The 115343-nt window shown below is 66.8% G+C and carries 106 protein-coding genes and 1 pseudogene (1 of these 107 only partly in view); 35 read left to right on the top strand and 72 right to left on the bottom strand.

The features are described 5' to 3' along the window. The 4 genes from ACIP5Y_RS37270 to ACIP5Y_RS37255 all read left to right on the top strand — a co-directional run. A protein-coding gene (locus ACIP5Y_RS37270; protein ID WP_400357165.1) for a family 2A encapsulin nanocompartment cargo protein cysteine desulfurase crosses the window boundary here: on the top strand, nt 1-1125 show its 3' portion. The gene continues 663 nt to the left of window position 1, outside the view; 1125 of the gene's 1788 nt are visible here — the last part of the coding sequence; its start codon lies beyond the left edge, outside the window; it ends in the stop codon at nt 1123-1125. A 95-nt stretch (nt 1126-1220) separates the two neighbouring features. Next, nucleotides 1221-1436, top strand: a complete 216-nt coding sequence (locus ACIP5Y_RS37265; protein WP_400357164.1) for a hypothetical protein — start codon at nt 1221-1223, stop codon at nt 1434-1436. A 52-nt stretch (nt 1437-1488) separates the two neighbouring features. Then, on the top strand, nt 1489-2949 hold the full coding sequence (locus tag ACIP5Y_RS37260) for an AMP-binding protein (RefSeq protein ID WP_400357162.1): 1461 nt from the start codon (nt 1489-1491) through the stop codon (nt 2947-2949). A gap of 84 nt (nt 2950-3033) precedes the next feature. Further along, a complete protein-coding gene (locus ACIP5Y_RS37255) occupies nt 3034-3489 on the top strand; it encodes an SRPBCC family protein (protein ID WP_400357160.1) in 456 nt (151 codons plus the stop codon). 34 nt (nt 3490-3523) lie between these two features. On the opposite strand, the gene ACIP5Y_RS37250 is transcribed toward ACIP5Y_RS37255, so the two are convergent. Beyond that, nucleotides 3524-4852 carry a DoxX family protein gene (locus ACIP5Y_RS37250; RefSeq protein ID WP_400357158.1) on the bottom strand — a complete coding sequence of 443 codons (1329 nt, stop codon included), beginning with the start codon at nt 4850-4852 and terminating at the stop codon, nt 3524-3526. A 170-nt stretch (nt 4853-5022) separates the two neighbouring features. Between ACIP5Y_RS37250 and ACIP5Y_RS37245 the strand changes: the two genes are divergently transcribed. Then, nucleotides 5023-5451 carry a hypothetical protein gene (locus ACIP5Y_RS37245; RefSeq protein WP_400357156.1) on the top strand — a complete coding sequence of 143 codons (429 nt, stop codon included), beginning with the start codon at nt 5023-5025 and terminating at the stop codon, nt 5449-5451. A 232-nt stretch (nt 5452-5683) separates the two neighbouring features. Next, on the top strand, nt 5684-6100 hold the full coding sequence (locus ACIP5Y_RS37240) for a DUF222 domain-containing protein (protein WP_400357155.1): 417 nt from the start codon (nt 5684-5686) through the stop codon (nt 6098-6100). A gap of 28 nt (nt 6101-6128) precedes the next feature. Here the strand turns inward: ACIP5Y_RS37240 and ACIP5Y_RS37235 are convergent, their stop codons facing one another. Further along, a complete protein-coding gene (locus tag ACIP5Y_RS37235; protein WP_400357153.1) occupies nt 6129-6524 on the bottom strand; it encodes a hypothetical protein in 396 nt (131 codons plus the stop codon). 225 nt (nt 6525-6749) lie between these two features. Between ACIP5Y_RS37235 and ACIP5Y_RS37230 the strand changes: the two genes are divergently transcribed. The 3 genes from ACIP5Y_RS37230 to ACIP5Y_RS37220 all read left to right on the top strand — a co-directional run bounded on the left by ACIP5Y_RS37230 (nt 6750) and on the right by ACIP5Y_RS37220 (nt 8747). Continuing rightward, nucleotides 6750-7169: a TIGR03618 family F420-dependent PPOX class oxidoreductase gene (locus ACIP5Y_RS37230; RefSeq protein WP_400357152.1), complete on the top strand. Its 420-nt coding sequence runs from the start codon at nt 6750-6752 to the stop codon at nt 7167-7169. A gap of 368 nt (nt 7170-7537) precedes the next feature. Continuing rightward, the gene (locus tag ACIP5Y_RS37225; RefSeq protein WP_400357150.1) at nt 7538-7981 is read left to right on the top strand and encodes a DinB family protein; all 444 of its coding nucleotides are present in this window, start codon (nt 7538-7540) and stop codon (nt 7979-7981) included. Nucleotides 7982-8102: 121 nt separating this feature from the next. Continuing rightward, nucleotides 8103-8747, top strand: coding sequence for a hypothetical protein (locus ACIP5Y_RS37220; RefSeq protein WP_400357149.1), 645 nt, complete (start codon nt 8103-8105; stop codon nt 8745-8747). A gap of 25 nt (nt 8748-8772) precedes the next feature. Here the strand turns inward: ACIP5Y_RS37220 and ACIP5Y_RS37215 are convergent, their stop codons facing one another. Continuing rightward, nucleotides 8773-10317 (bottom strand): acyl-CoA carboxylase subunit beta, encoded by a 1545-nt coding sequence (locus ACIP5Y_RS37215; RefSeq protein ID WP_400357147.1) that lies wholly within the window; start codon nt 10315-10317, stop codon nt 8773-8775. 105 nt (nt 10318-10422) lie between these two features. On the opposite strand from ACIP5Y_RS37215, the gene ACIP5Y_RS37210 reads away from it, so the two are divergent. Next, nucleotides 10423-12081 (top strand): hypothetical protein, encoded by a 1659-nt coding sequence (locus ACIP5Y_RS37210; protein WP_400357145.1) that lies wholly within the window; start codon nt 10423-10425, stop codon nt 12079-12081. A gap of 20 nt (nt 12082-12101) precedes the next feature. Here ACIP5Y_RS37210 and ACIP5Y_RS37205 read toward each other — a convergent pair whose 3' ends face one another. Together ACIP5Y_RS37205 and ACIP5Y_RS37200 are read right to left on the bottom strand one after the other, a co-directional pair. Then, nucleotides 12102-13421, bottom strand: a complete 1320-nt coding sequence (locus tag ACIP5Y_RS37205; protein WP_400357143.1) for a family 1 glycosylhydrolase — start codon at nt 13419-13421, stop codon at nt 12102-12104. A gap of 110 nt (nt 13422-13531) precedes the next feature. After that, on the bottom strand, nt 13532-14386 hold the full coding sequence (locus ACIP5Y_RS37200; RefSeq protein ID WP_400357141.1) for a phytanoyl-CoA dioxygenase family protein: 855 nt from the start codon (nt 14384-14386) through the stop codon (nt 13532-13534). 53 nt (nt 14387-14439) lie between these two features. Between ACIP5Y_RS37200 and ACIP5Y_RS37195 the strand changes: the two genes are divergently transcribed. After that, on the top strand, nt 14440-15018 hold the full coding sequence (locus tag ACIP5Y_RS37195) for a TetR/AcrR family transcriptional regulator (RefSeq protein ID WP_400357140.1): 579 nt from the start codon (nt 14440-14442) through the stop codon (nt 15016-15018). A 244-nt stretch (nt 15019-15262) separates the two neighbouring features. Here the strand turns inward: ACIP5Y_RS37195 and ACIP5Y_RS37190 are convergent, their stop codons facing one another. Next, the gene (locus ACIP5Y_RS37190) at nt 15263-16924 is read right to left on the bottom strand and encodes a flavin monoamine oxidase family protein (protein ID WP_400357139.1); all 1662 of its coding nucleotides are present in this window, start codon (nt 16922-16924) and stop codon (nt 15263-15265) included. 258 nt (nt 16925-17182) lie between these two features. Here ACIP5Y_RS37190 and ACIP5Y_RS37185 point away from each other — a divergent pair, with 258 nt between their 5' ends. Further along, nucleotides 17183-18157: a hypothetical protein gene (locus ACIP5Y_RS37185; protein ID WP_400357137.1), complete on the top strand. Its 975-nt coding sequence runs from the start codon at nt 17183-17185 to the stop codon at nt 18155-18157. Here ACIP5Y_RS37185 and ACIP5Y_RS37180 read toward each other — a convergent pair. The 4 genes from ACIP5Y_RS37180 to ACIP5Y_RS37165 all read right to left on the bottom strand — a co-directional run bounded on the left by ACIP5Y_RS37180 (nt 18096) and on the right by ACIP5Y_RS37165 (nt 20581). Beyond that, entirely contained in the window at nt 18096-19493 is a 1398-nt protein-coding gene (locus ACIP5Y_RS37180; RefSeq protein WP_400357135.1) for a cytochrome P450, read from the bottom strand. The two genes, ACIP5Y_RS37185 and ACIP5Y_RS37180, sit on opposite strands and share 62 nt — an antisense overlap. Nucleotides 19494-19506: 13 nt before the next feature. Then, entirely contained in the window at nt 19507-19653 is a 147-nt protein-coding gene (locus tag ACIP5Y_RS37175) for a hypothetical protein (RefSeq protein ID WP_400358045.1), read from the bottom strand. Further along, nucleotides 19653-19757, bottom strand: coding sequence for a hypothetical protein (locus tag ACIP5Y_RS37170; RefSeq protein WP_400358043.1), 105 nt, complete (start codon nt 19755-19757; stop codon nt 19653-19655). The genes ACIP5Y_RS37175 and ACIP5Y_RS37170 overlap by 1 nt, the downstream gene beginning before the upstream one ends. 200 nt (nt 19758-19957) lie before the next feature. Next, a complete protein-coding gene (locus ACIP5Y_RS37165) occupies nt 19958-20581 on the bottom strand; it encodes a cupin domain-containing protein (protein WP_400357133.1) in 624 nt (207 codons plus the stop codon). Between the two features lie 113 nt (nt 20582-20694). On the opposite strand from ACIP5Y_RS37165, the gene ACIP5Y_RS37160 reads away from it, so the two are divergent. After that, nucleotides 20695-21354 carry a TetR/AcrR family transcriptional regulator gene (locus tag ACIP5Y_RS37160; RefSeq protein ID WP_400357131.1) on the top strand — a complete coding sequence of 220 codons (660 nt, stop codon included), beginning with the start codon at nt 20695-20697 and terminating at the stop codon, nt 21352-21354. Nucleotides 21355-21597: 243 nt separating this feature from the next. Here the strand turns inward: ACIP5Y_RS37160 and ACIP5Y_RS37155 are convergent, their stop codons facing one another. The 3 genes from ACIP5Y_RS37155 to ACIP5Y_RS37145 all read right to left on the bottom strand — a co-directional run bounded on the left by ACIP5Y_RS37155 (nt 21598) and on the right by ACIP5Y_RS37145 (nt 23724). Then, complete coding sequence (locus tag ACIP5Y_RS37155; RefSeq protein WP_400357129.1) at nt 21598-22305, bottom strand: hypothetical protein; 708 nt, start codon at nt 22303-22305, stop codon at nt 21598-21600. Between the two features lie 338 nt (nt 22306-22643). After that, complete coding sequence (locus ACIP5Y_RS37150; RefSeq protein WP_400357127.1) at nt 22644-23102, bottom strand: cupin domain-containing protein; 459 nt, start codon at nt 23100-23102, stop codon at nt 22644-22646. Nucleotides 23103-23154: 52 nt separating this feature from the next. Then, nucleotides 23155-23724: a TetR/AcrR family transcriptional regulator gene (locus ACIP5Y_RS37145; protein WP_400357125.1), complete on the bottom strand. Its 570-nt coding sequence runs from the start codon at nt 23722-23724 to the stop codon at nt 23155-23157. A gap of 147 nt (nt 23725-23871) precedes the next feature. On the opposite strand from ACIP5Y_RS37145, the gene ACIP5Y_RS37140 reads away from it, so the two are divergent. Further along, on the top strand, nt 23872-25155 hold the full coding sequence (locus tag ACIP5Y_RS37140; RefSeq protein WP_400357123.1) for an APC family permease: 1284 nt from the start codon (nt 23872-23874) through the stop codon (nt 25153-25155). A gap of 14 nt (nt 25156-25169) precedes the next feature. Here the strand turns inward: ACIP5Y_RS37140 and ACIP5Y_RS37135 are convergent, their stop codons facing one another. Then, the gene (locus ACIP5Y_RS37135) at nt 25170-25451 is read right to left on the bottom strand and encodes a hypothetical protein (protein WP_397012780.1); all 282 of its coding nucleotides are present in this window, start codon (nt 25449-25451) and stop codon (nt 25170-25172) included. 275 nt (nt 25452-25726) lie between these two features. Here ACIP5Y_RS37135 and ACIP5Y_RS37130 point away from each other — a divergent pair, with 275 nt between their 5' ends. Continuing rightward, nucleotides 25727-26116, top strand: coding sequence for a VOC family protein (locus ACIP5Y_RS37130; RefSeq protein WP_400357120.1), 390 nt, complete (start codon nt 25727-25729; stop codon nt 26114-26116). Nucleotides 26117-26489: 373 nt separating this feature from the next. Further along, nucleotides 26490-26852 carry a hypothetical protein gene (locus ACIP5Y_RS37125; RefSeq protein ID WP_400357118.1) on the top strand — a complete coding sequence of 121 codons (363 nt, stop codon included), beginning with the start codon at nt 26490-26492 and terminating at the stop codon, nt 26850-26852. A gap of 78 nt (nt 26853-26930) precedes the next feature. Here ACIP5Y_RS37125 and ACIP5Y_RS37120 read toward each other — a convergent pair whose 3' ends face one another. Beyond that, on the bottom strand, nt 26931-28010 hold the full coding sequence (locus ACIP5Y_RS37120) for an aldo/keto reductase (RefSeq protein ID WP_400357116.1): 1080 nt from the start codon (nt 28008-28010) through the stop codon (nt 26931-26933). Between the two features lie 117 nt (nt 28011-28127). Between ACIP5Y_RS37120 and ACIP5Y_RS37115 the strand changes: the two genes are divergently transcribed. Continuing rightward, nucleotides 28128-28955, top strand: coding sequence for a helix-turn-helix transcriptional regulator (locus ACIP5Y_RS37115; RefSeq protein ID WP_400357114.1), 828 nt, complete (start codon nt 28128-28130; stop codon nt 28953-28955). A 56-nt stretch (nt 28956-29011) separates the two neighbouring features. Here the strand turns inward: ACIP5Y_RS37115 and ACIP5Y_RS37110 are convergent, their stop codons facing one another. After that, nucleotides 29012-30166, bottom strand: coding sequence for an MFS transporter (locus tag ACIP5Y_RS37110; RefSeq protein WP_400357112.1), 1155 nt, complete (start codon nt 30164-30166; stop codon nt 29012-29014). A gap of 112 nt (nt 30167-30278) precedes the next feature. On the opposite strand from ACIP5Y_RS37110, the gene ACIP5Y_RS37105 reads away from it, so the two are divergent. After that, nucleotides 30279-31127: a helix-turn-helix transcriptional regulator gene (locus tag ACIP5Y_RS37105; RefSeq protein ID WP_400357110.1), complete on the top strand. Its 849-nt coding sequence runs from the start codon at nt 30279-30281 to the stop codon at nt 31125-31127. Here ACIP5Y_RS37105 and ACIP5Y_RS37100 read toward each other — a convergent pair. The 3 genes from ACIP5Y_RS37100 to ACIP5Y_RS37090 all read right to left on the bottom strand — a co-directional run bounded on the left by ACIP5Y_RS37100 (nt 31102) and on the right by ACIP5Y_RS37090 (nt 32809). Then, a complete protein-coding gene (locus tag ACIP5Y_RS37100; RefSeq protein ID WP_400357109.1) occupies nt 31102-31488 on the bottom strand; it encodes a hypothetical protein in 387 nt (128 codons plus the stop codon). The genes ACIP5Y_RS37105 and ACIP5Y_RS37100 overlap by 26 nt on opposite strands. 107 nt (nt 31489-31595) lie before the next feature. Beyond that, on the bottom strand, nt 31596-32381 hold the full coding sequence (locus ACIP5Y_RS37095) for an alpha/beta fold hydrolase (protein ID WP_400357107.1): 786 nt from the start codon (nt 32379-32381) through the stop codon (nt 31596-31598). Between the two features lie 32 nt (nt 32382-32413). Further along, nucleotides 32414-32809, bottom strand: coding sequence for a hypothetical protein (locus ACIP5Y_RS37090; RefSeq protein ID WP_400357105.1), 396 nt, complete (start codon nt 32807-32809; stop codon nt 32414-32416). Nucleotides 32810-32936: 127 nt separating this feature from the next. On the opposite strand from ACIP5Y_RS37090, the gene ACIP5Y_RS37085 reads away from it, so the two are divergent. Beyond that, nucleotides 32937-33800, top strand: a complete 864-nt coding sequence (locus tag ACIP5Y_RS37085; RefSeq protein WP_400357104.1) for a MerR family transcriptional regulator — start codon at nt 32937-32939, stop codon at nt 33798-33800. Between the two features lie 3 nt (nt 33801-33803). On the opposite strand, the gene ACIP5Y_RS37080 is transcribed toward ACIP5Y_RS37085, so the two are convergent. The 3 genes from ACIP5Y_RS37080 to ACIP5Y_RS37070 form a co-directional block, all read right to left on the bottom strand. Further along, nucleotides 33804-34916, bottom strand: coding sequence for an ABC transporter substrate-binding protein (locus ACIP5Y_RS37080; protein ID WP_400357103.1), 1113 nt, complete (start codon nt 34914-34916; stop codon nt 33804-33806). An 81-nt stretch (nt 34917-34997) separates the two neighbouring features. Further along, nucleotides 34998-35507: a YbhB/YbcL family Raf kinase inhibitor-like protein gene (locus ACIP5Y_RS37075; protein ID WP_400358041.1), complete on the bottom strand. Its 510-nt coding sequence runs from the start codon at nt 35505-35507 to the stop codon at nt 34998-35000. Nucleotides 35508-35820: 313 nt separating this feature from the next. Then, nucleotides 35821-36738, bottom strand: coding sequence for a LysR family transcriptional regulator (locus tag ACIP5Y_RS37070; RefSeq protein WP_400357102.1), 918 nt, complete (start codon nt 36736-36738; stop codon nt 35821-35823). A gap of 70 nt (nt 36739-36808) precedes the next feature. Between ACIP5Y_RS37070 and ACIP5Y_RS37065 the strand changes: the two genes are divergently transcribed. Beyond that, nucleotides 36809-37453, top strand: a complete 645-nt coding sequence (locus ACIP5Y_RS37065) for a hypothetical protein (protein WP_400357100.1) — start codon at nt 36809-36811, stop codon at nt 37451-37453. Here the strand turns inward: ACIP5Y_RS37065 and ACIP5Y_RS37060 are convergent. Continuing rightward, nucleotides 37447-39036: an ArnT family glycosyltransferase gene (locus ACIP5Y_RS37060; RefSeq protein ID WP_400357099.1), complete on the bottom strand. Its 1590-nt coding sequence runs from the start codon at nt 39034-39036 to the stop codon at nt 37447-37449. The two genes, ACIP5Y_RS37065 and ACIP5Y_RS37060, sit on opposite strands and share 7 nt — an antisense overlap. A 736-nt stretch (nt 39037-39772) precedes the next feature. On the opposite strand from ACIP5Y_RS37060, the gene ACIP5Y_RS37055 reads away from it, so the two are divergent. Both ACIP5Y_RS37055 and ACIP5Y_RS37050 read left to right on the top strand, forming a co-directional pair. Next, nucleotides 39773-40078, top strand: a complete 306-nt coding sequence (locus tag ACIP5Y_RS37055; protein ID WP_400357097.1) for a hypothetical protein — start codon at nt 39773-39775, stop codon at nt 40076-40078. Between the two features lie 152 nt (nt 40079-40230). Continuing rightward, nucleotides 40231-40620, top strand: a pseudogene (locus tag ACIP5Y_RS37050) (class I SAM-dependent methyltransferase); the annotation flags it as partial. A gap of 84 nt (nt 40621-40704) precedes the next feature. On the opposite strand, the gene ACIP5Y_RS37045 reads toward ACIP5Y_RS37050, so the two are convergent. After that, the gene (locus tag ACIP5Y_RS37045; protein WP_400357095.1) at nt 40705-41475 is read right to left on the bottom strand and encodes an alpha/beta fold hydrolase; all 771 of its coding nucleotides are present in this window, start codon (nt 41473-41475) and stop codon (nt 40705-40707) included. Nucleotides 41476-41621: 146 nt separating this feature from the next. On the opposite strand from ACIP5Y_RS37045, the gene ACIP5Y_RS37040 reads away from it, so the two are divergent. The 3 genes from ACIP5Y_RS37040 (at nt 41622) to ACIP5Y_RS37030 (ending at nt 43861) form a co-directional block, all read left to right on the top strand. Further along, a complete protein-coding gene (locus ACIP5Y_RS37040; protein ID WP_400358040.1) occupies nt 41622-42470 on the top strand; it encodes a helix-turn-helix transcriptional regulator in 849 nt (282 codons plus the stop codon). A gap of 89 nt (nt 42471-42559) precedes the next feature. After that, on the top strand, nt 42560-42868 hold the full coding sequence (locus ACIP5Y_RS37035) for a putative quinol monooxygenase (protein ID WP_400358039.1): 309 nt from the start codon (nt 42560-42562) through the stop codon (nt 42866-42868). A gap of 117 nt (nt 42869-42985) precedes the next feature. Then, a complete protein-coding gene (locus tag ACIP5Y_RS37030) occupies nt 42986-43861 on the top strand; it encodes a sigma-70 family RNA polymerase sigma factor (protein ID WP_400357093.1) in 876 nt (291 codons plus the stop codon). A gap of 60 nt (nt 43862-43921) precedes the next feature. Here ACIP5Y_RS37030 and ACIP5Y_RS37025 read toward each other — a convergent pair whose 3' ends face one another. The 5 genes from ACIP5Y_RS37025 to ACIP5Y_RS37005 all read right to left on the bottom strand — a co-directional run bounded on the left by ACIP5Y_RS37025 (nt 43922) and on the right by ACIP5Y_RS37005 (nt 48726). After that, nucleotides 43922-44713: a helix-turn-helix domain-containing protein gene (locus tag ACIP5Y_RS37025; RefSeq protein WP_400357091.1), complete on the bottom strand. Its 792-nt coding sequence runs from the start codon at nt 44711-44713 to the stop codon at nt 43922-43924. 202 nt (nt 44714-44915) lie between these two features. Then, nucleotides 44916-45053, bottom strand: a complete 138-nt coding sequence (locus tag ACIP5Y_RS37020; protein WP_400357089.1) for a hypothetical protein — start codon at nt 45051-45053, stop codon at nt 44916-44918. A 110-nt stretch (nt 45054-45163) separates the two neighbouring features. Next, nucleotides 45164-45289, bottom strand: coding sequence for a hypothetical protein (locus tag ACIP5Y_RS37015; RefSeq protein ID WP_400357087.1), 126 nt, complete (start codon nt 45287-45289; stop codon nt 45164-45166). Between the two features lie 68 nt (nt 45290-45357). Beyond that, a complete protein-coding gene (locus tag ACIP5Y_RS37010) occupies nt 45358-47286 on the bottom strand; it encodes a primary-amine oxidase (protein WP_400357085.1) in 1929 nt (642 codons plus the stop codon). Between the two features lie 27 nt (nt 47287-47313). Further along, nucleotides 47314-48726: an APC family permease gene (locus ACIP5Y_RS37005; protein WP_400357084.1), complete on the bottom strand. Its 1413-nt coding sequence runs from the start codon at nt 48724-48726 to the stop codon at nt 47314-47316. 113 nt (nt 48727-48839) lie between these two features. On the opposite strand from ACIP5Y_RS37005, the gene ACIP5Y_RS37000 reads away from it, so the two are divergent. Continuing rightward, nucleotides 48840-49469: a TetR/AcrR family transcriptional regulator gene (locus ACIP5Y_RS37000; RefSeq protein ID WP_400357083.1), complete on the top strand. Its 630-nt coding sequence runs from the start codon at nt 48840-48842 to the stop codon at nt 49467-49469. Then, nucleotides 49466-50635: a P1 family peptidase gene (locus ACIP5Y_RS36995; protein ID WP_400357082.1), complete on the top strand. Its 1170-nt coding sequence runs from the start codon at nt 49466-49468 to the stop codon at nt 50633-50635. The genes ACIP5Y_RS37000 and ACIP5Y_RS36995 overlap by 4 nt, the downstream gene beginning before the upstream one ends. Before the next feature lie 12 nt (nt 50636-50647). Here ACIP5Y_RS36995 and ACIP5Y_RS36990 read toward each other — a convergent pair whose 3' ends face one another. The 20 genes from ACIP5Y_RS36990 to ACIP5Y_RS36895 form a co-directional block, all read right to left on the bottom strand. Next, nucleotides 50648-51313, bottom strand: a complete 666-nt coding sequence (locus ACIP5Y_RS36990) for a Crp/Fnr family transcriptional regulator (RefSeq protein ID WP_400357081.1) — start codon at nt 51311-51313, stop codon at nt 50648-50650. Next, entirely contained in the window at nt 51310-52944 is a 1635-nt protein-coding gene (locus tag ACIP5Y_RS36985) for an adenylate/guanylate cyclase domain-containing protein (RefSeq protein ID WP_400357080.1), read from the bottom strand. The genes ACIP5Y_RS36990 and ACIP5Y_RS36985 overlap by 4 nt, the downstream gene beginning before the upstream one ends. A 149-nt stretch (nt 52945-53093) precedes the next feature. After that, nucleotides 53094-53384, bottom strand: a complete 291-nt coding sequence (locus ACIP5Y_RS36980) for a hypothetical protein (RefSeq protein WP_400357079.1) — start codon at nt 53382-53384, stop codon at nt 53094-53096. A 181-nt stretch (nt 53385-53565) separates the two neighbouring features. After that, nucleotides 53566-55008 carry a hypothetical protein gene (locus ACIP5Y_RS36975; RefSeq protein WP_400357078.1) on the bottom strand — a complete coding sequence of 481 codons (1443 nt, stop codon included), beginning with the start codon at nt 55006-55008 and terminating at the stop codon, nt 53566-53568. A gap of 129 nt (nt 55009-55137) precedes the next feature. After that, nucleotides 55138-55332 (bottom strand): DUF397 domain-containing protein, encoded by a 195-nt coding sequence (locus tag ACIP5Y_RS36970; RefSeq protein ID WP_400357077.1) that lies wholly within the window; start codon nt 55330-55332, stop codon nt 55138-55140. Further along, the gene (locus ACIP5Y_RS36965; protein WP_400357076.1) at nt 55329-56228 is read right to left on the bottom strand and encodes a helix-turn-helix domain-containing protein; all 900 of its coding nucleotides are present in this window, start codon (nt 56226-56228) and stop codon (nt 55329-55331) included. The genes ACIP5Y_RS36970 and ACIP5Y_RS36965 overlap by 4 nt, the downstream gene beginning before the upstream one ends. Before the next feature lie 612 nt (nt 56229-56840). Beyond that, a complete protein-coding gene (locus ACIP5Y_RS36960; protein WP_400357075.1) occupies nt 56841-58274 on the bottom strand; it encodes an FGGY-family carbohydrate kinase in 1434 nt (477 codons plus the stop codon). Nucleotides 58275-58325: 51 nt separating this feature from the next. Further along, a complete protein-coding gene (locus tag ACIP5Y_RS36955; protein WP_400357074.1) occupies nt 58326-58688 on the bottom strand; it encodes a hypothetical protein in 363 nt (120 codons plus the stop codon). 130 nt (nt 58689-58818) lie between these two features. Further along, on the bottom strand, nt 58819-60258 hold the full coding sequence (locus ACIP5Y_RS36950) for an aldehyde dehydrogenase family protein (protein ID WP_400357073.1): 1440 nt from the start codon (nt 60256-60258) through the stop codon (nt 58819-58821). A 13-nt stretch (nt 60259-60271) separates the two neighbouring features. Further along, nucleotides 60272-62326, bottom strand: a complete 2055-nt coding sequence (locus ACIP5Y_RS36945; RefSeq protein WP_400357072.1) for a GMC family oxidoreductase N-terminal domain-containing protein — start codon at nt 62324-62326, stop codon at nt 60272-60274. Nucleotides 62327-62378: 52 nt separating this feature from the next. Further along, entirely contained in the window at nt 62379-62978 is a 600-nt protein-coding gene (locus ACIP5Y_RS36940) for a beta/gamma crystallin domain-containing protein (protein ID WP_400357071.1), read from the bottom strand. A 146-nt stretch (nt 62979-63124) separates the two neighbouring features. Further along, nucleotides 63125-63763 carry a TetR/AcrR family transcriptional regulator gene (locus ACIP5Y_RS36935; RefSeq protein WP_400357070.1) on the bottom strand — a complete coding sequence of 213 codons (639 nt, stop codon included), beginning with the start codon at nt 63761-63763 and terminating at the stop codon, nt 63125-63127. Next, the gene (locus tag ACIP5Y_RS36930; protein WP_400357069.1) at nt 63747-64175 is read right to left on the bottom strand and encodes an AMP-binding protein; all 429 of its coding nucleotides are present in this window, start codon (nt 64173-64175) and stop codon (nt 63747-63749) included. Before ACIP5Y_RS36930 ends, ACIP5Y_RS36935 begins: the two co-directional genes overlap by 17 nt. Nucleotides 64176-64544: 369 nt before the next feature. Beyond that, the gene (locus ACIP5Y_RS36925) at nt 64545-65474 is read right to left on the bottom strand and encodes a hypothetical protein (RefSeq protein ID WP_400357068.1); all 930 of its coding nucleotides are present in this window, start codon (nt 65472-65474) and stop codon (nt 64545-64547) included. Between the two features lie 106 nt (nt 65475-65580). Further along, nucleotides 65581-67632 carry a M3 family metallopeptidase gene (locus ACIP5Y_RS36920; RefSeq protein WP_400357067.1) on the bottom strand — a complete coding sequence of 684 codons (2052 nt, stop codon included), beginning with the start codon at nt 67630-67632 and terminating at the stop codon, nt 65581-65583. 10 nt (nt 67633-67642) lie between these two features. After that, nucleotides 67643-68611, bottom strand: coding sequence for a glycine betaine ABC transporter substrate-binding protein (locus ACIP5Y_RS36915; RefSeq protein WP_400357066.1), 969 nt, complete (start codon nt 68609-68611; stop codon nt 67643-67645). Then, nucleotides 68608-69345 (bottom strand): ABC transporter permease, encoded by a 738-nt coding sequence (locus tag ACIP5Y_RS36910; RefSeq protein WP_400357065.1) that lies wholly within the window; start codon nt 69343-69345, stop codon nt 68608-68610. Before ACIP5Y_RS36910 ends, ACIP5Y_RS36915 begins: the two co-directional genes overlap by 4 nt. Further along, nucleotides 69342-70604: an ATP-binding cassette domain-containing protein gene (locus tag ACIP5Y_RS36905; protein WP_400357064.1), complete on the bottom strand. Its 1263-nt coding sequence runs from the start codon at nt 70602-70604 to the stop codon at nt 69342-69344. The genes ACIP5Y_RS36910 and ACIP5Y_RS36905 overlap by 4 nt, the downstream gene beginning before the upstream one ends. Then, complete coding sequence (locus tag ACIP5Y_RS36900; RefSeq protein WP_400357063.1) at nt 70601-71245, bottom strand: ABC transporter permease; 645 nt, start codon at nt 71243-71245, stop codon at nt 70601-70603. The genes ACIP5Y_RS36905 and ACIP5Y_RS36900 overlap by 4 nt, the downstream gene beginning before the upstream one ends. 3 nt (nt 71246-71248) lie before the next feature. After that, nucleotides 71249-71473 carry a hypothetical protein gene (locus ACIP5Y_RS36895; RefSeq protein WP_400357062.1) on the bottom strand — a complete coding sequence of 75 codons (225 nt, stop codon included), beginning with the start codon at nt 71471-71473 and terminating at the stop codon, nt 71249-71251. Between the two features lie 77 nt (nt 71474-71550). Here ACIP5Y_RS36895 and ACIP5Y_RS36890 point away from each other — a divergent pair, with 77 nt between their 5' ends. The 5 genes from ACIP5Y_RS36890 to ACIP5Y_RS36870 all read left to right on the top strand — a co-directional run bounded on the left by ACIP5Y_RS36890 (nt 71551) and on the right by ACIP5Y_RS36870 (nt 74652). Further along, the gene (locus tag ACIP5Y_RS36890) at nt 71551-72504 is read left to right on the top strand and encodes a hypothetical protein (RefSeq protein WP_400357061.1); all 954 of its coding nucleotides are present in this window, start codon (nt 71551-71553) and stop codon (nt 72502-72504) included. 149 nt (nt 72505-72653) lie between these two features. Beyond that, nucleotides 72654-73481, top strand: a complete 828-nt coding sequence (locus tag ACIP5Y_RS36885) for a S1/P1 nuclease (protein ID WP_400357060.1) — start codon at nt 72654-72656, stop codon at nt 73479-73481. Nucleotides 73482-73526: 45 nt separating this feature from the next. Further along, entirely contained in the window at nt 73527-73868 is a 342-nt protein-coding gene (locus tag ACIP5Y_RS36880) for an ArsR/SmtB family transcription factor (RefSeq protein ID WP_400357059.1), read from the top strand. 3 nt (nt 73869-73871) lie between these two features. Continuing rightward, complete coding sequence (locus ACIP5Y_RS36875; RefSeq protein WP_400357058.1) at nt 73872-74378, top strand: SRPBCC family protein; 507 nt, start codon at nt 73872-73874, stop codon at nt 74376-74378. Beyond that, nucleotides 74272-74652 (top strand): dihydrofolate reductase family protein, encoded by a 381-nt coding sequence (locus ACIP5Y_RS36870; protein ID WP_400357057.1) that lies wholly within the window; start codon nt 74272-74274, stop codon nt 74650-74652. The genes ACIP5Y_RS36875 and ACIP5Y_RS36870 overlap by 107 nt, the downstream gene beginning before the upstream one ends. A gap of 2 nt (nt 74653-74654) precedes the next feature. On the opposite strand, the gene ACIP5Y_RS36865 is transcribed toward ACIP5Y_RS36870, so the two are convergent. The 21 genes from ACIP5Y_RS36865 to ACIP5Y_RS36765 form a co-directional block, all read right to left on the bottom strand. Further along, nucleotides 74655-75476, bottom strand: a complete 822-nt coding sequence (locus tag ACIP5Y_RS36865) for an ABC transporter permease (RefSeq protein WP_400357056.1) — start codon at nt 75474-75476, stop codon at nt 74655-74657. After that, complete coding sequence (locus ACIP5Y_RS36860) at nt 75473-76438, bottom strand: ATP-binding cassette domain-containing protein (protein ID WP_400357055.1); 966 nt, start codon at nt 76436-76438, stop codon at nt 75473-75475. Before ACIP5Y_RS36860 ends, ACIP5Y_RS36865 begins: the two co-directional genes overlap by 4 nt. Continuing rightward, nucleotides 76435-76614 (bottom strand): hypothetical protein, encoded by a 180-nt coding sequence (locus tag ACIP5Y_RS36855; protein WP_400357054.1) that lies wholly within the window; start codon nt 76612-76614, stop codon nt 76435-76437. Before ACIP5Y_RS36855 ends, ACIP5Y_RS36860 begins: the two co-directional genes overlap by 4 nt. Nucleotides 76615-76618: 4 nt before the next feature. After that, on the bottom strand, nt 76619-77707 hold the full coding sequence (locus tag ACIP5Y_RS36850) for a hypothetical protein (protein ID WP_400357053.1): 1089 nt from the start codon (nt 77705-77707) through the stop codon (nt 76619-76621). A 175-nt stretch (nt 77708-77882) separates the two neighbouring features. Next, nucleotides 77883-78626: a 3-oxoacyl-ACP reductase FabG gene (gene fabG, locus ACIP5Y_RS36845; RefSeq protein ID WP_400357052.1), complete on the bottom strand. Its 744-nt coding sequence runs from the start codon at nt 78624-78626 to the stop codon at nt 77883-77885. After that, a complete protein-coding gene (locus ACIP5Y_RS36840) occupies nt 78623-79159 on the bottom strand; it encodes a hypothetical protein (protein WP_400357051.1) in 537 nt (178 codons plus the stop codon). The genes fabG and ACIP5Y_RS36840 overlap by 4 nt, the downstream gene beginning before the upstream one ends. 4 nt (nt 79160-79163) lie before the next feature. Next, entirely contained in the window at nt 79164-81551 is a 2388-nt protein-coding gene (locus ACIP5Y_RS36835) for an FtsX-like permease family protein (protein WP_400357050.1), read from the bottom strand. After that, entirely contained in the window at nt 81548-82297 is a 750-nt protein-coding gene (locus ACIP5Y_RS36830) for an ABC transporter ATP-binding protein (protein WP_397013034.1), read from the bottom strand. Before ACIP5Y_RS36830 ends, ACIP5Y_RS36835 begins: the two co-directional genes overlap by 4 nt. A gap of 121 nt (nt 82298-82418) precedes the next feature. After that, nucleotides 82419-84023, bottom strand: coding sequence for a thiamine pyrophosphate-dependent enzyme (locus tag ACIP5Y_RS36825; protein WP_400357049.1), 1605 nt, complete (start codon nt 84021-84023; stop codon nt 82419-82421). 11 nt (nt 84024-84034) lie between these two features. Then, the gene (locus ACIP5Y_RS36820) at nt 84035-84487 is read right to left on the bottom strand and encodes a MaoC/PaaZ C-terminal domain-containing protein (protein WP_400357048.1); all 453 of its coding nucleotides are present in this window, start codon (nt 84485-84487) and stop codon (nt 84035-84037) included. Continuing rightward, complete coding sequence (locus ACIP5Y_RS36815) at nt 84484-85101, bottom strand: GNAT family N-acetyltransferase (RefSeq protein ID WP_400357047.1); 618 nt, start codon at nt 85099-85101, stop codon at nt 84484-84486. The genes ACIP5Y_RS36820 and ACIP5Y_RS36815 overlap by 4 nt, the downstream gene beginning before the upstream one ends. 5 nt (nt 85102-85106) lie before the next feature. After that, on the bottom strand, nt 85107-85712 hold the full coding sequence (locus tag ACIP5Y_RS36810; protein ID WP_400357046.1) for a hypothetical protein: 606 nt from the start codon (nt 85710-85712) through the stop codon (nt 85107-85109). Beyond that, the gene (locus ACIP5Y_RS36805) at nt 85709-85969 is read right to left on the bottom strand and encodes an acyl carrier protein (protein ID WP_400357045.1); all 261 of its coding nucleotides are present in this window, start codon (nt 85967-85969) and stop codon (nt 85709-85711) included. Before ACIP5Y_RS36805 ends, ACIP5Y_RS36810 begins: the two co-directional genes overlap by 4 nt. Before the next feature lie 5 nt (nt 85970-85974). Next, complete coding sequence (locus ACIP5Y_RS36800) at nt 85975-87006, bottom strand: beta-ketoacyl synthase N-terminal-like domain-containing protein (RefSeq protein WP_400357044.1); 1032 nt, start codon at nt 87004-87006, stop codon at nt 85975-85977. After that, nucleotides 86988-88343: a class I adenylate-forming enzyme family protein gene (locus ACIP5Y_RS36795; RefSeq protein ID WP_400357043.1), complete on the bottom strand. Its 1356-nt coding sequence runs from the start codon at nt 88341-88343 to the stop codon at nt 86988-86990. Before ACIP5Y_RS36795 ends, ACIP5Y_RS36800 begins: the two co-directional genes overlap by 19 nt. Beyond that, nucleotides 88336-88800 carry a hypothetical protein gene (locus tag ACIP5Y_RS36790; protein WP_400357042.1) on the bottom strand — a complete coding sequence of 155 codons (465 nt, stop codon included), beginning with the start codon at nt 88798-88800 and terminating at the stop codon, nt 88336-88338. Before ACIP5Y_RS36790 ends, ACIP5Y_RS36795 begins: the two co-directional genes overlap by 8 nt. Then, a complete protein-coding gene (locus ACIP5Y_RS36785; RefSeq protein WP_400357041.1) occupies nt 88787-90055 on the bottom strand; it encodes an aldehyde dehydrogenase family protein in 1269 nt (422 codons plus the stop codon). Before ACIP5Y_RS36785 ends, ACIP5Y_RS36790 begins: the two co-directional genes overlap by 14 nt. Further along, nucleotides 90052-90522, bottom strand: a complete 471-nt coding sequence (locus tag ACIP5Y_RS36780; RefSeq protein WP_400357040.1) for a hypothetical protein — start codon at nt 90520-90522, stop codon at nt 90052-90054. Before ACIP5Y_RS36780 ends, ACIP5Y_RS36785 begins: the two co-directional genes overlap by 4 nt. Before the next feature lie 12 nt (nt 90523-90534). Further along, nucleotides 90535-91323: an SDR family NAD(P)-dependent oxidoreductase gene (locus ACIP5Y_RS36775; RefSeq protein WP_400357039.1), complete on the bottom strand. Its 789-nt coding sequence runs from the start codon at nt 91321-91323 to the stop codon at nt 90535-90537. After that, nucleotides 91320-93923: a hypothetical protein gene (locus ACIP5Y_RS36770; RefSeq protein ID WP_400357038.1), complete on the bottom strand. Its 2604-nt coding sequence runs from the start codon at nt 93921-93923 to the stop codon at nt 91320-91322. Before ACIP5Y_RS36770 ends, ACIP5Y_RS36775 begins: the two co-directional genes overlap by 4 nt. A gap of 7 nt (nt 93924-93930) precedes the next feature. Further along, nucleotides 93931-94488, bottom strand: coding sequence for a flavoprotein (locus ACIP5Y_RS36765; RefSeq protein WP_400357037.1), 558 nt, complete (start codon nt 94486-94488; stop codon nt 93931-93933). 613 nt (nt 94489-95101) lie between these two features. Between ACIP5Y_RS36765 and ACIP5Y_RS36760 the strand changes: the two genes are divergently transcribed. Beyond that, a complete protein-coding gene (locus ACIP5Y_RS36760; RefSeq protein WP_400357036.1) occupies nt 95102-96208 on the top strand; it encodes a hypothetical protein in 1107 nt (368 codons plus the stop codon). 33 nt (nt 96209-96241) lie between these two features. Here ACIP5Y_RS36760 and ACIP5Y_RS36755 read toward each other — a convergent pair whose 3' ends face one another. After that, nucleotides 96242-97372, bottom strand: coding sequence for a transcriptional regulator (locus tag ACIP5Y_RS36755; RefSeq protein ID WP_400357035.1), 1131 nt, complete (start codon nt 97370-97372; stop codon nt 96242-96244). A 52-nt stretch (nt 97373-97424) separates the two neighbouring features. Between ACIP5Y_RS36755 and ACIP5Y_RS36750 the strand changes: the two genes are divergently transcribed. Then, nucleotides 97425-98288: a thioesterase II family protein gene (locus ACIP5Y_RS36750; RefSeq protein WP_400357034.1), complete on the top strand. Its 864-nt coding sequence runs from the start codon at nt 97425-97427 to the stop codon at nt 98286-98288. 18 nt (nt 98289-98306) lie between these two features. Then, entirely contained in the window at nt 98307-99161 is an 855-nt protein-coding gene (locus ACIP5Y_RS36745; RefSeq protein ID WP_400357033.1) for a class I SAM-dependent methyltransferase, read from the top strand. A 44-nt stretch (nt 99162-99205) separates the two neighbouring features. On the opposite strand, the gene ACIP5Y_RS36740 is transcribed toward ACIP5Y_RS36745, so the two are convergent. Continuing rightward, nucleotides 99206-115339, bottom strand: a complete 16134-nt coding sequence (locus tag ACIP5Y_RS36740; RefSeq protein ID WP_400357032.1) for an SDR family NAD(P)-dependent oxidoreductase — start codon at nt 115337-115339, stop codon at nt 99206-99208. Nucleotides 115340-115343: the final 4 nt, after the last annotated feature.

Below are 115343 nucleotides of genomic sequence, written 5' to 3'. Positions count from 1 at the left end.
ACGCAGAAGCCGCGCGCGGTGATCGACCGCATCAGCTACTTCTACGAGCACGAGAACTCCAATATCCACCGTGCGGCACACGAATTGGCGGCGCGATCCACTGATGCGTACGAGCACGCGCGCGAGGCGGTGGCCCGCTTCCTCGGGGCCTCCTCGGCGGAGGAGATCATCTTCGTGCGCGGCGCGACCGAGGGCATCAATCTCATCGCGCAGACCTGGGGGCGCAAGCACATCGGCGCGGGTGACGAGATCCTGATCTCGCACCTCGAACACCACGCGAACATCGTGCCGTGGCAGCTGCTCGCCGCCGAAACCGGTGCGGTACTGCGGGTGATCCCGGTCGACGAGACCGGTCAGCTGCGCATGGACGAGTACACCCGGCTGCTGTCGGATAGAACGAAACTCGTTTCGGTGACCCATGTTTCGAATGCGCTGGGCACGATCACCCCGATCCGCGAGGTGGTCGCCCAGGCGCGCCGAGCAGGCGCAGTAACCCTCGTCGATGGCGCCCAGTCCGTCCCCCACACCAGAATCGACGTCCGCTCCCTCGACGCCGACTTCTTCGTCTTCTCCGGCCACAAACTCTTCGGCCCCACCGGCATAGGCGCCGTCTACGGCAAATCCGAAGTCCTCCAAGACGTTCCCCCCTGGCAGGGCGGCGGCAACATGATCAGCGACGTAACCCTCGAACGCTCCCTCTTCCAACCCCCGCCCGGCCGCTTCGAAGCCGGCACCGGCAACATCGCCGACGCCGTAGGCCTTGGCGCAGCCATCGAATACGTCGAAACCCTGGGCATCGACAACATCGCCCACTACGAACACGCCCTCCTCGAATACGCCACCCCGCGTCTGGCCGCCATCCCAGGCGTCCGCCTCATAGGCACCGCCACAGACAAGGCCAGCGTCCTCTCCTTCGTCCTGGCGGGCCATCAGCCCCTAGAGGTCGGAAAAGCCTTGAACGAGAAGGGCATAGCAGTCCGTGCAGGCCACCACTGCGCCCAGCCCATCCTCCGCCACTTCGGCCTGGAAGCCACAGTCCGCCCCTCCTTCGCCTTCTACAACACCTGCGAGGAGATCGACCGCATGCTCACCGCGATCGAACAACTCTCCCGCGCCCGTACGTGAGCCGGCTGTCCTAGGCGAGCACGAGGGGGCGGGGGTCAGGTCGCCGGGCGGTCGAGCAGGGCGGTGAGTTCGGCGCGGGTGGTGGGCCAGGGGTCGTGGCGGATCGGGGTGGGGCGGGGCTGGATCTCGCCGCGACACTCGCCCGGCACCCCGAAGCCGCCGTGGCCACCAAACGCCTGCTGCCGGCGACCGCCGCAGTCGATCTCGCGACCGCCATCGACTTCGAAGCCATGGCACAGGCCGCCGCATTCCACCGCGGCGAATTCGCGTCTTCCTTCGATTCCGGGCGCACGAAGCGGATCGCTGACTGATCCTGAATACATTGCTGTACAACCAATTTCATCCGGCGAAGGGCGAGGGACAATGGCCGCGATCCGATGTGGGCAGACCATCCGCGACTACGACGAGCTGGGAATTCGAGCCGCCCGGGTGGCCACCGGGCTCGCCGAACACGGTGTGCGCGCCAGCGACCGGGTAGCGATCTACCTGCACAACGACATCCCGTTCGTCGAGGCGAGCATCGGCGCGGCGATCCTCGGCGCGATTCCGGTTCCGGTGAACTGGCATTGGAAGGGCGCGGAACTGTCCTACCTGCTCGACGACAGCGACAGCCGCGTGATCTTCGCCCATTCGGACCTTGTTCCGATCGCCGAATCCGTGGCCGACGAGCGCCCGCTGATCGAAGTGGGGCACGACGCAGCGCCACCGACCGGACGCCACCGCGCCTACGAGGACTGGCTCGCCGCGCACGAGCCGTGGTCCCGGCCGCCCATGCGGGCGCCACAATCCATGATCTACACCTCGGGAACCACCGGGCGACCCAAGGGAATCGTGCGTGCGGCCACCACCCCGGAGCAAAGCCGGGCCGGCGCCGGACTCCTATACGAAACCTTCGGCCTCGCACCGGGAATGCGCACCCTGGTCCCCGCACCCATCTACCACACCGCACCGAATGTGCACTGCCTGGCCAGCGCCACGTCGGGCATCGACCTGACGATCATGCCGAAATTCGATCCGGAGGACATGCTGCGCCTGATCGAAGCCCACCAGATCGACCATTTCCAAGCCGTACCGACCATGTTCGTCCGGCTGCTACAACTCCCCGAGGAGGTCCGCGCCCGCTACGACCTGTCCTCGTTGAAGACGATCGTGCACGCCGCCGCGCCCTGCCCGCCGGAGATCAAGCGCCGCGTCATCGATTGGCTGGGCCCGATCGTGCGCGAATATTACGGCGGTTCCGAAACCGGCGGCTGCGTCGCCTGCGACAGCCACGAATGGCTGGCCCACCCCGGAACGGTCGGCCGCCCGATCACCGACGCCGACGTCCGCATCCACTCCGACACCGGAGAATTGTTGCCCACCGGCACATCCGGTCGCGTCTACCTCCGCCCGCCCACCGGCTGGTCGAACTTCACCTACCACGGCAACCCCGACAAGCGCGCGGCCATGGAACGCGACGGCTACCTCGACATCGGAGACATCGGCTACCTCGACGCCGACGGCTACCTCTACCTCAACGACCGCAGCACCGACATGATCATCTCCGGCGGCGTCAATATCTACCCCGCCGAAATCGAAGCCTGCATCCTGGATCTCCCCGGCGTCCGCGACGTCGCCGTCTTCGGCATTCCCGACCCCGATCTCGGCGAATCCATCGCCGCCCACGTCGAAGCCACCGGCCTCACCGCCGACGACATCCGCAACCACGTGCGCGCGAATCTGGCCGGCTACAAGGTCCCGAAGATCGTCGTCTTCGACAACAATCTCCCCCGCGAGGACACCGGCAAACTCTTCAAACGCAAGATCCGCGCCCAATACAACTGACGGTCCGGCCTGCGTATTCGACGCGGCCCGAGTCGATCCCGAGACAGCTGATCACCCCACCGAAAGCCCTGTTAGCGTACGAGCATGCAGGGAAGTGTGACAGTTCGAATGGCCGCGCCCGCCGAGAAGATCTGGGAGCTCGTCAGCGATATCACGAACACTGGCAAGTTCAGCCCGGAGACCTTCGCTGCCGAGTGGCTCGGTGGCGCAACCGGACCCGCCGTCGGGGTGAAGTTCCGTGGGCACGTCAACCGCAACGGCTGGGGGCTCGAGTACTGGACCGTATGCCGGATCATCGCATCCGACCCGGGCCGCGAATTCGCCTTCACCGTGCTGGGTCCCGGCGGCACGCAGGTGAACACCTGGCGTTACCGCTTCGAACCGGTCGAGGGCGGCACCGATGTCACCGAATCCTATGAGCTACACCCGATCCTGCCGCTACGCCTGTATTGGATGATCGCGGGACGACTGCGAGGCAAGACCAATACCGAAGGCATGCAGAAGACGCTCGAGCGAATCAAAGCCGTCGTGGAAGGCTGACCGCCGTAAAGGCGAATGAAGTCCTGCCGACGGCTCAACGGTTGTAGGGCTGCTCCTGGACCCAGCTGAAGCCGCGGCCCGTCAGCGGGAACGAGTTCGGGTCCTGCCGCGTGAACGAGGCGTGGATGCGATGGCCCGAGTAGTCGTCGGCATCGATGATGAGGCGGCCGGGGCCGGGCCACCAGTACGTGAGGCGAACGCGGACCGGGGTTTCCGCATAGGTGCCCAGCGTGATGCGGTTGTGCAGGTCGATGAAATGACGCCGCGGGTCGATGGTGCCGCCGTACTCCTCGAACGAGTCGTCCATGTGCTGGATGGTGAGCACCACCGGATCCGTGACATGAAACGGGCGGTCGACAACGACTCGGCGCCAACGTAATTCGTCGGTCAGCAGGGGATCGCGCGCATAGCCCTCCGAGGAGAAGGCGGCCACCTGATAGATGCCGTACAACTCGGGTGTGTGGTTGTGCCACTGCCGCCAGTTCTGGGCGCCGGTCACACCGAGCAGGATCAGACCCACGACGAGCTGGGCCACCAGCGCGATTCGGTTGGCTTTCGCAGTGCCGAACAGCGGAACCGGCCGGAACGCGGGAGCAGCCCTGTCGGAGAACAGAACCGACAGCAGCCGCCGCGCATGGGGTGCGAGGAGGAACAGGCTCAGCAGCAGGAACTGCGAGGACACAGTCTTCAGGCGAATGTCGTAGGTCATGTTCAACAGGAAGACCTGCATCATATCCACCGCGCACAACAGTGCGCCTGCCGCAGTGGCGCGCGGAATCAACAGCAATACTCCCGCCAGCAGTTCCGCGGCCCCGAGCATGATCTCGTACGGCTGCGACACGCTGACCTGCGACCACAGCACGCCCTCCGGACTGAAGTTGCCGTACGGCTCCACCAGCCGATTCAACACGAACGGCATCTGAGTCGGAATTGCCTTCGCCATCCCGAAATAGAACATGGCGATCGCGAGCACGAACCGCAGATACAACCGCGACCAGGCGAACAAGCGGGTGTAATACGTCCGCCGCCGATCCAGCACCGACCACACCACCGTGGCCACCGACGCGATCACCAACAGCAGAAACAGCGCGGTCCACTGAAACGCGCTGTCACTGCCGACCTGCGTACTGACCACGCGCAGCCCCAGCACATTGGTCGCGGTCCACTCGATCGCCGGGCGCGCCACCCGCAGCACCGAAGTCCAGCCCGCATGAATCCCGACACCCGCGAGCAGAATCGGAATCAAGCCGAACACGCCCGCCAGCCCGAACAAACCGAAATAGCAAACGCCGAACCGAAACCCTATGCGAGTCAACGGATGCCAATGTCCCTCGGCAGATCCCCCATCCTCGGTCTCGGCCATAGGATTCCCTCCCCCTCGGAACACTGCGCCGCGAGACTAAGCGCGCAGCCTTAACGAGTACCGGGTAGTTCGCTTAACGACCCGGCCGCCGATGAGCGCCTCGAGTTGAGATGCCCCCAAAACCTGGAAACTGGTTGCCGAGTGGAAACCTACTCACGTACGGTCGGCTGATGGACGACGCACAGAATCCACAGCGGGCACTGGACATCGCCGCCGCCGCGACTCGCCAAGCGCAGGAAGCCGCCTCGCTACCCAGGTGGGCACCCATGCTGGCCGGTGTGTTGACAGGATTGTTTCTTGTACTGATGGACGCCACGCTCTGGTTGAACCTGGGTGTAGCGCTCAGATCGATCGCCGGGATCGCCACGATCGTGACGGGCATCGCGCTGTACAAGGTGGTGTCATGGATGCGTGCGACCCGGCGTGCACGAGGCGTCCTGCCTCTCACACCGCCGCAGTGGCAGAGCAACGCCGTATGGGGGGTGTTCCTGCTCGCACCAGCAGGAATGCTGATCGACGTGATCGTGGGTGCGTGGACCTGGTACGCCGAGTCGGGACGACACACCGCATCCCGGAAGATGCGGCCACGACAGAGCTGAACGAACCGTTCACCCCCGCGTCGACTGAAACCTGTCGCCCGAATTCCGGGCGAACTCCTACCACCTATCGGCCAGTCGACTGACGAAACATGCTGCTACTCAACATATCCGGCAATGCCACACGGCGCGCCAGCAGGTCGGCAACAGCCCACCCACAAGCGATGCCGACTCGGGAGCGCCCGACAATCCGAATTGTCGAACATATGTTCTATCGTGAGGTAGGCTGCTTCGCGTGAACATACATTCGACCGCGCTGGCGCCGGATGCTCCAGCACCGGGATGGCCGGAACTCGCCGATGTCGATTTGCTGCGCACCCTCGTCGAAACCGAACGCCGTCGAAGGCGACTGGATGCCGCCATGCGCGCGGCCGTCGCCGAAGCCGAACGCCGCGGCCTGGCCGCGGACACCGGCTATCGCGACACCGTGGAGCTATTGACCGACCTGCTGCGGATCAGTACCCACGAAGCGCGCCGACGAATCGAGTACACGGCTCCGCCGGCCGGCTCGCGTTCCAGGAAGGTGTGGCGGGTGCTGTGGCGGCAGCAAGTTGAGCCCCAGCCGGTTGCCGTGACCCCCGTTCGAAGCGGCCACGCGGCACGACCGAAAGTTCAACGACCCGAGCTCATCTCGGCCGGACGTACACACTGATCCGCCGAAGCGCCTTCATACGGGGTTGTCAGGATGCACGCCACGGTTCGCAGGTGAGACCTGCCGGTGGTACCGAGCCGTCGACCCCGGACGTCGCGTCGTAGGACAGCAACTTGATCGTGGTGTTGTCCTTGTCGAATGCCGCAAAGAGGATTGCTCCCGCGGTATCCCATTCGGCAGTCGTCGCCCCGTCATGCATCCACTGCACCGTGGAGATGAGCGAATCGGCCTGGTGCCCGTTCGGAGTTCCCATGGCGGCCATGACTTCCCCCTTGCCCTGCCCGAGGTAAAGGCCGCACCAGGTGGTCAGTGGATCGGCGGCAGCGTGCCCGGTGACGACGCAGGGCCCCGCGATGAGGGCCAGCTGGATCGCACCGACGAGAGCCGCGCGGTGTGCGTACTTGGTGAATCGATGGATTGTCATATCCCGCCCCTTCTATCGGCGCCCGCGAACGTGTCATCGCGGGCGCAGAGCAGATGCTGCCGCATAGGGCCGACAAGATCCGCGAGTGCCCGGCCGGAGGCCATCGGGATGACACCCCTCTCGCTTGAGTAGACTATTGTCAGCGATGAGTTTCGAAGACCTGCCGTGTCGATATTGACGAGGGCATCCGCGCCTCGCATCACATCCATTGCGAAGAAGGACAATATGAAACTCGACGATGCCGCACGCCAACTCATCGGGTCCACGCCCGCGACGCTGGTCACGCTCAATCGCGACGGTAGCCCGCAGGTGAGCCTGGTCTGGATGGCGGTGCGGCGCAACGCCGCCGGGGACGATGAGCTGGTGACTGCGCACCTGGCGGAACACCAGAAGGTTCGCAACGTCCGGCGCGATGCCCGCGTCGCCGTGACCTTCGTAGCACCCGACCGCACCACGCTTCAGCCCGCGTACCTGTCGATCAAGGGCACAGCGCACATCGAGGAGGGCGGCGCACCCGAACTACTCGACGAAATCGCCACATCCCTCCTGGGCCCCGGCACCGGTTTCCCGCCGCCCGGCTCGCCGGCAGGCTATCTGACCCACATCACGATCGAGAAAATCGGCGGCGTCGGCCCCTGGGCCTAGGCCCACAACCCCACCCCGTCGTCTGAGGACCGGATCGCGTCCAGCCGATCCGGTCCTGATGCGTGGGCATCCCGCGCCCGACCGAGTCGAGATCACATGCAGAACACCGGACCCGGGTGTGTGAGCACGTACGAGACGGCGAGGGCGGCGGTGATCCCCGCGGCTCCGGTCCGGTGCGAATGAGGGAAGTTACTCGATCCGACTCCTCGGTAATACCCGTTGCCACGCAATAGAAGTCGACGAGTTGCGGATGATTTCGGTGCGGCCATATCCTTCGCCCGGAGGCTACACAGATCCGAACCGACCGAAGGATCGAATAGACAATGACCTGGTCGCGACCACGAATCACCATCGGCGATGAACGCCGGATGCTCGAGGACATGCTCGACCGCAACCGGGCCGAGTTGGGCAACACGCTTCGCGGCCTGTCGGAGGAGGATGCTCGCCGGCGCCTCGTCGCGTCCCTGACCACGCCGATCGGACTGGTCAAGCATGCTGCAGTCGCCCAACGGATCTGGTTTCAGCGTGTGCTGGCGGGACTGCCCGAGAGCGAATGCGACGGTGGCACGACGCCCGGCGATGCCAGCTTCGTCGTCGGCGAGAACGAAACCGTGGCTGACGTGATCGCCGAATTCGACCGTGGCAGCGAGCGTTCCCGTGTGATCGCCGCCGACTTCGACCTCGACGAAGTCCGGACCCACCCCCTCCTCGGCGAGGTGAGCCTGCGATTCATCTATCTGTTCCTGATCGAGGACTTCGCACGTCATGCGGGTCACGGCGATATCCTGCGCGAGCAGATCGAACATCCGTAACCGTTGCGCCACACGACGTTCAGACCGGCTGGTAGGTATGCACGCAGATCGGGTGAAGTCTGGCCGATCGCCAAGCGATAGCGCACAATTGAGGTTCCGTCGGACTCGAGTGGGGATTGGCATGAAGGCGCACATGGGTCTCGCGGTTGCCGTGCTGGCTATCGGGCTGGTCGCGGGGTGTTCGAAGCATCCGGCGAACACTGTGGCTCAGCAGGTTTCGCCGGTGCCGGCCAAGCAGCAGTCCGGTGTTGCCGTCGGCCCGGGACCGGTGCAGTACACCGTGCAGGCGCAGCCCGCTCCGGGGAGTTGCCATTACCGCAAGACCTCGGACGGACAGCCGCTGCCCGACCCGGCGTGCACTCCGGGCGCGACGAACCCCAAGGTGACTACCGCGGATCTGGCAACCACGATCTGTAAGTCCGGTTACACCCTGTCGATTCGGCCCACCGAAGCAATCACGGGACCGGAGAAGAAGGCGAACATCAAGTCCTACGACTACACCGGCAACCCCGCCGACGCCGAGTACGACCATCTCGTTTCGCTCGAACTCGGTGGCGATCCGAACGATCCGCGCAACCTGTGGGTGGAGCCGCCTTCACCGGGCCACAAACCCGGTGAAGGAGTGAACAATCCGAAGGACGGCGTCGAAAGCAAACTGCACAGCCTGGTCTGCTCAGGCAAGGTACCGCTCGGTGACGCGCAGGTCGCCATTGCGACCGACTGGACCACGGCCCTCGCGGTCGTCGGCCATCCCGACGGCAAGTAAGGATCACTACAGACGCCGGTCGTGTCTACAGCGGCATGAGGTGGTGCTTGCGCGGACCGTGGTCAACGGTCTTGTCGCGGAGTAGACGTAGGGCTTTGCGGATTTCCAGTCGGGTGTGGGCCGGTTCGATCACCGCGTCGATATAGCCACGTTCGGCAGCTGTCCACGGCGTGGCCACGGTGGCGTTGTAGAAGTCGATCAGCTGCTGGCGCAGGGCGGGGCGCTCGGTGTCGGAAACGGTTGCGAGCCGGCGGCGTTGGGTCAGGCCGACGGCGGCTTCGGCGCCGATGACGGCGATGCGCGCGGTCGGCCAGGCGAGGTTGATGTCGCCGCCGAGTTGTTTGGATCCCATGACGGCGTAGCCGCCGCCGTAGGCTTTGCGCACGATGACGGTGACGATCGGAACGGTGGCTTCGACAACGGCATAGAAGAATCGGCCGCCGCGTTTGATGACGCCGATCTTCTCCTCTTCGACGCCCGGCAATACGCCCGGGGTATCGACGACGAAGATCAGCGGGAGTCCGAACGCGTCGCAGAGCCGGATGAAATGCGCTGCCTTGTCGGAGCCGCGGGCATCGATCGATCCGCTGGCCATGAGCGGCTGGTTGGCGATCACGCCGACGCCGCGACCGTCGACCCGCGCGAACCCGGTGATGATATTGCGGGCAGCGGCATCGCCGACCTCGTGGAAATCGCCGTCGTCGAAGATCCGCAGGAGGATCTCGTACATGTCATAGCCGGCTCGATCACGGTCGGGGATCAGGGTATTCAATTCCCGGTCGCTGTCGGTGATGTCGGGTTCGAGTCCCGGATTCACTACCGGAGGCCGGTCGAAGCAGTTGGACGGCATGAAGCTCAGATACTTTCGCGCCCAATCGAAGGCCGCGCGTTCATCGATGGCGATGTGGTGGATATTGCCGTTGTGGGCTTGATTGAACGCGCCACCGAGTTCTTCGAGGGTGACCTCTTCACCGGTGGTTTCACGGATGACATCCGGCCCGGTGACGAACATGTACGCGGACTCCGTCGCAATCAGCACATCGGTATTGATCGGTGAATAGACCGCGCCCGCAGCGCATTTGCCGAGCATCAACGACACTTGCGGGACCGCCCCGGACATTCGCAGTTGCCGGCGGCTCAGCGCCGCGTACCAAGAGAGTGAGGTCACCGCGTCCTGTACCCGGGCGCCGCCGGAGTCGTTGATCGCGACGAACGGGCACCCGACATCGGCCGCCAGGTCCATGGCCGCGGCGACCTTCCGGCCGAACATCTCCCCGATCGAGCCGCCGTACACCGTCTGATCGTGCGAAATCACCACCACCGTACGACCGTCGATCGTGCCCCGGCCGGTGACCACACCGTCACCATAGAGCGCATCGGCCCGCCCGGGTTCCCGCACGAGCGCACCGACTTCGATGAAACTGCCTGGATCCAAGAGCATTTCGATGCGCTGACGCGGGCTGGGAATGTTCTTCGCGGCACGTTTGGCAACGGCCACGACTCCCATCGGCTCGTGTGCCTCTTCCAACTTCTCTTGCAGCAGAGCACGTTTCGCGCCGGTTGTCTCCACGAATGAGTCCTCCCTCGAACCGGGCTACCGGTTTCATCTTCAAGCGCAGACCCTAGCCGGAATAGACGAGTACACAACTATGTGCACTGCAATAAACTCAATGTCGTGTCGTCTACAGCAATGCACCGCAGCGCAACGAGTTACCAGGCACGAGCCGGCCGCGCCCTCGAGGAACACACCAAAGCGATGATCGTCGCCGCTGCTGAGCAGGTGATGATGGACAGCATCACCACACCTCGTCCGGGCAGCTCGATCGAACGACTCACGCTCGCCGATGTGTGCGGCAGTGCCCGCGGATACATGCGCCGCGACGGCACCGAAGGCCCGATTCCGAAGGCCACCATGTGGAAACACTTCAAAACCTTCGAGGCCCTCGCCACCGCGGTCATCGAGAACCTGACCGCCGACAATCGACCGGTCCCGGATCAGATCGCAGCGCTCGCCGCACGAGGCGAACACGCCGGCACTCGGCCCGACGGAGTCGATGCGCAACGATTGGAGGCGCGGTTCTCGGCCCGGCATTACGACATCGCTCGCCTGGAAGAACAGTTCGACCACGCCTCGACCCGTAATGACCGCTCCGACATGCTGTTCTGGGCCGCCGAGCTGGCCGAACGCCACCTGCAACACCGGCGCCGCGGAGATCGGCAACACGTGGTCGCGGCCCGCGACTGGGCACGCCGCGGGATCACCCTGGTCGATCCGACGGCACGCCTGGATTGCATGATGGGGATACGCTGCACCCGCGCGGCCGCAGCCGCCGAGATGACCCTGTGCAGGAAGCCCGATTACGAGCCCACCGGGCTGAGCCGGATCCGATCCATCAAAGAAACCGAGATGGCGTTCGCCGATGCCCTCGGCTGGCAGTTACACCACGAACTGGCCCGATTCCACGCCGAACATGCCCGCGCCCTGAGCGAAGAAGATCCCGAACGCGAAATGCGATCACATCACGCGATCGCCACCATGCTGATCGAGCTGTGCGGACCGACGCCGAGCATCGCCCGGGAACCGCAGGACACCCTGCGAGCAAAAGAACTCGCCGATGTCATCCTCGGACTGCGCCGAATGCATATGGCCTACGCAACCCATCCCGAACACCAGCAGCTGTACACCACGATCTTCGGCGCAGATATAGCTGACCGGACACGACAGTTGTTGTCCTGCTTCCCAGAAACCACCAGAGAACGTCGCCGCCACGAAGACAATATCCGGGCGCTACTTCGCCTCGACGACTGCACCCGCCAACGCAACTCGACCGTCGAAAACTACGAACAAGCAGCCATCGACCTGCTCCGAACCGCGGAATACGGCACGATCCGCGACATCCTGGTCGCGCGCTACCTGACCGCGAAAGCGCAATCCCTTGCCCAACTCGACAAAAACCCGAACCAGCCTGCCGAGCGCACGGACACCGGCCGAACCGACGGCTCTCTTGTGCATCCCCACCCCGCGGCAATGATCCAAGCCGCCATCCAGTTCTACGACCACACCACCACTGCCAGCCCGCGCGGCGCCGTCGGCATTCTTCGCACCATGGCCGCCAGCGCCAGCGCCGAACTGAAGCATTCGAACCCGTCGCGAGCCGCAACCGGCGCCGCAACCACGCCGGCGATCAGCGAGTTCGACACCATCGCCAAAGCGATCAACGACCTGGTGCTGATCACGATCAGTCGTCGAAACAGATTCTCCGACAATGAGATCGAACAGCTCATCGACATGATCGACCCCATGTATTACTACATCACCTCGGGTCGGAACTGAACAACCATCGGCCGTCATCCTCAGGGTGCGGTGACCGGGGTATCGCAGCTGGCAGGCGGATCGACCAGCCGGCAGTCGGTGGGTGGGCGGGCCGGTTGGTAGTCGGCCGGTACGCCGTTGTGAGCGATGATGTCGCGGTAGGTGTCGACCGCATCGGTGGGAATGCGCTTCAGGGTCGGATCGGTCAGGACATTGACCGTGTAGAGGCCGAATCTCGGTGTGTAGGAGCCCCATTCGTAGTTGTCGGTGAGACTCCAGTAGTTGTAGCCGATGACGTTCATACCGTCGGCCTTCGCACGTTCCAGCCAGTAGACGGTGTCTCGAAGATGCTCGGAGCGGGTGTACCCGTCCGCGCGGGGCTGCCCGTTCTCGGTGGGGATCCCGTTCTCCACGATCCACAATGGCTTGCCGGGGAAGAGCTTCGAATAATGTTGGAGCGCATAGTAAATACCCTCCGGATAGACAGGAAGATCCCACATACCCGCGGATGCCGAGGCCGAATCGCCAGCGGTGTTCGCGGCAGCTTCCGGCAATTCGTAACCGAAGTAGTAATCGATCCCGATGAAATCGAGCTTGCCACCGATGAGCGCCATCAACGGCCCGTTGACCTGCGACTCTGCCCCGGCAACGTAACCGACATTGCTGGTCACCAGCGCATTGGGCTGCACCTGATGGATGTAGTCATAGATGCTGTTGTGCGCCAGCGCCACCTCCCCCAACATCTGACCGGCATCGGTCTGATTCAGGTTCACCTCGTGCATGATGTAGGCAACCGGCTCATTGATGGTCACCCAGATCGGATTGCGGCCCGCATACCGATCGACAACCTTCCGCATATTGGTGAGCCAGTCCTCTACCATCCCCGGATTACGCCAGCCACCCCGATCGGCCTCCCACCCCGGATATACCCAGTGATCCAGCGTCAGCATGGGCCGCATCCCCGCCGCCACGATGGCGCCGATCACGTCGTCATAGAACGCGAAAGCGGCCGGATCCCATACTCCCGGTTGCGGTTCCAGTCGAGCCCACTCCACGCCGATCCGAAACACCTTGACGCCCAGACCTCGAGTCAGGGCGATATCCGACCGGTACCGCGCCCGGAAATCGACCGCATCACCGAGCCGGTCCCAGCCAGGAGTGGCTTCGATATAGCGGGTCCAATTGCTATCGGGTGACTGGCCTTCGGATTGAAACCCGGAAGCCGCCACGCCCCAGAGGAAATCGTCCCCCAGCACGCTGCTGCTGCTGTCCGGAGCGGTACCGGCATCCCCCGGAACTTGCAGCAGAGCAGCGGCCATGACCAGCACAGCCACGACGACACAACGAAATAGAGTGCGCATCGGCACTTCCCCGGGGCCAGTGCTCGAAATGAGCGAACGCGGTTACTGACTCCTGGATAGCTGTGCTTTATCTCGGGAAGGTGCCGGGGCGATAGTTGTTTGGCTCCGGGTCAGAGCGGTTGTGCGCCGGGCTCGAGCAGTCGTTTGGGGTGCATGCCGTCGACCTGGCCGATGAACGGCGGGTGGATGCTGTAGCCGAGCATGCGGCGGATGTCCTCGGAGACCGCGCGCACGGTGTCGCGGGTGGTCGAGAGAGTGAAGGCTTCCTGGGGCCGCAGCCATGGCTCGCAGTACTGGGCGGTTACGGCCAGGCGCGGGTTCGGGGAGTGGTTGGCGCCACCGCCGTGCCAGAGGGTGCCGAGGAAGAACACGCAGGAGCCGGCTTTCATGACCACTGGTTCGCGTTCGGATTCCTGGGGTATGCGTTGGCCCCACTCGTGGCTGCCGGGGACGATATCGGTGGCGCCGTTGTCGGCGGTGAAATCGTCTATCGCCCAGATGGTGGCCGCTCCCAAGGCTTTTCGTGGGCGTGGCAGGGGATAGAAGCCGTCGTCGGTGTGGAACATCTGCGCCTGCTCGCCGGGCAGGATGTTGATCACCTGCAGCATGGAGAGCAGATAGTTCGGCATGAACAGTCGATCCAGCAGCGCGAGCACGCGTGGGTGGTCGGCGATCCGGTCGCAGGTGCGGGTCTTGTTCAGCACGCTGTACACGCGCTGCGTGGTGTGTCCCTCGAATCCGTTGCGGCCGTGCCGATCCAGCAGGGGCGCAACGGATTCCCTGATGTCGCCGAGCTGTTCGGGGGTGAGCAGATCGGGCAGGATCACATACCCGTCGCGCAGCACCGCGGCCAGATCCGCGTCTGCGGTGGCCGGGTCGACGGCCGCGCCGCTGCTGGTGGTCCGGCGATAGGTTCCGGCCAGATCGCCGGCCAAATTCACCAGCGACGATGCTTCAGTGCCCATGCGGGGACTCCTCGAGATCAATAACATAACTGAGTTCTGTTATGATTCCGACTATGGCACGCGCCCCGATCGGACGTCAACAACTCCTCGATGCCGCCCGCGACGAACTTGTCCGCGGCAATGGCGTCATGGAACTCGCCGCGCTGACCCGCCGCGCCGGCTTGAGCACCGGCGCCCTCTACCACCACTTCGGCTCCAAAAGTGGTCTGCTGGTTGCGATTTACGACGCCTTCTACGACGGACTGGCCCACGCCATCGCCGATACCCACCTACCCGCCGGCGCCGACTGGGGCGTCCGCGAGCACGAACGCACCCGCCTCTTCGTCACCTACCACTTCGCCGACCCGCTCGCGCCAATACTGCTCAACCGCACCGCCCCCGACCCACAGCTCACCGAACTGGAAGCCGTCTACATCCAGAACATGAGCGACAACGCCGCCGACAACATCCGCCGCGGCCAAACCCTCGGCCAGCTCCCCGCCGACCTCGATCCCGACAGCGCCGGCGCCTACGTCATCGGCGGCCTGCGCCACGGCATTGCCCAGCAACTCCGCACCACCCCCTCCCCCACTCCCGACCAAGCCACCGAACACCTCTGGCGCCTCACCGCCGCCGCCCTCGGAACCGCCTGACCCCCAACGTAACTCCGCTACTTCGCCGACTCACGCTCCTCAGCGATCCGCCGCCGAATCTCATCCCAGGACAGCGGCAGCTCCTCCACCGGCGCCCTGAAGAACACAAACGTCGCTTCCCGCATCACCTTTCGCTTCCGCGCCACCGTCGACTTGTGCGGCTCGGCCCCCGCATAGGCATAAGTCGCCGCCTCGTCCTCCCGAGCCGAGTAACTCCCTCGCCGGGTCTTGGAGTCCGACCGCGTCAGCGACCGAGGTCGGAGAGGATTTCGGTGGCGGCTCGGGCGCCGGATTCCGCGCCGCCGTTCATGTAGCCGGCCGAGTCGAGGGAGGTGTGTTCGCCGGCTAGGTGGATGTTGCCCTGGCGGGTTCCTTCGTAGCCGGCGAAGCGGTGACAGTAGCCGATCGGGTAGGCGCTGTAGGCGCCGTTGGCGAAGGGGTTGAGGTGCCAGGCGGAGAGGGTGGCTCGGCCGTTCCATAAGACGGCTACGCCGGGAACTACTCGTTCGAATTGGGGCATGACGGATTCGACGTAGGCGCGTATCGAGGGGTCGTCGGCGGTGAGGAAGGGGGCGGGTGGCTGGAAGCGCCAGGCGCCCAGGCCGCCGCCGTATTGGAGGGCGATGCCTTGTGTTCCGGGCTGGCCTGCGGTGGCGTCCCAGATTTGCTGGTAGCCGATGTCGGTGAAGCTCATTCCGGTGGACTCGCCTGGCCAGGGGCCGCGGCCCACCCAGGGGCGGGCGGTGAATTGCATGTTGAGTTTGGTGCAGGAACCCATGGGGAGGGCTTCGATTGCACCTCGCATGCGGTCGTCGAAACCTGCTGCGCTGTAGTCGATTCGCTTGAGGACACCGACGGGGAGGGTGAGGATGGTGTGGTCGGCTTGGAGGGTGCGGCGGGTGCCGGCCTCGTCGAAGGTGAGGGTTTGGGTGCCGTCGGCGTTGCGGGTGATCGCTTCGAGGCGGTAGTTGTGTTGCAGGGCGCCGGGCGGCAGTTCGGCGGCGATCGCTTGCGGCAGTCGCTGATTGCCGCCCTCGATCTGGTATCGCTCGTCGGAGGCGCCCCACACGCTGGGCTGGGCGGGGGTCTCTTGCGCGCCCATCAGTTCGACTATGTTCAGGGCGGTTTGCATCTCGGTCGGTAGACCGTATTCGACGACGTACGCGTCGTCGAGGAAGCGGGCGATCCAGTTCGAATAGCCGCCGGGGACTCTGGTGGCGATCCATTCGGTCAGCGTCATGTTGCTCAACGCCACCCCGGCGGGGTTGGAGTCGTTCCAGGTGGGAGATTGCGGAACGGCCGCCAGATCGGCCTGCAGTGCGGCGAATACCGGCTGGAAGTCCGTGGCGTACTTCTCCTCGGAGACGTAGCCGCCCTCGAAATACAGGACGTCCGAACTGCCGGGCGGCGCGGCCGCGGCTGCGTCGACCAGCGGCAGGCCCATGCGCTTGCAGAGATCCAGGATCGCGGTGTGGTCGGAATCGATTGCCTCGCCGCCGTATTCGCTGACCTGGCCGCCCTCCCAGTAGCGAGCCTCGGAGTACATCCGGCCGCCGACCCGATCGGAGGCCTCGTAGACGGTGGCGGGGATGCCCTTGTCGGCCAGGGTCAGTGCGGCGTTGAGTCCGGCGATGCCCGCGCCCACGATCACCACTCGCGGTACGTCCCCGGGGGCCGCCGCTGCCGGGCGGGGTCCGCCTGCCCGCGCGACCAGCGCCGCGCCGGCAAGTACGGCTCCGGCCCGGAAGAGACTGCGGCGGTTCAGGATAGGCGTCCGATCGGCCGCGCGAGCGAAATGATCGGTGCGCGCGGCGCGGTAGTCGGCCAGCGGCATCCTGGTTCGCGCGGCTCCGGCGTAGTCGGCCGTCGTGCGCTGTGCCATTCGGAACATCGGTGTGCGAGGCATGCGCCTCCTTCAATGGTGATGTGCGAGAACAACTTGCGGATCAAGATCGAGAGCACTGATGAAAGCTCACACGGGCACCTGACCGCAACCATCTCGGGCAACGGATTTCGTCGCAGATTGCCCGCCAATGCCGAAGTAACCACGCACTCAGCGACTTCTGACAACAGAATCCGCACATAACAAGCATGTAAATAATCCCCTCGCGCCGATCGTGGATCATTGATGCCGCTACACCTGTCGAGCCTGCGGAGATCTGCCATGACGACTACCGGCGATCAGGAACTGTGGTGTCCGATGCGGAGCTCGGTGCATCCGATGATGGAGTCCATCGAAGCGGACAGCATGCTGTGGCTCGAAGGGCACGGTGTGATGCCGGCGGATCGGGTTGCGGCATTCCGGTCGGGTGCTCCGGGTACGTTGGGGTCCTTCACCTATCCGCGGGGCACGCGGGAGGGGACGCAGCTGGCGTCGGATTTCATTACGTGGCTGTTCGCTTTCGACGATCTCTACTGCGACGCGAACCGGATCGGAAGTGACCCGGTCGAGTTCAGCGAGCTCATCGGCGACATGATCGAGGTACTCGAAGCGCCGGGTTCGGCGGACTCGCATGAGCTTCCTGTCGCCCGAGCCCTGCATGATCTGGACCGGCGGGTCGAGGCGATGGGCTCAGCCGTCCAGTGGCGGCGCTGGGCGGACGATACCGAGAAATACCTCCTCGCCAAGCTGTGGGAGGCGGGCCGGCGCTCCGCGAAATCGCTGCCGCCGCTTGCCTCGTACGTGCATATGCGCCGGCTCGGAGGGGCAAATGTCGCCTGCCTCATGCTGACCGATATCAGCCTGGGCTGCGAGGTCCCGGCCGAGGTGATGTGCAGTCCGAACATGAGCGAATTGGTGAAGGCCGCTGCCGATCTCGCCGACCTCGACAACGATCTGCTGTCCTACGCCAGAGAAAGCGGGCCCGACGAGGAGTTTCCGATCAATGGGGTGACCTCGGCGGCCCTGCACGGCGCCCGCGACACGGCCGCTGCCATCGCATGCGTGCTGGAGTTCAGAGATGACCGGATGCGTACGTTGCTGGATATGTCGGCGCACTTCGCGGAGCCGCTCGGCAGTCCGGCCGCCGAGTTCAGCCGTGGGGTCTGTGATTGGGTCGTCGGGCATATCGAATGGATCATGAAGTCTGGTCGGTATTCTCGGCTGCCGGCCGCGTCCTATCCGGCGGCTGGGGAGTAATCGACGCGCGTGCGGTGACGCGCATGTTCAGCTGTCTGGGCTGAAGTGTCGCGGACCGGGCCGGTCGGCTGTCGTTGCCGGAGACCGCGTGCAGGCGCCAGCGAGCGGCCAGGGTCGCCAAGGTCAGCGTCAACTCGGTCATCGCGAAGTCCTCGCCGATACATTTGCGAGCGCCGCCCGCGAACGCCAGAAAACTGCCGCGCGCAGATGCTTTCGCGACATCCGACAGCCATCGGTCCGGATCGAAGCGCTCGGGTTCGGGATAGAGATCGGCGCGGTGATGAACCGTGAAGGCGCTGTACATCACCGTAGTGCCGGCAGCGAGCGAATGGCCTCCGAGTTCGGTCTGCTCGCTGACCGTGCGGGTGACGAACCAGACCGGTGGCCGCAGGCGCAAGGTCTCCGTCATGATCCGGCGGGTCAGAGGCAGCCGGGGAAGATCCTCGAAGCAGGCAGATCGTCCCGCCAGCACCGAATCGACCTCGGCGTGAAGCTGATCCGCAATGGGCGGATTCTGATCGAGCAGGCTGAAGGCCCACGCCAGCGCCGTGCCGGTGGTTTCGGTACCGGCCACGAAGAACGTGATCACGTGATCGCTGATTTCGAGATCGCTGAGCCCTCCCCCGTCCTCGTCCTGGGCGGCAACCAACGCCGACAGCAGATCTCCATGGTCGACTCCTTCGGAGCGCCTGGCAGTGATGATCTCGGCCAGCGCGGCGCGCAGATCGGTGATCGCACGCTCGTAGGCGCGATTGCCCGGCGTCGGCAATCGCAGCAGCGGAGCCGGCAGCACCGTGCGCGTCATCAACGCGCGCACAACATGATCGACATCGCGCAGCATCCGCGACAACACCGGCCGCGGCACGGAATGGGCGAACAACGTCGCGGCGGTCACCGTCGAGGTGAGCGCATGCATCTGCGCCTTCACATCGATCACCTGACCGTCACGCCAGGATTCGGCGATCTCGGTGATCTGCCGGCTCATCACCGACGCGTAATCGGCAGTGCGCGAAGGATGGAACGCCGGCTGCACCAACCGCCGATGCCGCCGATGCATGCCGTGCGGGCAAGTGACCAACCCGTCGCCGAGCAACTCCCTGACGCGGTCGAGCAGAGGTCCGCCCTTGTCGAAGATCCGGTCGTGCCGCAGGAGTTCCTGGGTCAGGTCCGGATCGCAGACCGCCACCGCCGTGACCGGCCCGAGCCCGATCCGGACCAGGTCACCATGCGCGGGCAGCGAACTCAGAAAACGAAGCGGGTCACGCAGCAGCGAAACCACATGGCCGAACAATGGCAATCGATGCGGAGCGACCGCGATCGACGACGAGAAGGTCATGACTGCTCCATGTTCAGGTACACCACGAGCTCGCGAGGCAGGCCGTGTGTGTCGTGCAGGTAGCGATAGTGCGTACCAGTCGTTCCAAACCGAGACCGGTGTCGATATTGGGCCGGCGCAATGGTTCGAGTCTCCCGTCCGGATGCCGGACGTATCGCATCATGACGTGATTCCACACCTCCACCCACCTGTCGGCAACAACTCCCAACCCCACCGCAAGCTCTGCGGGCCGCCGTAGTCACCGAGCGACCACGAGCCGAGCATCTCGAAGACGGTCAGGTGGGTATCGTCGCCGATCTCATCGAGATCGGTGGTGCGCAAACATCAATGAGCGAATTACCTTGCACGAGTTCATGACCGCGCTCGCGGAAGAACTCGAGGAACGTGTGAACGGTTTGATCTGTGGTCATCACGGCGGTTACTCCATCGAGGTGAAATCGACCGGAGCACCACCGATTATCGAGTCACGCCGCTTTCAAGGCGTCCAGCATCCGGCCGTACTCCGGATACTCGGCGAGCAGGAACTTCTCGCGGCCACGCCATCGCCCAATCGCGGCCAGCGGCGTGATCAGGAGCTTGAACAGCCAACGCGGCAGCGGCGGGAAGTAGAGGCCACACCGATCCAGCACAACGGCATTGAGGAGCAGATGCCCCGGCCGCTTGCCGGGCACCGGAAGGTATCCGTCCCGCGAGAGCAGGAACTTGATCCGCAAGCCGTACTCGACGACCGCACCCGGCGTCCCAACGACTTTCACGATGGCAGCGGTATCGGCGGCCTGATTTCGCACCCCGTGTACATGATCGAGTGCCGCGGTCACCGGCACGCCGGCGACCAGTCGGTTCCACTGCCCGTCCAACCAGACCTCACAGTCACCATCGACGAGTTCGAAGATCTCCTCGTACGGATGCGCGTGCCGCGGAATCAGCGTTCCCGGCGCCAACTCGAGCAGCATCACGACTTGATCGTCGGATCCCTCGGCCGCCGTTTCGACAAAGGTGAGTGTCTCGCCGGTATTCGGATCAACGATTGTGCGACCGGTCGGTTCGGGCTTCGAGTCCTGCTCGGACTCGGCATGAGAGTCGGTCATCGCGGCAACCTCCGCTGAGTGTTCTGAGAATGATGCCAATCTCTTCTAGACTTGTATCTAAGTACATCTCTAGAAGCGCTTCTAGTCAATATCGAGGGAGCACCGGACACGCGATGACTGTCGACGAAGACGGCTCGACCAGCGAAGACACCCGCGCCTCACGAGCGCGAGCCACACGGCAACGAGTGATCACCGCCGCCTACGAGCTGATGTCCGACCGCGGATACCCCCAGACGACGATGGCCGACATCGCGGCCCGCGCCGGCGTGGCGGTACAAACCGTGTACTTCGGCTTCGGCAACAAACCCGGCCTACTCTGCGCAGCCTTCCAATACGCAGTCCGAGGCGACCACCAGCCGGTCCCTCCCCACAAACGCCAGTGGTTCGAAACATTCACCTCCGAGCCCGACTTCGCCTTCGCACTGACCACGGTCGTCGAAGAAACCACCAGCATCCTCGAACGCGTAGCCCCCCTCACCGCAGCCATGCGAACCCTCGCCGACGACCCCAATATCACCGAGTTCCAGCAACAAAGCGACAGACTCCGCGAAGACGGATACCGACTCACCATCGAGTTGCTCGCCGCGAAACGCCCCCTCCGCACCGGCGTAGACATCGACGAGGCCACCACGGTCCTCCTGCTGATCCTCGGCCCCGACGCCTACCGCTCCATGGTCATCGACCACCACTGGAACCGAAGCCGATGGATCACCTGGACCGCACAGATGATCCGCGAATCCCTCTTCCAACCAATCGAACCATCAAGACAATAACGACATATGGAGTAGGACAAACCAAACTTCCTGTCGCACATACCTCGACCACCACTACCAGGACCGGATCTGCTGCGGCCGAGGATTGCACGCCGAAGACCAACGGGCCGAGAGGTTGTCCCGGGCCGCTGGTCTTCAGTGGAAGATGCGATACGACGTAATGTTTATTCTTCGTCGAGGGTACGAAGAACCGCTTCGGGTTTCGTCTAGCGAGTCCAGTCTGCGATCGGTTCTTCCGCACGGTCAACCCCCTATGGACACAGAAATTCCGAGCTTTTCGTACAGGTCGTGGCTCATCATCGCCAGCACCCCACCAGCCACCAGCGTTGCGACCACCGTCGATAGGACAATCGGGCGCAGTTTTCTCCGTTCACCAGAAGTGTTGCGGCGCAGAAGCGTAACGTGGATCGCAAACAAGGCGACAGCGAAGACGATCGCTGCGATGAGCGACCGGAAGATCAGTTGCGGAGTCAGGAATTCGTAGAAGTAGTGATTGATGGTGCCTTCCGAACCGTTCCCGCAGAATAAGCGCAGGGATACCGTCGCCACGATCGTGGTTGCAAACGCGGCGGCGATCCAGCACACGGCGGTTCCGGCAACCAGGAGAACGAAACCGATAACCGAGACTTTGATCGCCGATGCCCGGCGCGCACGCAACAGGATGATTGCCGGAAGTCCGGCAATCAGCGCTCCGGCCAGCCCGGCGGTCAATGGAATCGGCAGGTCGTAGATCCGGTACGCGAGGATCGCACCGGCTATCGGAGCCATGCCCAGGGAATCCGCGAATCTGTACGCGAAGAACGCTTCCAGGCAACCGCCGAGCACCACCCCGAGAAACGCTAGTGCGAAACCCGCCGCGATCCACCGCCCGATACCTGATGCGCCCCTGCCGAATTCACTCCCCGCCATCGGCACTTTCACTTGACCAGGCTCGTACACAGGATCTTTCACCCGGTCAATCTAGAGCACACTCACCCCCGCCGCCCGCTCCTGAGCACGTTCGAGCCCCGGGTGGCGATGCCTGCGCCGCGCATCAGCCATTTGAAGGATCGGGTTGCCGGGCTTGGGAGTAGGCCAGCCAGTTGTATTCGCCGGTCGCGGCGGTGCGGAGTCGGGGTTCCGTGAGATCGGATCCGGTCGGCCGCTGATTCTGCTGCACGGCTTCATGGGATCACTTTGCGCATGCTGGTACGGGGCGCGGTGCCGGGTCGCGCGATCGTGGCCGGGCAGGGGTTGGCGAAGGTGAGTGGGCCTCAGGGCGGGGCGAGGCGGCCTGATTCGGCCGCGTCTCAGCCCTGATATTCCTCGTCGGTGACGTGTTCCTGCCACTCGGTCGGGCCGTCGGTGACGGCGATGTGGGTCATGAAGGCGTCGGGGGTCGCGCCGTGCCAATGCTCTTGTCCGGGATGGCAGATGATCGTGTCGCCTGCCCGGATGAGCTGCCGCTCGCCGCCACGGGATTGGACGAAGCCGACACCGGCGGTGACGTGCAGGACCTGGCCGGCCGGATGACGGTGCCAGGCGCTGTGCGCGCCGGGGGTGAACAAGACGTTGCGTACCTCGGTGTTTCGCGTGGCGCCGATCTGCGGCCAGAGCCAGACGTCGCCGGCGAACTTGTCGTCGGGGCCTTTGGTTATCGGTCCGGGGTCGCGGTTGATCGTCATGGCGGTGTCGCCGGTCAGTGGTTCGGCAGGGACAAGGTGCTGTCCATTGCCGGATGTCCGGTCGGCCGTTTCATTCTCGGGCATATCACTCCTGAATAGCGGCGGGAGAGAAGGTTTCGCATTCGGCAATCCAGGCTCAGGCCGGGCGCGCGTGGCCGGTGAGGAGGCCGATGGCCCCGGCGATCGCGCGGCTATAGGCCTCGGGTGAGTTCGAGGCGCGCGCCAGCACATACCCGCCCTGGACCACGGCGACGAGCATGGCCGCGGTGGCCGCCGGATCCAGCGCGGCGTCGAACTCCCCGTCGCGGCGGCCGTCTGCGAGCATCCCCGTCAGCCGGTCGGTGAGCCAGTCGAAGGTCCGCTCGACCGGCTCCCGCAGCTGCGGATCGCCCATGACATCGGGATCCTGCGTGAGCCGGCCCACCGGGCACCCTGCCAGGACGCGCCGTTCCAGTCGCAGGTAGGAGCTGATCCGCTCCAGTGCCGTTCCGGGCCTGCCGAACTCGGCCTCCGCGCGGTCCCGCATGTCGGCGGCGCTGCGGTCGATCGCGGCCCGCGCGAGGTCGGATTTCCCGCGGAAGTGGTGATACATGCTCCCCTGGCCTGCTCCGGAGCGTTGCTGGATCGCCTTCGGGCTCGTGCCCACATAGCCACGCTCCCAAAGCAATTCGCGGGCCGTTTCGATCAGTCGCTCCCTGGCATCCACATGATCACTGTACAAACTAGTAGGTACAGAAGCTAGATCCATCCGTGTTTGCTTCCGGCTCCCGAGGCCGGGTGGTGCGCCGCATCGGTGGAAGCGAGCGGGTTCAGCGGATAGGGTCACGCCGTCGCTGACGTGAGAAGCTATGCGGTGGCAAACAATACGGCGTCCGGTCCGATCGCCGATCAGTTGAATCGACGTCTCGGCACCGGAGATGCGGTCGTGGTCGGGCTCGGCGCGATGATCGGGGCGGGGATCTTCGCCTCGCTCGGTCCGGCCGCGCGGGCGGCGGGGTCGGGGTTGCTGGTGGGACTGGTGGTCGCGGGGGTCATCGCCTACTGCAACGCAACGTCGTCCGCGCGGCTGGCCGCCCGCTATCCGGCGTCCGGTGGCACGTATGTCTATGGCCGTGAGCGGCTCGGCGAGTTCTGGGGTTATCTGGCCGGCTGGAGTTTCATCGCCGGAAAGAGCGCGTCCTGTGCGGCGATGGCCCTGACGGTCGGCACATACATCTGGCCGGGGCATACGCATGCGGTCGCGGTCGCGGCGGTGACAGCTCTGACGGTGGTGAACTACGGCGGAATTCAGAAGTCCGCGTGGCTGACCCGGGTGATCGTGGTGGTCGTCCTGGCGGTGCTGGCGGCGGTGGTCACGGCAGCGTTCACCAGTGGACAGGTCGATTCGGCACGGCTCGAGATCGGTGGCGACATCACTGTCACCGGCGTGCTGCAGGCAGCGGGGCTGCTGTTTTTCGCGTTCGCCGGATATGCGCGGATCGCGACACTCGGGGAAGAAGTACGGGATCCCGCGCGCACGATCCCGCGCGCTGTCCCGTTGGCGCTGGGCATCACACTGGCCGTCTACGCGACCGTCGCGGTGGCTGCCCTGCTGGTGCTGGGACCACAGCGACTCGGTACAGCTGCCGCCCCGCTGTCGGAGCTGGTTGGGGCCTCCGGTCACGGATGGCTGGCGCCGGTCGTTCGAATCGGCGCGGCGGTAGCGGCATTGGGATCGCTGCTGGCGCTGGTCCTCGGCGTCTCACGCACCACGCTCGCCATGGCACGAGATCGGCATCTGCCTGCGGTACTCGCCGCGGTGCATCCACGATTCGACATCCCGCATCGCGCCGAGATCGCAGTAGGCGTGCTGGTGGCAATCGCCGCCGCCACAACGGATCTGCGCGCCGCGATCGGTTTCTCTTCTTTCGGAGTCCTGCTCTACTACGCGATCGCCAACGCCGCCGCATGGACTCTCACCCCCGCCGAGCACCGGCCACCCCGAGCCATCCCCATTATCGGATTGATCGGCTGCCTGGCACTGGCATTCACCCTGCCGCGGGCATCCGTGCTCACCGGCACAATGGTGATCGCATTCGGTGCCGTCGTCTACGTAGTGCGCCGCACCTTCAGGACCGATCAGCCCGTGCGGCAATGAAATACAGCTATGCGTCAGTCTTCGCGGAAGCGCTCGACTCGATGCGATAGTCGTTCACTGAAGGTCTCCGCCCAGGCGACCGATTCCGACTGCTCGGCAGTGTCGATCGCGCGGCGCGCCGACTTCGAGGCAAGAGTCGCACGCCGTCGCGATACGCCCGATCTGGACTGCATCGCCGCCAGCCGTACCACCCATGAGGCATAAGCCTGCACACTCATCCCCGCACACTCGGCCGCGTCCTCGAGGACGAGCCACTCGTACTCGTCGACAGTGACCACAATGTCCCTGGTTGCCATAGCAGCCAACCGTAGTCCTGAATGCCGATCAATGTTGCGCTGATCAGCTGTTTTTCCGAAAAGTGAGAATCGCGAAACGAATCCCCCGGCCTGTCACAGCGGTAATTCGGGATTGCGGGACTCGCCGATTGCCTTGTACCGTTGGATTGTCCCAGACAGTATTACGCTCAAGGGGATCCCGGAGACCCTGCGAGCGCTCGAGGCCTACGCCGAATCGCGTCAGTGAGAGCGAAAATGGCTGTGTGATACGGCCTTCCATGCGTAGTGTCGCATGCATGTCTTGCCGGATAAGTGAACTGGTCATCAACTGCGCCGACCCGCAGCGGCTGGCCGACTTCTGGTGCGAAGTCCTCGGTTATGTCGAACTCGGCTGGGAGCACGACGCTTTGGAGATCGGGCCGCCCGAGGTCGGCTTCGGCGGTCCGCAGCCCACCCTGGTGTTCAGTCCCAGCACCGACCCGAAGCGCGGGACGCTGCCGCTGCACTTCGATGTGAACGCCGACGACCGCGATCAAGATGCGGAACTGGAACGGCTGCTCGCCGCCGGCGCGCGGAAAGTCGATGTCGGACAGCCCGATGACGCGTCGTGGCATGTGCTGGCCGACCCGGAAGGGAACGAATTCTGCCTGCTCCGACGCCGACTCGAACCGCTGCCCGAGAAGTAGACGATTGCGGCGAATGCCTCATTCCGCGATCTCGATGACGAACACCGAGTTCCCGTCAGGATCGGTGAACCGCGCCTTACGGCCGGCCGAATTCATCGGTCGGCGTGCACATGGGAGCGCAACCCTTCGAGGAGAATCCCCAGTTCGTGACCGCTGAGCTCGAGCAGTTCCTCGGCTGACCACGCGGGCCGGTTGCCGTGATCGAGCCGGAGGTTTGCCATTCGACACGGCGGGTGTCAACCCACAGCAACAAGGGGCAGCCGATCGATAGCCCTCGGTGTGCTTCAGTTTCTAGGGTTAGGTCGGCATAACTACCGTTTTGTCCTAAATGAGCGTTTCGACCGAATGCACCACTCACGATGAAGGGGTTCGAATGAGAAGGTCGTCGAGCGTCACCGCGCAGATTGCCGCCGTTGCCATTTCCGGCTTCGGCCTCGCGGCCATTGCGGGAGCGGGGACCGCGCAAGCCGCACCGCAGGACTGTGCCGTCAGCAAGGGGCTGTTCGACGCCTCGGCCGTCTGCCAACCCGACGGTGGCAGCAACTATGTCCTGCATCTCGACTGCGTCGGGTTCTACGCCAGTGGGCCGTTCCCGCTCTACTCCATCGGGCAGTACAAGGTCCTGAGCTACCCGTTCACACCCTCGGGTCAGCGCACGACGGCGGCGTGCACCGGGATGGGTCCCGGCGTCGTCGCCATCGCCACCAACGCCTTCGTGGAGATCTATAACCCGTAGTGAGGTTGGCAGCACGGGCCGCTCGGATCTCTGCCATGGCTGAGATCCGAGCGGCACCGCCGATGTCTTCCGCATTGTTCAACGAGCGGTGAAACGACCGCCGGTGTCGAGGTTCATCTCGCCGCGGGTCAGGGTGCGGGCGAAGTCGCCGGCGAGAAAGGCATGCGGGTAATCGAGTTCGATCGCACTGGCTTCGTCGAGGCGGGACAGCTGCGCGGCAGTGAGGTCGATTTCCAAGGCGCCGAGATTATCTTCCAGTTGCGCCGGTGTGCGGGCGCCGATGATCGGCGCCGTCACGCCCGGTCGCTGCAAGGCCCACGCCAGGCCGACTCGAGCGGGTGTGTGGCCCAGCTCTTCGGCGACCTCGGTCACGACGTCGACGATGGCGAAGTTGCGTTCGGAGAGCGTGCCATTGGCGATGGTGAGGCTCTTGCGTGTGCCGTCGCCGGATGCGGCGTTCGTCGTGGTCAGGTCGGCGCGGCTGTATTTGCCGGTGAGCACTCCACCTGCCAGCGGCGAATACGGGAGCACGCCCAACCCCAACTCGCGGGCCATGGGGATGAGATCCCGTTCTCCGGTGCGCTCGATCAGGCTGTATTCGATCTGCAGCGCGACCAGCGGCGACCAGCCGCGCAGGTCCGCGATCGTCTGCATGCGCGATACCTGCCAGGCCGGGGTGTTGGAGATCGCCACGTACAGAACCTTGCCCTGCCGGACCAGATCATCCATGCCGCGCAGGATCTCCTCGACCGGCGTCGTGAAATCCCACACGTGCAGGTAGAGCAGATCGATGTAGTCCGTATTCAGTTGCCGCAGACTGTTTTCCACCGAGGCGAACAGGTTCTTGCGCTGCGGACCGCCGGAATTCGGATCGCCAGGCCTGCGCAGTGTTGTGTATTTCGTTGCCAGCACCAGGCTTTCACGATTATCTCGGGTGAACTCCCCGAGCAGGCGCTCGGAGGTGCCGTCGGTGTAGGTACCGGCGGTGTCGATGAAGTTGCCGCCGCGTTCGACATAGACGTCGAACAGCTTGCGCGCCTCGTCGGGCTCGGCGCCCCAGCCCCATTCGGTGCCGAACGTCGCCGCGCCCAGCGCCAGCGGCGAAACCCGCAGCCCGGAGCGGCCCAGCAGCCGGTAGGTATCGAGGGTGAGCGACATCGTTTCCTCCTGTGGACGTGATCGATTGCCGGAAACGAGTCTGCGATCGCCGCGCGCCGCGGATAAGGGAAAGAACTTCCTGGGAAGCCCGGTCCTACCCTCGCGGTTGGATCGAACATGACCCGCACCGTGGACACGACACAGGAGCTGGCCGCCTTCCTGCGAACCCGGCGTGAACGGCTGGATCCGGACGATTTCGGCCTGCCCGCACGCCGGCAAGCCCGCCGGACCCCCGGATTGCGCCGCGAGGAGGTCGCCGAACTGGCCGGGGTCAGCATCGACTACATCGTGCGACTGGAACAGGGCCGCGGGCTACGACCTTCCGCCGACGTGGTGGAGGCGCTGGCTCGCGCGCTACGCCTGGCACCCGACGAACGCGCCTACCTCTTCGACCTGGCCTGGCAGCGGCCCGTCGATGCCGACACTCCCGCCACCAGTGCGCCGCCGCCGCTCGCCGGGTTGGTCGCCGACCTGTCGCCGCTGCCGGCCATGCTGATGAACCACCGCTACGACATTCTGGCCTGGAACGATGAAATGGCCCGGCTACTCCCGGATTTCGACACGCTGCCACCCTCGCGGCGCAATGCGATGTGGCTGTGCCTGATCCACCCGCCGATGCGCGAGTTCTACGCCGACCGCGACCGCGTCGTCCGAGAGGGAGTCGCCCACCTGCGCACCGCATGGGCCGCACATCCCCAGGATCGGGCCCTCTCCGACCTGATCGCCGAATGTCTCACGCATGACCAGGAATTCGCGCGACTATGGTCCGAACGTGACGTCAAGGTCAACGGCCGCGGCCGCAAGGTAATGCAACACCCTGATGTCGGCGAAATCGCCGTGCATTTCGAAGTACTGATGCCGCTGCAGGATCCGGACCAGCAGTTGGTGATCTACCGCCCCGCAGACGATGCGAGCCGGTCGGCATTGGATCGATTGCGCCCATAGCGGGAGCCGCTCCCCCGCGATCCCGAACAGCGAAAACCTCACTGGCGTAGTCGCTGTCACTCTTTCCATCGCGCGCGCCCGATTGCGGCCGCCAGCGTGAGCGGTACGCCGAGCATCGCCGCCAGCGCGAACATGGTTCCGAAGCGGCCGTCGCCCGCCAGCGGCGCGACCACTGCCGTGGAGACTGCGCTGCCGCCGAACAGGGCTGCGGTGAAGAGCGCGACTACGGTTCCGCGTGCTCGCGGCAGCACCGACGTCGACCAGGTCTGCAGGGTGGAATGCATGAAAGAGTAGGCGCTACCGAGGACTACGGCCGACAGGGTCAGCGCGATTGCGGTCTGCCACAAAGCCATTACCGCGAATCCGCCGACCAGCAGTGTGCCGCCGATGGCCAGCAGCGCCCATGCGGGCAGGCGCATCGAGAGTGGCTTCACGATCCGCGTTCCGCTCAGGACGCCGATGCCGTAGGTCGCCGCCAGCGCGCCCGCTGCGGTGAGTCCCATGCCGTCGTGCTGCAGCGCGGGCGCCAGGTAGGTCGCGCCGCCGAGCAGGAGGCCACCCTCCACGAAGCCCAGCAGCAGTACGAGCAGCAACCATCGGCTGTGCAGTAGATCGCGGTAGTGGGTGCCGCCGGATTCCCGCGCCGGATCGGGCAGGCCGCGCAGGGTGAGCAGCAGTAACCCCAAGGCGATCGCGGGGATCGCGAAAACTACACGCCAACTGGAGAATTGGGCGACCACACCCGCGATCAGGGTGGCTGTCGCTGTTGCGGAGCCGGTGGCGGCCATCAGGTCCGACAGCGCTCGCTGCCGCTCGCGCGGCGCGACCGAGTCGCCGACGTAGCCGATCGAGGCCGGCACGATCGCTCCGACGAAGGCGCCGGTGAGGATGCGCAGCGCGATCAATACGGTCAAGGTCGGGGCCACCGTCGATGCCAGCCCACTCAGCCCCGCACCCACCAGTGCGATGCGCAGCACCGGCAATCGGCCCAGACGGTCGGACAGCAGCCCCCACACCACTTGCGAACCGCCATAGGCGAAGGCGTAGCCGCTCGCCGCCAATGCGACATCCGATAGCGGCGCGTGCATCGCAGCCGCAATCACCACCAGTAGCGGTGCCACCGCGAAGCGGTCGACATTCGCGAAATAGGAGGCTGCGAGCAGCGCCTGCGGCGGCGACGTGGGGGCTTGAAGTGTTCGGGTGATCGTCACCGTCCCACTCTCGGTTCCCAGCGGGAGGATCAGCCAGGCCACCGATCATCCTGGTAAATCCACCACCAGGCACGACGGTTGACATCGAATGCCCTGCTACGGTTGGTCGGCCATGACTCTCGAGCACGACCGGCGCCGCACCCTGGGCGCCTTTGTACGATCCCGCCGCGAGCGGCTCGATCCGGCATCCTTCCTGCTGCCGGGTTCACCGCGCCGTCGCACGCCGGGGTTGCGCCGGGAAGAAGTCGCGCAACTGTCCGGAGTCAGCCTGTCCTGGTACACCTGGCTCGAGCAGGGCCGCGACATCAACGTCTCACGGCAAGTGCTCGAAGCGCTGGCCCGCACCCTGCGACTGGACCAGCTCGAGCACCGGCATCTATTACGCCTCGCAGGTTCCCCGAGCGAAGCTCCCATCTCCGATCCTCCGGTGGTGAGCGCACGCCTGCGCGCGGTACTGGACGCATTCGACCCCTCCCCCGCGAGCCTGCGCGATTGCCACGGCGACATCCTCGCCCGCAATCGCGCCGAACGCGCCCTCTTCGACACCGGCGACGCCCACGCCAACACCCTCGAACTCTATTTCGCCTGGCAACCCATCCGAACCATGCTGCAGGACTGGGAAACCCACGCCCGCCGCATCCTCGCCGAATTCCGTGCCGAAGCCGACCGCCACCCCGGCGACCACCGATTCACCGAAATCGTCGACGCCCTCCGCCCCTTCGAACCCTTCGGCACGTGGTGGGACCGCCACGACATCGCCGGCTTCACCCCCACGCTGCGCATCCTGCACCATCCGACAGCAGGCCCCCTGACCTTGGAACAGTCCAAACTCATCGCGGCCGACGACCCCAGCCTCCACTTCCTCGTACGCACCGCCGCCGACCCCGAAACCGCGGACCGCCTCACCGCCCTGGTCGCGAACGCCCAGTACCGGATCAGACGTCGGCGGGGGCCGGGATGAAGAGGGCTTCGAAGGGTGAGGACCCCAATGCGAGGGTGCTGTGGCCGAGGCCTTCGGTGTCGGAGACCAGCAGTAGATCTCCTGGACCGAAGACTCGTTTCTCCCCTGCGGTGGTGGTCACCTCGATCGTTCCACGGATCATCACCACCCACTGGCGGGCCGGGGCCGGGTGCGGCGTGCTGTCGAATTCGCCGCTGCGGACGAATACTGTTTGGGCGGAAGGTAATTCACCGGTTGCCATGGGGGCCATGCCGACTGCTACGGGGCGGACCGTGAGGGAGGCGCTGTCGTCGGCGAACTTCGAACCGCCGTCGGGCATTGTCTCGATCCTGGTGTAGCGCAGGATGTTTGGCTCGTTCATGGTTTCAACTTTGACGCCCGAGATTCCGGGCGGCGATTCCCTGCGAGGAATGACTTCGGTCAATGGTGTCGTTGCGCCGGGCAGTGGCGAATCGAGGAAGTTGCGCGCTAGGACTGCGCGAGCTCTTGGAGGTCTCGGTTGAGGTGGGTGCGATGGGAGAGGTGGAGCATGTGGGAGGCATTTTTGTAGACGAAGAGTTTGCTGTCGGGGATCAGGTTGGCGGAGTGTTGTCCACAGGTTTGGAGAGGGGCGAAGGCGTCGTGGTCGCCGTGGAGGATCAGCGTCGGGACGGTGATCCGGGTCGCCTCGGTGCGGAAGTCGGCTGCGAGGTTGATTCGGCTGCATTCGATTGCGGCATGGAGGGATACACGCATCCAGTCGCGGATGGTTGCCTCCTTCTCGAGTTGGGGGATGGGGCCGTCGCCGAAGGAGAGGGCGGCGTTGTCGGTGACCCATTGGGCGTAGTCGGTGCGGAATTGGTTCAGGAGGCCGGTCACGATCTCGGGGGTGGCGTTGAGATGGGGAGCCGTGGCGCCGACGAGGGCTATGCGACCGATGCGTTCGCTACCGTGGCGGGTCAGGTAGCGGATTACTTCGCCGCCGCCCATCGAGTGGCCGACCAGGGTGACGCCGGTCAGGTCGAGGCGGGTCAGGAGTGCGGCGAGATCGTCTGCGAGGGTGTCGAATTCGTAGCCGGCGCCGGGGTCGTCGGATCGGCCGTGGCCGCGGCGATCGTAGGCGATGGCGCGGTGGCCGTGTTCGGTCAGGTGCAGCATCTGGTGTTGCCACATATCGCTGGACATCAGCATGCTGTGCACGAAGACGACGGGGGTGCCGGTGCCGTAGTCGCGGTAGAAGAGTTCGGTTCCGTCGGGCGTGGAGAAGTACGGCATTGGGATTTCCTGATTCTGGGGAAGGGGTGTGGTTACTGGGCGTCGAGCGGCTGGACTGTGAGCTGGTAGTCCTCGCGGATCTTGTCCTCGGCGTCGAGGAGCAGGAATATGCGTGCGGCCCAGGCAATTTCGCCGGTCTCGACACCGATCAGCTGAATGGTGAAGGTGAGGAGGTCGTCGTGGCGGTGGGCGTCGGCGGCATTGGCTGCGCGGTAGCGGCCGTCGGCGACGAATGCGTTGTACGCCTCGGCAACTCGGGTGTCGAGCTCGTCGTGGCCGGTGAATCGTGCGCCCTCGACGTATTCCACGCCGTCGGCGGTCCACAGCTCCGCGATGGCCCGGCGGCGCAGTTCGGCGTCCGGCTCGTTCCAGAGCGCGGTGTAGCGGTCGACGAGGGTGAGGTCGAGGGATGTGGCGGTGGTCGTCATGGCGGTGATGTCCTTCCGTGGGCCCCGGGTGGGCCGCTGGAATTACGATCGGTGCTGCCATGGCGGGACGGTCAAGCCGGATCCTCGGGCAAACTCTCCCCTAGCGGGAGACTCCACAATGGACGTCATGATCGCGTACATGTCCATCGGTGACTTCTCCCGCGCCACCCATCTGACCGTCAAGACCTTGCGGCACTATCACCAGATCGGACTGCTCGCTCCGGCCGATGTCGATCCGCATACCGGCTACCGCAGGTACGCCACCGAGCAACTGGGTGTCGCGCAGGTGGTGCGGCGGTTCCGTGATCTCGACATGCCGCTCGAGGAGATTCAGGCCGTGCTGGCCACCGCGGATCCCACTGCCCGCAACGCGCGGATCGTGGCGCATCTGGACCGGTTACAGGAACAGCTCGGGCGCACGCAGAATGCCGTCGACCAGCTGCGGGATCTGCTGACCCACAGTGGCCCGGCCGATTCGGCCGTCGAATTGCGGGCCGTGCCTGCCACTTCGGCGGCTGCGATCACCGATATCGTCGACGCCGCCGATGGCGCGGCTTGGATGCTGGGCGCGCTCGGCGAGCTGTATGCCACCTTGACCGCTCAGCAGCTCACGCCGACGGGTCCGGCGGGCGGGATCTACTCCGATGAGGTGTTCACCGACCATCGCGGCGAGTCGACGATCTTCGTCCCGTGCACCGGGGTCGTTCGATCCGTGGGCCGGGTGCACGGGATCGACATTCCCGCAGCCGAACTCGCTGTCATCACGCATTCCGGATCCCTTGCGGATGTCGACCGCACGTACGGGACCCTCGCCGCGCATGTCACTCGTCATGCGCTGGGCGTCCCCGGACCGATTCGCGAGTACTACCTGGTCAGTCAGCGCGACACTCCGGATGCCACGCAGTGGTGCACGGAGATCGGCTGGCCGATCTTCCTTACCGGCGCCACGAACGCGCACCGGGCCACGGCGTCACGCGCGGAGGTGAATTAGCCGTCAGCCAGCGTGCAGGATCCGAAAGCGATTGATGTCCGCTGGATCTCGGTCGACGACTCGGATCGGTGGCCACGCCCATTGCCAGACGCTGACGCCTGGCATGCGGGAGAACCTGATCTGTCCGCGCGTGCCTTCCACCGCGACGTGCGGCCAGGATTCGGCAATGCTCGCTCCGTCCGCACCCTGGGAACGCAGTAGATCGGCGAGAACGGCAACTGTGTCATAGCCCTCGAAGGCGACGAAAGACGGCGCTGCATCCAGCTGTTCGCGCAGCGCCTTCTCGACTCGCTCACCGAGTGCGCCGAGCCGCTCGGGTAGGTAGCGCAGGAACGGGATCGCAGCGCCGTCGTCACCCAGCAATGTCGCCCACTCGGCGAATTCCGGTTGCCCGGCCGGTGCACCGATCAGGATTTCGGTCAGGCGTCGGTCGCCGCGAACTGCCTTGACGATCGACACTGCCGGCTCCGGGCAGCCGACCAAAAGCAGCAGGGCCGTCGCGCGATTCGCGACAAGTTCGTCGCATACGGCCGCAGGGGCGAGCACGCTCATGTCGAGTTCGACGACGGTACCGCCGCGCGGACCGAGGTAGTCCCGCAGCACGCGGGCTCCGGATGCCCAGTAGACGCTCGACTGCGCTGCCACGGCGATTCGCTTGTGGCCCGCGCCCAGCAGGAAGTCCGCATAGACCCGCCAGCCGCGGGACTGCGCCGGGGCCAGGCGCGCAACCCATTCCGTCGGCTGTTCCGTCAGTGCGTCGAGAACCGCCGACGAGCAGAGGAACGGCAGTCCGAGCGCGTCGGCCCGCGCGGCGGCGGCGCGGGCGACGACGCTGTGATACTCCCCGGCCAAGGCGGCCACGCCCAGCCCAGCCAATTCATCCACGGCCGCCGCGGCCTTGCCCGGATCGGCCGCGGTATCTCGAACCACCAGCTCGAGTGGTCTGCCGAGAATCCCGCCGGCATCATTGACTTCGCGAACGCCCAGCTCGAGTCCGGCGAGCAAGTGTTGTCCGGCCTCGACCCAGCCGGGCCGGGTCAACGGCACGAGCGCGCCGATCCGGACGGACGATCCGCAAGCCTGCTCCGCTCCCGGTGCGGATGGTGGCGTATTCATGAGTCGGACTCTCCCATATGACAATTCGGCTCATCGGTGAACCAGGCGAACGGCTGCCGCCGGGCCGCACGCCTCGGCGGTTCAGCTCGCGGCGGTCGGCAAGATCATGGTGGCGCGGGCGAGGGTGTGGCCGCCGATGGTGAAGCCGAGCAGGGCTCCGCTGGATGTTGCTGTGACGCCGGATTTGTCGACGTCGAGCGCGGTGACGGTGATGTAGTAGTTGTGTACGCCCGAGCCGGCCGGTGGCGCCGCGCCGATGTAGCGGGCCGCTCCCGCGTCGTCGGCGAGTTGAAATGCCCCGGCCCCCAGCGTCTTACTGTCGGGAACGCCGGCGCCTTCGGGCAGTGACGTGGTGCCGGCGGGGATGTCGGTGACGATCCAGTGCCAGAACCCGCTGCCGGTCGGCGCCTGAGGGTCGTACATCGACACTACGAAACTCTTGGTTTGCGCGGGGAATCCGGACCAGGACAGTTGTGGCGAGATATCCTGTCCACCAGGCACTTTGAGCACCCCGGACCATTGCGCGGTGGGCAATGGCGAACCGTCGTGGACGGTTCGGCTGGTGACGGTGAACGACGGCACCTTGGGCAGGTACTGATACGGGGAGGGGCCGCCCTGCGCGGGCTGGTCGTTCCCTACGGGGACTACCGCGCGACTGGTTGCCGACGTGGCGGCGCTATCGCTGGAGTTGGTCGACGAGCAGCCGGTCATGGCGCCGAGAGCTACCACGACGCCCGCGGCGAGCGCATACGTCACGAACTTGTGAGTCATTGTCGATGCCTCCGGTGCAAGGGATTTCGTTGTCCGCTCCGAGTGAGCGGCTGTGTACGAAATGCTGCGCGGACCCCATCGACAAGTCCAACAAATAGTAAGTCTGGTCTCCATAAGTTTCATGCATACCGAGTCAGGGGCCCGGTTTCAGTAGTGCGCTCACATGGCCCGGCGTCGCCATCCAGTGGTGACAGATGGCATCGACGAAGGCCGCGGTGATCGGATCGGGTCGCACCCGGGTGTAGACGGAGAGCATGCGCTGCACCGGCGGGTCGGGGTGCCGGAGCGTGCCGTCGAAGGCGGCGGGCACACAATTGCCGGGCAGCAGGGTGACGCCGAGACCGGAGCGGGCCAGGTTCAGCGCCGAGGGAGCCTGTTCGGTGCGGACGGCGGCGCGCGGAGTGAAACCCGCACGAGCACAGGCGGAGTCGAGTATCTCGGCCAGGCCGCTGGGCTGGGTGAAGTGCACCCAGTCGTGGTCGGCCAGCTCGGCGAGGGGTGCGCTGGTGGCGGTGCCGGGCAGCGCGGCCTCGGGGGCGGCGGCGAGCACGAATTGTTCGGCGCCGATCTCGCGGACGGGACCGTCCCAGTCGGGTGGGGTCGGTCCGACCGCGACGTCGGCGCGCCCGGCATCCATGGCCGCGATGAGGTCGTTGGTGTGCCGGAATTCGACCAGTCTGACCTGGACGTCGGGGTAGGTGCGGCGCCAGGCGCGCAGCGCGGCGGGAAGTACGCCGACGCTGATCGAATACAGCGTGCCGACGTGGAGTTCGCCGGCATCGACGCCGGAGGCGCGTTGCGCGGCGCTGGCCGCGCGTTCGGCATGCGCCAGGCTGGCGCGGGCATGAGGTAGTGCGGTACGCCCGGCGGGGGTGAGCCGCACACCGCGGGGCAGGCGCTCGAGCAGCGGCCCGCCGAGCATTCGTTCGAGGGCTTGGATCTGGTGGGACAGACCCGGCTGGCTCACGTGCAGTTTGGCGGCGGCGGTGGTGAACGAGCCTTCGTCGACCACCGTGACGAAGTATTCGAGCTGGCGCAGCGACACTGACATGCACGCAGATTATAGGTTCGAGAACTTCTATCTGTTGGACATATGACTCCGGCCGTCGCAGGCTTTGGATATGAACATCGACCCGGAATTCACTCCGGCAGGGGATGGCACAACGCGCAAACTCCGAATGCTGTGCTTACACGGCTACCACGGGAGCGGCTCGATACTGCGCAGGCAGCTGGCGCCACTGACGGCCGCGATCGGTGCGAGCACCGAATCGGTGTTCGTGGACGCGCCGTCGCTGGCGCGGGGCGATTTCGGCTGGTGGCACCTCGGATTCCGGGGGTGGGAGAGCACCCGCGACTGGGCTGTCGAGTTGCTGCGGCGCGGCCCTCGATTCGACGGAGTCTTCGGGTTCAGTCAGGGCGCCGCGCTCACCGGTCTGCTCGCCGCGGTGTGCGAAAACAGTGATATCCGTATGCCGTTCGACTTCGCCATCATGGTCGGCGGCTTCACCAGCACCGAGCCGCGGCATGCGGACCTGTTCCGGCGACCGTTGACGATTCCGTCGGTGCACGTGATGGGCCGCGCGGATACGATCGTGCCCCTGCCGGATTCGCGAGTACTGGCCGATCGCTTCGTCGACCCGCTGGTGCTCGAGCATGCGGGCGGACACATCATTCCCGGCGACCGGGCCGTCACCGGCGCGATCGCGAACTTCCTGTCCGGCATCTCGCGCGCGACCGACCGTGGCCCGGTCCAGTCCGCTCAGTGAGTGGGGCGGGAAGTCGCGCGGGGGTCGTGCCAGAGGCCCAGGTCGAAGTAGAGCGTGGTCATGGAGTCCCACATGGTGGACCAAGGCTGTTTCGGCCCTTGGCATTTCCAGACGGCGACCATGCGGTCGATGCCAGGGGTGCCCTTGGGATCGTCGAGTTGGGCGACGCGCTCGACCTCGTCGAAATGGGTGCGCAGGTCGGGCTCGGCGGTGTCCAGGCCGACGTAGACGATCGTGGTCGCGGAATCCGGTGGCGGGCCGAAGAATCCGAAGCCGCGGCTCGGGCTGTAGGTGGCCGGCAGGTGGTAGCGACCGCCGAACTGCTCGACGGCGCCTGCCTGCCAATAGCCTTGGGCGACGATGGCGGAGTGCGCCTTCTCCTCCGGCGTCAGCGTGTTGTAGCCCTCGTCGACGGCCGAAACCAGGTGTGACCAGTTGGTGGTGCCGAAAACCGCGGACTGCAAGCCGAGGTCGAGGGCGTCGTGGGTCGGGGTGCGCCAGCTGTCGGGCAGCGGCAGGACGGTGAGCCCGGCGACGAATACCACCGCCGAACCCGCGGCGGCCAGCATCGTCAGCACATTCAGCCACCGATTCCGGTAGTACTGCCAGAAGGCGACGGCGCCCAGGGCGAACATGGCGGGGAAGAAGCCCGTCGGATAGTACGGCCGGCCGTGCGTGACCATGACGAACACGGTCATGAGCACCAGTGCGATCGGCAGGAAACGGTACGGGCGCAACGCTTCCTGCTTGAACGCGGCCCAGAACGCGATCAGGATCATCAGGCCACCCAGGAAGCTGGCCAGGCCGAGCCACTGCGGAATGAATCCGGCCGGGCCGAAGCCGGTGGCGTCCTGCTCGGCGCCGATGATCGAGCCCATGGCCAGCTGCGGCCAGTTGTGCTGCGACTGCCAGTAGAGGATCGGGACCAAGGACAGGGCCAGGATGCCGGTCGACACCCAGAGCGCCGGTCGACGCAGGATTTCCCGTGGGCCGCACAGGATCACGGCCAGGCCGAGGCACCCCCAGACCAGCGGGATCATCCACTTCACCTGCATATCCAGGGCCGCAACCAGTCCCGCCACAATCAGCAACCAGTCCTGCCGGGTACGCACCCAGCGGGTGAACAGCCAGGTGATCACGGCGGTGAGCGTGGCGTCGAAGGCGAAGGTGCTCAACTGAACCTGGGTCGCGATCAGGCTGGACGTCGCGTAGGTGCCCGCGGCGAGCAGCTGCGCGCGGCGGCTGCCGCGGAGTTCGTAGGCGATCAGCCCGGCCACCACGATCGCGCCGGCCGCCATCATGACGGCCGGGAACCGTAGCGCCGTCAGCGATCCCGGTGCGAGGAGGTCCGCGATCCGGGCGAACAGCGGCACCACCACGCCCTGGTCGGCGAAGGTGTAGTCGAGTCGCCGGCCGGCGGAGAGGAAGTAGAGCTCATCGCCGAAGTAGTCGTAGCGAGCCGCCGTCACCGTGAGCGCGATCGCGGCGATCGACGCGATGAGCGCGACACCACGAAATGCGAACGCGGGATGGGTCTCCGTCGTATTTTCCGGCTCAGTGCGAATCGCAATGACCGCGGTCATGAACTGCCCCCAAAACTTCCCGACAGATTCGCTCGACGCCACTTGTGCTGGTGGCGTCGGATCTGTTCGCTGTTGAACCGATTCCTCCCCGGCAGCGAACTTGATGAGCGCAAGCGCTCGCGGTCCTGCTCGGATTGCTCGATGTGAAACGATAGGTTGTATCAGAAGGGTCCGCAAATGCAATGCTGAAAGCGTCGATAGCCGTTTGCTGTAAATTCGAGATGACTGTGATGTGACCCGCCGGTTAATTGCGCCGCTATCAAATATGGATTTCAGTGGAAATGCACAGGATGAGCCCCTGAACAGGCAACTTTCAGCGAACTCGACTGATCGCACAAGCACGGAACGATTAACAAGCCACCAAAACCGGTGTCATGAAGGACTCGATGTAGCACACTCATGGCGATTACCTCGTGACCGGTTATTCCACCGCCATGAATAGGTAAAAAATCATCGAGATTATCTCGTGTCGCGGATGGACGACCAGGGTCATATATCGGTCGGCGTATCGGTCATCGATCGCAAATCGGCTTATTTGAACCATTCAAATATCAGCATCCGGCTCGACCGGCCGGGCTGGTTGCCGACCGGCTACCCGCCGTACGAACGGCAGGTGTCGCCCGCGTGCCGCTGCGGTAACGCGCCGGCGAACTTGTATTGCGGGATCGGCAGGTCACCGCTGGTCACCGCATTACCCGGCCTTCCCCCGCGTGCGCGAAATGCTAGGCTGCGCCGCGTGAAAGCCGCAGTACTCGCCTCCCTGACCGTCCCGTTCCTGCTGTTCGCGCCCGCTGTGGCGCATGCGGACCCGCAGATCCCCGTCCCCGGGCAGAACACCTCCCCCGACGACACCTGCAACACCACGCAGAACATCGTCGACACCATCAAGACCCAGCACCCGGACTACACCACCCCCGAGCAGATCGCGTCCGGCTTCGACGCGATGATGGGGGCCAAGGTGCCCGGTTACCAGCTCTTCCAGGGCCAGCAGCACCAGCAGCTGCTCGACACCATCCAGGCCTGCGGTATCGCCACCTCTTAAGGACAGCGCATCCGCGATCGGCTACCGCTCGCATCGCCCCGGGCGGAAGTCCCGCCGGGGCGACGCGCACGGTGATGTGCGTCATTGCGACGATGCGCACACCGCATCCTGGTTCGCCGGCTGCTCGGCCGCATCACCCATAAGCTGACCACATGAAACAGGATGTGCGGCAACGTCATGCCCTGTCCTTCGGCACAGCCGCGACCGCCTACGCCCAGCACCGCCCGGACTACGCGCCGGCCGCCGTCCGCTGGGCACTGGAATCCGCGCCCGGCCCGCGAATAGTGGATCTCGGGGCCGGAACCGGAAAGCTCACCGGCACACTGGTCGCGCTGCACGCCGATGTCGTTGCCGTCGAGCCGGATCCGGCGATGCTGAGCGAACTGCGCCGCGCGCTGCCGGCGGTCCGAGCCATGGCGGGTAGTGCCGAAGCGATACCGCTACCGGATGCGTCGGTCGATGCCGTGCTCGCCGGAAACGCCTTGCACTGGTTCGATATGTCGGTCGCGGGACCCGAGATAGCAAGGGTTCTCACGCCCGGCGGCGTCCTGGCTGGTTTGTGGAATGTCATGGACGACCGCGCCGACTGGGTCGCCGGGCTAGAAAGCGAAGCCGGTGAACCGGGCTCAGCCGGTGAAGTCGCGGATCAGCTTCGCGAGTTCGGTCGGCTGCTCGGCCGTCACGATGTGTCCGGCATCGATTTCGGCGTAGGTGGCATCCGGGATGTCGGCGCTCACCTCGCGGGAGTATTCCGCGGGGACCAATACATCAGCGGGGCACCCGATCACCAGTGCCGGCGCCTGGATCCGCGGTAGCAGGTCGCGGACGTCGAGTTTGTTGGCGAGAGCTATCTGCCGGAGTCTGCCGGCCTCGGGCCGGTAGGACGTCGCGAGCTCGGCCACGGCGGCGGGGTCGAGGGATTCCAGGTACGCGGGGCTGAAGGCGACCAGCATCGTGTATCGGGCGAAAGCGTCGGCGTCATCGGCGAGGTCGCGCCACAGCGACAAGGCCTGGCGTTGGTGTTGCCGGCCCTGCCCGGTCCAGCCCGAGACCAGCACGAGGCGGCTGACCAGCTCGGGCCGAACCGCGGCGAGCCGGGCGACGACCGCGCCACCCATGGAATGTCCGACCACGTCGGCGGGCCCCTGCCCGAGATCGGAGATCACGGCGGCGACCTGCTCGGCGAGCAGCTCGACCGTCAGCGCGCCGCCGTCGTCGCGCGCCGCATCGCTGCCCGAAAGATCCGGTAACACAACGGTTCTGGTGTCCACGAACGCCTCGGCGACGCGGTCCCAGATCTGTGATCCCCGGCTGCCGCCGTGCACCAGGACCAGCGGCCGGCCCGCGCCCAGCACCCGGTACGGCACCACCGCTGCGCCCACTGTGATCTCCCGCATGACTTGTCTCCCTTCGTAGAACTGTTTGCCTCAGCGACGTTGCCAGCATCCGGTGGCAATGAGGAGCGGAGCGGATTCCCTAGGATCGGTACTCCTAGCCGGCGCGGCGCGACCCGGCCGGACCGCCGAAGATAGAAGACATGACCATGGACAGGGCCAAACTGGCGGACTTCCTCCGCCGTTCCCGCGAACGGCTCCGGCCTCGGGAGGTCGGCCTGGACGCCGGACCTCGCCGCCGCACGCCCGGCCTGCGCCGCGAGGAACTGGCCCAGCTGGCCGGCGTATCGGCGGACTACGTGATGCGACTCGAGCAGGCGCGCAGCTCCCAGCCGTCGACTCAGTTGCTGGGCGCCCTCGCCCGGGCGCTGCGACTGACCGAGGACGAACGCGATCACCTCTACCTGCTGGCAGGCCACCGCCCACCCGAAGGACCGCGCGCCGGACATTACGTCCGCCCCGCGCTGCTCTACCTGCTCGACCGGCTCGGCGATACCCCGGCCCAGCTCATCACCGACCTCGGTGACCTGCTCGCGCAGAATGCCTTGGCCGAGGCGCTTTTCGGCTGCGTGTGCACGCTCGAGGAGCAGGACCGGAACATCGCATGGCGCTGGTTCACCAACCCGCGAGTGCGCGAGGCATACCCCGCCGAGGACCACGACCACCTCAGCCGCGTACGCGTGGCGGACCTGCGCGCCGCCGCGACACACCGCGGCTACGATCGGCCCGCGACGGATCTGATCGAACGGCTCGAGGCGGCCAGCGCGGAGTTCGCCACGCTCTGGAACGAGCACGAGGTCGCCATGCGCCGCAGCCACCACGTGCGTGTCGTGCATCCCGCCGTCGGGCCCGTCGAATTCGACTTCGAGATCCTGCAGACCGAAGCCGCCGACCAGCGTCTTCGCATCTTCACGCCGCCGCCCGGATCCCACAGCATCGAGGCTCTCGAAATCCTGCGGGTCATCGGCCCGGAGACCGCCCACCGCAGTCACCGATAAGAGCCTGCGCGGCCCTCGAAGACCTTGCGGCAGAAGTAAGCTCGGACGCGGATCGATCACGTGAAAGGGCGAAGGTGTCCAGCGAGAATATGTTCAGTGTCTTCGGGAAAATGACCGCGCTCCCGGGTCGGCGTGATGAGCTGATCGCGGTGCTGCTCGAGGGATTACGCGCCGGTGGCGAGGACGGCGGGTTACTCGATTTCAGCATCAATACCGCCTTCGACGATCCGGATACGATTTGGCTGACCCAGCTGTGGGTCGACAAGGATGCGCATGACGCGACCACCCGTTCGGAGCCGGTCGTCGCGGCGTCCAGCGAGGTTCCCGCGCTCCTGGCTCAGCGACCCGAAGGTTTCTACGGCCGAGCCGTCCACGTTCATGGCCGAACCTCGGGATAACGAGGAGCCGGATCAGTTTCGATTGCTGCCGCCGGGTGACGGGCTGTCACGTTTTCACGCCGCCCACGGTCGAGGAGGTGACACCGGATAACGGCACCGACAGCAATGGAGAACACCATGACCGATCACACCTGGCTGGCGGAGCAGTTCGAAGCCAACCGCACCCATCTGCGCACCGTCGCCTATCGCCTGCTCGGCTCCACCAGCGAGGCCGAGGATGCCGTGCAGGAGGCGTGGCTGCGACTGCAACGCTCCGATTCGAGCGAGGTGGAGAACCTCGCCGCCTGGCTGACCACCGTCGTGGCACGGGTATCGCTGAACATGCTGCAATCCCGCAAGGTCCGCCGCGAGGAACCCATCACCGATGATGCCCACCACGTCCCCGCGCCGCCGGCGCATGCCCCGGATCCCGAACATGAAGCGCTGCAAGCCGATTCGATCGGGCTGGCGCTGCTGATCGTGCTCGACGCCCTCACCCCCGCCGAACGCCTGGCGTTCGTGCTGCACGATCTGTTCGCGATCCCGTTCGACGAGATCGGGCCGATCCTCGGCAAAACGCCTGCCGCGGCCCGGCAATTGGCCAGCCGCGCCCGGCGTCGCGTGCAGGGCTCCGCCGCACCCGCCGCCGATATCGGTCGCCGGCGCGCGGTGGTCGATGCCTTTCTGACCGCCTCACGCAGCGGCGACTTCCAGGCCCTGCTGTCCCTGCTCGCCCCGGACGCGGTCTTCCGGGCCGATGCGGCGGGGATCCGAATGGGTTCGGAGGCACTGGTTTCCGGCCGCGATGGCGTCGCCACGACTTTCGCCGGCCGGGCCAAGGCCACCCGTCTCGCCCTCATCGACGGTGCGGTCGGCGCCGTGTGGGCCATCGGCGGCACCCCGAAGGTGGTGTTCACCTTCACCGTCGCCGACGAGCAGGTCACCGCCATCGACCTGCACGCCGACCCCGAGGAGCTCGCCGCGCTCGATATCGAGATCCTCGAAGCCGCCTGAACATGAACGACCGCGCCGAGCGGATAGCACATCTGCGCTACAGACCGGTGCGGTCGTCCATTATCGGCTCCCGGCGGCCCCTAGTGAACGGGCGTACTCGCCGGGTGTCTGGCCGTAGCGCTTTTTGAAGGCGCGGATGAAATGGCTGCTGTCGGAGAATTGCCAGTACGCGGCGAGTTCGGTAGCAGTCGGCCGGCCGGAGGCGAGGGCGAGCCGGGCTTCTTCCAGGCGGCGGTCGCGGATATAGCTGGTCACCGACTCCCCCGCCGCGGTGAATGCTCGTTGGAGTGTGCGTACCGAGACATTGAGTTCGCGGGCCAGCATCGCCGGGGAGAGTGCGGGATCGGCGAGTCGACCGTCGGCCAGGGCCTTCGCCGCTTGGGCGAGTGCGGGCCGCAGCCCGGGCTCGGCATCGTCGAACCATCCCGTCGCGACTGCTTTGGCCAGTTCGACCATGGCGCCGCGGGCCGCGTGCACACCGGCCGGACCGAGGTCGGCGAGGGTGGCGTGGACGGTATTCGTATGAGCCATCAGCAGCCGCATCTCGGCCGAGTCCCCGGACCCGATGATGCTCCGATTTCTGAGCCGCGGTTCGAGCATCACCGAGGGCAGCGTGAGAATCCGAACCGTGGTGTCCGGCCCCGCCCCGAAGTGCAAAGGCCGCCCGTGCCGCAGCAGAAACTGCCCCGCCGACACGCTGTATTCGTTCCGGTCGGGCGAGACGCCCAAAGTCCATGTCCCGCGCCGCACTACGTAGATCCGCACCTGATCGTCATAGCCGTACGGAGTGCCTGCCGTCCGAATATCGGACGCACTGTCGAGATCGGTGACCGCCACATCGCGCACCTTCACGACGCGACTCCTGACCCGGAAATCACCGGTCGTCGCCGAGCTGAAGGTAGGCAGCGGAAAGCCCTCGCCGACCTCCGTCAGCCACCCGCGCCGAAAGACATCGAAACCTCGCGATACTCCGCCCGGGACAGTGGAATCCAGCGAGAACCTCCCGCGCAAGTCCACTCCACCACCGTTCATCGGCTGGTCCTTCAGCTGAGGCTCAGTCGCCTTCGTTCGCGGAATCCTTTGCAGGCGCGGAGGGCTTGGGCTCGATATCGATCCGGACCGCTCCCGCGCGCACGGATCGCAGGATCAGCCAGCACAGCGCAAGCACGACGACAACGATCAGGACGATCACGAGAACATCGAAGACGTTGCTGATGGTGTCACCTCCGTGCAGGGCCCGAACCGACTCCCCCGCGATCCTAACCACAAAGTAGTTTCAGGGGTTACGCGGTGATCGACGGCTCATTGCTGCCAGTCGCGCCCGATCGTTCGGATCATGGACGGCCACACGTCCTCGAGCCGGAAGTCGGCGGTGAACTCGTGGATTCGCCAGGCGCGGTCGGTGTGGGCGGTTTTCGGGAGCTTCATCACCAGCACCACCTTCGACGATGTGGGTTGAGCTGATGTTTATTCTGCCGGACGCCCGGCGAGTGGTGTTATGCGCCGCAGGTTGGGGGGCAATGGGTGGGGGTGGTGGGGGGTACGTCGAGGGTGGGGTTTCGGTCGAAGAAGCCTGTGGGCTTCAGGGTGAAGCCGGTGTAGTCGACGGGCATGATCGGCCAGTCCTCCGGTCTGGGGAAGTGTGTCAGTCCGAAGGTGTGCCAGACGACCACGTCTTCGCCGTCCAGGTGCCGGTCGGCGGCGGCGTAGGTGGGGAGGCCTGCGCCGCCGGGGTGCTGGTTCACGAAGTCGCCTGCGGCGTAGCGTTCGGAGGGGTCGTATCGGGTGACCCATAGGTGTTTGGTGGCGAAGCCGGCGCGGCGGGCGATCGAGGATTCGTCGGCGGCGAGCAGGGGTTCGCGGCCCTCCGGATGCAGGGCGTAGCCGACGGGGTTGCCGAGTCGGTTGGTTATGTCGGGGTTCGTGATCTGCCAGGTCCGGCCGATTCGGTTGTCCGCCAGGCGTTGTGCCTCCGACTCCCGTTCCAGCACCGTCCGGCGGAGGGTGAAGGCGTTGCCGTGCGGGTTGCCGGGGCCGATCGGCACGCGCTGGGATTCGACCTCTTCCACCCGATTGCGGTGACCATCGATCATCATGTCCAGCCGGGCGCTGAACAGGTGCTGGTGGTACGGGGCGCCCAGGCCCGGCGCGAGTTCGGAGGCGTAGGGGTGGCCCGGTCCCGGATATGCCGACGTGAACACCACTCCGGTCGCCTTGGCCTCGAATTCGATTGTCCCGTCGAGGTAGAGGTACCAGAAGAATCCGTAGTCGTAGTTGCCGATGGTGGTGAAGAAGGAGATCACCAGCCGTCGTTGCCGGCGCACCTCGCGCGATCCGGTCCACAGGTCGGTGTGCTTCCACAGCACGCCGAAATCCTCCTCGTGCATGCACACCGCATTGCGGATCGTGCGCGGATTGCCGTCCTCGCTCGCCAGCACCGCGTCGAAGTAGGTGATATCGCCGACGCAGTCGCAGCCGAGCTCGAGCGAGTTGGCCCATCGGCCGACCAGGTATTCGCCGGTGTCGAAGTAGTTCTGCCAGGAGCGTACCGGTGACGGATCCGCGTACGGCACAACCATTTCCGCGATCGAGGCGCGGTGGATGATCGGCCGCAGCCGGTCGCCGTCGCGAAAACCCAGCTGGTAGAGGACCAGCCCTTCACGGGCGTCGAATCCGATGCGCAGCGACCATTTCTCCCACTCGACGAGGTTGCCGTCGACGGTGTAACTCGGTCCCTGCGGCTGGGTGATCTCGATCGGCCGTTGTGTAGAGCGCGGTGGCCCGGTGAACGCTGGGTCGTCGAAGTTGCCGGATTCGGGCGGCACCGGAACCGGTCCGGTGTCGATGACCCGCAATACCTCCCGGGTCATGACGTCGACGAAGGCGACGAGACCATCGATGGGATGCGCCCACGCGTGATCCTTCGAATGCTCCTGATGGAAGGCCAGCCCGCGCAGAATCCGGCGGCCCTGCTCCCCGTCGTAATCGAAAACGCCCGCCGACAGCGGCGCGACCCGCACGTTCGCCGGATCGAGACCGCGTGCGGCCAGCGCCTCGAGCCAGCGCGGATCGGTCGACAGCAGGTGCTCGACCAGCCCGAATTCCTCATCGAGCACGGGCATCTGGCCGTCCAGCGCGGCATCGAGCGTCCGCTGCGAGACCACCGCCCGCCGCCCGAGCGAGACCACCAGATCGCGGGCATTCGGACGATCGACATCGTGCAGCAGTACCCGGAAGCACCGCTCGATCGGGACGGACGGGTCGTAGACGGCGTACTTGTCCGGCTCGTCCAAGCCGACATAGACGAAACGTGTTGCCGTCGAAACCAGTCCCGCGGCATGGACTATCGCGCGTACCTCGGCGATCTCGGCGGCGGTGGCCATGGCGAGCGGATGATCGACGCGCTCGGAGGTGAAGGTGGACAACTTCGATCCTTTCGTTCCCGGGATGGCTTACGACTCATGGATGGGATCGGGCAGCTCCCAGCGCTCACCGAGGCGCGGCCGCAGGTAGATCAGGTAGTAGGCGATGCCGACGGCCATCGCGACGACCGCCACCACGACCTGCTGCCAGGTGGTGGTGGCCAGGCTGTAGCCCGCGTATCCCATGGCGGCGATGACGATGAGCGGCGGCAGCGGCCACAGCGGCATGCGATAGCCCGCGGTCTGCGGCTCCCGGCGTACTCGCAGCGCCGCCAGCGCGACGAACAGATAGACCAGCACCAGTCCCGCGCCGGTCGCGGTGATCAGCCACGACAATGGCAGGGCCGCGGCCGCGATGGCGGCCATGGCGCCGACCACCAGGGTGGCGGCGATCGGCGTGTGCAGGCGGGGATGCACGCTGCCCAGTGCGCGGTCGATCGGTTCGGGCCAGCTGCGGTCGCGGGCGGAGGCGAACAGCAGCCGGGAGATCTGCAGGATGATCGCGATCACCGCATTGACGATCGCGATCGCGATGCCAACGCTCACAACGGTATTCACCGACGATCCGCCGCGCGCGGTGAGGAAGTAGTTGAGCGGTGCGTCGCTGTGCAGTAGATCGTTCATCGACGGCGCGCCCAGCACGACCGCGGCCAGTGGCAGCATCTCGATCAACACCGTCGCGGCCAGGCAGACCATGATCACGCGGCCGATGGTGCGGGAGGCATTCTTGGTCTCCTCGGAGTAGTAGACCGCGGCGCCGTAGCCGTTGTAGGCGAACAGGGCCACGGGTATCAACGGCACCAGCGCGCTGACCGCGACGCCCGCGGTGCCGGTCCCACTGGCGGTGAGCGGGTGGAACCACTCCGCCGGACCACGCTGCACATGCAGGAAACCGAGGAAGACCAGTACCGCGATGGCAGCGATCTCGATGCACAGGAAGACCCCGGTCACCCAGGCATTGGCCTTGATGTTCAGCACGGCGACCCCGGTGGTCACCACGATCACCGCGATGCCGACCCACTTCCCGCCCAGTTGATGGAACGCCACACCGAGATAGTCGCCGGTCCCCAGCGCGATGACCGAGATGATCAGTACCCCATTGACCAGCGTGAGCAGGAACATCGCGAATCCGATGGGCCGGCCCAGCAGTCGTGCCGCCCAGGTGTATTCGCCGCCCGCGATCGGATACTTGGTCGCCAGCTCCGCGTAACAGAGCCCGACGAACACCGAGATGACCCCGGCGATGCCCAGTGTCAGCACCGAAGCGCCGCCAACCGCGAGCAGGATCGAGGGAATGATGATGAACACGCTGGAGGCCGGTGTCACCGCGGACAGCGTGATCAGGATGTTCTCCCCCATGCCGAGTGCGCGGGAGAGCTGTTGCCGGTATCGGGATTGGGGGTCGTCGTCAGCGGTCTGGCCGGTGGTCGACTGCGTTGCCATGGCCGATCCTTTCTTTGATCTACAATCAAAGAATGAACTGAATTGCCTGGCAATACTGGATTTTGGTCGTAACAACCACTTAACTCGTCGTCAATGGGACGAAACAGGAGGTCATGATGGCACGGCGGAAGGATCAGGAGCGGGCCCGGCGCGCGATCCTGGACGCGGCGCTCACCGCGGTATCCGATCGCGGCGTGGGCAAGCTCAAGATCCGCGACGTGGCCGAGTTCGCGGGCGTCTCACCCGGCACCGTGCACTACTACTTCGACGACCTCGAAAACCTGCTGCGCGAAGTACACCGGGACGCGAGCGATCGGTTCTTCGGCGCCCGGCTCGAGCTGGTCGCCTCGATCCCCGACGCGCGCAACAAGATCGGTGCGCTGATCTGGGCCGGGCTGCCCGCCTCCGATAGCGATGCGCTGGTCGTCGCGCTGTATCAGCTCGCCGCCTATCGCAGCGTCGCCGACGAGCACGGTGACCTGATCACCGTCCTGTTCGACAAGCAGGTCGCGGTATACCTGAGCGCGCTGGAGGTCGGAATCGCCCAGGGACACTTCACGATCGACGCGCCACTCCTCGATGTCGCCGCGAATCTCGTTGCCCTCGAGGATGCTTACGGGTTGCACATCATCACCCGCAACCGGTCCATGACCAAACTCCGAGCCGCCGAGCTGATCTGCTCCTACGCCCGCACGGCCACCGGATGTCTCGCCATCACCACGCCCCCGAAGGACGCACAATGACCTCGCACCAATCGTTCTCCCCCGACGGACGCCCCCGCGCGCGAGCCCTGGGCACCGACCTGCAAGGGCAGCCGGGACTGTGGAACGCCATCACCGATGTTCCGGGCGTGGCGGTCGGCTACCAGACCCTCATCGAGGGTGAGGGGCCGTTGCGGGTAGGCGCCGGGCCGGTGCGCACCGGCGTGACCGCCATCCTCCCGCGCGGCCGATCCGGTCTCGGCCGCCCCTGCACGGCGGGCCGATACTCCCTCAACGGCAATGGCGAAATGACCGGCAGCGCATGGATAGACGAGGTCGGCCAGCTGTCCGGCCCGGTCACCATCTCCAATACCCACGCCATCGGCGCGAGCCACACCGGAACCATCCAATGGATCAACGCGACCCGCCCCGACCTGACGGATGAATGGCTGCTCCCGGTCTGCGCCGAAACCTGGGACGGCTACCTCAACGATATCAACGGCGGCCATGTCACCCCGGAAATCGTCGGCGCCGCACTGGATTCCGCGCAGTCGGGTCCGCTGCAGGAAGGCTCGATCGGCGGCGGCACCGGCATGAACTGCTACGCCTTCAAGGGCGGCAACGGCACTGCGTCCCGCCTGATCGAATTCGGCGCGCACACCTACACCGTCGGCGTGTTCGTCCAGGCGAACTTCGGCTCCCGCCGGGAGCTCACGATCCGCGGCCGGCGCGTCGGGGAGCAGCTCGCCGTGGACAATCCGATGGAGACCACCGAGTGGGGCTCCGCACCGCACCGGATACCCGCCGCCCCGGGCGGTGCCGGCTCGGTCATCGTCATCATCGCCACCGACGCACCCCTTGACCCATTGCAGTGCACCGCCATGGCCCGCCGTGTCCCCCTGGGTCTGGCCCGCACCGGCACCACCGGCAGTATCTTCTCGGGCGATCTGTTCCTGGCCTTCTCCACGGCCCCTGATCACTCCTCCGATACCGGCTTCCCGCACGGCGCCCCGACCATCGGTGAGCTGGTCCCCACGGTCCGAATGCCTTGGAACCGAATGGATTCCCTCTATACCGCGGTGGTCGAGGCAGTCGAGGAATCCGTTCTCAACGCGCTCCTCGTCAACGCCGATATGACCGGCCGTGACGGGCACCGCTCCCCCGCCCTCCCGCACGACCGATTGCGCGACCTCCTCGCCGGCAAATGAACCCTGCGCGGTTCACGGGGTCGCCGCGGCGGCGGCCAGTTTCGCGCGATCGGTGACGATGATGCGGCCGCGGCGAAGGGCTACGATGCCGCGGTCCTCCAGGTCGCGCAGGACGCGGTTGGCGGTGACCCGGGTGGTGCCGGCCATGGAGGCGAGATCGTCTTGGGTCAGGCGGATTTCGGCTATGGGGGCCGGGCCGCCGTAGATCCGGGCGAGATTGGCCAAGCGGCGGATCACCCGGGTTTCGACCGGAAGGTAGAGAGCCTCGAGAACGGTGGCCGACAGCCGGCGGATCTGGGCGACCAGGCTGGCGGTGAGCATGCGGTCGATGCCGGGGTTGGCGGCGCGCAGGACTTCGAGTTGGGAGCGGCTCAGGGTGAGGGTTTCGGCGTTTTCTGCCGCTTCGACGGTTGCGGTGCGCCTGGCATCGGGGCTGAGCAGGGCCAGTTCGCCGAAGGAGTCGCCGGGACCGATCATGTTCAGGGTGGCGGTGTATCCGAGCGGCGTGGCCACGCGGATCAGGAGCAGACCGGACTTGACCAGGTGCAGGCAGTCGCCGGGATCACCCTCGTGGCAGAGTACTTCGCGGCGTTTGAAGCGGCGCGGGGTGCAGGAGGCCAGAACCTGACGGCGTTCGCTCGCGTCGAGGCTGCTGAGCAGAGTGAACTCGGTGGTCACCGCACGCCCCGCAGGACGAAGCAGGTGACCGGCTCGCGGCGGCCTTTCACGGTGATCGCGTGCAGCGGCTCTACCAGGGCGCGGGAACCCAATTGGGCCTGGGTGAGCGGGCCGATCACCACGTCACCGGGCTGGGCCACACCTTGCAGGCGGGCCGCGGTATTGGTGGTGTCGCCGATCGCGGTGTAGTTCCGCATCTGTGCCGCACCGATATTGCCGACCAGGGCCGGCCCGGTATTGACGCCGACCCGGAAGCGTGGCCAATCCGGTCGGCCCGCCGCGATCCGCGCGACGGACTGCTGCAGCATCAGCCCGGCGCGGGCGGCGCGCAGGGCGTGGTCGGGTTGTGGTGCGGGAGCGTTGAATACGGCCATCACGGCATCGCCGACGAACTGCACCACCACGCCACCCTCACCCAGGATGACGGGCACGATCGCGCCGTAATAGGTGTTCAGCATCTGCACGACCAGCGCCGGATCGGTGCGTTCGGAGAACGGCGTGAAACCGGCCAGATCGGCCATCAGCACACTGACTTCGGCGATGCGGCCGCCCAGATCGGCCTCCGCGGGATTGGCGAGCAATGCGGTCGCGACCTGCGGGGACATATACGAGCGGAACAGCTGGTCCAGCTGCCGATACAGCCGGGCGTTCTGCTCGAGCACGGCGAACTGACGTTCGGTGAGGCTGAACCGTTTCGACAGCTCGACCCCGACCGAGCCCAGCGGCTGGTCCACCGGCACCCCGGCGGCCGCGCGCTGCCCCAATACCGCCACCATTTCGGTCAGCGCCCGTGTGTAGTCGCGCTCGAGCGCCTCCATGGTCTGGTTCAGCGTGACACTGTCGAACAGGCCCAGCGCCGAACCCTCCCTGCGGAATTGGGCGTGCGCGCTCATCGCGATCAGCAGGAAGGCCGCCACCATGAGCACATGCCATTCCCACCAGGACGCCTGCCAGCTACGCCCGTAGCCGACGGCCAGCAGCGCCTCGATCAGCAGCACGAACGCGGTCAGCACGCTGAGCAGCAGCAGGCCGCGACGGCGATAGAACTGGCGAGCGTACACCACCGCCGCACCCAGGTAGGACAGCGAACCCACATAGGCGAGTATCACCAGCGGCCGCGATGTCTCGGTGGCACTGGGCATGCCGTCGAACGGCGGCAACCCGGTGAGCGAGAACAGCCCCCACACCACCAGCGCCAGCGCCGGCAAGGCCGACAGCAACCACATTCTCCGGTTCAACCGGGCCGTAGCGACCGGCCCGTATTCGATCGCCGAGGCCAGTGCGGCGAACCCACCCAACGTCAACCCGATCGGCACCGCGTACACGAACCCGGCATTGGGCATCTTGATGATCACACCTGGTGTAGCGATCGCGTGCAGGCCCAGAAAGCCCGCCGCGAACTGGAACATCAACGACACCAAGATGAGTCGCACATCATGGCGACTACGCGCGGCACGGAAAAGGACGACCCCCAGCATCATTGCCAGGGTCGCCGCGGCAAGAACCAGCCAGAAGTGCTGCGGATGATGCTCATAGTGAGCGTCCAGCTTCGGATGCGACAACAGCAACCAAAGCCCGGCTACGGGAAGGGAAATCGCCGCCGCCCAGGTGAGGACGCTCAGTTTCGACACTATTGAACCCTACCGACCGGAGCATCCCCGTCGGGAAGTTCACAGGCAACCGACATATGCGCCCGGTCGGCGCGACCGTCCGGCGGTCGCACTCGTAGTGGCCGAGCCCCGGCCCGTCCGGCCGGGGCGCCACCGCGCTACGAGTCGGTTCAGCGGTGCCAGCCGTAGTCGTAGCCGCGGTGGTCGCGGTCCCACGACTGCCACTCGCCGAAGTGGCTACCGTGCCAGTAGTTGTTGTCGCAGTAGCTGTAGTAGTGCCAGTCGAACCCGTTACCCCACTGGCAGAACGGGTCGAACCAGTCCCGCACGCCACTCGTCACCTGGGTGTGCACCGGGCCGGTCGCGTCCGGAGTGGCGGCACTGGCGACACCGACACCGGCGCCGCCGATCAGGGCGAGCGCGGCGACAGCGGTGGCAGTCCGGCGGATTACGTTAATCATGTTCTGCTCCAAGTGTTTTCGTTGCTTGCCTGGTGGCTTGCTTCGGTATGACACCAATAGTGGCCCCACCGCCGGAGAAGTTCTGCCACCGCAACAACACTCGGTATGTATCCGCGCTTACATAACGCATGCCCGGTTGCCCTCAGCCGGCTCGGCAAGCCCGGGCGGGCAATGCCGTCTGTCAGAGTGGCGGCCGAAGAGCCGCGAGCATCGGACTTGCGGCGTCGATGATCGGCTGTACGGCGTCTGCGAGTTGGGGTGGTACGACCGCGGCGAGTTCAGGGGGCATGGCCGGGGCGACTGTCGCTGTGGCCAGGTCCGTTGTCGCTGACCGCGGCTCGTCGGTGATCGGCTTGCGCGCCACATCGCCCTCGAGACGCAAGGTGTTGTACGCGTTGATGCCTGAGACGATGCCGACCGGTACGCCGAGCACCAGGCTGCCGATGGTGCCGCCCATGCTGCCGAGAATGGCCGCGCCGGTGAGGCAACCGCCCGCGAATCCGGTGGCCGTGCCGGCCAGTGCCGCGGAGAAGGTGCCCGCGGCGCCCGCGCCGATACCGCCGGCCAGGCAGCCGATGGCGAGACCGGTGGCGCCGCCGAGCACCGCGCCGAGCGCGACCGCCAGGCCGAATTGGGTGCCCACGGCGCTGTAGGCGTCGTTGATGTCCTTCTGCCGCTGTACCGGATCCGTCTGCTGGGTGGGACCGGGGGCCGGGGCGGGCTGGGCCGGGTCGTCGACGAATCCCGTGATCGGCACGGTGGCGGGGGCCTTGCACACCGGGTCCGGGAGGTCCGCGGCGGTGCGTGGCTGCTGGTCCGCTGACGCGTCCGCGCGGGAGGGCAGCTGCGAGATGGGGACGGTGCCCAGTGGGCAGGGCACGGCGGCGTTGGGCCACAACGCCATCGGCGAGCCGAGGGTCAGGGTATTGCCCATGACGTATCGGCCCTGTGCGTCGAGCGCCTGGAAGTTGTTGAGCAGCTGCAATTGCCGGTCACCGCCGGGGCCCGGCTGGAGCGGGTCGGGACCGGTGCCCGGCGCCTGCACGATGAGGGAGCCGATCGGCGTGGTCAGGTAGGCCGACATATCGGTGAGGTCGCCCGTGTAGACGACGCCCTGCATGATACCGACCGTCACCCGCGAGATGCCCTCGCGGACCGCCTGTTCGTGCGGCGTCAGGTCCGCGGTGTTGCCGGGCAGCGGCGGCGGGATCTCCCGCCCGAACGGGATGTGGTGCAGCGTGCTGCGATCCTCGCCGAGGATCAGGTTCCCCTGGTGGTCGCGCAGCTGGTAGTGATTGTTGCCGATAATGCTCACCGCGACGTCCGGGCCGTAGATGGTGGACAGTCGGCGATAGGCATTGCTGCGCAGGTAGATATCGCCCGCCAACTCCAGATCGTTCTCCCCGCACAGCGGGTCGCGGGGCGGGATGGCGGCCATCGGGTCGTCGGCATCGGGCACCGGCGGGCAGGTCAGCAGCGGCTGATCGGCGCCCGGGTCGGCGGATTGCGAGGCGTCGGACGGCGTATCCGCGGGCACCAGCGGCGTCGCATGCGCGGACACGGCGGTGACCACCGCGGTCACCGCGGCAAATGCCGTGGTCAGGGCGACGGGGATGACCTTCAACGGAACCTCGCAATCCAGTACGCACGGAACAGAACCGACGAGAGCAAGATCAGAACGCCAGGCTAACAAGCCCGCGCCGAATTCCCCGTGAGCCCGCCCCCAACCGCCGTGGCACGGCCTCGTCGCAGCTCAGCGCACCCAGATACGACTGGCCAGGAAGTCATCCCACGCCGCGCTGGGAAACCACAGCTCGGGACCTTCGCCGTGATCGGCGGAATCGCGGACACCTACCCGTCCGGTGTCGTGGTAGACCTCGACACACTGTTTGGATGTCTCGCTGCGGCTGGATTTATACCAGGTGCGGGCGGGTGGGTTACTTGTCACTCCACATACTCCTTCGCACTGTCCGACACCAGTTTTCGCGTGTCGTCCTCGCTCAACGCTACTGCGTGCAGGGCTGTGACCGCCTCTCGATATTCCTCCAGCGCATCGGCCCGGTTGAGATAGAGCGCGCCCATCGCGCCTTCGAGATACACGAGCGGCAATTCGGTTGGCCCGTCCGATTGGGCCGGGAACGTCAGCATCGTGAAGCTCTGGATCGTCAGGCCTCGATGCGGACCGACCTCGAAAGGGACCACACGGATAACGATGTTTTCGCGCTCGCTCAGCTCTGACAGCCATCGCAGCTGGGCGGCCATGACCGCAGGGGCGCCCGGCCGGTGCCGGAGCACGGCTTCGGAGAGAAAGGCCGTCATGGAGAAGCCGTCTTCGTACAGCTTTGCCTGTCGGCGAGTATTCAACTCCACTCGGCGTTCCACGTCGACATTGGAAAGCCCTGGATCCTCGATCTTTACGAGCGCACGCCGATAATCGGACGTTTGCAATAGACCGTGAACCAGCACGAGTTGGTGGGTGCAGACCTGGTCGGCATCGGACTCCAACTGCAGATACTGCGGGAAATGCGGCGCGACCTGATCGGCGTAAGGCTGCCAGAAGCCTTTCGAATTACCCTGCAGCCGTGCGACTTTCTCCTGCTCGCGCACATCGCCCCACAGACACAACGCCTCCTGCCGAGCATCCGGGCTCACGTCGTAGAGATCCAAGAGCAACCCGATCTGCGGCGTAGTGAGCTTGGTCGGGTAGCCACCTTCGAGTCGCATGATCACCTGCCGTGACACCTCGAGAGCCAGGCTCGCGGCTAGATGAGTTCTGCCGCTACTTTTCCTTAGATCGCGCAAGAAACTTCCGAAAACTCTTCGAGAGGAAGCCAATCCGGCCATCGTCAGCCCGCCATCCTGTGATGTTCGCGAACGCGGTGTCCGTGGCGAACATCGTCCGCCGCGGACATCCATCATAATTCGAAGCACTGTCCGCCGTGGACGTATTACAGACAGCAATTCGGGTGTCTACTTGGCAGCACAAGCAATCGGAAATGCTTACCTTCCAAGGGGATAGCCATGTTGTGTGCTGTGCTCCAATTGCTCTTGATCATCGCTGCCGTCGTTGTGATCGTCGCCGCAACCGTTTGGGGGAGTTGCGCCGTCCGTTCCGAAATGCCGCCCGCGGCGAGGGATTCGATGCTCGTTGCGGGCAGGCGGTCGCTTCGTCGTGTTCCGGCGCGCAACTCGCACCGCGGCCGTGGCCGGCATCGAGCCTGGTGACGAGATGTACTCGAGGCTGTCGCACTATCGGATTCCGGCGACCGTCCGGTTGAGCCCGATTACCGTGAAATGCCTGTTGTGGCGGCATCGCAACTGTGTCGAAGGGGATGCGGCGGCGCCCTCACCGCTTTCCTGCAATGCTCGGCGGCAGCTCTTGCGGATCCATCGGGAGAACGGGTGGGCGTGGCCGCTGCCGCAGGCGGATCGACCTCGTGCGCGGTGATTGCGCTGTCAGTGGGATTCGCGCCAGGTGGTGAGGTCTGCGTGGAGGGCGGCCAGGGTGGTGTGGGTCGAGCGGTAGATGCGGTAGAGGGGATGCAGGCGGTCGGCCTGGTTCGATGGTTCGAAGCGGCGGTCGACCTGAACTGTTGCGGTGGCGGCGGACTCGATGTCGGGGTAGATCTTGGCTCCTACGGCACCGAGTAGGGCGGCGCCGAGGACGGCGCTGTCGCGGACCTGCATGGTTTCGATCGGGCGGTTCAGGATGTCGGCGTGGAGCTGTGCCCACAGGGGGCTGCGTGCGCCGCCGCCGGAAAAGGTCACGGCGGGAATGGAATTGCCGCAGGCGGTCTCGACGCCTTCGAGTACGTGGCGGGCCGACATGGCCACGCCCTGCAGGACCGCGAGAGACATGTCCGCGGTGGAGGTTGTCGAGCTCAGGCCGAAGAAACTGGCACGGACGTCGGGGTCCCACAGTGGCGCGCGCTCACCCGAGAGGTAGGGCGTGAAGACGATGCCCGCGGTGCCGGTGGCCGCCGAGGTGAAGACGTCTTCGATGCTCAGGCCGGAGACCTGGCTCCACCAGCGGACGGCGTCTCCGCCGGCTTGGGTCGGGCCGGCGTGTACGTAGAGGCCGTGGCGTGGCGGGAAGGTGACGATTCCGGGCGCCGGATGCGCTTGTTCCGAGGCGCCGGCGACGACCAGCGATGTGCCGCAGGAGATCATCCCGCGACCGGGCTCGGTCGTGCGGGTGCCCAGGACGGCGCTGTAGGCGTCCATGGTGCCGACGACGACTTCGGCGCCGTCGGATTGCCCCACACTCGTTGCCGGGTCGAGGATCTCGGGCAGCCGGGCCGCGAGCCCGTCGACGAGGGCGACCGCCTCCGGAATGTAGCCCTGCGCACCGGCGACCCGCACGCCGGAGAGCAGATCCGTTGCGACCCTGCCGGTGAGCTTCGCCGCGATGAAGTCCTTCGGGCCCATCACCCATCGTGTGTCCGCCCAGGCGGACGGGTTGGTGCGGGCGAACCATTCCGCGCGAGCGGCGACGAACGACGCGTCGAGGGTGACCGGCTGACCCCAGATGCGGATCTTGTCCTCAGCACTGAAGCGCGCGTCGAGTTCGGCCGCGATATCGGCGCAGCGCTGGTCCTGCCAGATGATCGCCGGTGCGAGCGGGCGCAATTGCGCGTCGGTAAAGACGTGCGTATTGACCTGGCTGGTCAGGCCGATCGCCCGCACCGATTGTGGCGGGACGTCAGCCAGGACCGCCTGCATCCCGGCGACGCAACCGCGCCACCAATCCAGCGGATCCTGTTCGGCCCAGCCGGGGCGCTGGCGGCTGATCGGATAAGGCGTCGTATGCGCGGCGATCGGCTGTCCGTCCACGGTGAATACGGCAACCTTGACCGCTGTGGTCCCTACGTCGATACCCAGCAACAACATGCCCGATCGTAACAATCGGTCCGGTACGAGTGGCGCGACCCTGACGCCCGCTCAGGCTCCGGGTCGGTGCAGGTAGCAGTCGGTTTCGATCACGGCTCCCGAGTCCAGGCGCTCGACCGACCCGCCCAGACCTACCAGGTGCAGGGTGTCCGGCCACATCGAGTACGGCTTGCCGTTCGCATCGTGGCCAGGGAACGGCACGAACCCCCAATAGCAGGTCAACCCTTGCCCCGGCGGCTGGAACGTCCACACATCGGGTGCGATATCCGCTCCGACCGATAACTGCCGAACCTGCTGCTGCGCAGCCAGATTCATATCGCCATTGCTCACATCACCCGGATCCGCTCCGGCCCCGCCCGCCGTCATCACAACGGCCGCAGCACATACCGAAGCCACCCCGAATACGCCCCGCATTCCCCCACCCATCCCATTTGTCGAAACATCGGATGCCACCCCCGAAAAAGACAGCGCCGAACCCTACCCGACCGCCGACCTGCCACCACTAGGGCCGCAGATCGGTCATCGAATCGGGCGTGGGCTCGCGCTAGCGGAACATCGCCTTCGTCTCGAGGAATTCGAGTACCCCGTAGGGCCCGAGTTCGCGGCCGTTTCCGGATTGCTTGTATCCGCCGAACGGGGCGACGGGACTGAATGCGCCGCCATTGATTTCGACCTGGCCGGTGCGCAGCCGGCGGGCCACGCGCTGGGCGCGTACGGGATCGGCGGACCAGACGCCGCCGGAGAGGCCGTACTGGGTGCCGTTGGCGATGGCTATGGCGTCGTCCTCGTCGTCGTAGGGCAGGATCGACAGCACCGGGCCGAAGATCTCCTCCTGCGCGATCGTCATGGCCGGATCGACGTCGGAGAAAAGGGTGGGCCGCACGAACCAGCCGCGTTCCAGGCCCTCGACCGGGTCGGCGCCGCCGGTCAGTAGTGTGGCGCCCTCGTCGATGCCGCGCCGGATGTAGCCCAGGACCCGATTCCGCTGGGCCGCGGTGACCATCGGTCCCACCGCGGTGCCCGGGTCGAAGGGGTCGCCGACGACGGCGGCTTCGACGGCGGCCTTCGCAATGGCCTCCACCTCCGCCAATCGGCTGCGCGGCACCAGCATCCGGGTCAGCGCGGTACAGGTCTGGCCGGAGTTGAGGAAGCATTTGCCGACTCCGTCGACCACGGCGGTGGTCAGGTCGGCGTCGTCGAGGATCACATTGGCCGATTTGCCGCCGAGTTCGAGCGCGACCTTCTTGATGGTGCGCGCGGCGAGTTCCGATACCCGGGCGCCCGAAGCCTTCGATCCGGTGAGCGAGACCATGTCCACGCCGGGATGCGCGGCCAAGGCCTCGCCGACCACCGGTCCGGTGCCGGGAACCAGATTGAAGACGCCCGCGGGCAGGCCGGCGGCATCGATGATCTCGGCGAGGACGAACGACGAAAGCGGCGCCACCTCACTGGGTTTCACCACGATCGAGCAGCCCGCGGCCAGGGCGGCGGCGACCTTGGCGGCGATCTGATGCAGTGGATAGTTCCAGGGTGTGATCGCGCCGACCACCCCGACCGGTTCCCGGACGATGAGCGCATTGCCGAGTTCTTCCTCCCACGGCAGCTCACCCACGAAACGGGCGGCCGCCGAGAAGGACATGGCGGGCAGACCGGCCTGCAACAGCCGGGAGACCGCGATAGGCGTGCCGACCTCCTGCGAGATCAGCGCTGCCAGTTCGTCTCCGCGCGCCTCGAGTCCCGCGGCGATGGCGGCCAGCACTTCGGCGCGGGTGGCGACCGTGCTGCGCGACCAGGATTCGAATCCGGACTGCGCCGCGGTCACCGCCCGGTCGACATCCCCGGCGGTGCCGAGGCGGACTCGTGCGATGACCTGTTCGGTGGCAGGGTTGATCACGTCGTGGGTCTCACTGCCGGACAGCATGATCCATTCGCCGCCCATATAGGCCCGGTCATAGAGTTGTACGGCGGGTTCGGTCGTTGTCATTTCGTCCTCGTCTCTACTTCGCCGTGACCGGCGCGCCGCTGCGGCTGGTGGCGGCCGCGTCCGCCGCGATGGCTGCCGCGGTGCGGTGGGCGAGCGCCATGATCGACAGCATGGGATTGGTGCCCGATGCGGTGGGGAACGCGCTGCCGTCACCGATCCAGACGCCGGGGGTGTCGTGCAGTTCGCCGGTGGGTCCCGCGACGCTGGTCTGCGGGTCCGTGCCCATGCGACAGCTGCCCATCTGATGTGCGGAGAACAGTCGATATCCACCGGCGCGGAACGGGATTTCGCGGATCTCGGCGAGGTATTCGCCGAGATCGTCGCCCCAGCGCCAGATCGGTAGTCCTTCGGCGAAGGCCGCGATCTGCACCGCCCCGGCAGCCTCGTGCATGGCGGCAAGGGATTCCACGCCCAGGCGCAGATTGGCCAGATCGACCTCATCGGTGATCGAGTACGACACCACGGCATTGCCCGCGTCGTCGATGGTCACCTGTCCGTGCCCGCGGTCGCGCACCACCGCCAAGCCGGTCGAGACATTGCCGAATCGGCTCAGGAACTGTTTGTGCGCGGCGCCCGATACCCACGGTACGGCGGAGGCGCCCAGGCCGGTCGTGTATTGCGCCGTCTCGATGAGGAAGCCGTAACCGTCTCCGGTATCGGCGAATTCGTCGATCAGCCCGGTGTGCGGTGCACCCCACCAGGCCTGCTGGTCCTCGGTGTAGATGCCGGCGACCGCGGCGACCGGATGCAGGCGCAGGTACTTGCCGACGGCGGGGCCACCGATGCCGGAACGTAGCAGGAGCGCGGGTGATTCGAGCGCGCCTCCCGCAACGACGACACGGGGCGCACGGACGGTGAAGGCCGCGCCCGCGCCGGACACCGGATCGGTGTAGGTCGCCGAAACCCCTGCGGCCCGGCCATTTTCGACAAGCACCCGGTCTGCCCGGCTGAACACGAGGAGCCGCGCGCCTGCCTCGGCGGCATCACGCAGATAGGTCTTCATGGTGCCCTGTTTGGATCCCGACTGGTCGCCGAAGCCCAGATAGCCGGCGCTGGCGGGGTCGTAGGTCGCCGGATCGGTATTGCGCGCGACGGCGGCGAACGACCAGCCGAGGCGCTCGGCGCCCTCCTGGAGCCGCTTGGTCGGACCGTTGAAGTCGGAACACTCCCCGGTGACCGAGATGCGTTGCGAGACTTCATCCAGATGCCGGTCGAACTCCGGGCCGGCCACATCGGTGAGACCGTATTCGCGCGCCCATTGCTCTCTTACCCAGGGCCGGGTGCGCAGGCAGTTGGTCCAGTTGATGGTGGTGCCGCCGCCCAGATTCGCGCCGGCCTGGAGCGAGACATTGAAGTCGGCGGTCGGTGTGGGACCGCCGCGCCAGAACAAGTTCTGGAATCCCCACAGCTCGAGCTGATTGAAGTCGGATTCGTCGAAGTAGCCGCCGGCCTCCAGCACCACTACCCGCAATCCGGATTGAGCCAGCCGGCCGGCGATCACGCCGCCGCCCGCACCGGAACCGATCACCACGACATCGGCCTCGAGGGTCGAATCCTGTTGTGGGACCGTGGTTCGGATGGTCTTGGTGTCCTGCGCCGGTGCGCCGATCGGACCGGGGAAGCCGAACGTGCGCCACATCGGATTCCGGCCGGTGACCGGGTCGGGAAGGCCGTACGTGAGGAACAACGTCAGTGAGATGAGCACCCCCACCCCGGCCGCGGTCTGCGGCCCGAGCAGCGCGGTGCGCCGCATCAGTTCCTCGCGCGACAGCGGCGAGGCGGTGACAATCCCTTGTGCGGCAAGCGCATCGATGAGCCCGAGCAGCCCGGCGCGCTGATCCTCGGGCATACCCGCCAGATACCCGGTGAGCGCCACATCGGCGCCCACCTCGGAAGCGGACCGCCCCCAGAATCCATCCTTGTCCCCGGGCCGCTCCAGTGGCGGGACGATGGTGTCACAGATCGCGCGCAACGCCTGCGCGCGCTCGTCGGTCATCCATTCGGTCATGTCTTCCTCGGCTTTCGGCCAGGCATCGGTCTCGATTCCATTGAAATCGCCGTGCACCACATCGGTGGCGATACCGCGAAATGGACTCGAAACCGGCCTGGCCGCCGAGGCGTTATCGAGTGGATGTCAGGCGGAAGGTAAACCGGTTGCTGCCGGCGCGTTCGTGGGTCATGTTCTCCGGGAAGTTGGTCGCGTCGGCGATGTCGACGGACTTGGTGCCGGAGTTCCACTCGAAGTAGACGGAGCCGATGGCCATGTACTCCCCCGTCCGCTCGTCACGAACGTAGATCGCCGTGGTGACGGGCGGCCCGCCCGCGGGCATGAAACCGATCAGCGAATACTCGGGATCGCCTGAGTGCGTGGTGATCTCGCCGACCTCATAGGAGACCACCTTGAGGCTGTAGCGCCCCGCCTCGGCGCCCGTATCATCCTGCAGCCGTACAGCGATCGCCAGCGTGGTCTTCTCCACCACCCGAAACGTCGACAAACCCCCGATATCGCTGATGTCGGGAGTATCGACCTCCCACTCCCGATAGATACCCGACTGCCCGTAATGCTGCCAGGCGAGCACCTTCACCAACTCCCCCACCCGAACCGACCGGAACCGATCGTTGAGCTCACCCGGCAACGACTCCTGCGCACCGAGCTTGTAGGAATACGGATCCCCCGCAAAATTGACACTCTTATAGAACATAACCTCGTCGACGCTCATGACTTCTCCTGCGAACGCGCGTCATAGACCGGCGCTGGATGATTGCGGAAAGCGTTGTCGCCCAATCAGTTTAGAAGCACTGAGCCATTACCGTTCCAGAACGAGCCACGTACCCCCCGGTCTCCAGTCATACGCGGACGCGCGAGTCAGGATTTGAGGCGGGTGCGTTCGTTGTCGATGATGTCGGCCCAATGCCGGATGATGCTGCGGCGGCGGGCGGTGTCGTCGGTGATGACGTCGGCCAGACCGAGGCCGCGGGCCATATCGAGCAAGCCTTGGATGGTTTCCCGTGCGCCGGGAATGTTCTCGTCGATATCGAGCAGGTCTACCGCGGCACGGTGGGCTTGACGGCCGAGGTGGGCCTCGAGCAGCAGCACGTGCGGGCGCATTTCCGGTTCGGTGGAGCCTGCGGCCCACAGTTGCAGCGCCGCCTTGAACAACGGGCCGGTGTACAAGGTGGACAGCATTTCGATGACGGCCGCGGTGCGCCCCCGGCCGCGCGGGAGATCCGCTGCACCCTTGCGGATCTCGTCGAGCCGGATGTCGGTGACGTGCTCGATGGCGGCCGCGAAGAGCGCTTCACGGGTGGGGAAGAAGTGCTGGGTCGCACCGCGTGACACACCCGCACGTTTGGCGACGACGGCGACCGAGCTGCCGCGCCAGCCGTGCTCGGCAAGCGAATCGACCGCGGCCTCCAGCACCCGCTGCCTGGTGAGCCGACCGCGTTCCTGCTGCGGCCGGCGGATGACGGGCGCGGGCGGGCCGGCGTCAGATCTGGCGGTCACGGTTCTCCCAATATGGCTGGCGCAGCTGACGTTTGAGGATCTTGCCGCTCGGGTTGCGCGGCAGTTCGGCGCCGACCACCAATACCTTTGGGCCGCAGTCGTTGAGAACGTAGTCGAGCTCGTCACCGGCCAGTCGCCAATTGATGACGGCGTTGGCCGCACCGAGGTTTCCAGCGGCGAAGCTGACCTCGAGGCAGGCCGGATGATTCTTGTCGACGACGGCGACGGTGTCCCCCGGCCCGATCCCCGTCGCCTGCAACGCACCTGTCAGTTGCCGTACCCGAGCACGCCACTGCGCCCACGTCCACTTCAGGTCGCCGTACTCGATCGCGAGAGAGTCCGGGCGTTCCCGTCCCCAGTGCTCGAGCAGGTCGCCGAGCGTGTGTGCCGTGGAAGGGAGCGCTGTGGTCATTCGAAGTCCTCCGGTATGCCTGCGTACTGCACAACACTGTGACACCGGGCACAACACAAAAGCAAGCAGTATTGCTTGGTTTATCTGTCGCTGACTGGTGACATCTGATGTGGGTCAACAGTGGCAGTCTAGAAATAGCCTGCTCATCGCAGATCACTAACCAATCATCCTTGCTTGGTTATGAACCGGTAGCTACGGTGTGCAGGTGGGCGTGGTGAGTTCAACGATGATCCCTACCGTTCCCAGCCGGTCGAGTGCCGTGCTGGCCTGGATGCTGTCGCATACGGCCCGCCCCTTCGCGGACCGCGCCCCCACCAGCAAACAGGCTGACCTGATCACCCCCGCGAAACTCAGGCCAAAGGGTTCCGCCTACACCGAGTCGAACAGCTGGGAGACCGCGGTCACCGTGACCGCCCGAGTCAGCCACTCCGACAGCTGCTCGAGATCCGAACAGGCCAGAATGCGCTCGCGGGCGCTGTTATCCACCGGGATAGCTCGAGCGCCCAGCACCGTAAGCACCGCAACGGCCTCACCCTCGGCCCGCCCTTCGGCCACGCCCTCAGCTCGCCCTTCGGCCACGCCTTCTGCGCGACCTATTGCCTGGTGGCGCTGGGCGAACTCACTCTCCCACCGATAGTTCTCGATCGAAATCGTCATGAGCTCCTCCAGCTCCGCGCGGACCGCCTCCGGCAGCCGCGCGCTGATGTAGTCATAGTAGATGAGGCCCCGCTCGGGGCCGAAGGTCTCGACGGCCTTCAGGACCATCTCCAATACCTGGTGTCGCGACTCGTCCTGCAGGTGGCCTGGGGCCGACAACAGCACCAGCTCAGGCCACTCCCGGGCTTGTTCCGGATCGGTTATTGCTGCCAGACGGCCGGGCCAGTACGTGATCGGGGTGAACACGAAACCTGGGTGGCCGGTCTGGATCGGCCGCCCGACTGCCGCCGCGACCCGCTCTGTCGGGCAGTACGCCAGCAGGACTACCGGACATGCCAGCCGCTTGCGCAAACTGGTCACGTACTCCGGCCAACTCGAACCGATACGCGCCAGATCGTCAGCCGTGCAAGTGTTCTGCACCTCTTGAATGATCGCGAAATTGGGGCGTTCCGGACGCCCGCCCACGAGGGCGACGTCCAGATGCAGCTCGAGCGGGCCCAGGGCGGTCACCGTCTCGGGGCCCAAACGCCAGCAGGTGTCCTCGGGCACCGGTAGGCCGAAGACGTCGCGGGCGATCTTCGCGGCCAATTCTGGTCGCTCCCTGAACAATTCCAGCGGCACCTCATGGTTATTGGATGGCACGGCACGAAGGTAGGGCGGTTCGTACGCCGACACGCTCCGAACAAACATTCGATGACCGGGCGGTCCTGTTACCGGAGTGTCCATACCGGCTGGCAGGGTTGACAGGTTAGTTGAGGAGGCCGCGGCGGAGCAGGAGGGGGGCGATTTCGGGGGCTCGGCCTCGGTAGGAGGTGAAGGCTTCGAGGGGGTCTATCGAGCCGCCTTGGGAGAGGAGTTTGCGGCGGAAGGTTTCGCCCTTTTCGCGGATCGGGGTGGTGCCGTCGGTGAACCATTCGACAGTGTCGGCGTCGAGGACCTCGCTCCAGATGTAGGAGTAGTAGCCTGCGGCGTAGCCGCCGGAGAAGATGTGGGCGAAATAGCTGGTGCGATAGCGCGGGGGGATCGCTTCCAGTGCGATTCCCGCCTTTCGCAAGGCTTCCTCTTCGAAGGACTCGGCGTCTACATCAGTCAGGGCTGTGGGGTCGGGGATGCGGTGCCATGACCAGTCCAGGAGGGTTGCGGCGAGGTATTCGACTGTGCGGAAGCCGGTGCCGAAGCGGTCGGCTGCTGCCATTCGGTCGAGGAGGTCGGCGGGCATCGGGGCGCCGGTCTCGATATGCCTGGCGTAGTGGGGCAGGACTTCCGGGTGGGTCATCCACATCTCGTTGACCTGGGAGGGGAATTCGACGAAGTCGCGGGGGACTTCGGTGCCGGCGAAGAAGGGGTATCGGACGTCGGAGAAGAGGCCGTGCAGGGCGTGGCCGAACTCGTGGAAGAGGGTTCTGACGTTGTCCCAGGTGAGGAGGGCGGGTTCGGCTTTCGGGGGTTTCACGATATTGAGGTTGTTGACTACGACCGCGCTCGTTCCGAGCAATCGGGATTGGCTGACCAACTCGTTCATCCAGGCGCCGCCGCGCTTCGAGGGGCGGGCGAAGAAGTCGCCGAGGAAGAGGCCAAGGGCGGTGCCGTCGGCGTCGAAGACCTCGAAGACTCGGACTTCCGGGTGGTAGCCGATGAGGTCGGTGCGCTCGTGGACGGTGATTCCGTAGGCCAGTTCGGCGGCGAAGAATACGCCGTCACGGAGTACTCGTTCGAGTTCGAAGTAGGGGCGGAGGGCCTCGAGGTCTATCGAGAACTGTTGGGCGCGGACCTTTTCCGACCAGAACTGCCAGTCCCAGGAGTGGAGTTCGGCGTCTGGATCGGCGGTGTCCGACCGCATGGCCGTGGTCAGTTCGGCCGCTTCCCGTTCCGCATTGGCCACCGCCGGGGCGACCAATCGGCCGAGCATTTCCTCGACGGCCGCGGTGGTTTTCGCGGTCTGATTCTCGACCTCGTAGGTGGCATGGTCCGGATATCCGAGCAGCCTCGCGCGTTCGGCGCGCAGTGCGGCGATGCGCACGGCGAGCCGGCCATTGCGGCCGGTCTCCCCCAGCCCGCGCCCCAGGGACGCTTCCATGACCCGCCGCCGCAACTCCCGGTTCGTCAGTTCGGCGAGAACGGGCTGATTGGAGACGTTCTGGAGACTCAGCGCCCATTTACCCGCATGACCGAGGGACTGCGCGTTCTCGGCAGCGGCAGCCACCGCCGCGGGCGCGAGCCCGGCCAGTTCCTCCGCGGTGTCCACGATGACGGTCGCGGCATTGGTATCGGCGAGCAGATTGTGCTTGAACTCGGTTGCCGCGGCGGCCAATTCGCCATTGAGCGCACGGAGCCGGGCCCGTCCGTCGTCATCCAGCCGAGCGCCGGACCGGACGAACCGGGTGTAGTACTGCTCCACCAACCGCAATCCCTCGGCATCCAGATCCAGCTCGGCACGCCGCTCATAGAGGGATTCGATCCGCGCGAAGAGCTCCCGATCGAGATGAACAGTGTCCCAATGCGCGGCGAGCCGCGGCGAGATCTCCGCCTCGATCGCATCGATATCCGCATTGGTGTCGGAGCCGGTGAGGTTGAAGAAGACATTCGACACCCGGGTCAGCAGTGCGCCCGAACGTTCCAGCGCCACCACGGTATCGGCGAAACTCGCCTCCGCGCCACCCGAGGTGATGGCGGAGATCTCGTCCAGCTGTTCGGCCATACCGCGCTCGAACGCCGGTAGATAATGCTCGGCTCCGATCTCGGCGAACGGTGGCAGCTGGTAGGGCAGCGTGCTGGGCTCGAAGAACGGATTACGTGTCATACCGGCAACACTATTCGACCAGCTGCTCGGACTTCAGCCAGTCGTAAGCGACGTCGGCGGGGTCTCGGCCGTCGATGTCGACACGGCCGTTGAGTTCCCGCATGAGCTGATCGGTGAGGTGTTCGGAGATCGTGCCGAGCAGGGCGCGCAGCTGCGGATAGCGATCGAGGACGACGCCACGCACCACGGCAGTGCCGCTGTAGGGCAGAAAGTACTTCTTATCATCGTCCAGGACAACGAGTTTCAGGTTCTGCACGCGGCCGTCGGTGGTGTAGACCATGCCGAAGTTGCACGGCGAGGAGCGCGCGGTCGCGGTGTAGACCACGCCCGCGTCCATGCGCGTCACATTGCCCGACGGCACTCCGTTCGGAGTGTTGTACGCAATACCGTACTTTTCCAGCATCGGGATGAAACCGTCGGCGCGGCTGAAGAATTCGTCATCGACGCAGAAGGTGCGGTCGCGGACCGGCAGGGCCGCCACCTCGGAGAGGGACTTCACCTTCAGTCGCTCGGCGGTCGGGGTCGAGGCCGCGAAGGCGTAGGTGTCGTTGAAGTTGGACGGCGGCAACCATTCCAGGTTATAGTCCTTCTTCTCGATATCGTGGACGCGCCGCCAGAGCTCGTGCGGGTCGGCGATCGTCTCGGTCTCGTTGTGGTAGTTGACCCAGCCGGTGCCGGTGTACTCCCACAGGATGTCGGCATCGCCATTGAGTTGCGCCTGCCGCGAGGACGCCGATCCGGGCGCGCCGGTCAGGTCGGTGATGTTCGCGCCCGCCGCGGCCAGATAGGTGGCGGTGATCTTGCCCAGCAGTACGCCCTCGGTGAAGCTCTTGGAGGTGACGACGAGTTTCGCACCGGCCAAAGGCTTTTCACCACCGGGCAGGCTGGTGTGATGGAACGTGCCCGACGAACTCACCAGGCCGCAACCCGAGAGCAGCGCCACCGCCAGGAGCGATATGACCAGCCTCGCGCGCCTCATGAAATGCCCCGCGGGGTCGCGACCCACTCGACGAGCCGGCCGAGCCAGTCGATCGTCAACGCCAGCAGGCCGACCAGAATCGCACCGGACACCAGCAGTTTCGGCAGAAACAATGTGACCCCGGTGGTGATCAGCGTGCCGAGGCTCGGCGCGCCGATGAACGTACTCAGCGTCGCGGTGCCGACCAGGATCACCAGCGCGGTGCGAACACCATTGAGAATCACCGGCACCGCCAGCGGCAACTCGACCAGCAGCAGCGTGCGCGCCGCCGAATAGCCGATACCGTGTGCGGCTTCGATCGTGCGCCGGTCCACCTGCCGCAATCCGATGATTGTGTTCTGCAGGATCGGCAGGATCGCGTAGACCACGAGACCCACGACCGCCGTACGGAATCCGGTGCCCAGCCAGAAGGTGAAGAGCACGAGCAGACCGACCGCGGGCGCGGCCTGCCCGATATTGGCGATATTCACCGCGATCGGCTCGAATCGCGTCAATGCGGGCCGGGTGAGCGCGATACCCAGCGGAATCGCCACGATCACAACGATGATCGTCGCGACCACCGTCAGCTTGATGTGCTGGAGAATGGTGTGCTGCAGGTTGGACCAGTCCAGCGCGACCCGTTCGGTCTCGGTGAAGCTCGCCGACCGATACCACAGGGCGTAGCCGATCCCGATGACGAGAATGATGATCGGCTCGAACCAGACGTCGATCGGCACTCGGCGCAGACCGCTCATGACGGTTCGGCCGATCCGGGCTCGTCCGCGGCGGCGATCACCGGGGTCGGCGCCGGATCGGTGCCGTCGACATAGGTTTCGTACGACGGCTCCTCTTCCTCGCCGCCGTGCCCCTCGGCGAGCTTCGCGCGGATCAGCTCGGTCACCGCGCCGATGCTGAGCGAACCGACCACCGCGCCACGGCCATCGGTCACCAGCGTCGCGCCCTGGCTGGTGGCGAGCATGGCGTCGAGCGCGTCGTTCAAGGTCGAGGACCGCGCCACCACCGGCAGCCGGCGATCCAGGAAGTCGGACACCTCGGGCTTGGTCGCCACCTCCCCCAGCGAGGGCCACGAACGCGGCCGGCCCGCGGCGTCGACCACCACGATCCAGCTGTGCCCGGCGGCCCGCGCGCGGGCGATCACCTTGCCGGCCGGTTCCCCGACGCGGGCGGTGACCACCTTGTCGTAGTCGACGTCGCGCACGCGGGACACGGTGAGATAGGCCAGCTTCGCGCCGGATCCGACGAACTCCTCCACGAACGGGGTGGCGGGATCGGTGAGGATCTCCTCCGGCTTCCCGTATTGCTCGATATGGCCGCCCTCGGACAGGATCAGCACCTTGTCGCCGAGTTTGGTGGCTTCCTCGAAGTCGTGGGTGACGATCACGATGGTCTTGCCGAGCTCGTGCTGGATGCCGATCAGGCTGTCCTGCAAGCGAACTCGGGTGATGGGGTCGACCGCGCCGAAGGGTTCGTCCATGAGCAGCACCGGCGGGTCCGCCGCGAGGGCACGGGCCACGCCGACTCGCTGTTGCTGGCCGCCCGACATGTCCTTGGGCAGCCGGTCGGCGAAGACGCCGGGGTCCAATCCCACCAGGTCCAGCAGGTATTCGGTGCGCTCGGCAATGCGTTTGCGATCCCAGCCCAGCAACCGCGGTATGGCCCCGACATTCTTGGCGACCGTCCAGTGCGGGAACAGGCCACCGGACTGGATGACATAGCCGATGGACTGCCGCAGCTTGTCCGGATCCTCGCGCGTCACATCACGTCCGCCGATGAAGATGCGACCCTCGGTCGGCTCGATCAGCCGGTTGATCATCTTCAAGGTGGTGGTCTTACCGCACCCCGACGGCCCCACGAAGGCCACGATATCGCCGGCCTCGATCTCCAGATCCAGCCGCTCGACCGCGGGCTGCGTCTGGCCCTTGTAGCGCTTGACCACCGAGTCCAGCGTGATGGACGCGCCGGTGACGGTGCGGTCGGCCGGCGGTGCGGTCATGACAATCCCTTCGAGATCGTGAGGCGTCCGAGCAGAACCAGCAAAGCGTCGAACACCAACGCGATGAGAACGATGAGCAGCGTGCCGGTCAGCGCCATCTCGAGCGCATTCGCGCCACCCAGCCGCGAAAGCCCGTTGAAGATCAGCGATCCCAGTCCCGGCCCCAGCACATAGGCGACGATCGCCGCCACGCCGACGATCATCTGCGTCGACACCCGAATTCCGGTCAGAATCACCGGCCAGGCCATCGGCAGTTCCACGGTCAGCAGAATGCGCCGACGCGAGAACCCGATCCCCTGCGCGGCTTCCACGAGCGACACCGGCACCGACCGCAGACCGACGATCGTATTCCCGATCACTGGCAGCGCCGCGAAGAAGGCCAGCATCAGAAACGAAGGCACCACGCCCAACCCGAACGGAACCAGCAACAGCGCCAGCAAGGCCAGTGAAGGAATGGTCAGCGCCACCCGGCTGGAAGTCAGCGTCAGCGCCGCCCCCAGCGGATGCCGATACACCGCCACCGCGACCACCACCGCCACGACCGTCCCGACCAGCACGGTCTGAAATGCCAGGGACGCATGCTGATACGTGAGGAAGGCCAGCGTCTCCTCCCGCCCCCGGACATAGCTCCACAAGTGCACGAATCACCGCCGCCGGCGGCGCGTGAGCAAGCCCGCGAGCCAGCCGATCACAAAGGTCACCAGCAGGACCAGCCACATCGGCGATCGAATCGTCATGAGCAGAAATTCGATATCCACCCGATGCCGATTCGCGGCAATGAAAACAATGGCCAGCGCCGTCAATATGATCGCCACCCATTGATTGGGCGAAATACGCGCGAGCACAGACGGTTTGGAAGTATCGGTCACCGCAGTCCTCCCGATGAGGAATTCCAGTAGGGCTAATATCTAGCAATCATCGGTACAGGTTACAGGAAGGAGCCGGGATGTTGGGGCGGCGGCGGGTTGGCGGCGTGGTGTTCACGCTGGTCACGGTCATGCTCTGCGCTTGCACCGGGGCGCCTGATCGCCGGGGTGAGGCCGCGCGGCTGGAGACGGCGATTGCGGGGATGCCGGGGGTGCAGTCGTTTTCCGCGAGTATTACCAATGACATCACCTATGGCGCGACACTCCGGCTCGAGGCCGATATGAGCGCGGCGAGCGAAGAGCAGATCGCGGCGGTGGTTTCGCGGATCAAGGAGCTCGAGCGGGACGACTTCGACAAGTATGAGCAGACCACGGAATTCAGCGTCGGCGACGGGGTCTCGGTGCAGCGCAATGCGGATTTCGACCCGGAGCAGATCGCCGGCGATGCGCGGCGCCTGCGGCAGCTCAAATCCACGCTGCAGACATCCGTCGGCACGATGAGCTGGTTTCGATCCAAGTCGGCCGACACCATGGAATTCCGGGACGCCGAGAACCCGCAGCAGATCCTCACCGCGGTGCGCGGCGTGGCCGCCGACCAGGCGGTCAAGGTGACGATCAGTAACCGCTCAGGGGCCACGGACCCGTTGTGGACGGTCACCTTCCCGTTCACCGCCGACCAGCAGACCAGCGTGCTGAACCTGCTGACCGCGCTGCCGACCTCGGTCAGCGCCGTCGATGTCGACGAGGGCCACATCGCACGGCTATCGGTGGGCATCAAAGCCGGGAGCGATCCGGAGCGCGACATCACGACGGTGATCAACTCGATCGGTCCGACCACCCGGCACCCCCTGTACCTGCAGTGGGGCGGATACAGCCCCGACCCCACCCGCGGTTTCCAGGGTTCCGTCGATATCGCCGCCTGCGCCTACGGCGCCAAGACCCTCGGCGACGAAGACCCCGAGAAGTACTACACGGCAGACGCCATCGCCCTGCAGAAGAAGCTGCGCACGCAATACGACACCTGCCGTCGATAGGTTTTTGCCTGCCGTTTGTTTCCATCCGGAAGATCCTGCGGAGAATCGAGTCGCCCGGGGATTCAACACAACTCGGCCCCGGGCACGCAGCTCACCTCAGCGGCAACACCGCCCGGGCTGCGCGACGTCACTCGAAGGGATTGTTCTTGATGCTACGTAGAGCAGTGGTTGTGAGCGCGTGCGCATTCGCGGCGACCGTGCTGGCGATTCCGCCCGGCGCCCATGCCTGGGGAGTGCAGGGACACGACACCACCGGCGCTATCGCCCAGTTACGGTTGACCACTGCGGCCCGGGACGAGGTGGGTCGTCTGTTGTCCGGGGAACCAGACCCTACGCTGGCCGGCGTATCCAACTGGGCCGACGAAGTGCGCGCCAACGACCCCGACCTCGGGAAGATCTCGGCGCCATGGCATTACGTGAATATCGCCGAGAACGATTGCCGCTACGACGCGGCGGTGAACGGTAATGACGGCCAGAATGTCATCGAGGCGCTGCGCACGCAGAGTGCGACGCTGGCCGACAGCACCCGGTCGGATGACGACCGGCGCCAGGCCCTGAAGTTCGTCGTCCACTTCGTCGGGGACATCCATCAGCCGATGCACGCCGGATACGCCCGCGATCGGGGCGGAAACGAAGTCAAGGTGCGATATCTCGGCAAGAACACCAATATGCACGCGGTATGGGATCGCGGCATGCTCGACACACTCCATGCCGGTGACGACGAGGAGGTGCAGCGGCTGCTCGCGCTGCCGGCACCCGATCTCCCCGCGGCACAACCGGATACCGATCCCGTCCGCTGGGCGCAGGACAGCTGCCGGATCGTCCGGGCTCCCGGCGTCTACCCGGACTCGACCACGATCGGCGACGAGTACACCCGGCAGTTCCTGCCGGTGGCCGAAAGTCAGCTGCGCCTTGCCGGGGAGCGGCTGGGACAACTCCTCAACGCGGTGCTCGACCCGTCGGGCCGCCCCCGCTGATCATCGAGACTTGACGCATTCCGATATGGGAATATGATTGCTCGCATGGCACGGGCAGCGACGACGTCGGACGTCTTCAACGCGATCGCCGAGCCGCAGCGGCGCGAGATTCTGGTGTTGCTGCGGGCCGGCGAGCGTGCGGTTACCGAGGTGGCCGCGGAGTTGGGGATTACCCAGCCGGGGGCTTCCAAGCATTTGCGGGTGCTTCGGGAGGTCGGGCTGGTGCGAGATCGGAAGGAAGGTAAGCAGCGGCTTTATGGGCTCGATGCCCGGGGGCTGCGGCCGGTCCACGAGTGGGCCGGCGGGTTCGAGCGCTTCTGGAACGAGAGCTTCGACCGGCTGGACACGTATGTGCGGGAACTCGAGCAGGCACGGCAGGAGGAGTGAGCGTTGGCAGCGACGGGACGAGACGCATCGGTGCAGTCGACGACGGCAGACCGCGAGATCGTGATAGCCCGGGTCATCAATGGTCCGCGGGAGTTGGTATTCGAGGCGTTCACCGAGGTCCGGCATCTGTCGCGGTGGTGGGGTCCGGAGGGGTTCACCACAACCACGCGGGCGTTCGAGTTCCGAGTCGGCGGGGCGTGGGAGTTCGTGATGCACGGGCCGGACGGAACGGACTTCCGGGAGTGGATCTCGTGGACCGAGATCGTCCCGCCGGAGCGGATCACGCTGCGGCACGGCGAGTTCCGGGATGACCCGGAGGCTTTCGAGTCGGTTCTGACGTTCCTGCCCGAGGGCGCGGGTACCCGGCTCGAGATGCGCACGGTGTTCCCCACCAAGGAGTTGCGTGACGAGGCGGCCGAGAAATATCACGCCATCGAGGGTGGTCAGCAGACCCTGGACAAGCTGGCCGCCTACATCACCGAGATCGTACGAAAAGGAGTGGAGGGCTGATGGCCGGGAAAGTTTTCTTCAGACCGCGCTCGATCAGGCCCGCGAGGCCGCCGGAGATCGGGATGTCCGCATCGCGGGCGGTGGCGCGACGATCCTGGAGTACGTGAACGCCGGCCTGGTCGACGAGTTCTCGATCGCGCTCTCCCCCGTGCTGTTCGGCTCCGGAGTCCGCCTGTTCGAGGGCGTGGACGCGACCCGCGTGGCCCTCGAACAGGTCCGCTCGGAGTCGTCGCCGCGGGTCACCCACCTGACCTACACGGTCCGGGAGCGGTAGCTTCAACGGCTCAGGTTGCGAAATGCGTTGATGGACAACGGGATGAACAGCAGGAGCAAAGCCAGGGGCCACAGGACGGCCATCATCGTGGAGTGCGCGGTAACCCAGGAGTCGGTGACGACCCCTGGGTTGCCGAACAGCCTACGGGTGGCATTCACGGTGGCGGACAGAGGATTCCATTCCGCCAGGATGCGGAGCCAGCCGGGCATGGCGGTGGTCGCCACGAAGACCCCCGACAGGGATCCGATGGGGAATTCGGCGGTTTGGACGCCGATGATGGCCGCACCGCTGGTCAGCGCCAGGCCCAGGTAGATACCTATCCAGGTGAGGGCGAAGCGTAAGAAGAGGATCAGCGCGATCGCCGTGCCGAGATTGGTGGGCGAGCCGTGATTGCGCCAGCCCAGCACCAGTCCGGTCAGGATCATCACTGTCAGCGTCAGCGTGGACAGGAACATGTCGGCGGTGGCGCGGCCGATCAGGACCGCGGCGGCCGAGATGGGCATGGACCGGAAGCGATCCGTGACGCCGCGGTCGATGTCGGTGGTCACCGCCAGCGAAGTGGCTCCGATGCCGAAAAGCATTGTCATGGTGAACATGCCGGGTATCAGGTAGTCGCGATAGCTGCCGCCGCCGGTCACTCGCATGGAGCCGCCGAACAGGTAGACGAACATCAGCACGACGAGAATGTTGAACAGCAAGGTGAAGACGACGGGGCCGGGATTGCGTCGCCAATGCGCCAGGCCGCGCAGGGTGAGGGTCCAGCTGTCGAGCAGGATCCAGCGCAGGCTGCCCGGCGAAATCACCACGGGCACAGTCGTACTCATGCCGTCACCACGGTCTCGACCTGGGCTCCGGTGAGGTGCAGGAAGACTTCGTCCAAGGTGGGCCGCCGCAGCATGAGATCGTCGAACCGGATGCCCGCGTCGTCCAGTGCCCGGACCGCCGCGGACAGGGCGCTCGCCTTGTCCGCGACCGGCAGGCTCACCTGCCTGGTATCGGGATCGATCACCGGATCCGCGGTGCCGAGCCCGAGCACGGCCGCGGCCGCCGCGGCCATCCGGCTCGGATCGTGCACCACGAATTCGATCCGGTCGCCGCCGATTCGCGATTTGAGCTCGCCGGGCGTCCCTTCGGCAATGACCCGCCCCGCGTCGATGACATTGACGCGATCGGCCAATTGGTCGGCCTCGTCGAGGTATTGGGTGGTCAGCAGCACGGTGGTGCCCATTGTCACGAGCTTGCGGATGGCCTGCCACACCTCGTTGCGGCTGCGCGGATCGAGGCCCACGGTCGGCTCGTCCAGGAACAGCACGGCCGGTGACAGGATCATGCTCGCCGCGAGATCGAGTCGCCGGCGCATACCGCCGGAGTAGGCCGTGACCGGTTTATCGCCCGTATCGGACAGCCCGAACTGTTCGAGCAGTTCGGCCGCACGTCGCGCGGCAGCCCGCGGCGGCAGATGGAACAACCGCCCGAACATGATCAGGTTCTGACTGCCGCTGAGCACCTCGTCGAGGGCCGGATGCTGGCCGACCAGCCCGATCCTGCCGCGCACCCGATCCGATTGACGCGCCACGTCATAACCGGCGACCCTGGCCGCGCCGCCGTCGAAGCGCAGCAGCGTAGCCAGAATCCGCACCGCGGTCGACTTCCCCGCCCCGTTCGGGCCGAGCAATCCGCAGACGGTCCCCTGCGGCACGATCAGGTCGAATCCGTCCAGGGCCCGCTTGGCGCCGTAGTGCTTGCGCAGGCCCTCCGCGACCACCGCGGGACCATTCCCGGTCATTTCGCGGGCGGCCGGTTGAGAGCGTCGAGGAACAGCAGGCCGCCGATGACGGCGGTGGGCATGCCGAGCATGACGCCGAGGTTTACCTGGATGGAGGGCCGGGTGAGCGCGTTGCGGAGCAGGGCGGTGGCCGTGGCGAACACGGCCAGCGGGAAGGCGTTCCGTAGCTTCGGCATGACGTCACTCCCCTCGGAACGGAGCCGGGTAGGCCGCGAAGAGCTCGCGATAGAACGCACTGGACCGGAACTCCGGACCGCCCATATACCTGCCGTCCCAGTCCATCTCGGCCTCACGGCGATCGATGAAGCGCGCCTTCAGCCGATAATCGGGATGCCGGTGATCCGAGCTGGGGCGGACCCCGAAGATCAGCTCGAATTCGTCGCCGACCGCGACGGCGCGCGGGTGTTCCGCCGAGGCGGGCACGAAGACCGGCAGCCACGAGGTCTGCTGCTCCAGGGAATCGATGGGTTCGCGGTCGGCCGGCGACGCCCAGACCCGGATGCCGAGCGCGATGCCGCCGAACCGGCCGGGCCGCTCGATCCGCACCCGCGATTTGTGCACCGTGTATTCGTATTCGCCACTGTCGAATTGGAGCGTCTCGACGGTGGTCGGCGCCGCCAGCCTGCCCTCGTGCGGAATTTCGGTCCAGCACACCCGGAGATCGAAGGGCTGGCCCACCGCCCGGAAGACTCGATCGACGTAGGTCGCGTATTCCGCCTGGAAGGCCGGGCCCGCATCGCCGAGTACGGCCGTGTAATCGAAGGGCACGGCGACCGTCTCGACCCGATGCGGTATGAAAATGGCGGAATCGTGCACCAAACGCCTTTTGGCGTCGGCGAATATCTCGCACACACCCTCGGAACTGGCGATGGCGCCGATGGTTTCGGAGACGCAGACGTCGGCCTGCTCGGGCAGCTCGATCTCCCGCGAGTCGCCGGTGAGCACCGTGATGACATCCGCGAAGCCGCGTTCCGCGACGGCCGCCCGCGCCTTCTCGGCCGACTCCGGCAGCGCTTCGATCGCCCACACCTTGGTGGCGCCGGATTCCGCGGCCACGATTGCCCAGTTGGCCTCGGCGCCGGTGCCGATGTCCACCACGGTGCGCCCGTTCGCGCAGCTGCGGACGGCGCGATCGAACGCGTCGACCCGGATCACGTCCGCGGTCATCGCGGAGTACAGGACTTCGTCGTAGATCGGATATTCGCCGACCGACGGGATCAAGGTGATGCGGGGAGCGTTGTCGCCGACCGCTGCGACATTCGCACGCAAACGCCCGCCATAGCCAATGGATCGAGACCGCACAACAGCCACCCGGATTCCCTTTCGACATTTGCATATCAACGAAAAGCGATATGCCGCAATGTCTTTCGACTCTAGGTAGACCGGTCGGAACGGTCAACGTTCAGCGCACCGAGTATTCGGCCGAGCGCACCGAGTATTCGGCTCAGGCGGTGAGACCACCGTCGACGCAGAAGGTGTGGCCGGTGATATAGCTCGCCTCGGACGAGGCGAGAAAGGCGACCAGGTTCGCCACCTCACGCGGTTCGCCGAAGCGCCGCAGCGGGATGGTATTCCGGGCCGCGGCGGCGGCCCCGGCCTCGAGCGCATCGGTCATATCCGTGGCGATGAATCCGGGCGCGACGGTGTTCACCCGGATGCCGAACCGCGCGACCTCGACCGCGAGCGCCTTGCCGAAGCCGATCAGTCCCGCTTTCGTTGCGGCATAGTTGGTCTGGCCGAGCGCGGCGGTCAGGCCCGCCACCGACGACAGCGTCACGATCGACCCCGACCGTCGGCGCATCATGCCCGGCACGACGGCCTTGCAGACGTGGCGCGCACCGGACAGGTTGGTGCGCAGCACATCGTCCCAATCCGGCTCCGCGGACCCGAAGAACAGGCCGTCCCGGGTGATTCCCGCCGCGGCCACCAGGACCTGGGCGTCGCCGAGCCGCTCCTGCGCGGTCGCGACGAATTCGGCCACCTCCGCGGAGGCACCGACGTCGCAGACCGCTCGATACACCCGCGCGCCGCGCGCAATGCAGTCGGCGGCAACCGCTTCGGCGGCGGCGCTCGGGTTCAGGTGGCAGAACGCGATGTCGTAGCCATCGGTGGCGAGGCGTACGGCGCAGGCCGCGCCGATGCCGCGGGCGCCGCCGGTGATGATCGCGAGCGGTCGCGTGCTCGTCACCGCCGGGCCTCCATGGTCCCCTTCGCCCAGGCCGGGCCGAACAGGAACCACACGAGGGTGATGATCCACAGCGGCTGTACGACATCCCGGAGCGCGGCGGCCTGCTGGGCATCGGCCACCGTCACCGAGAGCCCGAAACACACCACGAGTGCGATTGCGGCCGCGCCCAGCCACTTCACGAACGCCTTCATCTCGTTCCGCACTGCCTCGGGTCCCTGCTTGGGACGTTTGGGCGGCCGCGGTGCGCCGGCGAACCGGTAGGCGAACCAGCCGTCGAGCCAGGCGATGGTCGACTTGCCGAAGATCACGGTCCAGCCGAGGTAGATCCCGGCGAGCCGGTGCACGCCGGTGACCTCCGCGCCCCGGGACACATCGATGGCCACGGCCACGACCAGCGCCACATCGATCAGCGGAACCAATGCCAGCACAACCGAACTCACCTGCCGCAAGCGCAGCACATAGCGCAGCAGGAGCCCCGAGACGACGGTCACCCAGAACGCGACCTCGCACACCAGGATGATGGTCACCATCATGGCGTCACCGCGCCTGTCGCAATGCGCTCGAGCAGGCGAGCAGATAGACGAGCACCCCGATCGCGACCAGCCCGCCACCCGCGGCCGCCGAGGTGGCCGGATCGAGCACGACATCCGTGAGGCCGGCCCAGCTCAGGTACTTGCACACCGCGTACCCGAACGCCGAGCCGACCCCCAGACCGGCCGCGACGCCGACGATGGACACCGCCGTCGCCTCGACCCCGACGCTGCGCAGCACCAGCCCCCGACTGAAACCGATGCGCCGCAACATCGACCATTCCTTGACCCGCCCCCCGCTCAATACACCGAGCACGACGCCGAGCGCCAGCAGCAGTCCGACCCCGACCACACCGGACAGCTGGGTCAGCGCCTCGATGATGATGCGCGAGTCGGCCTTCTGCTTGACCCGGTATTCATCGATCGAGCGCAGTACCAGATTGGGCAGCCCGGCCGCCACCGTGCTGACCTGGGCGAAGGCCGCCGGCTGCGAGTCGCGGATCAAGACGTACTGGAATCCGGAACCGTTCGCATGGTCCGCGGACACCACGAAGTCGCCCAGTGTCGGTGCGTCCCGGTAGATCCCGGCGACCCGGATCGATGTCGTGCCCAGCTCGATCGAATCACCGACGCCGACACCGAGTTTCGCCGCTTCCGAAGCGGAGACCATGGCGGTATCCGGGCTCACGGTCGTGGTCCCGCCGACCATGGTGAGCTGCAACGCACCGCTGTCGAGCGGACCGTCCACGGCCACACCGTTGCTCACCCGGCCCGAGATATCGATGCCGTTCTGCGGGGCGACGGCGACCGCGCCACTCGCGCCCGGGGCGCTGCGCAGGGCGGCGATATCGTCGCTCGAGATGACGAAGCCGGCCTTGGGCTCCACCACCATCTGAGCGCCGACATTCGCATCGATCTGCCGGTTGATGGAGGTGTCGGTGGATGTCGCGAACACCGAGATGATCGCGACCAGGGTGGCGGTGAAACCGATGCAGGACACGGCGACCGCGGCCTGGGTGCGCACCCGGCCGACACTGCCGAGCCCGAACCAGGGCAACAGCACCCCGCGCGTCCCGCCCAGCTCGGTGAACGGGGTAAACACGCGGAGCGCGGGCGCGGCGAGCAGGAACAGCCCGGTCAGCACCAAGCAGTAACCGATCACGAGTCCGGTGAAGCCGAAGCGTTCGGAGACCGTCGACCAGATACCGAGCCCGATCGCCGCCGCCGCGGAGATAGGCACGACCGCCCGGCGCAGCAGCGCGAATCGCACTGCCGGGCCGCCGGTTTCCGCACGTTTGGTCCCCGAGATCGAGTCGCCGAGCAGCCAGGCCCCGCCGATCGCGACCGCGATCGCGAGCACGGCACCGGCCCACGTCCACCCGTCGAGGGCGACGCCGTCGACGGTGAAGGTGCCCAGCAGCAACTGATTCGCGGGTATCAACGCATCCGCGCCGAACGCGAGTGCCGTGCCGGCGATCGTGGCGGCCAGCAGGATCGCACCGGCCTGGATGGCCTTGACGGTGCGGATCTCCCGGTTCGGCACGCCGATGCGCCGCAGGATATCGAACTGGGGCCGCAGGCTCATGGCCAGCAGGATCAGCGAGAAGACCAGGGCCGCCGTCAATCCGCAGACCAGTACCGCGGCGAAGATGATGGCGATGACCCCGACGAAGCTGACATTGCTGATCTGTTTCGAGGTCAGTTCACCGAGGTAGTCGGCGCGCGAACGCACGGTGCCGCCCGCATCCGCGAGCCGGTCGGCGGCCGTGCGCGCACCCGGTCCACTCAGTGCCACCAGGCTGTATCCCTCCGGGGCGCCGAGGATTTCGCGCGCGAGCGCTTCGTCGCCGAAGCCTACGGAGGTGGCGGCCGCGGTCACCGGCGCGTTCGTTTCGACGGCGCCGGTCGCCCCGCTGACCCCCATGACCGCCGCGCCGCCCGGTCCGCCCGCGGCGGGCCAGGCCACCAGGTCGCCGGATCCGTACGTCAGCGCGGCGCCCGGATCGGCGCACGCGCCGCCGGATCGCACGAAGTATCCCGGAATCGACTGGGAGGCAACAGTACCCGCGTGCACCACCACCTGGCCGGAAATCTGCGACAACGCGCAGGCGCCCGGCGCTGCGGCGAGCGCGCCGTCGACCGCGGCGGTCGGCAGCGAGGTGCTCGAGGTGACGATCAATTCCCCCGGCAGCACCGTCGCCGCAATGGCCTGAGAGATCTTGTGCCGGTAGGACAGATACAAACCCGCCGGAATCAGCAGCGACGCCAGCAGCGCGATCGAAATGATCAGCACCAGCACCGTCTGCCGCCGCAAGCGGCGCAGCTGCCCCACGGCCAGACCGAACATCATCTGTGCCTGCGGCAGCAATATCTTCGGCGCCGACAGCGTAGTCACACCGCCACCCGGTCCTGCGAGTAGGCCACAACCTCTTTCACGGTGGCCCCGACCAGATCGTGTTCGATACGCCCGTCCCGGATGAGCAGCACCCGGTCGGCGAATTCGACGAACTGCGGGTCGTGGGTCACCGTGACGATCGAAATCGCGCGCTCGTCGACGATCCGGCGCAGCAGCTCCCGGATGCGGGCGGCATTGTGCGAGTCCAGCGCGCCGGTCGGCTCGTCCGCGAAGATGACGTCCGGCTGGGCGACCAGCGCCCGCGCGCAGGCCACGCGCTGCTGGGTGCCGCCGGACAGTTCATCGGGCAGCATGCGCAGGTATTGCGCGATCCCCAGATCCGCGCACAATGCGCGCAGCTGCTGGTCATCGACCTTCTTCCCGGCGGCGCGGGCGGGCAGCAGGATATTGCCGCGGGCGGACAGCGAGTCGAGCAGCCCGTACTCCTGGAACACGAAACCGAAGTGCTCGAGCCGCATCCGGGACAGGTCGCGATCGGACTGTGCGTACACATTGCGGTCGCCGTAGAAAGCCTCCCCGCTGGTGGGCGGCAGCAGTCCGCTCAGGCACGAGACCAGCGTGGTCTTCCCCGAACCGGAAGGGCCCATGACCACCGTGAACGACCCGGCCGCGATATCCAGATCGATATCGTCCAGCGCGACCACCGAGGCGTCCTTCTTGCCGAAAGTCTTGGTGACCGCACGCAATCGCAATACCGAATCCGAAGGATCTTCCGAAATCTTCACAGCACCAATCCCTTTCGTCCAGAAACCACCCCGAGGACGCGACCGCGGCCCACCCCGATCATGATCCCCGGTCCGATCCGGCCAGTCGTCATCCTTAATGACCAAATTCGGACACGCCGGATCATCCCGCCGGAGGGAAGGGCGGTCGGTCGGTCAGCCGGACCACGACGAGCCGGGGACCGCTGCCCGCCAGCGCGGTACGCAAGGTCTTGGCCAGCAGGTGTGGCTCCGACACCACCGCGGCGCCGCACCCGGTCGCCCCGGCCAGCGCGGAGATCGCCGAGCCCGCATCGAAATCGACGATCGTGGTATCGGTCCGGGACAGTGACGGCCAGCCGAATCCGCCGTTGTCCAGGCAGATGAAGCAGATATCGGCGTTCGCGCGGGCGGCCGCGAGCAGGGTCGGCAGGTTGGTCAGGAAGGCGCCGTCGCCGCCCACGGCGACGACCCGGCGGCCATCGGCGGCGGCGCCCAGTGCGGCGCCCAGACCGAAGCCCAGCGGTGTCTGCTCGCTCGGTACCAGCGACCGCACACCGAGTGGGAGGGTGAAACACGGCGCGTAGTAGCCCCATAGATCGGCCAGCCCGTTTTCCTGTGCGAGCACATCGATGCGCTGGTCGCGCATGGCTTCCCGCAAGGTGGTCCAGAATTGGACGGTCCCGATACCCGCGCCGTCGTCCACGCGCATCGGCTGCCACGGCCGCCACCAGGGCGCCGCATCGGTCGGCCGGCCCATGGAATCGGCTGCCAGGCGCAGGAATACCCCGGAATCGCAGGTCACCGGGTAATGCGCCGGCACCGCGCGGTCGAGGACGGACGGGTCGGTATCGACGTGTATCAGCTGCGCCGCGGTGTCGCGCCCCGCGATCGCCGGGGCGTCCCAGCCCATCAGCGCCGTCTCCTCGAGCTGACTACCGAGCGCCACAACCACATCCGCCGCAGCGAGAGCCGCGCGCGATTCCTCGGGCAGATACAACCCGGCCAGGCCGCCGAACCGCGGATGGTCCTCCGGGAAGACACCCCTCCCGGACGCGGTGACCAGGCACAGCGCATTCAGGGCCGCAGCGAGCGGCAAGCCGTGTCGGGCCACCTCCGTTTGCCGCGTCCCACCGCCGAACAACAGCACCGGCCGCCGGGCCGCGCGCAGCGCCTCGAACATCGGCGCCAGCGTCTCGGCGGACTGTCCCGGCGGCATCGGGGCCCGCACCGGAAGCTCGGCCGGGTCGCCGACCCGGGCATCGGCCACCTCGGGCGAAATCATCAGATGGACCGGCCCGCGCCGGCCGTGCTCGGCCAGGTAGCGGGCGCGGGAAACGGCCCACGCCAGGTCGGCGCCGCTCGCCACCCGATGGGTCCAGGTGAACAGGCCCTCGCCCAGGGCCGCCGCCGGAAACTCCTGAAAGCCGCCGCGGCCGATCACCGCATCCCGGTTGGTCGTGGTCAGCACCAGCAGCGGCGTCCGCGACGCGCGGGCCTCCGAAATGCCGATCAGCGCATTGAGCAGACTGGGTCCGGTGGCGGTCGCGAGCACGGCGGCCCGGTCATTGAGCCGCGACCAGCCCACGGCCGCATAGGAGGCCGAGCGCTGATCCTGCACGGCCGCGAACCGGGCGCCCGCCGCCCGCGCGGCGTCGATGATGTCCGGATCATCGCCCGGCACACCGGTATACAACCGCGGCCCGGCGGCCTCCAGCATTCGGACGATATCGTCCCAGATCCCGTTCACCCCAGCCCCTTTCACACGATGAATCGCAAGCGCAGTACGCCCGCCGCACTGACCCGCGGGCGCTCGATGTCGAGCCACACGGTCACGTCACAGCGCACGTCCAGTCCTCTTTTGCCGGGCGTTGCCTCGATCACCTTGGCGTCCAGGCAGATCGCGCTGCCCACCGGCACGGGCGTGGCGAAGCTGAGCCGTTCGAAGCCGAGGTTGATCACACGATCGCAGTCGGGGGCCTCGAGCGCCTCGTGCACCAGCCCCGGAATCAGTGCGGCGACCAGCATTCCGTGGACGAGCGTCCCGCCCAGCTCCGCGCCGGCCCGCACCGGATCGGTGTGGATCCACTGCATATCCTCGGTCAGGGCGCCGAAGGCCGTCACCCGGTCCTGGGTCAGCTGGATCGACCGGGACCGCCGCGCCGGGCGGCCGGCCTGATCGAGCAGTACCGAGGTGACATCGACCGCGCTCACGATTCCGCTCCGATCTCCGAGATCACTTGTTGCCGGACCGATTGCCAATGAGCATCGCTGAATTCGCTCGCGCCGGGCACCTGATAGCCGACCCCGGCGAACTCCGGCTCGGTGAGCGTCCCGACGGCCCGCGCGGTGAGCCGCGGACCGTCGGCGATGCAGTCGGCCAGCAGCGCTTCCGGGCGTACCGCATTGTGCACGAAGATCCGGACGGTATTCGGATTGTGCAGCGCGGCAGTCATTTCGAATCCGCGACGGCCGTCGAAGTGGTACAGGTACCGCAGCAGCGCCAGCATCGCGTCCATGCCGACGCCATTGCCCCAGGCGGCGTCCCCGGCCAGCACCACCCCGATGTGCATCCGGGCGGGATCGGCCAGCCGGCAGTCGTAGATGCCGATGGGCCGTTGCCCGGGCGCGTCATCGCGGCGATAGATGTAGCCGAGCAGTCGATCCGAGGCCTGTGCCATATCGCCGAGACCCCGCGAATCCACCGGCGCGACAGCCGATCCGGCGAACAACCGCTGTGCCGACGATTCGAAGACGTGGGTCAGCATATGCGACGGATCGGCGCCGTGGCTTTCCTCGAGTCGCGTCCACCTGCCCAGCAGGGTCACCGGGTCTACTCCGTCTCGGCGAGGTGGTCGCGGATGGCCTGCCGCAATCGGCGTGCGGTGCGGGCATATCCGCGTTCCGCCTCGGTGGCGCCGGTATCGGCCGCCTGGATATCGTGCAGCCGCGATCCGGTGATCGACCACACCAGGCCGTCCCAGTACCGGCCCTCGGCGAAGTACCGGTCCTGCACCAGCCCTTCGCAGCGGAAGTACTCCGATTCCATGGCGTAGTCGAGCAGCAGCCGGTTGTAGACGCCGAACCACATTTCGAGGCGATGCACCTCGGTGCTGTTCAGCAGGTAGCGCACGAACTCGTCGAGCGCGGCGCCCACCCCGGCTTGTTCCAGCGCCGCGTCGTCGGCGCTGTGCAGCAGGATCTCGAAAACGCCGGGGGTCTGCAGCCGTTCGGCGCGGAGCACGCCGACGCCGTCCACTCCCCCGCGAATCAGGAAGGCGACGGCCGCGCGGTCGATGGCCGCGGCGGCTTGGCGATCACGCAACCATTGCGGTCCGGCGCTGGACACCGCGGAGACGGGATCGGCGCTCATCAGCCGGGCCGCGTGCGCCGAATCCTCTTGTGTCAGTATCGGTTCGAGCGCGGCGAACTTCATCATCGCGGCACCGCGCCCTTGCCGTTCACCAGGTCGAGCAGGTCGCCGGCGGTCTTGACGCCGACGACTTCCTCCTCGCTCAGCGATACCGAGAACTCCGACTGCAGGCGCAGCACCAGTTCGAGCATGCCGAGCGAATCGAGCTCGAGATCGTCGATGATGGACGATTCCGCCGTCACCTCGGGCAACTCGTCCAGATCATTGATCCGCTCGATCTCGGCGGCGACGATGTCGAAGAATTCCTTCTCGTTGGCAGCCATGACAGTCATTCCCTTCCCTTTTGAACCAGAATCGAGCAGGAGGTCCCGCCGAATCCGAAGGCGTTGACGATCCCCGCTCGCGGTGCGGCGTGGTCGACGATCCGGCCGTGCGGTACCACCCGGGCGCCCGGGGCCTCGATCGGATCGAGGCAGTGCTGGGTGCCGAATATCCGGCCGACCCGCAAGGTCTCGAAAGCCACCAGGGCCGAGGCCAATCCGGCCGAATGCACCGAATGACCCACCTCGCCTTTGCAGGACGAGACGTAGAGCTCGGTGTCCAGCGAACGGCCGAGCGCCGCCACCGCATCCAGCTCGACGCGATCGCCGTGCTTGGTGCCGGTCGCGTGCGCGGCGACGAATGCGGGGGTGATCCCGGCCTGCCGGACCGCATTCGTCATGCACGCCAGCTGGCTGTCCGGATCGGACTGCGCGCCGAGCCCGAGCGTTTGCACGCCGATGCCACTGATCACCAGCCGGTCGGCGCGATCGGCCGGCTCCGCGCCCAGAATGACCGCTCCGACAAAGAATCCGAGCGCCGTCCCGTCGGCGCTCGCGTCGAAGGGCCGGCAATGTTCGAGGCCGGTCAGCGCACCGGCGCTGGCGAACGCCGCCTGTTCGATGAAGCCCGGCGCGGTGGCGCCGAGCACCAGCGCGTAGTCGCAGCGGCCGCGCTGAATCAGGGCGGCCGCGACCGCGAGCGCCAGCCCGGCCGAGGCGCAGGCGTGCGAGATGACCAGCCGGTCGCGCCGCCAGGACGCCAGGCGCGGATGGGTGCGGCTCGGAGTCGGCTGGTATTCCTCGAGATTGGACGGGAAGTGCGCGCCGGTGGTCTGCGCCGCCTCCACGATGACCAGCCGGCTGCCGACCACTTCGGGATTGCGCGCGAGCAGCGTGTCCACGCAGTGCGCGAGCACCTGCGCGCGGGAGCGGCGAGCGATCTCGGCATCGGCGATATGCGGTCCGGGGTCGAAGGCCGAGGCGGTCCCGTAGCCGGTCGCCCGATGCGCGCCGAAGTAATCTACGACAGTTGCGTGCATGGCATCTCCACCGATCCGTTCAGATGAGCCGATACCTGGGCCGAGAGCTTGCGGCGATCCACTTTTCCGGCTGCCGTGTGCGGCACGTCCGCATGCCGTACGAGCAGGATTTCGCGCGCCTTGAACTGGACGGGGAACTCCCGGGCATTGGCCACCAGGGTCGCGGCCAGCTCCGCATCGTGCCGGGCCGCGCTGTCGGTAATGGCGACCAGCACCACCCGCCTGCGCCCGTTCCGCGCCGGATCCACCTGCAGCACAGCCACTTCCGGAGCATTGCGCGAGGTACCGCGCACCTGCTGTTCGAGCACGCTGGAGTGCAGCTTCACGCCCTGGCTGATCAGCATCGCGTCGAGGCGGCCATGGACGGCGAGCCGGCCCGCGGGGTCCAGCACGCCGAAGTCGTTCGTATGCAACCAGCCGTCGGCGGTGAGATCGGGATTGCGGATCAGCCGCCGCCGCTCGGTATCCCAGACCTGGTCGGCGACGCTCGGGCTCTGCACCTGTATCTCGTCGTCGACGATCCGCACCTCGGTGCCCGCCAAGGGAATTCCCACATGCCGCGGTGAGTAGTACGCACCGATGGAGATGGCCACATTCGGTCCGGCCTCGGTCAGCCCGTATCCGTTGTGCAGTGGCGCGCCGGCGTCCTCGAAGAAGTCCAGCAGATCGTGCGCGACCACCTCGCCGCCCACACCGCGAACGGTCAACGCCCGCACCGCCGCCGCGACCTCGGCATCGGTGCGCATGGCCTGCGCCAGGTAGCGCCACACGCCGGGCAGCGTGTCCAGGCTGTCGCAGCGGCGCGCGGTCAGCATTGCCAGGAGCTCGCTGAAGGCGGTCGCACCGCAGGTGCGGAACTCGGCGCCGAAGTCGAGCGCGAGATTGAACACGCTGAATCCGTACGAGCTACCCAGGCCGAGGGCCGTGGCATACCTCGTGTTCTCGCCGGTGCCGAGACGTTCGGCCGTGGCGCAGGCCTGATACGCGAGCGCGGTTCGCGACCAGGCGACGAAGCGGCCGGCGCCGCTGGTGCCGGAGGTGGTCGCGAGGACCGCGGGCACCTCCCCGGCTGTGGGGCAGGACACCACGGTCAGCCCGGCGATGGTCCGATGCGTGTCGAAGGCCTTGGCCTGTTGTTCCGGCGCGCCCAGGACGAACGGCACCCGGAATTCGCGGGCGATCAGGTACGCGTAGGCGTACAGACGCGTATTGCCGGGGGCGAGCAGGGCATGCTCGCCGGGCACGAGGATCGAATCGAGCTCGCGGCGTAGCGAATCCAGCAGGTGGCCGTCGAGTGGCGCACCGTTGATCACCGGAAGCTCGCGATGGTCAGACATGACGGAAGCTCCCGAGGGTGACGGCCGCCGAGCTGTCCGGCTCGGTCAGCTCGGCCTCGAGCAGGACGCACAGGGCCGCGCCGGTCCCTGCGGCCAGGGCCGAGAGCACGTCGAGCGCGACGTGGCGCTCACACGACACGGCCAGTGCCGCACCGCGCCAGCCGCGTTTGGTGCTGGCGCCGAACACCCGGCAGCCATCGGCATTGAGTACCTCGGTGGGCAGCGTCGGGCGATCCTCACGTTCGGCCGCCGCATATTTCGCCGCCGCCCAGTCGATGAGCTCGGGCGAGCGGAAAAGGATATTGGCCGAGGACTTTTCGTGCTCCGGCACGTCGAGGGCGCGGAGATAGTCGGCCAGGATGCGGCCGACCTGGCTGTGCCAGCGCAGGAAATCCAGCGGGCCGACCGTTTCGGTGCGGATCCGGGCCAGCTCCGGCAACTGCTCATCGTCGCGCATCGGCGCCTCTCCTTCCGGCCGCGTAGTAGGCGAGTTCGGCCGACAGCAGGAGCGGCCTGCTGACCGGTTCGAGGCCCACACCGGCCGATACCGTGCCATTGCGGCCGAATCCGCCGAAGGGGTCGTGGCCGTTCTCGAACTCGAAGGCCGTGCGGGCCCCCGTGTTCCGCGCACTGCCCACCCGGTCGACGCCGACCAGTTCGGCGACGCCGAACACGCTGATGTACATGCCGTAGGGCTCGGTATCGGTGGTGTCGAGGAAGTCCAGCACCTCGTAGAGGCGGTCGTAGATCACGACATTGAAGAGGGGGCCGAACAGTTCCGGCACCGAGTCCGCGATCTCCGGCAGCCGCCGGACCGCTACCGCGATCGGGCAATGCCGTTGGTCCGCGGTGGTTTCCCCGCTCCACACCACGGCGGAGCCCAGCTCGTCCAGTACCGTCACTGCACGGTCGTAGGTGGCCATATCCGCCAGCGGCGAACTGATCAACCCCGGTACCGCCCCGTCCGCGACGACCGGGACGGCGCCGAGCCGCCGCACCAGGCCCCGCACGAAGTCCTCGGCGATCGCGGCATCGACGAACACGACGTCGGGGCACAGGCAGTCCTGCCCGTTGTTGTAGAGCCGCGCGGTCACGGTGGCCTCCACCGCGTTCGACAGCTCCGGCCCGGACAGATCCCCGCCGATCACGATCGGATTGATGCCGGTGCCGAATCCGAGGAAGAGCCCGCTGGCGCATTCCTCGTCCACCCGCCGCCCGTTGGCCGGCTTGCCGTTGAAGACCACCACGCTGCCCTGCGAGATATCGGCGAAGGTGCTCTGGGAATAGGTGCGCAGCCGCTCGCCGATATCGATCGGCCCGCCGGACAGGATCCGCCCGAGTTCGAGGTAGGCGTCCGTCACCCGGGATGCGGGGCGGGCCAGCACATCTCCGAAGAACAACGAGGGCAGTGCCACGAACAGCGCCGTGCTGTACAGCAGATTGTTCGCGGGCAGGAACACCCGCAGCTGGGTATCCGGATCGCCGGCCCGGTAGGCGGCGTACTCCTGTCCCGCGGTGCGCAGCAGGTCGATCGAGTCCGCGATCTCGGTGTCGATGCTGTCCATGGTGGCGATCGGGGTGAGCACGTCGCGAATGCGATCGCGCCGGCAATCGATGAGAGCCGCGGTGGCGCAGGCGCTTTCGATGATTCGATCGAGGTCGGCGGCCCGCGCGCGGGCGGTCTGCAGCGGTGGGGTCGAAAGACTCGTCATCGCGGCCGCCCGCACGGTAGTGCGCAATCACCGATCTTGAAGGTGAGCCGGTCGGCCGTATCGAGCACGGCGCCCTTGGCATTGAGGTACTTGACGGCGCTCACCGTCGAGGTGTCCGGCGACTGCCGCAGATATTGCAGCACGCTGCGGGCGCCGCGGCCCGCCGGTTCCCACCGCTGATCGCTGACCGTGGAGCGGACATTGACCACATAATCCGATTCGGCATCCAATTCCACGATCGGGCAGGCCCAGTCGACGTCTGCGCACGCACCGGCGAACGAGGCGGCGCCGAGTCCGCGCAGCACTACCGCCTGTGCACGGTCCGAGAGCGCCGAATTGTGGCCTCCCGCCGCTGAATCGGTGTTCCCGCCGATGACCTTGCCGACATCGCCGCAACCGGCAAGCGAGGCGCCGGCCACCGCGATCACCATGCCGCGGGTCGCGACACGATAAATGGTGTCGTGCATGTGCACTCCTTCCTACCTACCGGATCCGGTTGTCGTACCGAGTGTTTCGATGACCGGGCCGCCGGCCACGTAGTCGACGTAGCTGCCCGGGAAACGGGTGGCGGTCACCGCGAGCTCGACCTGCCGGGCGACCGCATCCACGGTCGGCAGCGCCGCACCCGACCGCAGCGCCGCGCGACGGCGATCCTGGGAGGCGGCGGGCTCGCGCAGATCCATCAGCAGCGCTGCGGGAGTGCCCTCGACCATGTCGCTGACCACCGTGGTCAAGGCGAGCACCCGCCCGGCCGCCCGGCACCACCTGCCGACCAGCTGTTCACCGCGATACTTGCTGCGCGCGATGGCGTAGTAGCTGTCGAATTCCTCGATGGTCCCGAAGCCGTGGGACTGCAGGCTGGTCAGGTAGACCACGGAGGCGCCGGGCCGCAGCAGTGACGCGAAGGCTTCGAGCACCGCCACTTGCGCCTCGCCGTTCACCAGGTCCGCGTAGCCGGCCGGCGCGCCGCGTTCCATGCCGCCGGACGCATTGAGCACCAGTGCGGTTACCGCACGACCCGTTTCGCCGACCGCCGCCGCGAACTCGGTCAAGGCCCGTGGTTCGGTGATATCGGCGCGGTGGCCGCGCACGGTGGCGTCCGGGTGGGACATGCGCACCCTGGCCTCGGTGGCCTCGGCCCGCCGGCGCGCATTCCGATAGCAGAAATGCACGTCGAAGCCGGTCGTCACCAGCCGTTCACAGATCCGGGCGCCGATTCCACGCGAGCCGCCGGTCACCACCGCGATGGGCCGGATCGGGCCGCTCACCGCGCCGCCTCCGGGTAGAGGCCGGGCAGCCAGGACCGAGACCGTCCCGTCCAATACGACAGTGCCGCAAGCACGCCCGCGGCGCCGGTCGCGAAATCGGCCGAGGCGCGGGCCGACTGCCGGCCCGGCACGTGGAATCCGCGCGCACCGGCGCCGGAGAACGCGACGATGCTGCTCGCGATCTGCTCATTGCACCGATCGAGATAGTCCGCGTCGAACCAGTCCGTGCGTTCCCGCAGTACCGCATTGGCGGCGAGACCGCCCGCGAGTCCGATGTAGAGCCCCGGCTGCACGCCGACCCGGCTGCAGGCCGCGCGTTGCAGTGCGCCGCGGGTGTCCGCGTCCACGTCCCAGGCGGAACCGAGTTCGGCCGCGGCGATCAGCAGTCCCGCATTGCCGCGGTCCAGATAGCTGAGCATCCGAATCTGCCCGTCCCAGTGGTAGAGCAGCGGTTCGTCCGAGCCGTGCGGCACATAGGTGGCCAGTTCCGCGTCCAGGGCGGTGCGCGCGGTATCGAGATAGCCCGGCTTCGCCAGTACCGCGTGCGCGCGGAAGAGTGCGAGCGCGGCGCCCGAAAGGCCGTTCAGCAGACCGGTTGCCGGGCTCTTCGCCCCGAGCTGCGCACGCACCCGGCGTTCCAGTTCGTCCGCGGCGTGTTCGAGCCAATCGTCGTCCACCTCGGCGCGACCCCGCGACCGCCACCACAGGGCGAGCAGGACCTGCCCGGCCAGCCCGCCGCGCACGTGCCACGGCGAGGCGGAAAGGTCGGTGGTGGTGAGGAATCGGTCCAGCAGGCGGGTGGCGAGTTCGTCCGCGCCCAGCTCCGCGCTGACGATGATATTGCCGGTCCAGCCATCGAGCAGGCCGTTGCCGAGGGCGCCGAATCGGTCGATGTGCTTCTCGAGCCAGGTGGTGTATTCGGTCGCCACGTGATCCGGCACCGCGCCGGTTCGCGACAGTGCCCACATCGCACCCGCCGGACCGTGCTCGATGCCGAATCGCGAGAACTCACCGAATCCGGCCGGGCTACAGGGAATCGGATACCGATCGCCGAAATCGAAACAGCCGCGCAGGGTTTCGGTGACCCGGTCGAGATAGCGGGCGAGCAGGTCGCCGGACGGCTCTGCCTGCCCCCGGGTGCTTGCCGCCGTAGGCGCGGTGGCCGTGACGCCGAGCCTGCGGCGCATTCCGGCCCGCCACCGGGCGTCCAGGTGAAAGGTGCGCGCGGCGAAGTCGATCAGCGTCGCCGTCCCCTCGGCGATATAGGAGGTGATCGGCACCATCGGCACGTACAGGTAGAGCTCGGTGGCGGCCAGGGCGAATTCGTCGGCGTCCCGGCCGCATTCCCCCGGCCGGCCGAAACCCTGTGCGCCGACGAACAATGCGCCGCGATCGGCGCTCGGTGCGGCGGCTTCGAGATCGATGATCCGCAGTTCGCCGCCGGGTTCGACGATCACGTTCGCCGGGTGCAGGTCGACCAGGATGATCCCCGCGTCGTGCGCGACGGCGGCGAGCCGGGAGAGCTGTGCGATATGCGCGGTGACCGCTGCGGCGAAGGCGTGGGCGAGCTCGACCGGGACGGGCTCCTCGGGCCGGGCCTGGATCAGCGCCGGATTGCGGGCCGCGGACCATTCCTGCAGGGTCGGTCCCGGTACGAAGCGGTAGGCGAGAAAGTCGCTGTCGCCCTGGGTGAAGTAGTCGAGCACCTCCGGGGTGACACCGGCGGCGGCCAGGGCGCGCATGGTGTCGCGCTGGGTGCCGAGCCGGTCGACCGCGCTGCGCATGCCGGCGTCGAATCCGGTGAAATGCCGTGCTTCCTTGAGCGTTACCGCCTCGTTGGTCGCGATGTTCCTGGCGCGGTATACCCCGCCGGTATTCGACGAGTGCAGGGCGCCGTCCACGGTGTACACCGGGCGCGGCTGTTCCTGCTCGAGTGTGCTCTGCGAATTGCCCACGGCTGCCGGTAGTTCGGCGAAGGGCGGCGTATAGGGGCGCACTCCGCGCCGATCGGGCACCAGCTCCCCGGTCGCGTCGTTCAGCGCGAGCACCGGTTCGCCCGCGGCGTCGCGGCCGAACCGTTCGGTGAACGCTCCGTAGCGGGTGTGCACGATCGAGTTCCCGAGCCGGTGGTCACCGAGCACCCGCGGGCCGCGGAAGCCGCCGAACACCCGCAGGAGCTCGCCGAACAGTTCCTCCAGATCGGTATCCGCGCCGGGGTAGACGACCACGACCTTCCCGGAGGCCGCGCGCGGTGCGTACTTTCCGTTCAGCGCCCACGCGTATTCATGGCGCGCAAGATGTTTGAAGGCCAGTCCCCGCGCGAAGCACAGCCGCGCCGTCGCGGTCACCACCTCGGCCACGTCTGCCGGGGCGGGCGCCAGGTGCACCTTCCAGCCCTGCGGCACGAGCCGGCTGCCGATCGGCGCGACGACCGTCCACGGTCCCCGCGCGGTGCTGCCCCACTGCGCGGGCAGGTCGTAGCATTCGATCGCACCGTGCGGGATCGCGGCGAGGTGCGGATGCCGCTGGGCATCGAGGCGCCACTGTTCCAGCGGCGCAAAGTATTCCGGGTCGGCCAGGGTCTCGAGATAGAACTGCATGGCGGATTCAGGCCGCCCTTCGGGCCGGCGCGGCATCGATGACGGGGAACACATCCCAGATCGGCGGCGCCACCAGCGCGGTCTCCGCGACGCTCGCGCTGGGCTGCGGCACCGGATCGATGAGCACTGTGCCCGGCCGCTCGCGCAGCGTCTCCAGGAGCGCGAGCACCGCGGGCGCACGGTCGGCGCCGGGTGGCAGGTTGGGCACCAGGACGACGCGGGCCGCCGTGCACTGCAAGGCGTTCAGCATCGGGGTCGACGCGTCGACGGAAGCGATGCGCGACAACGTGTTCAGCGAGGCCGGGTAGACCAGGATCACGTCATGGCCGGCGAGCCAGGTGTGCGGTGCGAACGATTCGGCGGTCAGCACCGGGTCGTCCCAGCTGTCTATCGCCACCGGCGCACCCGACAGGGCGTGAATGCTGTGCGCGCTGACGAAATTCGTGGCCTGCGGTGAAAGTACGACGCGCAGTGCGACATCCGCCCGATTGGCTTTCATCCAATTGATCCAGACCGGCAGAAAGCAGCTGTTCAACGTCCCGGTCGAAAACAATATGAGCCGCATGCCGACAGCCCTGCCTTCCAAATCAATTGAAATGAATTACGAGCGGAGAACAAATAGCCTGCCGGTGCGGCAAAGCCGGTGTTCATGTGCCGGAACACATGAACACCGACGCCCCGATTTCTGCGTCAGCAGCCGCTGGACGAAATGGAGGCGACCAGCTCCGCGGCATCCGAGGTGGTGTCGATGTCGTGGAGGTCGGCAATGTTGGTGACGTCGATCATGATGATCTCCTTTTTCCTTCTCTGACAGAGTCGGCAATTCCGCTCCGCCAATATTCCTAGCAGAGCTTTTCCGGCGGTCGCAATGAAAAGGGAATGCATTGGATGCGCAATTGCGGCCGCTTCCCGACGTGTTCAAGTGGGTACTTTCCCCACCTGCACGCCCACCCCGCCGGCCGCGACAAGTGCAGTGCCGCTGCATGTTCAACGCTCCCGGCGTCAAGTGTGGCGTTGACTTTTTCAAAGGCCACTGCTTTACTTCCGGTTGGAAATGGCATTGCTTCTGATTGAATACCGTTGACACAGCCTGCCGCACCACCCAAGGCGGCAGGTTTCTCGTGCCGATGAGCACCACCCACGCCCCTCGGCCCTGACCGCCCACCGGGGGATGCGACATGACTGTTCCGGCCGCGGCCGACGCACCACTACTCTTCTCGCCGCTACCGCTGGGGGCGCTCGCCGAGGCCGCCATGCTCAGCATGGCCGATGTGGTCTTCCTGTCGAAGTTGCCGGCGAGCACGCTGTCGCGACTGTGGCGCAACGAGTTATGGCTGGACCGGGTTTCGGGCGCGACCCTGCAGCGACTGGTCGCGGTGCTGCCGGGGCTGCCGGAATACGTCACCAAGTGCAGCTACGGATCCCGCCTGGCCGAGGCGCTGCGCGAATGCGATGAAGCCGGCCTGGAGATCTCGCAGGAACGCGTGGCCGGGCTGCTGACCGACGACCGTACCGCCCAGCACGTCGCCACCATCCTCGCCACCGCCTCGAGCATGATGGAGCTCGACCCGCACGCCGCGGTGTCGAACCTCGCCCGATGTTGGGGCGTCCGGCAGGATCTGGCCCTGGACGCCCTGTTCGCGACGGAACCGCACGGCCTGCTCAGTGATATGACGCCACTGGTCAAACGTGGTCTGGAACTGATCGATGCGCTGGACGGGGGCTCCAACTCCCTGCATACGACGGTCGGCTACGGCATCCTGCTGCACAAGCTGACGAAGCTCACCGGCGCGGTCCCGGCCGACATCTCACCCCGTGCGCGCGAACGGAATTCGGCGTTCGCCTATCGCAGCGGCGCCATCGGAGTGCTGCTCGGCGAGGGCGATACCGATACTTCGATCGCCTACGCGCGGAGCCTGGAACAGAACGTACTGCTGCGGCGGAACGAATTGTGGTCGGTGACTTCGTATTATGCCGATACGCCTCGCTCCCAAGACTTTTCATTGCCCACCGGGGGCGGCTTCCACAATACCGAAGCCGAGGTGAGCAAGGATATCGCGAGCCGCAACGAGGCATATCTCCATTATCTCGTCACCTCCGCGATTCCGGTACTGCTCGAGCACGATCGATTGTTCGGCACCACCACCGGTGAAATCGCCCGGCAGCTTCGGAATCGCCTGGAGAATGACGTCTCCGACAAACGCGTGATAACCGCGGGCGCCAAACTCCTGGAGCTCATGGCACTTTCCGGCCGATCCAGGACAGCGCCCGCCGAGCAACGATAAGGCGCTGTCCTGAAACACTGTCCGGTGCCCTGATCAGCCGAGCCGCCGCGCATCCGCGATCGTCGGACGGGCCGCGGGATTGCCCTCCAGCTGATCGGCGAGCTCATGCCAGGAGCGGGCGTTGGCGCGGGCCAGCCGGGCGAGGGTGCCCGAGCAGTGATTCGGCACATCCGTGGTCAAGCGCGCCCAGTCCCGGATATCGACGATCGAGGCGGCCAGCTGCCGCAACAGGGTCCGGCCCCGCTCGTTGAACCGCAGCGCCGGGTCATTGCGCAGGCCGCGCAGGATCAGTTCCTGCACCGAGGCCACGTGCGCGGCCCCGGCGCGGGCCGGGCGCTCGGGGACGTCCGGCGAGGTCACCACGGCAGGACCGGGCGTCGTCACCGCGACGGGAGTGAAATCCGCAGGCTCCGCGGCGCTCGCCTCGGGCTCCGCGGTTCTTTTGTGCGGGAGTGCCGCCGGTGTGCCGACCGGGCGACATCGCAGGGCGGTATCGGCCCGGAACAGGCGGTCGCGCACATCTTTCGCGGTGCCCACCGAGATGCCGGCCAGCCGCGAGATCTCGCGCAGCGAGGCATCCGGTTTGTTCTTGATCATCTCGGCGGCAATGCCCCTGCCCTCGGAGACCTCTCGTCGGTGGATCTTGCCGTCCTTTCCTACTCTGCTGTCCATCGGTGCGTCCGATCCGGCCGTGCGACGCCGTTCCGCGCCCACGGTCTTGTGCGAAAGCCCGGCGATATCGGCGATCAACCGATCCGACCATTGCGGATGCGACTGCACCAGCCGCCGTGCGGCCGCCTTGCGCTCGGCCAGCGAAAGTGGCAGGCCGTGCGCGATATTCGCGTGTACCGCGAGCACGAAGGCCTCGTCCTCGCTGCCGTCGAAATACTTGACCGCGATGGTCTCGTGCCCGAGTTCCATGGCGGCCGCCAACCGGTGCGCCCCGTCGACGACCCGCATGGTGCGGCGATGCACGATGATCGCCGGCAGCGGGGCCTGCGCCTCGGCCAGCAGTCGGACGTGATTGTCGTTGGTGCCGGCACTCGCCCGCGGCGAGTAGCCGGGCGAGATCAATTCGACAGGGACATGCTCTACCGGAACCGATGCCGCGCGGGCGAGCCACTGGTGCGCTCCCGCTGCATCGACACGATCTTCTAGGGTCACTACGCCCCTCCTCATCGAAGCGTGCTATCCGAACCACCCTGACGCAGTCCTCATGCCCGGGCCACCGCTCTTGCGCCCGAGCGAGGGGTCTTGCGAATCCCCTTGCCGCCAAGCTAAATTGACTGATTCCGCCGATCTTCGAAAGGCTCGACGCTCCATGGGTTCCAGCTGGCTACGTCGCCTGTCCGCCGCCGCGCCGGAGAACGGCTCTCACACCTTGATCTGCTTTCCCCATGCGGGCGGGTCCGTCCTGTCGTTCGGGCCCTTGGCCCGGCGGGTGGGAGCGGAGTATGACGTTCTCGCCGTTCAGTATCCGGGGCGGCAGGACCGTCGGCACGAACCGCTGGTGGGGAGTATTCCGGACCTCGTCGACGGATTGCTGCCCGCAATGGTGGAAGCGCTGGCAGGGGTCGAGAACTTTTCCTTGTTCGGCCACAGTATGGGATCCGTCGTCGCTTTCGAGGTGGCCCGGCGGCTCGAACAGGAATCGGGTGTGGCGCCCAGCGTGTTGTTCGCCTCCGGCAGGCGCGCTCCCTCGGCTCCGCAGACCGGGCGCGTACATCTGCTGAACGACCGGGACCTGTGCGAACAGCTGGTGCGATTCGGCGGCACGCCAACGGCATTGCTCGAGGATCCCGAATTCCGGGCAATGATCCTGTCGGTCGTGAGAAACGATTACCGCGCAATCGAAACGTACGAGTGCACCCCGGGCGCAATGGTCGAGTGCCCCATCGTCGCGCTCACCGGCGATCGTGATCCCGATGCGAGTCTCGCGGATATCGAGGCATGGCGTGCACATACCTCCGGAAGCTTCTTCGCGACCTCGTTTCCGGGCGGTCATTTCTTCATCGATGCGAATTGCGGCCCGATTGCGCAACTGATCCGCGAGCACAGCAGCCAGGCGGTGTCGAGCTAGCTGTGCGAGACTGCACCGGTGGCCGAGACCGCTGAACTCATAACCAATGTTTCCGACACCGCCCGCTGGGTGGCCGCCTTCCGGGCGGTCGAATCCGCCCGCCCCGATGCCCTTTTCGACGATCCCCTCGCCGACCTGGTCGCCGGGGAACGGGGCCGCGACATTGTCGGCCGCACACCGCGCCTGATGCACAATGGCTGGAGCCTGATCACCCGCACCAAGCTCATCGATGACCTGATCCTGGCGACCATCGCGCAGGGCTGCGACCTGGTGCTCAATCTGGCCGCGGGGATGGACACCCGGCCGTATCGGCTGGAGCTGCCCGCCGAATTGCCTTGGGTGGAAGGCGATCTCCCCGGTTTGATCGCGGAGAAGAACCAGTTGCTGGCCGGGCAGTCGCCGCGCTGCGCGCTCACTCGCACCGCGGTGGACCTCGCCGATCCCGAAGCGCGGCAACGGTTCCTGGACGAAGCCCTCGCGGGCGCGCAGCGGGCGCTGGTGCTCACCGAGGGGCTGGTCTACTACCTCACCGACGACGATGTCACCGGTTTGGCCGCCGCGTTCGCTCGTCCCGAGATCGCGTGGTGGGCAATGGATGTCAATAACGCGACGCTGGTGAAGCGGATGAACAGGTCCACCACCGAACTACTGGCAAACGCCCCCTGGCGCTTCGGCCCGGTCGATCCGCTGCGCTTCTTCGCCGATCTGGGCTGGACCGCCGATGAGGTGGAACCGCTGACCTCGGCGGCGCGCCGGTATCGCCGCCTGCCCTGGTTCCTGAAACCGGTGATGCTGTTCCCCCAGCCGGATCCCCGCAAGCCGGCCGGAAGGCCGTGGCAGCCTTGGAGTTCGGTGGTGCGGTTCAGCCGCTAGGCCGGAACGACCGGGCGGGCTGCTCGCCCACCCGGTCGTTGTTCCTAGTTCTCGAGCCAGTCCTCGATCGCTTCGGCGGCCTCCGCCGAGCCGTCCTCCAGGATCGTGAAGTGGTCGGCCGGTACCGGCACCACGGTATGCGCCGCATCCCACGGTTGGGTCTGCCAGTTCTCACGCTCCGCTGCGCCCCGCAGGAATGATCGGTCGCACTGGACGAACAACACCGGCGCGGCCACGGAGCCGGGCACGATTTGCTGCAGCAGCTCCACATACCGGCCCATACCGGTCAAGCGGGCCTGGTCGAAGCGACCGAACAGCGCCTCCTGCGACACCATATGCTCGGCCATCGCACGCAGCAGCCACTCGCCATCGTCATCCACCTTGTAGGTGTCCAGCATGACCACGCCGGCGGGCGCCGGGCCACCGGCCGCTTCCAGGTACTCGGTGACCAGGTAGGCCAGCAGGCCGCCCGAGGAGTGCCCGAGCAGCACGAACGGCTCGCCCTGCGCCGCCTCGAGGACGCAGCGTGCCAAGGCTTCCGCGGCCGCCGCCGGCGTCGTCGGCAGTGGCTCGCCCGCCGCGAAACCGATCGGCGGCAGCACCAGCACGTCGCGGGCGGCGCGCAGGTGCGAGGTGATCCGGGCGTACAGCTGCGCGCCGCCGGTGGCCAGCGGCGGGCTCAGGCAGATGATCCGTGGCAGGGCGGGGCCCGCCGCGAGTCGCGTTGGCACCGGCAGCTCGCCCAATTCGCTTGCCGCCGAGAACTGTTCACGCAGTTCCGCTACCGCGCGCAACAGGGTGAAGCCCTTGCCGATGTGGCCGGACACCACCGCGCCACGGAACATCCCGTACAACGAGTCGTCCACGGCGCCGGGCTCTTCGGCGCCGCGCGGGCCCGCGCTGAGCTCCTTTCGCAGGTATCGGGCCAGTGCGGCCGGCGTCTTGTGATCGAAGATCGCGGCGGCCGGCAAGGTCAGGCCGGTGGAATTGCTCAGCGCCGTGCGCAATTCCATCGCCGCCAGTGAATCGAACCCCGATTCGAGGAAATCGCGTTCGGGATCGAGCGCGTCGACGCTCTCGTGCCCCAGCAGTCTGGCGGCGTGCTCGAGGATGTGCGCCCGCAGCCACTGTTCCTGCTCGGACTCCGAGAGTTGTGCCAGCCGCCTGCGGGTGGCCCCGGCATCCTGTGTGCCTGCGCTCTGCCGGCGCCCGGCCCGCTTGACCAAGTCACGGAGCAGCGCGGGCACCGCGTCACGCGCCCGTAGCGCGGCCAGGTCGATCTCGACCGGTACGTGCGCCGGGCGCGCCGAAGCGACTGCCGCATCGAACAATTCGAGTGCCTTGTCCGCGGCCAGCGGCGGCAGACCCTGGCGGCGCATGCGCTGCCGGTCGGCCTGGCTGAGCCACTGCGACAGCCCGGTTTCGATATCCCACAGACCGTAGGCGAGCGACGTCGCCGGAAGTCCCTGGGCGTGACGGTAGGTCGCCAGCGCGTCGAGGAACGCATTGGCCGCCGCGTAGCCGCCCTGCCCGGCGGGCAGGATCGAACCCGCCGCCGAGGAGATCAGCACGAAGGCGGCCGGTCCGGCATCGCGGGTGAGTTCGTGCAGCCACCACGCGGCATCGGCCTTGGCGCCGAGGGAGTAGTCGATCTGCTCCGGGGTCAAGGTGTCGACCAGCCCATTGTGGGCGACGCCCGCCACGTGGACGACCGCACCCAGCGGATGCTCCGCGGGTACCGCGGCGAGCAGGTCCCGCAAGGCATCTCGGTCCGTGACATCACAGGCCACTACCTGAACTGCGGCGCCGAGAGTTTCGAGCTCCGCGATGAGGTCACCGGCGGCGTCCGGTCCGCGGCGGCCGGCCAGCAGCAGGTGCCGCACGCCGTGTTCGCGCACCAGATGCTTCGCCAGGTGGCTGCCGATTCCGCCGGTGCCACCGGTGATCACCACGGTCCGTTCGGGATCCCACGGCGCCCGCGGCTCCGCTTCGGGCGCCGCGGCCCGGACGAGCCGGGGCACCTGTGTTCCGTCCGCGTGGACGGACAGTTCCGGCTCGCCCGACATCGCCGCGGCCACAAGAAGATCCGCCGTTGCCTCCGCGTCCGCCTCGATGAGCACGATCCGGCCCGGGTTCTCGGCCTGTGCCGCACGCACCAGACCCCACACCGCGGCCGCGGCCGGATCGGCGATGGCGTCGGTGACCACGGCCAGAGTGCTTGCGGCGTAGCGTTCTTCGCTCAGGAACTGCTGGATGACACCGAGCGTGCCGTGCAGTGCCGCGCGCAACCGGACCGGCATATCGGCGCCGTCGACCGGGGGCCGGAAGAGCAGGAACGCGGCCTGCTCCGCCGCACCCCAGTCCGCCCAGGAAACTCCTGCCGCGGCACGCAGTTGCGGACCGGGCCGCCACATGAGCTCGTACAGCGCGTCATTCGACCGCGCCGCGGCCGCGAACAGCTCGGGCGACAACGGGCGCAAGGCGAGGGACTGCACGGAAAGCAGTGGCGCGCCGACGGAATCGGCCATCGTCAGGGTTACCGTCCCCTGATCCAGCCGCAGCCGGACCCGCACCCGCCGGGCTCCGTCGGCATGCAGCCGCACCGAGGACCACGAGAACGGCACGAGAGCCGACCGTTCGCCCTGCTCGGCCACGTCCTGCGCCAGCCCGAAGGGCAGCGCGTGCATGGTCGCGTCGAGCAGTGCCGGATGCACGCCGTAGCCCTGGGCCGAGGTCTGTTCGGGCAGCGCCACTTCGGCGAAGAGATCCTCGCCGCGCCGCCAGAGGGCCACCAGGCCTTGGAAAGCGGGCCCGTAGTTGTAGCCGTGACCGGCGAGCACGTCGTACGCGCCATCGACCGGCACTGCCGTGGCACCGGCGGGTGGCCACTGCACCAGGTCGGCCCAGTCGCCCGTGTCGCCGGTCGCCTGGCCCGGACTCACGGCGCCGGTCGCATGGTGGGCCCACGGGACCGACGGATCGTCCTCGTCCTTGCGCGAGTAGATATCGAGCCGCCGGCGCTCGGTTTCGTCGCCGGCACCGACGATGACCTGGATCTGCACGCCGCCGTTGGCCTGGAACACCAAGGGCGCCAACAGGGTCAGCTCCGCGAGTTCCGGGCAGTCGACCTGGTCGCCCGCGTGCAGGGCCAGCTCGACGAATCCGGTCCCGGGCAGCAGCACCATGCCGAGCACGTCGTGATCGGCCAGCCAGGGATGGGTGGCCGTGGACAGGCGGCCGGTGAACCGGACTCCCCCGCTCTCCGGCTGCGCCACCAATGCGCCCAGCATGGGGTGTGTATCGGCCCGCAGGCCGAGGGCGTGTGCCTCGCCCGTGTGCAGTGGGCCGGTGGTCCAGAAGGGACGGTGCTGGAAGTCGTAGGTCGGCAGATCCACCCGCGAGCCGCCGGTGCCGGCGTAGTAGCGCGTCCAATCCACCGTCGAACCCGTGACGTGCAATCGGGCGAGGCCGGTGAGCACGGTCGTGGGGTTCGCATTGTCTCGTCTGGTCAGCGCGATTGTGGTTGCGGTGTCGAGAGTTTGGGCGATCATCGGGGTCAGCACGGCATCGGGGCCGACCTCGGCGAACCGGGATGCACCCGACGCGGCCATCGCGGCGACCGCGTCGGCGAACCGGACCGTGTCCCGGACCTGGCCCACCCAATACGACGGATCGGCCATCTCGTCCGTGACGCGCGCACCGGTCACTGTCGACACCAGCGGGATCTTCGGGCGAGCGAACGCCAAACCTTCGATAGTCGTGGCGAATTCGGCCAGCATCGGCTCCATCAGTGCGGAGTGGAAGGCGTGCGAGACCCGCAATCGATGTGTGCGCCAGCCCCGTTCGGCACAACGCTCGGCGACCGCCAGGACATCGTTCTCGATACCCGAAATCACCACCGATGCCGGACCGTTCACCGCCGCGATCGACACACCATCGGCCAGCAACGGCAGCACGTCGGCCTCCGACGCACCGATAGCGACCATCGCGCCGCCCTCGGGCAGTGCCTGCATCAAACGGCCACGCGCAGCCACCAGGACACACGCATCCGCCAAGGACAGCACCCCGGCCACATGCGCGGCCGCGACCTCACCGATCGAGTGGCCCGCGACCACATCCGCACGCACGCCCCATGATTCGAGCAGTCGGAAGAACGCCACCTCGAACGCGAACAAACTCGCCTGCGCGAACACCGTCCGATCGACCAGATCACCATCCGACAGCGCCGCACTCAACGAAACCGGCTGCTCCAGTAGCGGATCCAGTTCCGCGACGATCGCATCGAAAGCCTCCGTGAACACCGGATAGGCCGCATGCAGCTCGGCCGCCATCCCGGCCCACTGCGCACCCTGACCGGAGAACACCAGACCCGTGGAACCCGGCACCACACGACCGGATACCACGCCCGCAACGGACTCGCCGCGGCCCAGCGCCTCGGTACCCGCGAGCAGACCATCGCGCCCCGCCGCCAGCACCACGGCGCGATGCTCGAACACCGCACGCGTGGCGGCCAGCGAGAAGCCGACATCCACCGAGTCCGAATCATGTTCGGCCACATGGGATGCCAGGCGGGAAGCCTGACCGGCGAGAGCCTCGCCATTGCGCGCCGAGACCACCCACGGCAGCACTCCGTCGCCCGGGGCGGTCCTGATCGCCGAATCCTGGGCCGACGCCACGGCCGGGGCCTGCTCGAGAATGATGTGCGCATTGGTACCGCTGATGCCGAACGAGGACACCCCGGCCCGCCGCGGACGATCCGACTCCGGCCACGGCACGGCCTCGGTCAGCAACCGCACGTGCCCTTCGGACCAATCCACCTTGGTCGAGGGCTGATCCACATGCAGGGTCCGCGGCAACTCACCGTGCCGCATGGCCATCACCATCTTGATCACGCCACCCACGCCCGCGGCGGCTTGGGAGTGACCGATATTGGACTTCAGCGAGCCCAGCCACAGCGGCCGGTCGGCCGCCCGATCCTGCCCGTAAGTGGCCAGCAGCGCCTGCGCCTCGATGGGATCGCCCAGCGTCGTCCCGGTGCCGTGCGCCTCGACCACATCGATATCGACCGGCGAGACTCCGGCATTCGCCAGGGCTTGCCGGATCACCCGCCGCTGGGACGGACCGTTCGGCGCGGTCAAACCATTCGACGCACCATCCTGATTCACCGCGGAACCGGCGAGCACCGCCAGCACCTGATGACCATTCCGGCGCGCATCGGACAACCGTTCCAGCACCAGCACGCCGACGCCTTCGGACCAGCCGACGCCATCGGCGCTGTCGGCGAAGGATTTACAGCGCCCGTCCGGGGACAATCCCCGCTGGCGGCTGAATTCCACCATGGTCTCGGGGGTCGCCATCACCGTCACGCCACCGGCCAGGGCCAGATCGGATTCGCCCGATCGCAGCGACTGGGCGGCCAGATGCATGGCCACCAGCGACGACGAGCACGCCGTATCCACCGATACGGCCGGGCCTTCCAGTCCGAGCGTGTACGCGACGCGACCGGAGACCAGGCTGCCCGCGGCATTGGTGCCGGTGCCCTGTGCGTAGTCGTGGTACATCACGCCGGCGAACACTCCGGTCGAACTGCCCCGCAGCGCAGCCGGATCCACCCCGGCGCGTTCCAGCGCCTCCCAGGTCGTTTCCAGCAGTTGCCGCTGCTGGGGATCCATCATGGTGGCTTCGATGGGGCTGATCCCGAAGAAGTCCGGATCGAAATCGGCGGCGGTGTGCAGGAACCCGCCTTCCCGGGTGTAGGACTTGCCCACGCGGCCCGGTTCCGGATCGTAGAGGCCATTCAGGTCCCAGCCGCGGTCGACCGGGAGCGTCGATACCGCGTCCGCACCGCGCCGGACCAGTTCCCAGAGTTCCTCGGGGGAAGTGACGCCGCCCGGGTAGCGGCAGGCCATTCCGACCACGGCGATCGCCTCGTTGCCCACGGTCCGGCTGGCGGTGACCTCGTTGTCGCGGCCGGTGCCGGTGAGCTCGTCGGCCAGGTACTTCGCCAGCGCCTGCGGTGACGGGTAATCGAAGACCAGCGTCGCGGACAATGGCAGACCGGTCACGGTTTTCAGCGCATTGCGGAACTCGATCGCGGTGATCGAATCGAACCCGAGTTCGTTGAAGGCCTTGTCCATGGCGATCGAATCGGCGTTCTGGTGTCCGAGAATCGCGGCGGCCTGACCGCGGACGATCTCGACCAGCACGGCGAAGCGCTCGCTCTCCGGCGTATCGAGCAAACGCGCGCGCAGCGCGGCGGCCGCACCCGAGACCGCCTTGCGGCGACCGGGAACCAGACCGGCGAACAGCGCGGGCGCGGCGAAGGCCGTGCGGCGCATGGCATCCAGGTCCAGCCGGGCGAGCACGGGCGCCGCCGCCTCGATTCCGGCGGCGGCGTCGAACAGCGCGAGGCCCTGTTCCGCCGACAGCGGCAGCAGGCCCGAACGGGACATGCGCTGCCGATCGATCTCGCTGAGCTCGGCGGCCATACCGCCGCCCATATCCCACAGACCCCAGGCCAGGGACTGCCCGCGGCGGCCGGATGCCCTGCGGTGCACCGCCAGTGCGTCCAGGCACGCATTGGCCGCGGCGTAGTTGCCTTGACCGGGATTGCCGACCGCGCCGGCCACCGAGCTGAACAATACGAACGCCTTCAGCGGCAGCTCGGCCGTCAGTTCGTGCAGATGCAGGGCGGCATCGACCTTGGGCCCCAGCACCGTATCCAGCCGGTCCGGGGTCAGCGAGGCAATGGCGCCGTCATCCAGAACACCGGCCAGGTGGTATACACCCGCGAGCGGATGCGTGGCAGATATGCCGGCCAGCACCTCGGCGAGCGCGTCACGATCGGCGACATCGCACGCGGCGAACTCGGCGTCGGCGCCCAGATCCCGCAACTCCGTTTGCAATTCGGCAGCGCCGGGCGCGGCCGCACCGCGACGGCTCAACAGCAGGAGCCGGCGCACACCGTACGCGTCGACCAGGTGCCGGGCGAACAGTGCGCCGAGGTAGCCACTGGCGCCGGTGATCAGCACGGTGTCGTCCGGATCGAAAACGCCGGTCGCCGAATCGGTCTCGGCGGCGGCGACCCGGGTGAGTCGTGCCCGGTACACCTGCCCGCCGCGCACGGCCACCTGCGGCTCGGTCGCGGCCGGCATGCCGCCGAGCAGCCCGTCGAGCTCGGAATCAGTATCCACCAGCATGATCCTGCCGGGGTTCTCCGCCTGCGCGGAGCGAACCAGACCACCCACGGCGGCGCCGGCCAGGTTCGTAATGTCCTCCCCGGCAACGGATACCGCACCGCTGGTCCGGACCACCAGCACCGATTCGCCGGACGCCTGATCGGCGATCCAGGACTGCAGCCTTTCGAGCACCCCGTGCGTCGCGGCACGAACGGCGGCGGGATCGTTACCCACCGGGCTGTCCCACAGCACCGTATCCGGGACCTGTTCGCCCTCGGACACCGGCATCGGCGTCCAACTGACATCGAACATCGCGGTGCGGGCGATCGGTGTGCCGGCGGTGAGTTGCGCGGGATCGATCGGCCGGGAGGCCAAGTGCCGCACCGTCATCACCGGAGCGCCGGTCGAGTCCATCAGATCCATTGCCACACCGCGCTCGCCGACCGGGGTGTACCGGACGCGCAGCGCATCGGCGCCCGACGCATGCACGGTGACGCCGGACCACTCGAACGGCAACAGCAGTCCGGTTCCGTCCGCCGCGGGATCGGCGGCAAAGCGCAAGGCGTGCAATGCCGCGTCCAGCAGGGCCGGATGCACGCCGAACCGCTCCGCGTCCGCGCGAGCCGCCTCGGGCAATGCGACCTCGGCATACAGCCCGTCGGTGGCGCGCCAGACCGACTTCAGCGCCTGGAACACCGGACCGTAGTGGTAGCCCTGCGCATCGAGGGATTCGTAGACGTCCTCGAGGTCGACCGCGGTGGCGCCGGCGGGCGGCCACTGCGCCGAATCGACTGTGGCGCTGTCGACTGCGGGTGCGAGCGCGCCTTCGGCGTTCAGCGTCCACGACGGCGCCGCATCGAGGTCTTCGTCGGGGCGGGAGAAGATCCGCACCCCGCGACGACCTGTTTCGTCGGCGGCACCGACCACCACGCGGACCGCGACACCCGCCGACTCCGGCAGCACCAGCGGAGCCCGGAGGAGCAGCTCGTCCAGCGTCGAACAACCCACGCGCTCACCGGCATGCAGGGCAAGCTCGACCAGACCGGTGCCGGGGAACAACACGGTGTCCATGACCGCGTGGTCGGCGAGCCATGGGTGCGTCTGCACCGACAGGCGTCCGCTCAGCGCGATAGCGTCGGAATCCGGTTGCGATACTACCGCCGATACCAGGGGATGCCCGGTCATCGAGAAGCCCAGGGAGCGGGCGTCACCGGTGGCGGGCGCGGTCATCCAGTAGCGCCGACGCTGGAAGGCGTAGGTGGGCAGGTCGATTCGCCGTGCTCCGATGCCGGTGTACATACCGGCCCAATCGACGTGCGCGCCGGAGACGAACAACCCGGCCACACCCGTCGCGAGCGCCGCCGCATCCGCCCGGCCATTACGCGCGAGCGCGAACACCACCGGAGTCGCGGCCACATCGAGGTCACCGACGATCTGATCGATCATCGGGAAGAGCGCGGCATCCGGCCCGACTTCGGCGAAGCGGGACACACCCAAACCTGCCATCGCAGCAACGGCATCGGCGAAGCGGACGGTATCCCGGACCTGGCCCACCCAATACGACGGGTCGGTCATCTCGTGCTCGACGCGGGCGCCGGTCACGGTGGATATCAGCCGAATGCTCGGCTGGTTGAACGTCAAACCCTGTATTGCCGAGGCGAACTCGGCCAGCATCGGCTCCATCAACGCTGAATGGAAGGCATGCGACACCCGCAGTCGGTGTGTGCGCCAACCCTGTTCGGTACAGGTCTCGGCCACAGCCGAAACCGCTTCTTCGACACCGGAAACCACCACCGACGACGGACCGTTCACCGCCGCGATCGACACACCATCGACCAGCAGCGGCAGCACCTCGGACTCGGACGCACCGACAGCGACCATTGCCCCACCGGCGGGCAACGCCTGCATCAAACGTCCACGCGCAGCGACCAGCACACACGCATCCGACAGGGACAGCACCCCGGCCACATGTGCGGCCGCGACCTCACCGATCGAGTGACCGGCGACCACATCCGCACGCACGCCCCAGGATTCGAGCAGCCGGAACAACGCCACCTCGAACGCGAACAGGCCCGCCTGCGCGAACACCGTCCGATCGATCAGCTCATCGGACGACAGCGCCGCACTCAACGAATCCGACTGTGCCAGCATCAGATCCAGCTCAGCGACGATCGCGTCGAACGCCGCCTCGAACACCGGATACGCCGCCCGCAGCTCAGTGGCCATACCGGCCCACTGCGCACCCTGACCCGAGAACACCAGGCCCGTCGAACCCGTAATCGCACGACCGGACACCACTTCGGCAGCCGATTCGCCGCGGCCCACTGCTTGGATTCCGGCTCGAAGGCCGTCGCGCTCAGCGGACAACACCACGGCACGGTGCTCGAACAGCGCCCTCGATGTCACCAGCGAGAAGCCGATATCGATCGGCTCGTGGTCGTCCACCTGCGAGGCGAGGCGCCTGGCCTGCTCGGCGAGAGCCTCGTCGGTGCGTGCCGAGAACACCCACGGCAGGATGCCACCGGCCGGGACCGCCTCGACCACCGGAACGGACGCCGGATTCGCGGCCGGAGCCTGTTCGACGATGACGTGAGCGTTGGTGCCGCTGAGACCGAACGAGGACACACCGGCCCGTCGTGGCCGGTCCACCTCCGGCCACGGCACCGACTCGGTCAGCAAGCGGATATGGCCCTCGGACCAATCGACTTTGGTGCTGGGCTGATCGATATGCAGCGTCCGGGGCAGGACCCCGTGCTGGAGAGCCATCACCATCTTGATGACACCGCCCACACCGGCCGCCGCCTGAGCGTGACCGATATTGGACTTCAACGACCCCAGCCACAGCGGACGATCCGCGGCCCGATCCTGACCGTAGGTGGCCAGTAGTGCTTGCGCCTCGATGGGATCGCCCAAGGTCGTGCCGGTGCCGTGGGCCTCGACCGCATCCACGTCGACCGCCGAGACTCCGGCATTGGCCAGCGCCTGCCGGATCACCCGCCGCTGGGACGGACCGTTGGGCGCGGTCAGACCATTCGACGCGCCATCCTGATTCACCGCCGAACCGGCGAGCACCGCCAGCACCTGATGACCATTGCGCCGGGCATCGGACAGCCGCTCCAGCACCAGCATGCCGGCGCCCTCGGACCAGCCGACGCCATCGGCGCTGTCGGCGAAGGACTTACACCGGCCGTCCGGCGCCAGACCCCGCTGCCGGCTGAACTCGAGCAGCATCCCGGGCGTCGCCATCACCGCCACACCGCCCGCCAGCGCCAGGTCGCACTCCCCCGACCGCAAGGACTGCGCGGCCAGGTGCATGGCCACCAAGGATGACGAGCATGCGGTATCGATCGACATGGCAGGGCCTTCCAGCCCCAGCGTGTAGGCGATGCGACCGGGAATCAAACTGCCCGCGGTGCTGCTGCCGGTGCCGGATCCCTCGCCGTAATCGTGGTACATCACGCCGGTGAAGACGCCGGTCGAACTGCCGCGCAGCGCAGCCGGATCCACACCGGCGCGTTCGAGGGCCTCCCAGGAGACCTCCAGCAGCACCCGCTGCTGGGGATCCATCATGGTGGCCTCATTGGGGCTGATCCCGAAGAAGTCGGCATCGAAATCCGTTGCCGCATAGAGGAATGACCCTTGGCGTGTGTAGGTGCGCCCCGCCTTGCCCGGCTCCGGATCGTAGATGCCGGCGACGTCCCAGCCCCGGTTCCCCGGCAGCTCACCGGTGGTATCGATGCCCGAGCTGACGACCCGCCACAGATCCTCCGGGGAGGCGACGCCGCCGGGGTAGCGGCAGCTCATCGCGACCACGGCGATCGGGTCGTCGCCGCCGGCCCGGTTGGCGGTGATTTCGATATCGTCGCCGGCGCCGGTGAGCTGGGAATCGATGAACTCCGCGACGATCTGCGGATTGGGCTGATCGAAGACCAGCGTGGCCGGCAATTGCAGACCGGTCGCGGCATTGAGCCTGTTGCGGAACTCGACGGCGCCCAGCGAATCGAAACCGAGTTCCTGGAAGGCCCGCTGGGGTTCGACGGCGTCGATCGAGCCGTGCCCGAGGATCTCGGCGGCCACCGATCGGACGAGGTCGAGCAGCGCGCCGCGGCGGTCGATATCGGAGAGTCCGGCCAGCTTCTTCGCGAAGGCCTGGCTCGCCGGGGTTCGATTATTGCGGCGCAGCGGAATCGGCACGATCGCGCGGACCAGGGCGGGGATGTCATCGCCCCGGGTGCGCAGCACCGCCGGGTCGATCCGCAGCGCCACCAGCTGGGCGGTGTCGGTGGCTATGGCCGCATCGAACAGCGCCAGGCCGTCCGCCTCGGAAAGCGGTGGGAAGCCCTGCCGGCGCATCCATTCGAAGGCCTCTTCGGACAGTTCGACGCCGAGCCCGCTCGAGCGCGCCCACAGGCCGTAATCGAGAGAGGTCGCCGGCAGTCCCGCGCGGCGGCGATGCGCCGCAAGGGCATCGAGGAAGACATTCGCTGCGGCGTAGTTGGCCTGGCCCGCGGCCAGCACCAGCCCGCCCGCGGAGGACAGCAGCACGAACAGTGACAGCGGCTTGTCCAGGGTGAGTTCGTGCAGATGCCATGCCGCATCGACCTTGGGCCGGAAGACTTGATCGATCCGCTCGGCGGTCATCGACCCGATCAGACCGTTGTCGGCGGTTCCGGCCGCGTGCACCACGCCCACCAGCGGCTGCTCGGCCGGGATGGTGTCCAGCAGCGCCGCGAGCGCGGACCGATCGGACACATCGCATGCGGCAATGGTGACTTCGGCGCCGAGCTCGGTCAGCTCCCCTCGCAGCTCGGCCGCACCGGGAGCGTCCGGTCCGCGCCGAGAGGTCAGCAGCAGTTGGCGCACACCGTGTTCGGTCACCAGATGGCGAGCGATCACCGCTCCCAGGCCACCGGTGCCGCCGGTCACCAGCACGGTGCCCGGCTCGGTCAGCCGGGCGATCGTGCCCGGTGCGTGCCGGGTCAGTCGCGGTACCAGGATGCTCGTGCCGCGCAGCGCGATTTCGGGTTCCGACGCCACCGCTGCGATGGCGGCCGGCACCGCAGCCGCATCACCGTCTTCCTCGAGGTCGACGATGTGGATCCGGCCCGGGTGTTCCGCCTGGGCGGCGCGCACCAGGCCCCACACCGGGGCCTGGTCCAGGCGCACCTGCTCGGAATCGGTAACGGCCACAGCGTTTCTGGTCAGCACGACCAAGCGGGAATCGGCGGATGGTGGATCGGCGAGCCAACCGTGAACGGTATCGAGCACTTCGGTGACGAGCTGCCGCGCCGCCGCCGGCGGCGCACCGTCGGGGCGGGCGCATTCGAACACCACGATCTCGGGAGCAGCAGATTCCTGCTTCGATGACGGTGTGACCGCGACCCATTCCACGCCGAAGAAGGCCTCCGACACCCGATTCGCGTTCAGGCGCTCGGCGGACACCGGCCGGGAGACCAGCGCGCCCACCGACAACACCGGCCGTCCCTGCTCATCGGCGAGGTGCATGGCCAATCGGTTGTCCTGCAACATGATCCGGACCCGCACCGCGGCGGCACCCGAGGCATGCACGACCACCCGGTTCCAGCTGAACGGTAGCGCCGGGAAACCCTCGATACCGCCGCGCAGACCGTGCAGGATGACGGCGTGCATTGCCGCATCGAACAGGGCCGGGTGAATCCCGAACCCCGTGGCCTCCTTCGGATCCGGTAGCGCGACCTCGGCGAACAGCTCGTCGCCGCGGTGCCACGCCGCCTGCAGACCTTGGAAGAACGGGCCGTACCCGTAACCGACATTCAGCAGCTCGTCGTACGCGCCGTCGATATCGAGCGGCTGCGCATCGGTGGGAGGCCAAGCGGTGAGGTCGAATTCGGCGTCCGCGCCGCCCGGGGCGAGCACGCCGTCGGCGTGCAATACCCACGGGCCCTCGATCGCCTGCCGGGAATGCACGCTCAGGTGCCGGCGGCCGGCCTCATCGGCGGCGGTCACCACCACCTGCACCGAGACGCCGCCCGCGGCCGGCAGGGTCAATGGGCTGTGCAGGACCAGTTCGTCCACCACATCGCAGCCCAGGACGCCGCCGACGTAAGCGGCCAGCTCGACGAACCCGGTTCCCGGTAGCAGCACGGTGCCGAACACGCTGTGGTCGGCCAGCCATTCCACCGAGTCCAGGGACCACCGGCCGGTGAAACTCACGCCACCCGAATCCGGATGCGGCACAAGGGCGCCCAGCAGCGGATGATCGACCACGTCGAGTCCGGCGGCGCCGATCCCGCCGAGGTCGGCCCCCAGCCAGGAATGGGCCAGCATCTGCTTGGCGTCGAGCCAGAAGCGCTGGTGCTCGAATGCGTAGGTGGGCAGGTCGATTCGCCGCGCACCCGTTCCGGCGTAGAAACCGGCCCAATCGACCTCGGCCCCGGCGACGAACAACCCGGCCACCCCACGCAGCGCGGTGGACAGGTCGGCCCGGTCTCGGCGTGCCAAGGGCGCCAGCGCGGCGGACCCGGCTTCGAGAGTCTGGGCGATCATCGGGGTCAGGACGGCATCGGGTCCGACCTCGGCGAAGCGGGACACACCCAGATCCACCATCGCGGTGACCGCGGCCGTGAAGCGCACGGTGTCCCGAACCTGGCCGACCCAATACGACGGGTCCGACATCTCGTCGGTCACCCGCACACCGGTCACCGTGGACACCAACGGCAGGCTCGGCCGATTGAACGTCAAACCCTGTATTGCCGAGTCGAATTCGGCCAGCATCGGCTCCATGAGCGCCGAATGGAAAGCGTGCGAGACCCGCAACCGATGCGTGCGCCAGCCACGTTCGGCGCATGCCTCGACCACGGCCGACACCGCGTCGTCGGCACCGGCGAGCACCACGGACGACGGGCCGTTGACCGCGGCGATCGACACCCCATCGGCCAGCAACGGCAGCACATCCGCCTCGGCAGCGCCGATGGCGACCATGGCTCCGCCCTCGGGCAGGGCCTGCATCAACCGGCCGCGCGCGGCGACCAGCACGCACGCATCGGTCAGCGACAACACTCCCGCCACATGGGCGGCGGCCACCTCACCGATCGAGTGTCCCGCCACGACATCCGTACGGACACCCCAGGATTCGAGCTGACGGAACAAGGCCACCTCGAACGCGAACAGGCCCGCCTGCGCGAACACCGTCGCATCGACCAGGTCCTCGCTCGCCAACGCCGCACTCAGCGAAACCGACTGCCCCAGCATCGGATCCAGCTCCGCTACGATCGCGTCGAAGTGCTCGGCGAACACCGGGCACGCCGCCCGCAGCTCGGCCGCCATACCGGCCCACTGTGCGCCCTGTCCGGAGAACACCAGACCTGTCGAGCCCGGCAGCACGCGACCGGTCACCAGACCGGGAGTCGTCTCGGTGCGGCTCAGCGCCCGTACGCCCGCCAGCAGACCATCTCCGTCCTCGGCGAGGACGACGGCGCGATGCTCGAAAACGGCACGCGTGGCGGCCAGCGAGAAACCGACATCCACCGGATCCGAATCATGTTCTGCCACCTGGGATGCCAGGCGTGCGGCCTGGCCGGCGAGGGCCTCGCCGCTACGCGCCGAAACCACCCAGGGCAGCAATCCACGGGTCCGAGTCGTCGCCTCGTCCGTCACCGGCTCGGTGACCGGAGCCTGCTCCAGGATGATGTGCGCATTCGTACCGCTGATGCCGAAGGAGGACACACCCGCACGGCGCGGCCGATCCGCCTCCGGCCACGGCATTGCCTCGGTCAGCAACCGCACATGCCCGTCGGACCAATCCACCTTCCTGGAGGGCTGATCCACGTGCAGTGTCCGGGGCAGTACCCCGTGCTGCATGGCCATGACCATCTTGATCACACCGCCCACACCGGCCGCGGCCTGCGCGTGACCGATATTGGACTTCAACGACCCCAGCCACAACGGACGATCGGCTTCACGATCCTGCCCGTAAGTGGCAAGCAGCGCTTGCGCTTCGATCGGATCGCCCAGCGTGGTACCGGTGCCGTGGGCTTCGACCACGTCCACGTCGAGCGGCGAGATCCCGGCATTCGTCAAGGCCTGCCGGATCACTCGCCGTTGCGACGGACCGTTCGGCGCGGTCAGACCATTGGACGCACCATCCTGATTGACCGCCGAACCGGTGATCACCGCGAGGATCTGATGGCCGTTGCGCTGCGCATCGGACAACCGCTCCAGCACCAGCACGCCGACGCCTTCGGACCAGCCCACGCCATCGGCGCTGTCGGCGAACGATTTACACCGTCCGTCCGGCGAGAGCCCGCGCTGGCGACTGAATTCCACGAGCGTCTCCGGGGTGGCCATTACCGCGACACCACCGGCCAGCGCGAGATCACATTCACCCGACCGCAGCGAGGCCGCCGCGGAATGCATTGCCACCAATGACGATGAGCACGCCGTATCGACGGTGACCGACGGGCCCTCCAGGCCGAGCACATACGAAACTCGGCCGGAGGAATAGGAGCCCAGATTCGTATTGAACGGATAATCGTGGTACATCATGCCGACCCACACACCGGTCCGGCTGCCCTTCAACGAGCCCGGGTCCACACCCGCCCGCTCGAACGCCTCCCACGAAGTCTCCAGCAACAGAAACTGCTGCGGATCCATCGCATTGGCCTCATTGGGACTGATATTGAAGAACGCCGGATCGAATTCGCCCGCGGAGTGCAGGAATCCACCCTGACGGGTGAGGGTGGAGGCCGGTGCCGCACCGGTGGGGTCGTAGAGCCGTTCGGTGTCCCAGCCACGATTCACCGGGAACTCGGAGGTCGCGTCCGTCCCCTCCGCGACCAGCTGCCACAGTTCCTCGGGAGAACCGACCCCACCCGGATACCGGCACGCCATGCCTACGATCGCAATGGGTTCGCGAAGCGCCGCGTCGAGCTCGCGATTGCGGGCGCGCAGCCGTCCGGTCTCCTTGAGTGAAACGCGTAGCGCCTGAGCCAGTTTCTCAATATTATCGTCGGGCTTCGTCATTATT

It is taken from the genome of Nocardia sp. NPDC088792 (genome assembly GCF_044750615.1).
Lineage (GTDB): Bacteria > Actinomycetota > Actinomycetes > Mycobacteriales > Mycobacteriaceae > Nocardia.
This window is presented reverse-complemented; position numbering and strand designations above follow the sequence as displayed.

Bases quoted from the DNA above. Each gene is read 5' to 3' on its own strand.
- ACIP5Y_RS36980 (WP_400357079.1), bottom strand. From the start codon at position 53,384: ATGATTAACGTAATCCGCCGGACTGCCACCGCTGTCGCCGCGCTCGCC.
- ACIP5Y_RS36890 (WP_400357061.1), top strand. From the start codon at position 71,551: ATGTTGGGGCGGCGGCGGGTTGGCGGCGTGGTGTTCACGCTGGTCACG.
- ACIP5Y_RS37190 (WP_400357139.1), bottom strand. From the start codon at position 16,924: ATGCCTCGCACACCGATGTTCCGAATGGCACAGCGCACGACGGCCGAC.
- ACIP5Y_RS37175 (WP_400358045.1), bottom strand. From the start codon at position 19,653: ATGCGATACGTCCGGCATCCGGACGGGAGACTCGAACCATTGCGCCGG.
- ACIP5Y_RS36995 (WP_400357082.1), top strand. From the start codon at position 49,466: ATGACCTCGCACCAATCGTTCTCCCCCGACGGACGCCCCCGCGCGCGA.
- ACIP5Y_RS37165 (WP_400357133.1), bottom strand. From the start codon at position 20,581: ATGACCGACTCTCATGCCGAGTCCGAGCAGGACTCGAAGCCCGAACCG.
- ACIP5Y_RS37255 (WP_400357160.1), top strand. From the start codon at position 3,034: ATGCAGGGAAGTGTGACAGTTCGAATGGCCGCGCCCGCCGAGAAGATC.
- ACIP5Y_RS37135 (WP_397012780.1), bottom strand. From the start codon at position 25,451: ATGGCAACCAGGGACATTGTGGTCACTGTCGACGAGTACGAGTGGCTC.
- ACIP5Y_RS36950 (WP_400357073.1), bottom strand. From the start codon at position 60,258: ATGACAACGACCGAACCCGCCGTACAACTCTATGACCGGGCCTATATG.
- ACIP5Y_RS37125 (WP_400357118.1), top strand. From the start codon at position 26,490: ATGAGAAGGTCGTCGAGCGTCACCGCGCAGATTGCCGCCGTTGCCATT.
- ACIP5Y_RS36885 (WP_400357060.1), top strand. From the start codon at position 72,654: ATGCTACGTAGAGCAGTGGTTGTGAGCGCGTGCGCATTCGCGGCGACC.
- ACIP5Y_RS37195 (WP_400357140.1), top strand. From the start codon at position 14,440: ATGGCACGCGCCCCGATCGGACGTCAACAACTCCTCGATGCCGCCCGC.
- ACIP5Y_RS37150 (WP_400357127.1), bottom strand. From the start codon at position 23,102: ATGCCCGAGAATGAAACGGCCGACCGGACATCCGGCAATGGACAGCAC.
- ACIP5Y_RS37180 (WP_400357135.1), bottom strand. From the start codon at position 19,493: ATGACCTTCTCGTCGTCGATCGCGGTCGCTCCGCATCGATTGCCATTG.
- ACIP5Y_RS37230 (WP_400357152.1), top strand. From the start codon at position 6,750: ATGAAACTCGACGATGCCGCACGCCAACTCATCGGGTCCACGCCCGCG.
- ACIP5Y_RS36800 (WP_400357044.1), bottom strand. From the start codon at position 87,006: ATGCACGCAACTGTCGTAGATTACTTCGGCGCGCATCGGGCGACCGGC.
- ACIP5Y_RS37200 (WP_400357141.1), bottom strand. From the start codon at position 14,386: ATGGGCACTGAAGCATCGTCGCTGGTGAATTTGGCCGGCGATCTGGCC.
- ACIP5Y_RS37040 (WP_400358040.1), top strand. From the start codon at position 41,622: ATGGACAGGGCCAAACTGGCGGACTTCCTCCGCCGTTCCCGCGAACGG.
- ACIP5Y_RS37095 (WP_400357107.1), bottom strand. From the start codon at position 32,381: ATGCCGTACTTCTCCACGCCCGACGGAACCGAACTCTTCTACCGCGAC.
- ACIP5Y_RS36940 (WP_400357071.1), bottom strand. From the start codon at position 62,978: ATGAGCGTCGACGAGGTTATGTTCTATAAGAGTGTCAATTTTGCGGGG.
- ACIP5Y_RS37120 (WP_400357116.1), bottom strand. From the start codon at position 28,010: ATGTCGCTCACCCTCGATACCTACCGGCTGCTGGGCCGCTCCGGGCTG.
- ACIP5Y_RS36750 (WP_400357034.1), top strand. From the start codon at position 97,425: ATGCCCGGGCCACCGCTCTTGCGCCCGAGCGAGGGGTCTTGCGAATCC.
- ACIP5Y_RS36880 (WP_400357059.1), top strand. From the start codon at position 73,527: ATGGCACGGGCAGCGACGACGTCGGACGTCTTCAACGCGATCGCCGAG.
- ACIP5Y_RS36905 (WP_400357064.1), bottom strand. From the start codon at position 70,604: ATGACCGCACCGCCGGCCGACCGCACCGTCACCGGCGCGTCCATCACG.
- ACIP5Y_RS36765 (WP_400357037.1), bottom strand. From the start codon at position 94,488: ATGCGGCTCATATTGTTTTCGACCGGGACGTTGAACAGCTGCTTTCTG.
- ACIP5Y_RS36960 (WP_400357075.1), bottom strand. From the start codon at position 58,274: ATGTTGTTGCTGGGTATCGACGTAGGGACCACAGCGGTCAAGGTTGCC.
- ACIP5Y_RS37220 (WP_400357149.1), top strand. From the start codon at position 8,103: ATGAAGGCGCACATGGGTCTCGCGGTTGCCGTGCTGGCTATCGGGCTG.
- ACIP5Y_RS36770 (WP_400357038.1), bottom strand. From the start codon at position 93,923: ATGCAGTTCTATCTCGAGACCCTGGCCGACCCGGAATACTTTGCGCCG.
- ACIP5Y_RS37205 (WP_400357143.1), bottom strand. From the start codon at position 13,421: ATGCGCACTCTATTTCGTTGTGTCGTCGTGGCTGTGCTGGTCATGGCC.
- ACIP5Y_RS37005 (WP_400357084.1), bottom strand. From the start codon at position 48,726: ATGGCAACGCAGTCGACCACCGGCCAGACCGCTGACGACGACCCCCAA.
- ACIP5Y_RS36810 (WP_400357046.1), bottom strand. From the start codon at position 85,712: ATGATGAAGTTCGCCGCGCTCGAACCGATACTGACACAAGAGGATTCG.
- ACIP5Y_RS37045 (WP_400357095.1), bottom strand. From the start codon at position 41,475: ATGCGGGAGATCACAGTGGGCGCAGCGGTGGTGCCGTACCGGGTGCTG.
- ACIP5Y_RS36840 (WP_400357051.1), bottom strand. From the start codon at position 79,159: ATGATGGTGACCATCATCCTGGTGTGCGAGGTCGCGTTCTGGGTGACC.
- ACIP5Y_RS37250 (WP_400357158.1), bottom strand. From the start codon at position 4,852: ATGGCCGAGACCGAGGATGGGGGATCTGCCGAGGGACATTGGCATCCG.
- ACIP5Y_RS37065 (WP_400357100.1), top strand. From the start codon at position 36,809: ATGAACATCGACCCGGAATTCACTCCGGCAGGGGATGGCACAACGCGC.
- ACIP5Y_RS37035 (WP_400358039.1), top strand. From the start codon at position 42,560: ATGTTCAGTGTCTTCGGGAAAATGACCGCGCTCCCGGGTCGGCGTGAT.
- ACIP5Y_RS37130 (WP_400357120.1), top strand. From the start codon at position 25,727: ATGTCTTGCCGGATAAGTGAACTGGTCATCAACTGCGCCGACCCGCAG.
- ACIP5Y_RS36930 (WP_400357069.1), bottom strand. From the start codon at position 64,175: ATGACCACAGCGCTCCCTTCCACGGCACACACGCTCGGCGACCTGCTC.
- ACIP5Y_RS36740 (WP_400357032.1), bottom strand. From the start codon at position 115,339: ATGACGAAGCCCGACGATAATATTGAGAAACTGGCTCAGGCGCTACGC.
- ACIP5Y_RS37085 (WP_400357104.1), top strand. From the start codon at position 32,937: ATGATCGCGTACATGTCCATCGGTGACTTCTCCCGCGCCACCCATCTG.
- ACIP5Y_RS36780 (WP_400357040.1), bottom strand. From the start codon at position 90,522: ATGCACGACACCATTTATCGTGTCGCGACCCGCGGCATGGTGATCGCG.
- ACIP5Y_RS36855 (WP_400357054.1), bottom strand. From the start codon at position 76,614: ATGCCGAAGCTACGGAACGCCTTCCCGCTGGCCGTGTTCGCCACGGCC.
- ACIP5Y_RS36920 (WP_400357067.1), bottom strand. From the start codon at position 67,632: ATGACACGTAATCCGTTCTTCGAGCCCAGCACGCTGCCCTACCAGCTG.
- ACIP5Y_RS36955 (WP_400357074.1), bottom strand. From the start codon at position 58,688: ATGCGGGGCGTATTCGGGGTGGCTTCGGTATGTGCTGCGGCCGTTGTG.
- ACIP5Y_RS36805 (WP_400357045.1), bottom strand. From the start codon at position 85,969: ATGGCTGCCAACGAGAAGGAATTCTTCGACATCGTCGCCGCCGAGATC.
- ACIP5Y_RS36860 (WP_400357055.1), bottom strand. From the start codon at position 76,438: ATGACCGGGAATGGTCCCGCGGTGGTCGCGGAGGGCCTGCGCAAGCAC.
- ACIP5Y_RS36915 (WP_400357066.1), bottom strand. From the start codon at position 68,611: ATGAGGCGCGCGAGGCTGGTCATATCGCTCCTGGCGGTGGCGCTGCTC.
- ACIP5Y_RS37115 (WP_400357114.1), top strand. From the start codon at position 28,128: ATGACCCGCACCGTGGACACGACACAGGAGCTGGCCGCCTTCCTGCGA.
- ACIP5Y_RS37235 (WP_400357153.1), bottom strand. From the start codon at position 6,524: ATGACAATCCATCGATTCACCAAGTACGCACACCGCGCGGCTCTCGTC.
- ACIP5Y_RS36865 (WP_400357056.1), bottom strand. From the start codon at position 75,476: ATGAGTACGACTGTGCCCGTGGTGATTTCGCCGGGCAGCCTGCGCTGG.
- ACIP5Y_RS37225 (WP_400357150.1), top strand. From the start codon at position 7,538: ATGCTCGAGGACATGCTCGACCGCAACCGGGCCGAGTTGGGCAACACG.
- ACIP5Y_RS37185 (WP_400357137.1), top strand. From the start codon at position 17,183: ATGACGACTACCGGCGATCAGGAACTGTGGTGTCCGATGCGGAGCTCG.
- ACIP5Y_RS36790 (WP_400357042.1), bottom strand. From the start codon at position 88,800: ATGCGCGACGATGAGCAGTTGCCGGAGCTGGCCCGGATCCGCACCGAA.
- ACIP5Y_RS37105 (WP_400357110.1), top strand. From the start codon at position 30,279: ATGACTCTCGAGCACGACCGGCGCCGCACCCTGGGCGCCTTTGTACGA.
- ACIP5Y_RS37015 (WP_400357087.1), bottom strand. From the start codon at position 45,289: ATGAAGCTCCCGAAAACCGCCCACACCGACCGCGCCTGGCGAATCCAC.
- ACIP5Y_RS36785 (WP_400357041.1), bottom strand. From the start codon at position 90,055: ATGACGAGTCTTTCGACCCCACCGCTGCAGACCGCCCGCGCGCGGGCC.
- ACIP5Y_RS37060 (WP_400357099.1), bottom strand. From the start codon at position 39,036: ATGACCGCGGTCATTGCGATTCGCACTGAGCCGGAAAATACGACGGAG.
- ACIP5Y_RS37260 (WP_400357162.1), top strand. From the start codon at position 1,489: ATGGCCGCGATCCGATGTGGGCAGACCATCCGCGACTACGACGAGCTG.
- ACIP5Y_RS36910 (WP_400357065.1), bottom strand. From the start codon at position 69,345: ATGAGCGGTCTGCGCCGAGTGCCGATCGACGTCTGGTTCGAGCCGATC.
- ACIP5Y_RS37080 (WP_400357103.1), bottom strand. From the start codon at position 34,916: ATGAATACGCCACCATCCGCACCGGGAGCGGAGCAGGCTTGCGGATCG.
- ACIP5Y_RS37070 (WP_400357102.1), bottom strand. From the start codon at position 36,738: ATGTCAGTGTCGCTGCGCCAGCTCGAATACTTCGTCACGGTGGTCGAC.
- ACIP5Y_RS36965 (WP_400357076.1), bottom strand. From the start codon at position 56,228: ATGGCCGGATTGGCTTCCTCTCGAAGAGTTTTCGGAAGTTTCTTGCGC.
- ACIP5Y_RS37090 (WP_400357105.1), bottom strand. From the start codon at position 32,809: ATGACGACCACCGCCACATCCCTCGACCTCACCCTCGTCGACCGCTAC.
- ACIP5Y_RS37030 (WP_400357093.1), top strand. From the start codon at position 42,986: ATGACCGATCACACCTGGCTGGCGGAGCAGTTCGAAGCCAACCGCACC.
- ACIP5Y_RS37000 (WP_400357083.1), top strand. From the start codon at position 48,840: ATGATGGCACGGCGGAAGGATCAGGAGCGGGCCCGGCGCGCGATCCTG.
- ACIP5Y_RS36760 (WP_400357036.1), top strand. From the start codon at position 95,102: ATGACTGTTCCGGCCGCGGCCGACGCACCACTACTCTTCTCGCCGCTA.
- ACIP5Y_RS37170 (WP_400358043.1), bottom strand. From the start codon at position 19,757: ATGCTCGGCTCGTGGTCGCTCGGTGACTACGGCGGCCCGCAGAGCTTG.
- ACIP5Y_RS36795 (WP_400357043.1), bottom strand. From the start codon at position 88,343: ATGTCTGACCATCGCGAGCTTCCGGTGATCAACGGTGCGCCACTCGAC.
- ACIP5Y_RS37245 (WP_400357156.1), top strand. From the start codon at position 5,023: ATGGACGACGCACAGAATCCACAGCGGGCACTGGACATCGCCGCCGCC.
- ACIP5Y_RS37160 (WP_400357131.1), top strand. From the start codon at position 20,695: ATGACTGTCGACGAAGACGGCTCGACCAGCGAAGACACCCGCGCCTCA.
- ACIP5Y_RS37100 (WP_400357109.1), bottom strand. From the start codon at position 31,488: ATGAACGAGCCAAACATCCTGCGCTACACCAGGATCGAGACAATGCCC.